Source organism: Polaribacter sp. KT 15 (assembly GCF_900143115.1).
GTDB lineage: Bacteria > Bacteroidota > Bacteroidia > Flavobacteriales > Flavobacteriaceae > Polaribacter > Polaribacter marinaquae.
In genome coordinates this window covers 1,943,731-2,059,073 of record NZ_LT670850.1, presented here as the reverse complement: position 1 = coordinate 2,059,073, position 115,343 = coordinate 1,943,731, and the positions used below count along the sequence as shown (strand labels likewise).

Sequence of the window (115,343 nt, the reverse complement as noted above, 5' to 3'; positions counted from 1 at the left end):
AAAACCTAAGTTCTGAAACCTTGCTTTTTTGTAGATTTACTCTATAAAAATAATAGAATATGTCAGGATTACCTAAGCTAGCTCGTTTTAACGAAAACGTATTGTCTAAATATCAAATTTACAACAGTATTTTTATGACTTTGCCATTCGACACCATAAATAATACCGGTGTTTTATTGCCATTGTTTAATGAGTTATGTAAAAAAGGTTTTCAAGAAGGTAAAAATCCTACAGAAATTGTAGATGCTTTTTTTAGCAAATACCAAGAAAATCCTTCAGAAAAAGAAAAAACAGATTTATTATTTCGTTTTATACAATATATAGAAAGACAAGTTGTATTGTTTGATGCTATAGAAGACGCCGCTTTTCCTGTTGTTAATAATATGGATGGAGTTGGTACACTAAGAAACTCTAAAGAAACTGCCATTTTAGGTGAAAAGAAAGAAGCATTAAAAGCTTATTTAGAAGAATTTAAAGTTCGAGTTGTTTTAACTGCGCATCCAACACAATTTTACCCAGGTTCTGTTTTAGGTATTATTACAGATTTAGACAAAGCAATTCAAAATGACGACTTGCTTTTAATTAAAAAACTTTTAGCACAATTAGGTAAAACGCCTTTTTATAAAAAATCGAAACCAACACCTTTTGATGAAGCTGTAAGTTTAATTTGGTATTTAGAAAACGTCTTTTACCATTCTGTAAGTAAAATATACAACTACATTCAAAACAATATCTATGACGGAAATCCGATGGATAACGAAATTATAGATCTTGGTTTTTGGCCTGGTGGTGATAGAGATGGTAACCCATTTGTAACAACCCAAATAACTTTAGACGTTGCAGAAAGGTTAAGGCAATCTGTTTTAAGAAGTTATTATAGAGATGTTAGAAAACTTAAAAGACGCTTTACTTTTGATGGCGTTCAAGAGATTTTAACTAAGATTGAAAAGCGACTTTACAAACACGTTGTAAGAAGTTATAGTAAAGTAAACTTTTCTCAAGGCATATTATTACAAGAACTTGCAGAGGCAAGAAAAATTGTAGAAACAAAACATCAATCTTTATTTATAGAAGAATTAGATGATTTTATTAACAAAGTTAGAATTTTTGGTTTCCATTTTGCAACTTTAGATATTAGACAAGACAGTAGAGTGCATCATAAAGCTTTTACTCAAATTGTTAAAGATTTACAAGAAACTGGCGATACTACTTTTCCTAAAAACTACGAACATTTACCAGAAGATGAACAAATAGAAATTTTATCTGTTGTTAAAGGAAGCATCGATCCAAAATCTTTAAGCGATGAAACTTCTGTAAGTACAATAGAATCTATTTATGCTTTAAAAGAAATTCAAAAAAGAAACGGAGAAAGAGGTGCAAACCGTTACATTATAAGTAACAATCAAACCGCGCTAAATGTTATGGAAACATTTGCAATGCTTAACCTTTGTGGCTTTGAAAACGAATTACCTGTAGATGTTATTCCGCTTTTTGAAACAGTAGAAGATTTACAAAATGCAGAAGAAGTAATGCGTAAATTGTATAGTAATAGAACGTATAGATATCATTTAGAAAAGAGAAAAAACAAACAAACTATAATGTTAGGTTTTTCTGATGGAACTAAAGATGGTGGATATTTAATGGCAAATTGGGGAATTTTTAAAGCAAAAGAAGCATTAACAAAAGTTTCTAGAGAATTTGATATTGAAGTAATATTCTTTGACGGACGTGGAGGACCTCCTGCTCGTGGTGGAGGAAAAACACACCAATTTTACGCATCTTTAGGACCAACAATAGAAGACAAAGAAATTCAACTAACAATACAAGGCCAAACGATTAGTTCTAATTTTGGTACAGAAAATTCTGCACAATACAACTTAGAGCAATTATTAAGTTCTGGTATTAAAAATGATATTTTTACAAAAGATCAATTAAACGAAAAAAATAGAGAATTAATAGAAGACATGGCAGCTACCAGCTACCAAACTTATGTCGACTTTAAAAATCATCCGCAGTTTTTACCGTACTTAGAAAAAATGAGTACGTTAAAATACTATGCTAAAACCAACATTGGTAGTAGACCAAGTAAACGTGGTGGTTCAGATAAATTAGACTTCTCTGCTCTTAGAGCAATTCCTTTTGTTGGAAGCTGGAGCCAGTTAAAACAAAACGTACCAGGATTTTTTGGAGTAGGAACTGCTTTAAAGAAATATGAAGATGCAGATAGATTTGATGAAGTAATTGCATTTTACAATGAATCTGACTTCTTTAAAACCTTGCTAGAAAACAGTATGATGAGTTTAACAAAATCTTTTTTCGAATTGACAGCATACATGGCTAACGATAAAGAATTTGGTGATTTCTGGAAACTAATTTACGAAGAATACAAGACAACCAAAAGGCTACTTTTAAAACTTACTGGTCACAAAAATTTAATGGAAAACTTTCCAGTTGGAAAAGCTTCTATAGAAATTAGAGAACAGATTGTTTTACCACTTCTTACAATTCAGCAATTTGCTTTAAAACAAATTCAAGAACTTCAAAATTCTGATGAAAACTCAGAAAAATTAGAAATATATGAGAAAATGGTGATGCGTTCTTTATTCGGAAATATTAACGCAAGTAGAAACTCTGCATAAATAAAAACTAAAGCATACTTTTTTTCTTTATATTTAAAGAAAAAAGTATGCTTGTAAAAGTTTATGGCTCAGCCGTTTTCGGTATTGAGGCAACTACAATTACCGTAGAAGTAAATATAGACAAAGGTATTGGCTACCATTTAGTAGGTTTGCCAGACAACGCTGTTAGAGAAAGTTCCTACCGAATTTCAGCAGCATTAAATAACAATAACTACAAACTTCCTGGTAAAAAAATCATTATAAACATGGCTCCTGCAGATATTCGTAAAGAAGGAGCTGCTTATGATTTAACATTGGCTGTAGGTATTCTTGCCGCTTCTAATCAAATTAAATCACCAAACATAAACGAATACATAATTATGGGAGAACTTTCTCTAGACGGAAGTTTACAACCCATAAGAGGAGCATTACCTATTGCCATAAAAGCGAGAGAAGAAGGTTACAAGTACTTAATTCTACCGAAAGAAAACGCAAAAGAAGCAGCGATAGTAGATAATTTAGAAGTTTTAGGTGTAGAGAACATTCTTGAAGTTATCAATCATTTTAATGATGATGAAAAAATTAAACCTACAGTTGTAGATACGCGCGCAGAGTTTTACAAAAATATCGATTTCCCAGAATTTGATTTTTCGGATGTAAAAGGACAAGAATCCATAAAACGATGTATGGAAATTGCAGCCGCTGGTGGCCATAACATTATTCTAATTGGACCACCAGGATCTGGAAAAACAATGCTTGCAAAACGATTGCCTTCTATCTTACCACCAATGACACTGCATGAAGCATTAGAAACCACTAAAATACATTCTGTAGTAGGTAAAACTAAAAATGAAGGTCTGTTATATCAAAGACCATTTAGAAGCCCACATCATACAATTTCAAATGTTGCATTAGTAGGTGGCGGACAATATCCAAGACCAGGAGAAATTTCTCTTTCTCATAATGGTGTTCTTTTTTTAGATGAATTACCAGAGTTTAAAAGAGATGTATTAGAAGTTATGCGTCAACCACTAGAAGATAGAGACGTTACCATTTCTAGAGCTAAATTTACAGTAACTTATCCTTGTAGTTTTATGTTGGTAGCTAGCATGAATCCTAGTCCGAGTGGTTTTTTTAATGACCCTAACTCACCCATGACTTCTACTCCGCAAGAAATGCAACGATATTTAAGTAAAATTTCTGGTCCATTATTAGATAGAATAGACATTCATATAGAAGTCACACCTGTTCCTTTTGATAAATTATCAGAAGAAAGAAAAGGTGAATCTTCTGTAGAGATTAGAAAGCGAGTAACCGCATCTAGAGAACTACAATCTAAAAGATTTAAAGATTTTGAGAACATTCATTATAACGCTCAAATGAACGTGAAACAAATAAGACAATTTTGTAAACTTTCTCAAGAAAGCAAAACCCTTTTAAAAACTGCTATGGAAAAATTAAATCTATCTGCCAGAGCTTACGATAGAATCTTAAAAGTTTCTAGAACAATTGCAGATTTAGCCAATACTGAAGAAATAGCACCAGATCATATTGCCGAAGCAATACAATATCGAAGTTTAGACAGAGAAGGTTGGTTGGGGTAAAATTTACAAAATATTCTAAAATGAAAAAAGCATCTCAAAATTGAGATGCTTTTTGCGGTCTGGACGGGACTCGAACCCGCGACCCCCTGCGTGACAGGCAGGTATTCTAACCAGCTGAACTACCAGACCGTTGCTCTTAGCGGTTGCAAATATAACACAGTTTTTAATATCTGCAAGCATTTTTTTAAAAAAATTAAATATTTTTTTTTCTACTGATTAAATAAGCAGTTAAAACATCATTAAAACCTTTATTAATATCTACAGGAACATAATCTATCTTATACTGTAAACATTTGTTTTTTAGATTTTTAAAATACTCATTTACTAATTCCTGGTATTTTTCCTGAACATTTTCTGCAAAAACATTAATTTCTTGACCAGTTTCTATATCAATAAATTTTTTTGGAGAATTATCGAAATTAAAATCAAATTCAGTTTTTTGATCATAAGTATGAAACAAAACAACCTCATGTTTATTATATTTTAGATGTTTTAGTGCTTCAAATAAAGAATCATTCTGTTTATTTGGCTGAAACATATCTGTAAAAACAAAAATTAAAGACCTCCTATGAATCTTTTCTGCAATTTCATGAAGAAATTTATACGTTTCTGTAGCATTTTTAGAAGTAGTTGTTAGTAATTGCTCTAATTGATGTAAAAGCATTTTTCGATGTCGATCACTTCCTTTCTCTGGCGCGTAATATTCATAAACATCAGAATAAATACTTAAACCAACCGCATCTCTTTGCCTCTTAAGAATCTCCATTAAAGCAGCAGCGGCAATTGCAGAAAAGCCAACTTTGTTTAAACTATTTATAGTCTGTTTTTTTACGACAGGATAATGCATAGAAGCAGAATTATCAATAATAATATGACATCTTAAATTTGTTTCTTCTTCGTATTTTTTGGTGTATAATTTTTCGGTTTTAGCAAATAACTTCCAATCTATATGTCTTGTACTTTCGCCTTTATTGTATAGTTTATGTTCAGAGAATTCTACAGAAAACCCATGAAAAGGACTTTTATGAATACCTGTTATAAAACCTTCTACAACTTGTCTTGCAAGAATGTCTAAGTTTTTTATTTCTGATGATTTAATTTCGGATGAATTTACCATACTACCAAAATAAAAAAAGGTTTGACGTTAGCCAAACCTTTATCTTATTTAATATGTTAATACTACTTATATAGCAGCATCAATTTTACCTGTGTAAACGTTTTTAGGTGCAACACCTACTTGCTTGTCTACAACTTCTCCGTTTTTAAATATTAAAACTGTTGGTATATTTCTAACACCATATTTAGCTGCAAATTCTTGGTTTGCATCTACATCTACTTTACCTACAACAGCTTTACCGTCATATTCAGTATGAATTTCATCTACAATTGGCCCAACCATTCTACAAGGTCCACACCAAGCAGCCCAAAAATCTACTAATACTGGTTTATCAGATTTTAATACTACCTCTTCAAAATTTGCGTCTGTTATTTCTAATGCCATTTTTTTATATTTTAAAAGTTCTTATTTCTAATTTTGTACTGCAAAAGTAAACAAAAATTTTACTTTCTATATTTCAAAAAAATTACTTTTTACTATTAGTCTATCAATAGTCTTTATGCTTACAAATATAGATTATGTTATAAATCAAGCCATTTCAAATCAAAAATTAATAATTCTTCATCTAAAACTAGCACCTTTTAAAGATATAAAAATTTTAAAACTTTAAAAAAGTTCAGTAGCAATAGCTTGTACATTATCACTTTTTCCCATAGAATAATAATGTAAAACAGGTACACCTGCAGCTAACAATTCTTTAGATTGCTGTATTGCCCACTCAATACCAACCTGTCTAACAGCTTTGTTATTATTACAATCTTCTATAGCAGTAATTAAAGGCTCTGGTAAATCAATTTTAAAAACTTGTGGCAATAACTGTAAGTGACGTTTAACTGCAATGGGTTTAATTCCTGGTATTATAGGCACATTTATACCTGCATTTTTGGCTGCTGCAACAAATTCAAAATATTTCTGATTATCAAAAAACATTTGAGTTACAACATAATCTGCCCCAGCATCAACCTTTTCTTTTAATCGTTTTAAATCGGTTTGTAAAGATGGTGATTCTAAATGCTTCTCTGGATATCCTGCAACACCAATACAAAAGTCAGATTTATTTGACGCCTCTACAACCTCGTGTAAATATTTTCCGCAGTTTAAATCCTGAATTTGAGAAACCAAATCTTTTGCATAATGATTTCCGTCTTTATTTGGTTCAAAATACTTTTGATGGCTCATCGCGTCTCCTCTTAACGCCATAACATTATCAATACCTAGATAATGGCAATCTACCAAAACATACTCTGTTTCCTCTTTACTAAAGCCACCACAAAGCACATGTGGCACAGTATCTACATCATATTTATGTTTAATTGCAGCACAAATACCAACTGTACCTGGTCGCATTCTAGTAATTTTTCTATCTAACAAACCGTTACCTTTATCTATATAAACATATTCTTCTCTAGAAGTTGTTACGTCTATAAACGGAGGTTTAAACTCCATTAAAGGATCTATGTTGTTGTATAATTCTTGAATATTATTTCCTTTTTTGGGCGGAATAATTTCAAATGAAAATAATGTTTTTCCGTTGGCTTCTTTAATATGATCTGTAATCTTCATCGTTCCTGAATTTATTCAGTAATCTAGATGAAATAAGCTATTGTTAATGCAGTTACAGTTAATGTTAAAAGCCTTAGAAAGAAAACTATTTCAATTCTATGTTTTTTCATTTTTTTAATATTTACTGCAAAACTCTTATTTCTTCTTTTATTAGTTGTTAGTTTAAATAAAATTAATTGTTAATTAATTATTTCTTTTGGGCGTTTCCTTTCAGGTCGCGCTTTTCGTTATATCTTTTTCTCGTTCCTCAAAAAAGGATGTCACTACAATCGCTAACGCAGGCTTACTCTTCTGCTAAATTTGGATGCAACCATTTTCTAGCTTTTTCTTTAGAAATTCCTTTACGTTTTGCATAATCTGTAACTTGATCGTCTGTCATTTTACCCAAACCAAAATATTTAGCTTCTTTATTTGCAAAATAATAACCAGAAACAGCAGCTGCAGGCCACATTGCCAAACTTTCTGTAAGTTTAACACCTATTTGTTTTTCTACATTAAGTAAGCTCCAAATTGTTTCTTTTTCTAAATGATCTGGGCAAGCAGGATAACCTGGCGCCGGACGAATACCTTTGTAATTTTCTTTAATTAAATCATCATTAGACAATTTTTCATCAAGAGCATACCCCCAATGTTTTGTTCTAATTTGTTTGTGCAAATATTCTGCAAAAGCCTCGGCAAAACGATCTGCAATTGCTTGTGCCATAATTGCATTATAATCATCTTCTTTAGCTTTATAACTTTCTGCCAATTCTTGTGCCCCGAAAATTCCGACACAAAAAGCACCCATAAAATCTTTTTTACCAGATTCTTTAGGCGCAATAAAATCTGCTAAAGCATGGTTTGGTATACCTTCTCTTTTCTTTAACTGCTGTCTTAAAGTTCTAAAAACAAATTCTTCTCCTCCTTTTTTATGTACAGAAATATCATCTTCGTTAATAGTATTTGCTTCGAACAAACCAAAGATTGCTTTTGGTTTTAAAGATTGATTTGCTATAATTTCATTGATCATAACATTTGCTTCTTTGTACATTATTGTTGCTTGCTCGCCTACAACCTCATCTGTTAAAATATCAGGAAATTTACCATGTAAATCCCAACTTCTAAAAAAAGGACTCCAATCTATAAAAGGCACTAATTCTTTTAAACTTAGCTGTTCTAAAGTCTGAATTCCTAATTCTTTTGGCTTTACAATTTCAGTAGTTTGCCAATCAATTTTGTACTTACGTGTACGAGCTTCTTTTATAGAAATATATGATTTCTCTTTACCTCGTTTTAAAAACTTAGTTCTAAACTCATCATAATCTTTCTTTAATTTTGCTACATAGTCGTTATTGGTTTTTTTATTCAGCAAATCTCCAACAACAGTTACTGCTCTAGAAGCATCATTAACATGAACCACAGCGTTTTTATATTGCGTATCTATCTTAACTGCTGTATGCGCTTTAGAAGTTGTTGCACCACCAATCAATAATGGTAATTTAAAATTTTGACGTTCCATTTCCTTGGCTAAATACACCATTTCATCTAACGACGGAGTAATCAATCCGCTTAAACCAATTGCATCTACTTTTTCTCTTTTTGCAGCTTCAATAATTTTTTCTGGCGGTACCATAACTCCTAAATCTACAATCTCGTAATTATTACAGCCTAAAACTACAGAAACAATATTTTTACCAATATCATGAACATCTCCTTTTACTGTTGCCATTAATATTTTACCTAATGCTTTTTGTTCTTCGCCTTTTTCTGCTTCTATAAAAGGATTTAGATAACCGACCGCTTTTTTCATAACTCGAGCAGATTTTACAACTTGTGGTAAAAACATTTTTCCTGCACCAAATAAATCTCCAACTACATTCATACCAATCATCAAATTCCCTTCGATAACTTCAATTGGTTTTTCTGCTTGTTGTCTAGCTTCTTCTACATCTTCTATAATAAATGCGTCAATTCCTTTAACTAAAGCGTGCGTAATTCTATCCTGTAGATGGTTTTCTCTCCAAGATAAATCGACAGTTTTTTCTTTTTTAGTTCCTTTTACCGTTTCTGCAAAATCTAATAAACGTTCGGTAGCATCGTTTCTTCTATCTAAAATTACGTCTTCTATATGTTCTAATAAATCTTTCGGAATATCATCATACACTTCTAACATTGCTGGGTTAACAATTCCCATATTCATACCTGCTTGTATCGCATAATACAAGAAAACAGAGTGCATTGCTTCTCTAACAGTATTATTTCCTCTAAAAGAAAACGACACATTACTTACTCCTCCACTTACAGAAACGTTTTCTAAATTCTGACGCACCCAACGCGTTGCTTCTATAAAATCAAGAGCATTTTTTCGATGTTCATCCATACCTGTTGCCACAGGAAAAATATTTAAATCGAAAATTATATCTTCGGATGCAAAACCAACTTTGTTTACTAAAATATCATAAGAGCGTTTGGCTATTTCTATACGTCTTTCGTAATTGTCTGCTTGTCCAACTTCATCAAAAGCCATTACAATTACTGCGGCTCCGTACCTTTTTATTTGAGTTGCTTCCCAAATAAATTTTTCTTCTCCTTCTTTTAATGAAATAGAATTTACAACGCATTTTCCTTGTACAACTTGTAAACCCGCTTCAATAATTTCCCATTTAGAACTATCTATCATCATAGGAACTCTACAAATATCTGGTTCTGCAGCTATTAAATTCAAAAAACGAACCATGGCTTCTTTTCCATCTATCAAACCATCATCCATATTAATATCTACAATCTGCGCACCACCGTCTACTTGATGTCTTGCAATATCTAAAGCTTCATCAAATTTCTCTTCTTTAATAAGTCTTAAAAACTTGCGTGATCCTGCAACATTGGTTCGTTCTCCTACATTTATAAAATTGCTGTTTTCATTTAGAATTAAAGGTTCTAAACCAGACAATTTCATATATTTTGTTTGTTTTATCTTCATTAGGCTACCTTTATTAAAGTTTACGTGGCTTATATTTTGAAGCTAAATTTGATATTACTTTTATATGTTCTGGAGATGTACCACAACAGCCACCAATAATATTTATCAAATCTTTTTTTAAATACTCTTCTATTTGTTCTCCCATTTCTTCAGGAGATTCATCATACTCTCCAAAAGCATTTGGTAAACCTGCATTTGGATGTGCAGATATTGCAAAGTCTGTTTTATTTGCTATTGCCTCTAAATGTGGTTGCAATAAATTGGCACCTAAGGCACAATTAAATCCTACAGATAACAACGGAATGTGAGACACCGAAATTAAAAAAGCTTCTGCAGTTTGCCCAGATAAAGTTCTACCTGATGCATCTGTTATTGTACCACTTAACATGGTTGGAACTTCTATATTTCGAGCAGCTTTAACTTCTTCTATAGCAAATAAGGCTGCTTTAGCATTTAACGTATCAAAAACAGTTTCTACTAATAAAATATCTGCACCACCATCTAATAAGGCCTCTACTTGTTGTTTGTAAGCAATTCTTAATTGATCGAAAGTTACTGCTCTAAAACCAGGGTCGTTAACATCTGGAGACATACTTGCAGTTCTATTTGTTGGTCCTATAGAACCTGCAACAAAACGAGGTTTATGTGGTTCTTTTGCTGTAAATTGATTTGCAACTTCTTTCGCAATTTTTGCAGATTGATAATTTAGCTCGTACACTAAATCTTCCATTTGATAATCTGCCATTGCAATTGTAGTACCAGAAAAAGTATTTGTTTCTATAATATCTGCACCAGCTTCAAAATATTTTGCGTGAATGGTTTTTATAGCTTCTGGCTGAGTTATGGACAATAGATCGTTATTACCCTGAAGCGGACTAGGATAGTCTTTAAAACGTTCTCCTCTAAAATCTTCTTCTGTAAATTTATAAGCTTGTAGCATTGTGCCCATTGCACCATCTAAAACTAAAATTCGTTCTTGTAAAGCTTTGTATATCTCTGACATTTTTTGATATTTTTATCAATATATGTCATCAGGAAAGGTAAAATTCTTTGCTGTTATCTGTCAAGTTTAGAAAAAACTTGTAGAATGTAGCACCTTTCTCATAAAAATGAGAGGTTGCCAAGGCTTCATCGGGTCTAATCCCTCTACCTTTCGTGATAACGTAATTAATAAGTTTATGAACTGAACTACAAATAAACGCATTATTTATTTATTTGTAGAATTATTATATTAAAAATTTAAATAACTTTTGCTTTTATAATTCTTATAAATAACAAAAGTTACTTAAATATTTGTTAGTCTTTTTCGAATAAAGTTGAAGATAAATATCGATCACCTCTATCACAAACAATTGCAACTACTACTCCTTTTTCTAATTTTTCTGCAACTTTTATAGCAGTTGCTATAGAACCTCCACTACTCATACCTGCAAAAATTCCTTCTTCGGATGCTAATCTTTGTGTCATTGCCTTAGCTTCTTCTTCACTTACTTCTATTACTTGATCTACTTTAGATCTTGTAAAAATTGCAGGCAAGTATTCTTGTGGCCATTTTCTAATTCCTGGTATTTTTGCACCGTCTACAGGTTGAGCACCAACTATTTGAATTTCTTTATTTTGCTCTTTTAGATAATCAGAAACTCCCATTATAGTTCCTGTAGTTCCCATAGCAGCAACAAAATGTGTTACCTCTCCTTCTGTATCTCTCCAAATCTCTGGACCCGTTGTTTTATAATGCGCTTTAGAATTATCTGTATTATCAAACTGATTCAATCTAAAATATCCTTTTTTATATTTTAATTTTAAAGCATAATCTCTAGATCCTTCAATACCTAAATCTGCAGGAGTTAAAATAACTTTAGCGCCATATGCACGCATCGTTTTTACTCTTTCTACCGTTGAGTTTTCGGGTAAAACTAATACCATATTTACACCTAAAACTTTAGCCATAAGAGCCAATGCTATTCCGGTATTACCACTTGTTGCCTCTACTAAAGTGTCTCCTTTCTTAATATTTTTTCTTCTTAAAGCTTCAGAAATCATATTATAAGCTGCTCTATCTTTTACACTTCCGCCTGGGTTGTTACCTTCTAATTTTAAAAGTAGCTTTACACCGTCTTTTTTAAAGATATTTTGCGCTTCTACTAATGGTGTATTACCTACAAAATCTATGATACTTTTTGTTTTCATTTAATTAATTTCTTTGAAAAATTTTATTTTCTGATTGCACAGTTACAACAGAATTTTCTAAAATAGTTTCTGTTACACAAACATTTGCACCAATAACAGAATTTTCTCCTATAACAACATCTCCGCCTAAAATTGTAGCATTTGCATAAATAACTACGTTATTTTCTATTGTTGGATGTCTTTTAGTAGAAGCCATGCTTTTTTTAACTTGAATTCCTCCTAAAGTTACACCTTGAAATATTTTAACATTGTTTTTTATAACCGTTGTTTCTCCGATAACTATACCTGTCGCGTGATCAATAAAAAAAGAATCGCCAATTTGTGCTCCTGGGTGAATATCTGTACCTGTTGTGCTATGAGCAAATTCACTCATCATTCTTGGTAAAACGGGTATTTTTTGTTTTAATAATTGATTACTTAATCTATACACTGCAATTGCATAAAAACCAGGATAAGCTAAATATATTTCTCTTAAACTCTTTGCAGCAGGATCACTATTTAAAGCCGCTAATGCATCTAAATCTAATTTTCTTCTAATTTCTTTAAAAGATTTTTCGAAATCTAGCCAAAAGCATGCCTCATTTTCAATAGATAATCTCTCTAAGATTTTTAAAAATTTATTTTTAGTAGCTTCACCATTAATACTATTATAATTAGTATCAAATAAGCAATTAATTAATTCTTTTGTAAAAACCTCTACAGCATCTCTTAAACACATGCTATAGTTTTGTTCTTTTATATTTGCAGAAACCTCATTCATATATATAAATTAAGATTCTGGAGCCAATTCTACTTCTAAACCGTCTATTTCTGGCGTAATTTGTATTTGACAACCTAATCTACTATTGTCTTCTACATTAAAAGCTTCTGCCAACATTGCATCTTCATCATCTGTCATTTCTGGCAAATCATGTTCAGAATTCACGTAACATTGACAAGATGCACACATTGCCATGCCACCACAAATACCAATTGTACCTTCTTCTGCTAACTCGTAGGAACGAACAACTTCCATTAAGTTCATTGCCATATCTGTTGGTGCAACAACATCATGTGTTACGCCATTTCTATCTGTAATTTTTATGTTGATGTCTTGCATCTGCTTCACTTTTAATAATATTGTCTGCAAAGTTACGGAAACCTAACAGATAACTGACTACTCTATTGCTTTTACAACAGCTTTTGGTGCCTCTTTTCTTGTTCCGTCAAAACCATCTACACCACCAACAGTAGTATATTTCATTACATATTTTTTATCTGGAAATATTCTTTTGTAGGCACTTTGGCACATTAAAGTTGCTTCATGAAAACCACATAAAATTAATTTTAATTTACCCGGATATGTATTTACGTCTCCGATTGCATAAATACCCGGAATATTGGTTTGATAATCTAACGCATTGTTAACCTTAATAGCATTTTTCTCAATTTCTAATCCCCAATTACCAATTGGCCCTAATTTTGGTGACAAACCAAATAACGGTATAAAATGATCTGTATCAATAATAAAAGCATCTTCACCTTTCTTTTCTACAGCAACACCTGTTACTTTATCTTTACCAATAATGCCTTTAACTTCTGCAGGTGTAATAATATTAATTTTGCCTAAGTTTTTTAATTCTTGTGCTTTTTCTACAGAATCTAAAGCACCTCTAAACTCGTTTCTTCTATGAATTAAAGTTACTTCTGATGCTACATCAGACAAGAAAATTGCCCAATCTAAAGCAGAATCTCCCCCTCCAGAAATTACAACTTTTTTGTCTCTGTATAATTCTGGTTCTTTTATAATATACTCAACACCTTTATCTTCAAAACTTTCTAGATTATCAATTTTCGGTTTTCTAGGCTCAAAAGATCCTAAACCACCTGCAATTGCAACTATTTTAGCGTGATGTTTTGTTCCTTTATTGGTTGTTACAATAAAAGTACCATCATCTTGTTTGTCTATTGTTTCTGCTCTTTCTCCTAAGGTAAAGCCTGGTTCAAACTGTTTGGTTTGTTCTAATAGTTTAGTTGTTAAATCTCCTGCTAAAATTTCTGGATAAGCAGGAATATCATAAATAGGTTTCTTTGGATAAATTTCTGAACACTGACCTCCTGGTTGTGGCAAAGCATCAATTAAATGGCATTTTAATTTTAATAAACCTGCTTCAAATACTGTAAATAAACCTGTTGGTCCTGCACCAATAATTAATATATCTGTTGTAATCATAATTGTTTGCTTTTGACTTTTCGCTTTTGGCCTTTTGCTTATTACAAAAGCTAAAGGTTAATAGCTATTTTATTTTTCTACTAAACTTTTTGTGAATTCGTTTAGCTTTTCTACTTTTTCCTCAAAGTCTCCTTTGATAGTTTTTCTGTACTCGTTTAAATTCTTTACTAAATCATCTATGTTTTCTGGAATAACTTCTTCAAAAAACTGACGTAACCTCTTAGCTGTTGTTGGTGATTTTCCGTTTGTAGAAATTGCAACTTTTACGTTTCCTTTAGTTACAATTCCGCCCATATAAAAATCGCAAAAAGGCGGATTATCTGCTACATTAACCAAAATACTTCGTTTTCTACAATGTTTGTATACGGTTTCATTTATTGCAGGAATATCTGTAGTTGCAACAACTATATGTTTCTTTTTTAAATACCGTCTGCTATATTTTTTCTTAATTAACTTTACATTTCCGGTTTTTGCTAAAGAAATTGTGCCTGGTCTAAACATTGGCGAAACCATGGTAACATTTGCATCTGGGCTAGATTTTAGCAAAAATGTAAGCTTCTCTTCTGCCACAAAACCACCGCCTACAATTAAAACCTCTAAATTTTTAGTTTTTAAAAAAATCGGATATAAATTATTTCTTTCCATCAGCATATATTATTGGATTAAAACTCTAGAGTACTCTTGCTTAACTTCTGATAAAATTGCTCTGTGGTTTACAACTTCACCTAAAATAATAATTGCAGGATTACTCAATTCGTTTTTCTCTACAATCTCTACAATTGTATCCACAGTTCCAATACCAACTTTTTCGTTAGTTCTTGTACCGTTTTGAATGATTGCTACAGGTAAATTATTTTTATTTTCTTGTTGAAACAATTTAATTATTTCTGGTAGTTTACCCATTCCCATTAAAACCACTACTGTAGCATTCGATTTTGCTGCTAATGCAACATCATTAGATAATTTATGCTCTTTTGTAGTACCTGTAATAACCCAAAAACTTTCTGAACTACCACGTTTTGTTAAGGGGATATTTTGATATGCTGGCACCGCTAATGAAGATGAAATACCAGGCACCATTGCAGTTTCTATTCCATAATTTGCTACATATTCCATTTCTTCTGCACCACGACCAAAAATAAAAGGATCACCACCTTTTAAACGAACCACGTGCCCATGAGATTTTGCTCTCGCTACAATTAAGTCATTAATTTGTTCTTGTTGATACCTATAACAACCTCTTCTTTTACCTACAAAAATTTGTTCTGCATTTGGGTTGATATAATCTAACAACTCTTCATTTACCAAGGCGTCATACAATACTACATCTGCAGATTTTAGAACCTTAATAGCTTTTAATGTGATTAAATCTACATCTCCAGGGCCTGCCCCTACAACTGTTAATTTCGGAATTTTTTGACTCATCATTTTAACTTACACTTTCAGCTAAATTATTAGATAAAACTCTAAATTCTTTAACTTTTTTCAACAAAATTTCAGAATCATTGATATATTGAAAACAAAACTCTTTAGATGGTGCATTTTTATTAATTTGATAAATTAACTCACTAAAAGATGTGTTTAACTCAATTTTACCAGACCCCACAAACAACTCATCAAACTGCTTTATAATTCCTGCGTGGGTGTTGGTCTTTTTACTTTCTGCCAATAACATTGCTTTAGCAGTATTTACTAAAGATTGATATGCATAATATATGGCCCCAGAATAAATCTCGTTTTTATAAGATTCTTTAGCATTTTCAATTTTCTCTTCACTTTCTAAAAATAAAGTAGCTATTAAATCGATAACAACACCAGCACACTCACCTATACCAATAGCTTTTACATATTTTTCTTCTTCACCCCAATCGATAAAATCTTCTTGGGTTAAATTGGTAACATCTTGTAAATCTTGTAAAAAATTATAAAAATACTTTTCTCCTTTTTCTTTGTAATAATCTACAAATTGTTTTCCGTTGGCATTTGCTTCAAAATCATTTAAAATTCTACGCAACGCTTCCGGACCTCTTCTACTTGGTAATTTTACAACTTTGTCTGCAAAAAGAGCTTTTCCGTCACCTAAATTACCTCCTCCTAGAAGAACTTGTAACGCTGGTGCTATTAATTTATCTTTTGTTCTTACAGTCATTCCTTGAAAACCAATGTTTGCCATATTATGCTGCCCACAAGCATTCATACATCCACTAATTTTAATTACTAAATCTTGGTTTTCTAAATACTGAGGATATTCTGTAGTAATTACTCTTTCTAATTCTTTAGAAATCCCTGTACTACTTGCAATCCCTAAATTACAAGTATCTGTACCAGGACAAGCCGTAATATCTACTGCTTTGTTATAACCTGCTTCTGCAAAACCTAATTTTTCTAATTCTTGATAGAAAAAAGGCACTAATTCTTCTTTTACAAACGGAATTACAATATTCTGACGTAAAGTTAATCGGAATTCGCTAGCGGCATAATTATCTACTAAATCTGCTAATAAACGTGCTTTATCTGTATAAAAGTCACCTAATAAAACTTTAATTCCTATTGCTACAAATCCTTTTTGTTTTTGCGGAATTAAGTTTGTCGTTTTCCATAACTCAAATGCTTCTTCGTTTTTAATTTTAACCTGAGGAACATCAACAGAAACAGGAGTTGAAGCAACATAAGCATCAGCATTTACAGTAACAGTTTTAAACTCTATTGCTTCTTGTTCTTTTGCTATTAATTCCCTAAAAGCCTCCAAACCAATATCTTTTAATAAAAATTTCATTCTTGCTTTGGCTCTACTTTTACGTTCGCCATAACGATCAAAAACTCTTAAAACACCTTCCATTACAGGTATTATTTTATCTGATAGTAAAAACTCATATAAAACATCTGCGTGTCTAGGTTGCGAACCTAAACCACCACCAACCATTACTTTAAAACCCCTAATACCGTTTTGAATCTTAGCAATAAACCCTAAATCGTGCATATAAGACAAACCAGTATCTTCATCCGTAGAAGAAAAAGAAACCTTAAATTTACGTCCCATTTCTTGACAAATTGGATTACGTAAAAAGAATTTATAAAGAGCGTCTGCATAAGGCGATACATCAAAAGGCTCGTTTACATCGATTCCTGCAGTTTCGGATGCCGTTACATTTCTAACAACATTACCACAAGCCTCTCTTAAAGTTACATCATCTCTTTCTAATTCTGCCCACAATTCTGGTGTTCTGTCTAAATCTACATAGTGAATTTGTATATCTTGACGGGTAGTAATATGTAATCTACCTCTTGAATATTCATCAGAAACAGCTGCAATTCTATTTAATTGATTTGTTTTAAGTTTACCATAAGGCACCTTAATACGAATCATTTGAACACCTTGCTGTCTTTGGCCATAAACACCTCTAGCTAATCGAAGACTTCTAAATTTTTCTTCATCTATTTGTAGATTTTTGAATGCAGCAATCTTATCTGCTAATTCTATAATATCTTTTTCTACAATCGGATTTTCTATTTCTGTTTCAAAACTTCTCATAATATGCCCAAACTAACCTCTTATTTAAGAGAGGAACTCTTACTTGGGTGTAAGAATTTTATTTATAATTTCTTTTTTACCTATAGGATTAGTAGGTTTATAGATTCACGAATCCTACTATATTTTTTAAATAAATTAAAACCTTTTATTTTATGAATCCGACACCAACTGTGTTGTTGGTTTTAGGATTAATCAAAATGAATGATCCATTTGATTTGTTATCTTTAAAAGAATCGAATGTTAATGGTTTGCTTAATTTTAAGTGAATATCTCCTATTTGATTTAGTTCTAATTCTGAAGGATTTTCTTCTATACCAGAAAAATCGGTTTTAATGATACTTGATAATTGAGTTATTTTTGCCTGAGCATCATTTACACCATGTTTAATATAATATTTTTGTGATGGTTGTAAAGATTCTTTATCCATCCAACAAACAGTAGCTTCTAACTGTTTTGAAATTTTTGGTTCTTCTTTCGATTTCACCAACATATCTCCTCTACTTACATTAACATTGTCTTCTAAAGTTAGTGTTACAGAACTTCCTCTTTTTGCTAATTGATATTCTGTATCGAAAAAATTAATTGATTTAATTTTTGATTTTGTTTGAGAAGGTAAAACAGTAATTTCATCTCCAACTTCTAAATCTCCACCATAAATTTTACCTGCATATCCTCTAAAGTCATGGTACTCTTCGGTTTTAGGTCTGATGACAGTTTGAACCGGAAAACGTGTTTGAGAAGCATCATTAATAGCAGAAGCATCTAAATTTTCTAAATGATGCATTAAAGTTTCTCCTTTATACCAAGGCATATTATCAGACTTATCTACAACATTATCTCCTTTTAATGCTGATAAAGGAATGAACGTTAAATTCTGACCTTTGTACTCACTTTTACTTGCTAAATACTCAATTTCTCCTTTTATTATGTTGTATTTTTCTTCAGAAAAATCAACTAAATCCATTTTATTAACAGCAATTACAACATCTTTAATCCTTAATAAATTATTGATGAAAAAATGTCTATATGTTTGTTCTACAACTCCGTTTCTAGCATCAATTAAAACGATAGAAGCTTGTGCTGTAGAAGCACCAGTAACCATATTTCTTGTGTATTCTATATGACCTGGTGTATCTGCAATAATGAAACTTTTACTTGGTGTAGAAAAATAAATATGTGCAACATCTATTGTAATACCCTGTTCGCGTTCTGCAACCAAACCATCTGTAGCTAAAGAAAAATCTAAATAATCGAAACCTCTTTGTCTACTTTTTTCTTCTATAGCTTCTAACTTATCATCTGTTAATGATTTTGTATCGTATAAAATTCTACCAATTAAGGTACTTTTACCATCATCTACACTTCCTGCTGTTGCTATTTTTAGTACTTTCATTTTTTATCAGCTCTTTGCTATTCGCTTTTGGCTTTTAGCTTATTTTGTATTCATTTTATTTTTGTGCTAATGACTAAAGCCAAAAGCTAAAGACTTAAATTTTCTCAAGAAAATTTTAGAAATATCCTTGTTGTTTTCTTTTTTCCATTGCCGCCTCAGAACGTTTATCATCAATTCTTGCTCCTCTTTCTGATATCGAGGAATCTCGAATTTCTTCTACTACCTTTTCTATATCTACGGCATCAGATAAAACAGCAGCGGTACAACTCATATCGCCTACGGTTCTAAAACGAACCATTTTTTCTATAACTTCCTCTTCTTCATCTCTATAAACTACTGCATCATCTGCAGACCAAATCATACCATCTCTCACAAAAATTTTTCTTTTATGAGCGAAATATATAGACGGAATTTCAATTTTTTCTTCTTTTATGTAAGACCAAACGTCAAGCTCTGTCCAGTTCGATATTGGAAACACACGTACATTTTGCCCCAAATCGATACGTCCGTTTAGCATATCGAAAACCTCTGGACGTTGATTTTTCTCATCCCATTGGCCAAAATCATCTCTTACAGAAAAGATTCTTTCTTTAGCTCTTGCTTTTTCTTCATCTCTTCTTGCACCACCAATACATGCGTCAAAACCAAACTCTTCGATAGCGTCTAACAAAGTTTCTGTTTGTAACATGTTTCTACTTGCGTATCTACCAGATTCTTCTTTAACACGACCAGAATCTATATTATCTTGTACATTTCTAACAATTAATTCTACGCCCAACTCTTTAGCTAAACGATCTCTAAACTCTATAGTTTCGGGGAAATTGTGCCCTGTATCTATGTGCATTAAAGGAAAAGGAATTTTTGCAGGATAAAATGCTTTTTGCGCTAAACGCACTAAAGTTATACTGTCTTTTCCGCCAGAAAAAAGTAACACTGGTTTTTCGAACTGCGCAACTACTTCTCTAAATATATATATTGCTTCACTTTCTAAAGCATCTACTTGTATTGTTCTTTGATTCATAATCATCTCTTTTAGATATGCAAACCACATTCTCTATTACTTTCTACTTTTGTTGGATCGAAATATGTAAACTCGTTGGGTAAGTTTTTTTTGATTAAATAAGCATCTAATTCTTTGTCTGTGCTATTGTAAAACGGACTGACTTTTAAAATACCATCTTTACTTACAGAGACAACATCTATACTATCTCTAAATGCAGTTTGTCCTTTTCTTAAATTTGTAAACCAAACATCTGGTTGATGTTCTTGCATAGCTCTTGTAAAAGGTTCTAACTTAACTTGCTTTGTAAACTCTGCATGTTTTGGATCTTCAATTGACGGAACACCTAACACAACATTTCTATGAGCAACTGTTTGCTTAGGTGTGTATAATTGAATGTTTAAATTCAATTTTTCAATCAATTCTTCTGCGTGTCTGTATGTTTGTACTGTATTATAACCTGTATCGCACCAAATTACTTTAATGTCTTTTTTTACTTCTGTTACCGCATTTAAAATAACAACTTCGTAAGGCCTAAAATTTGTAGTAATTACTGCATTTTTAGCGATTGAAATTGCCCAAGCAATTATTTCTTTTGGACTTTTGTTTTTTAATTCAGCATTTATTTTATCTAAATCTAGGTTCATTATTTTCCCCATTTTATTTTGTTCCAAATTCTTTCGTGAAAAAAGTATAATATTAACTTCGTTACAAAGTCTACAGATGCAATAGAAGTTGCCAAACCTATTTTACCAGTTAAAAAATAAGACACAACTAAAGTATCTAAAGTACCTATAAGTCTCCAGCTCAAAGCTTTTATTACACTTCGTAAAGGTTTTTCAGACGTTTTATCTTCTGTAAAACCTCTACTTTGTGTTTTTTTACTAAAAATGATTTGATTTAAAATCATAGTTATTAATTAATTCAATCACCTACTAGTTTAGTAGGATAATGCAAACCTACGGTAATTTTTATTAGTTTAACAAGGATTTTTGTCAATTTTCATTTAAACCCTATAGATTTAGTAGATTAATAAAAATAATAAATAAATTTTGCGAATCTTAAACCTAAAACGACTTAAGACCAACAATTATTTACCAATAAAATTCAAATATTATTTTAGCACTTACAGAGATCTGCTAATGAAGTATTTCTAAAAATATCTAGCGTATTATCTCTCACCTTAATCATTAAACGATGCACAGAACATGCATTTTCATCTGGGCAATCATCACATTTTTCGTAAAAGTTTAAACTTACGCAAGGCACCATAGATATTGGCCCTTCTAAAATACGCATAACAGTTGTCATTGGAATATCCGAAGGACTTTTAAGTAAATAATAACCACCGCCTTTTCCTTTTTTAGAACCTAAAATTCCGTTTTTTCGAAGTGTTAACAAAATAGTTTCTAAAAATTTTAGGGAAATATTTTCGCTCTTAGAAATTGTAGCAATTGCAACAGGATTTTTATTTTCTTGTTTTGCTAAATAAGTAAGCGCTTTTATTCCGTATTTTGTCTTTTTTGAAAGCATTAATTTACTAGATTTTTAATAAATATGTACTATTTAGTTGTATGGCTTTTATCTAAATTATAGAAAGTAGCTTGTGCAAAATCTGTAGCATCGCCAGAGTTATTTAAATGGTAAACACCTGCTTTAAAATACATGTACTGCCCACCAACATTATAACCGCTATTAACCATATCTACAGTTTTAGATACATCATCTTTACCGTCTCTACTAATTGTTATTGTTAAATTATCTCCAACAACTTTTATCGAATAAGTAAACTTTTCATTCAGTGCAATTCCGTCTGTTGGATTGGAAGCACTACTGCTTCTAGAACCAATTAACTCGTACCATTGTTCGCTACCATTGCCATCTGTTGGTTCGTGTGCAAAATAAATAGAACCTAAAGCATTGTTTTTTAATTTTCTGTAGTAAATTCTTACAGGCTCATCATCATTTGCATGAATTTGACCAATTACCAACCTACCAACATGACTACTATTACCTGTAGTAGTAACATTATTAATAGCAAGTGTAGCCTTCATTTCTCCGTCGAAACCAGCTGCTGCATTTAAATCCGCAGAAGGCGTAGTACCAAAAACCCAATTATTTTTATTTACACCTTTAGTACTAATACTTGTATCTGTACCGCGTAACATTTCTCTTAACTCAACTCTGGTGTAACTTGTGTTTGCAGAAGTTTTAAAACCATCTACAGGACATTTAAAAACCATTCCACCATCATCCGAAGTATAAAAATATTTATTATTTTGATATTTATTATTTAATTCGCTTACAGTAATTGTAGTTGCTATACCGTTTCCGTTATTTTCTGGAATACTTAAATTCCAAGTTGATAAATCAAAGTTTTCTGATGGTGCTTTCGTAACATTTTCTCTAGCCGCTTGCTTCACCTCTATTGTTTCTGATAAACTTAAACCAGAAATTTGTATCGTTCCTGTTCGGGCATTTAATGTTGTGTTTTCTGAAACAGTAACATCAATTTTACCATTATTAGAACTAGAAGTTGGTGTAACAGAAATCCAATTTTGGTTTGCAGTCACACTCCAATCAATATTAGAAGAAATATTAACTGATTTTGTTTCTTCTTGAGCCGAAAATTCTGATAAAGAATTTACAGTTAATTTTTCTATAAAAATATCTTCTGTGGTTTCACTAGAACCACAACTTAAGATTAATGTTAAAAAGATAAAAGAAAAAATATTTTGTAATAAACGCATAAAATCTTTTGATTTAATAAACCTTAAAGGTAGTAAAAAGAATAATTAAATATTAATTTTATTGCATTGCTTGTTTTAAATCATCAATAATATCTTTTACATTTTCTAAACCTACAGAAACTCTAACCAAACCATCTGTAATGCCAACTTCTAAACGATCTTGTTCAGACAAACGACCATGTGTCGTAGAAGAAGGATGCGTTACAATGGTTCTAGTATCGCCCAAATTAGCAGATAAAGAACACATTTTAATTTTATTTAAAAAATTTCTTCCTGCTTCGATACCGCCTTTAATTTCAAAAGCAACAATGTTTCCGCCTAATTTCATTTGCTTTTTTGCAATTTCGTATTGTGGATGCGATTTTAAAAAAGGGTATTTCACTAAAGTTACTTGTTCATTTTCTTCTAAAAACTGTGCAACTTTTAAAGCATTTTCTGCATGTTTTTCTACTCTTAATGCCAAAGTTTCTAAACTTTTAGACAAAACCCAAGCGTTAAAAGGCGACATTGCTGGCCCTGTATTTCTAGCAAATAAATAGATTTCTCTAATTAAATCTTTACTACCAACAGTTACACCACCTAAAACTCTACCTTGCCCATCCATTAATTTTGTAGCAGAATGAATAACCAAATCTGCACCAAATTTTATTGGTTGTTGCACGTAAGGCGTTGCAAAACAATTATCAACAATAAAAATTAAATTATGCTTTTTTGCAATTTTACCTATTAGTGCTAAATCTAAAATATCTACTGCCGGATTTGTTGGTGTTTCTATATAAAGAATTTTAGTGTTTTCTTTAATTAAACTTTCAACTAAATCTACTTCATCAACCTTAAAGTAAGAAGTTTCGATATTCCATTTTGGCAAATATTTTATGAACATGCTATGCGTAGACCCAAAAACCGATCTACAAGAAACAATATGATCGCCTGCGTTTAATAATGCCGCAAAACTTGAAAATATTGCAGACATACCTGTCGCAAATGCATAACCAGTTTCTGCGCCTTCCATAGCAACTACTTTATCTACAAATTCTGTTGTGTTTGGGTTTGTAAACCTACTATACAGATTACGTTGTTTTTCTTCGGAAAAAGAAGCTCTCATTTCTTCTGCATCATCAAAAACAAAACTCGATGTTAAATATAAGGGTGTAGAATGTTCTGAAAACTGACTTCTTTCTGTCTGATTTCTTATTGCTGATGTTTCAAAATGTTTGTTTTTACTCATTTTTATTTTTTATGATTCTGAAACAAGTTCAGAGTGACACTATGTGTCAATTATTATGTTTTGCCAATCTTAAAATATCACCAAAAACGCCTCTTGCAGTAACGCTTGCTCCGGCTCCGGCACCTTGTATTACAATTGGTTGCTCGCCATATGATTCTGTGTAAATTTCAAAAATAGCATCAGATCCTTTTAGAGATCCTAAAGGAGTAGATTTTTCTGTAGAAACTAATTTTACTTCTAAATTACCTTTTGATTTTGATAAATCACCGCTTAATTCGCCAATATATCTTAAAACATGATTTGGTTTTTGATTTTCTTTTAAAGTTTGATATTCGGTATTTAATAATTCTAAATTTTCTAAAAAGCTTTCTGCGGAACCTTCTCTTAAATTCTCTGGAATTAAATTTTTGATAACAACTTCATCAAATTCATTTTCTAATTCTAATTCTCTTGCAAGTATCAATAATTTTCTAGCAACATCATTACCGCCTAAATCTTCTCTAGCATCTGGCTCTGTAAACCCTTTATCAATTGCTTCTTTTAAAACTTCAGAAAAAGGAACATTTTTATCAGAAAAATTATTAAATAAATAACTTAAACTTCCAGAAAAAACACCTCTAATTCTAGTTATATTTTCTCCGGATTCATGTAATAATCTAATTGTATCTATCAAAGGTAAACCTGCACCAACATTGGTTTCGTATAAATATTGTTTTTTATATTCTTTTAATTTAGCTCTTATTTCTTTGTAAAAATCAAAAGATAAAGTATTTGCAATTTTATTACAAGAAACTAAATCGAAACCGGCTTCTATTAAAGGTAAATAATTAGCTACAAAATTTACACTAGCAGTATTATCTACGGCTATTAAATTTTCGAAATGATGTGCTTTTGCAAAGGCAATAATATCATTAACGTTTACATTTTCTTCACCACTTTCTAAAAGATTCTCTTTCCAATTTTTAGAAACTCCATCTTTTTTTAATAGTACTTTTTTAGAATTTGCTACAGCAAAAACATTCAATTGTAATTTTCTTCTTTCTAAAACAGACTGTGTATTTTCTATAATTTGGTCTATTAATGTACCACCAACTAAACCTTTACCAAAAACAGCAATATTAATTTTCTTAACAATACCAAAAACTTGCCCATGAATTACATTAACTGCCTTATGTAATTCTGATTTCTTAACAACCAAACTAACATTTTTACCTGTAACTGTATTGTTGAACAACAAAGGCACAATTTGATTTTTAATTAAAGCATTATAAGGATGATGAAACTCACTTAAATCTTGACCAATTATAGAAATTACAGCAACATCTTTAACAACAGAAATCTGATTTACATCTTGTGAATAAAAGTCGTTTTCGAACTCTTTTTCAAGGGCATTTATTGCTTCTTCAGATTCATTTTCTGCTATAATTAATCCGATTCCTCTTTCTGATGAACCTTGCGAAATAATACTAACACTTATATTTCTATCGCTTAAAGCTTTAAAAATTCTTGCATCTACACCAACTTTACCTAGCAAACCTCTACCTTCAAAATTTAACAAAGCAACATCATTAATTGTAGAAATCGATTTAATTCCTTTTGATGAAGATGCCGAAGTGATAAGCGTGCCTTTATCTTCTTCTTGAAAAGTATTTAAAATTCTAAGATTGATGTTTTTTTCTATAAGCGGTATAATCGTTTTAGCATGCAAAATTGTTGCCCCAAAGTTTGCCAATTCATTTGCTTCAGAAAAAGACAACTGCTCTATCTTTTTAGCATCAGCAACCAAATCTGGGTTTGCCGTAAAAATTCCGCTTACATGTGTGTAATTCTGTAACTCCTCTGCATCTAAATAATTGGCTAATAATGCTGCAGTATAATTGCTACCATTTCTACCCAATGTGGTTGTTTCTCCATTTTTATTTGCAGCTACAAAGCCACTTACAATATTTATTACGTTGTTGTTTTTCTTAAAAAATGCTGTTACATTCTCTTTAGAAACTGCTGTTATTGGTTGTGCATTTCCAAAATTTTCGTCTGTAATTATTAAAGATCTAGCGTCTATTGCATTTGCCGGCACACTAATTTCTTCTAGTAAGCTTGCTACTAATTTTACAGACAATAATTCTCCTTGCGCTAAAACTTCATCTTTAATTTTACTACTGTAATCGCCTAATAAAGAAACCCCTTCAAACAAGCTTTCTAGTTTTGTAAATTCCGTTGTAAAATCTACTTTATTTGTTGGCGCTTGCTGATATTTTTTAAAATCTTCAAATTTAGATTTGTACTCTTGTTTAGCTGCAGCAGTATTTAAAATATCTTCTAAATTGTTAGTTGTATTGCCTCTTGCAGAAACTACAACCGTAATTTTTTTATTCTCTTTGTATTTTTTTGCAATAATACGTATCGCATTTTTTAAGCCTTTTCCGTTGGCTAAAGATTTCCCTCCAAACTTTAAAACTTTCATCTTCTTTTCTCTGTAATCTTTATTAAAAATAGGTGCAATAATTTTTTCTAATTGATCATATTCTATTAAAAAAGCATCATGACCATGCACCGAATTTATTTCGTTATAAGTAACATTGTCTTTTGTTAATGCTAACTTTTTATGTGTTTCTCTGTTTTCTTCCGCAGTAAAAAACAAATCAGAATCTACCCCAATAATATGAATGTTGGCCTCTATCTTATCTAAGATTTCTTCAGATTTTAAACCTCCGTTGGTAACATCAATCGTTTTTAATAATTGATTCATTAATTTATAAGACGATAATTGGTAACGTTCTTGCAACTTTTTGCCATGATGCAACAACCAACTTTCTACATCAAAAATATCTGAATTTACTTTTTTTGATCGATGAAAACGCTCTTTAAAACTTTCTGGCGTTCTATAACACAACATTGCATGCATGCGTGCATCATGCACGGGATTGCTAGAATTTACCAAAAATTGTTCTTGAATTTGGCAATTGGCTATTAACCAATCTGTAGATTTCCAATCTGTTGCTATTGGTAAAAAATGTTTTGTTAATTTTGTATTTAAGACCAACATTTCCCAAGCAATTCCGCCACCTAAAGAACCTCCTATCAAAGCAAATATTCTATCAATTTTTAATAGATTCAATCCTTCTAAAAAAATATTGGCAACATCTCTTGCTATAAAATCTTTATAATTTTCAATTAAAAAACTATCAAAACCATTGCCTGGTATATTAAAAGACAAAATGGTATAAACCTCTGTGTTTATTGCTTTATCTAAACCTACAATATCTTGCCACCAACCGTCTTTTCCAGCAACATTAGAATTACCTGTTAATGCATGATTGATTAAAACCACAGGAGCCGACCCTAATTCTTTACCAAAAACTTGATAACTCAAATTTAATTCAGGAATTTTTACACCAGCTTCTGTGGTAAAATTTTTTATTTTGATATGTTTTAGTAATTCTTTCAAGTAAAATCGATTTATATTTCTGAAAAAGCTGCCTTTAAATCTGCTTTTAAATCTTCTATATCTTCAATACCAACAGACAAACGAATTAAATCTTGCGATACACCTGCACTTTCCTGTGCAGTTTCATCTAATTGTTGATGTGTTGTACTAGACGGATGAATAATCAACGATTTTGTATCACCAATATTTGCCAACAAAGAGAAAACCTTTGTTTTATCTGCAATTGTTTTTGCCGCTTCAAAACCGCCTTTTGGCCCAAAAGTTACAATACCACTTTGCCCCTTTGGTAAATATTTATCAGCTAAATCTTTGTATTTACTACTTTCTAAACCAGGATAATTTACCCAAGCAACCTCTTCTTGTGCTTCTAACCACTTTGCTAATTCTAAAGCATTTTTAGAGTGCTGCTGAATTCTAACCGGCAACGTCTCTAAACCTTGAATAATATTAAATGCGTTTGTAGGACTTAGTGCACCACCAAAATCACGCAATCCTTCTAAAATCAATTTAAAAGTATAGGATGCTGCACCTAAAGCCTCGTGATATTTTAAACCATGATACCCAGCAGAAGGTTCTGTAAATTCTGGAAATTTACCATTTGCCCAATTAAAAGTTCCTGCATCTACAATTGCGCCTCCTAAAGAAGTTCCTTGTCCGCCAATATATTTTGTAAGTGAATGTATTACAATATTTGCACCATGTTTAATCGGATTTAATAATGCAGGTGTTGCTACCGTGTTATCTACAATAAAAGGAACTTCTGCAGCTTTCGAATGCACAGCAATTGCTTCTAAATCTAAAACATCTAACTTCGGATTTCCTAAAGATTCCACAAAAAATGCTCTTGTATTTTCTTGTACAGCTTCTGCAAAATTATCAGGATTAGAAGCATCTACAAAAGTTGTAGTAATACCAAATCTTGGTAACGTAACGCTTAGTAAATTATACGTTCCGCCGTATAAACTGCTCGAAGCTACAATATGATCTCCTGCTTTTAAAAGCGTTAGTAAACCTGTAGAAATTGCTGCCGTACCAGAAGCAAAAACCACAGCTCCAATACCGCCTTCAACTGCTGCTAATCGATCTTGTAAAATTTGATTTGTAGGGTTATTTAAACGTGTGTAAATAAAACCTAATTCTTTAAGCGAAAATAAATTTGCTGCGTGTTCTGAATTGTCAAAAACATACGAAGATGTTTGATAAATAGGAACCGCTCTTGTTCCTCCGTTTTGTGTTACGTCATGCCCTGCATGTAATGCGTTTGTTGCTAATTTTTGAGTACTCATTTTTCTATTTTTTTGAGTTAATAAATGATTAAAACAAAAGTTGAATGCATCAATTTATTATTGATGTACTTACTAGAAAAATGTTATTAAGAAAATAGAAGTTTCCAGAACAGGAAAATTCTTTTTTGTTATCTATCCAAATACAAAATATTTAGGTAGAATGTAGCACCTTCTTTATTTCTAAAGGGTTGCTAAGGCTTCATCGGGTCTAATCCCTTCACCTTTCTTGATAACATTTCAATAAGTTATTGAACTTTGTGAGTACAAATATATGTTCAGAAAAATTTAATATCCTAATAAAATCGCAACTATTTTTTTACGGCTACAAATTTCACATTTTATTATACTAAGTTTTAATTATTCCTTAAAAACAGCGTTTTAAAACTCTTAAAATTGATTTATTGATGATACTATCATAAATAATTATGATAAAAAAGTGTGGCTTTTAATTTTATAGTGTACTTTTGCAGTCGAATTAAGAGGAAAAATTTGAACTGATTGCAACCTCAATAAAAAAATGCTAAAGCAGTAATTATCTACTTCTTTTAGCGACTACGCAATCAATTTTAATTTCCTACAACATTTAAAAGAAGAATATTATGTCATATTTATTTACCTCAGAAAGTGTTTCTGAAGGACATCCTGATAAAGTAGCAGATCAAATTTCTGATGCTTTAATAGATAATTTTTTAGCCTTTGATAAAACAAGTAAAGTAGCTTGCGAAACATTAGTTACAACTGGGCAAGTTGTGTTGGCTGGAGAAGTAAAGTCTAAAACTTATTTAGATGTACAGCAAATTGCAAGAGATGTAATTAATAAAATTGGTTATACAAAAGGAGAATATATGTTCGACGGAAATTCTTGCGGTGTTTTATCTGCAATTCACGAACAATCGCCAGATATTAACCAAGGTGTTGATAGAGCAAAACCAGAAGAACAAGGTGCTGGAGACCAAGGAATGATGTTTGGTTATGCTACAGATGAGACAGAAAACTACATGCCTTTGGCTTTAGAATTATCTCACAGGCTTTTAATTGAATTAGCAGCTTTAAGAAGAGAAAACAAAGACATTACTTACTTAAGACCAGATGCTAAATCTCAAGTAACTATAGAATATTCTGATGATAATGTTCCGCAAAGAATTGATGCGATTGTAATTTCTACTCAACATGACGATTTTGACAAGTCTGATGATGTTATGTTAGCCAAAATTAAAAAAGATATCGTTGAAATTTTAATTCCTAGAGTTGTAGCAAAATTACCTGCTCATATTCAAAAATTATTTACAGATAATATTACGTATCACATTAACCCAACAGGCGTTTTTGTTATTGGTGGACCTCATGGAGATACAGGTTTAACTGGTAGAAAAATTATTGTTGATACTTACGGTGGTAAAGGTGCACACGGTGGTGGTGCTTTCTCTGGAAAAGATCCTTCTAAAGTAGACAGATCTGGCGCTTATGCAACTAGACATATTGCAAAAAATTTAGTTGCTGCCGGTTTATGTAAAGAAGTTTTAGTACAAGTTTCTTATGCTATTGGTGTTGCAAAACCTACAAGTATTAACGTAGAAACTTATGGTACAGCAACTGTTGGTTTATCCGACGGAGAAATTAGTAAAAAAGTAGAAGAAATTTTTGATATGCGTCCTTATTTTATAGAACAACGCTTAAAATTAAGAACGCCAATTTACTCTGAAACTGCTGCATATGGTCACATGGGTAGAACTCCAGAAATTAAAACAGTAACTTTTTCTAATCCAATGGGAGAAACTGTTTCTGAAGAAGTAGAAACTTTTACTTGGGAAAAATTAGATTATGTAGACAAAGTAAAAGCGGCATTTAATCTATAAAATTATACAAACTTTTAAAAGCCTTTAGATACGTCTAAAGGCTTTTTTTATGCTCAAAATTTAACAGTAAGCAGGTTTTCTCTTTAACAATTTTTTAAGAAGTCTTAACTTTTTGTTTACGTAACTTCGAAAGTTATAATATTAATCAAATATATCATGACAAAAAAAATACTTACTAGGCTGCTTTTAGTAGCTTTCGTATTTGGTTTTTCTACTGAATCTTCTGCTCAATTTTGGAAGAAAAAGAAAAAAGAAGCACCGAAAACTGCAGCAAAACCGAAACCTAAACCTAAAAAAGGTGGAATTCAGCCTTATAGTAAGGTAGTAACAAAAGAACACAAAACAGACGAAGGTTTGTTTAAAGTGCACCAAAAAGATAATTCTTATTTATTTGAAATACCAGATTCTCTTTTAAGAAGAGAAATGTTAATGGTAACAAGAATTGCTAAAACTGCCAGCGGTATTGGTTTTGGTGGTGGTAAAACAAACACACAAGTTTTGCGTTGGGAGAAAAAAAATAAACAAATCTTATTAAGAGTTGTTTCGCATAGCGTTGTTGCAGATACTTTGTTACCTGTGCACGAAGCGGTAGTAAACTCTAACTTAGAACCAATTTTATTTTCTTTTCCTATCAAAGCATTTAGTAAAGATTCTACTGCAACTGTTATAGATGCAACTTCTTTATTTTCTACAGATGTAAAACCATTAGGTTTCCCTAATTTTTACAGAAGAGCTTACCAAGCTACTAGAATGGATAAGACTCGTTCTTATATAGATAGAGTAAGTAGTTACCCAAGAAACATAGAAGTAAGACATGTTAAAACTTACTTTGCAAACAAAGCGCCATCTAATAGTGCGGTTGGTTCTATTACTTTAGAAATGAGTAATTCTATGGTTTTATTACCAAAAGTACCAATGAAACGTAGATATTTTGACGAACGTGTAGGTTGGTTTGCTAGAGGTCAAACAGATTATGGTTTAAAAGATCAAAAAAGTAAAACGGTTAGATATTTAGATAGATATCGTTTAGAAGTTAAAGATGAAGATATAGAGAAATTTAAAAGAGGAGAATTAGTAGAGCCTAAAAAACAAATTGTTTATTACGTAGATAGAGCAACTCCTAAAGAATGGGTACCATATATTATACAAGGTGTTAACGACTGGCAAGTAGCTTTTGAAGCAGCTGGTTTTAAAAATGCTATTGTTGGTAAAATGGCACCAACTAAAGAAGAAGATCCAGAGTATAGCCCAGAAGATGTGCGTTATTCTGTAATTAGATATTTAGCATCTCCGATTCCTAATGCAAACGGACCTCACGTAAGTGACCCAAGATCTGGAGAGATTTTAGAATCTGATATTAATTGGTACCATAATGTAATGACTTTATTACATAACTGGTTTTTTGTACAAACAGCTGCAATTAATGAAGACGCAAGAAGCAATAACTTTAAGACAGAAACTATGGGACGTTTAATTCGTTTTGTTTCTTCTCACGAATTAGGTCATACTTTAGGTTTACCTCATAACATGGGAAGTTCTGTAGCTTATCCTGTAGATTCTTTACGTTCTGCAACTTTTACAAAAAAATATGGTACTGCGCCATCTATTATGGATTATGCTCGTTTTAACTACGTTGCACAACCAGAAGATAAAGGTGTTGCTTTAATGCCAGACATTGGTCCTTATGATAAGTACTCTATCAACTGGGGTTATAGACCAATTTTAGACAAGACTGCCGAAGAAGAAAAAGAAACTTTAGATAAGTGGATCTTAGACAAAGCAGACAACCCAATGTATCATTTTGGTCGTCAGCAATTTGGTGTTGTAGATCCAAGTGCACAAACTGAAGATTTAGGAGACGACGCTATTAAGGCGAGTGATTATGGTATTAAAAATTTAAAAAGAATTTTACCTAGATTAGAAGAGTGGACTACAGAAAAAGGACAGACTTATGATGAAATGGCTACAATGTATGGTCAAGTTATTGGTCAGTTTGGTAGATACATGGGACATGTTTCTTCTAATGTTGGTGGTATTTACGAAAACTATAAAACTGCAGATCAAGAAGGTGCTGTTTACACACATGTAGACAAAGCACATCAAAAAGCAGCTTTAAAATTTGTAATCAATCAATTATTTAAAACTCCTACTTGGATGTTAGACAAAGACCTTTTCTCTAAAACACAATCTAGTGGTGCTTTAGAAAGAGTTAGATCTTTACAAGTAAGAACTCTAAATAGCCTTTTAAGTGCAGATAGAATGGCACGTATGATAGAAAATGAAACTTTAAATGGCGCTAAAGCTTACAATTTAGTTTCTATGTTTTCTGATGTAAGAAAAGGTATTTGGTCTGAATTATATAGCGGTAGAACTATAGATACTTATAGAAGAAATCTTCAAAAAGCACATGTAGAGCGTTTAGACTTTTTATTAAACGATGCTAAAAACCAAAGAGGACGTTTTGGAACACCATCTGTAAATGTTGGTCAGTCTGATATTAAATCTTTTGCAAGAGGAGAATTAACTAGATTAAAAAGAGATGTTAGAAATGCAGCTTCAAGAGCTTCTAACACAACTTCTCGTTACCACTTACAAGATGTTTTAGCTAGAATTGAAGTAGCTTTAGATCCAAAGTAAGAAAAAAATTAATGTTCATTTAAAAAACCACGCCCAATTTTGGCGTGGTTTTTGCTTTTAAATCGAAAAAAATAGCATGAAAAAAATTACCTTTTTATTTTTTCTTATCTCGTTTGTAAACTTTTCGCAAGAAAAAATCTCTTTTAAAGTTTTAGATAAACAAACTAAAAAACCCGTTGTTTATGCAACGGTTATGTTAAAAAAAATAAAAAGAGGCACGCATGCAGATGTAAATGGTAAATTTCAAATTCCAAGAAAATATAAATCAAACGGAATTATAAGAATTTCTTCTATCGGCTATAAAACCAAAGAAATTAAATTATCAGCATTAAAAAATAAAAAAGAACATATTGTCTATTTAACTGTTTATAATAACAGTCTTAACGAGGTAGTAATTTCAACATCAATAAAGAAAAGAAAGAAAAAACTTTTAGGTGTGCAAATTGTTAGAAAAGCAATAGAAAACATCTTAAATAATTACCCTACAGAACCACATTCTTATATTGGTTATTACAGAGATTACCAACAACCAGTTGGAGATTCTTATCAGAAAAAAAATAATTATAAAGAAAAAATAGATTACATAAATGTTAACGAAGCAATAATTGAAACTTTTGACAATGGTTTTAAAACTGATAAATTAAAGAGTAAAAAAAATCAATCTTTATTATATAATTACATTGAAAACGATAAATTTATTAAAGATTCTACACTTACTATACCTTATGATAATGCTGATAAGAAATTTTCAGAAAGCGTATATATTAGTCCGTTAGGCGGTAATGAATTAAATATTTTATCCTTAACAAACACTATTAGAAATTACAATAAAATGTCTTTTTCTTTTAGCAATACATTTAACAAACATTTTATTAGAAATCATAAATTTAAACTTAAAAAAATTATTTATTCTGATAAATCACCATTGTACGAAGTAACTTTTAACTCGATTAAAGGAAAAACTAGTTACGAATATGCAGCTTATGGAACCATTTATATTTCTAAACAAGATTTTGCAATTCATAAATTAAACTACAATTTGTATTACAGATTCAAAAAGAATCCGCAATACTCTGTTACCATAGCATATAAACCTATTAAAAACAAAATGTATTTAAACTACATTACTTTTAATAATTTTTTTGAAGCCACAAATGGCAACTATTTTAAAATTGATAAAACAACATTTAATAAAAAAAAGAAAACTTTTAAGATTTCGTTTAACAGATCTATCTATTTAAGAAGTATAACACCAATAAGGTCTAAGTTTAAAATTTATTATAAAAACGAAAAATTAAAAGTTACTGATGTAAGTATTAATGAAGAAAATTCAAGAACGCTCGAAATTCAAATTGATAGAGAATCAATAGAAAAAATGGATTTAAATAATAGCGTTACTGATAGCAATTATGCAAATAATTTTGTTTTTGATATTATAAATATAAAAGACATCGGAGGCTTTAAAATTAATGAAAGACAGAGTTTAAAGCTAAACCAATATAGAGAATTTTTTGTGCAAGAAGTCTTCGAGCACAAACTTTTACCCGTACAAAAAGAGTTTGTAAACAAGAGTTTACCTTTATCTAAATCTAAAATAACAGATTTAAAATTAGAGAATGATTATTGGATTAATACACCTTTAAAATCTTCTAAAAATTAATAGATTCGATATTTATATTTAGTATTTGCTTTAAAAAGTATTCTATATTTGCAGCTCAATATTTGTCATGAGTCAAACATTACTTTCTTCTCCTTTACAAGGTTTTACAGATTATAAATTTAGAAATGCTTTCAATCATTTTTTTGGCGGAATCGATACGTTCTACGCTCCTTATATTCGATTAAACGGTAAACTTGTTATTAAAAATTCTTACAAGCGAGATATTGAATTGGCAAATAATACAACGCTAGAAGTTATTCCGCAAATTATTACAAATGATGTTGATGAGTTTTTATTTGTTGCTAAATATATAAGAGAATTAGGCTACAAAGAATTAAACTGGAATCTTGGTTGCCCTTATCCAATGGTTACCAAACGTGGCATGGGTTCTGGATTAATTGCAGATCCAGGAAAAATAAATAATATTCTTCATAAAGTTCATAATGAATCTGATGTTTTGGTTTCGATGAAAATGAGAATGGGTTATGAAAATCCTGAAGAAATTTTAAAAACTTTACCTGTTTTAGACAAGTATCCTCTTAAAAACATTGCAATTCATGCAAGAATTGGAAAACAGTTGTATAAAGGCGGGACAGATTTAGATTCTTTTCAGAAATGTATCGACAATACAAAACACAAATTATATTATAATGGCGATGTTACTTCTGTAAATGCCTTTAAAAAGCTACAAGAAAGATTCCCTACAATAGATCATTGGATGATTGGTAGAGGCTTAATTGCTGATCCTTTTTTACCTAATATGATTAAGAAAGATACTTTAGAATATCCAAAAAATAGATTTGATATTTTTAATGAATTTCACGATCGAATTTTTACTGAATATGATGCAGCTTTATCAGGACCAACTCCCATTAAAATGAAGATGCTTGGTTTCTGGGAATATTTTTCTAAAAGTTTTGCAAATCCGCAAAAAACCTATAAAAAAATTAAAAAAGCTCAAAACGTAAAAAAATACGAAATTGCAGTTAGAGAAATTTTTAAAGAAGCTAAAAACGGTTAGTTAAAAATTAATCTTCTTTAGGGTTTTCTTTATTAAATTCTTCTAAAACTTTTGTAATTGCAGTATCTATTCTACCTGCATCCGTGTTATATTTAGGATTTAAACCTTGTTTCTCTGGAAAATGCTCTATAGTAACTGTTGTAGACGGAAAAGCAAAATCTACTCCTAATTCTTTTGCCAACTTTACTATTGCAATATGCAATCGATGTTTAGAAGATTGCTCTACACCCCAAGCCAAACTTTTAAAGTATACATTTACCATTACCAACAATGCCGAATCTCCAAAACCAGTAAATTCTACATTATAAGAATCAGATCTTGTTTCTGGATGCGCAATAATTATTTCTCTTACGCCTTTTACAAACGCCTCGATTAATTCTGGCGGAGTATCATAGCGCAAACCTAAATTTGTGTTATAACGTCTAAACAAACGTAAACCTTTGTTATTTATAACAATTTCTGATAGTTTACTATTGGGTATTTGGTAGACAGATGTATCTGCTGCACGTACACTTGTAGATCTAAAACCTACTTTTTCTACAGTACCAACAACTTCTCCGGCTTCAATCCAATCTTCTATATGAAACGGTTTGTCTAAAAAAATCATAATTGTACCAATTAGATTTTTTACTGTGTCTTGAGACGCCAAAGCAACAGCCAAACCACCAATAGTAGCACCTGCTAAAATTGTTGTAGTATCTACACCAAATAAAGCTACTAACCTTAAAATACCAATAAATATAACCAAGCCAACAAAGAAGTTGTGCAATATTGGTGATAATTGATCGTCTAATCGGTTATGAGTTTTTTCTGTAAAGACACTGTAAAACTTCATTAAAACATGAACTAAGTTTATTAAAACGTATGTCCAAAAAACAACCTTAGCAATATCTATAAACAAGAAAACCCATTTATTAATTTCTAAACTAAAGTATAACGAAGGAAAAACACTATCTAAAAAACTAATAGCAATTAATAAACTAATTGGTCTTGCCAATTTTTTTAAAGATTGATCAAAAGTAATATCTGTAGTTTTCGTAATTTTTTGCTGTATTTTATTTAAAATTACAAACGTTAATTTTCTAAAAACAAAAAAGATAAGTACGGTTAATACCATAAAAATAAGCACAGAAAATAATTGCCAATATTCTATGGTCCATAATTTTTTATGTCCAAATTCTGGAATAAAATCTTGAATCTTTTGAACATACCAAGGAAAAACAGCATTGTATAAACTATCTATTTTAGCAACTGTTTCAGAAGAATAATACCATTTGTTTTCTATTTTTTCTACAGATATCTCTGGCATTCGTTGCGGAAAAGGTGTGTATTTTTCATAAGAAGAATATCGAACAGTATCTTTATAGTTGGCATTTTTTGGCACTTTATTAAAATCTACATAAAGACCTTTACCGTCTAAAACCTTTTTAATTCTTACAACTTTTTTTATCGCTTCTTTTTCTGGTAAACCTAAAATTGTCTTAGCAGATTTTTTAGGTTGATAAGAATCTGATTGTAAAAAATATAAATGCGTATATAAAGTAGCATTAGGGTTGCTTAAATCTACTCTTACAGAATCTTTTTGAGCGTTTATTGTAAATGATACTAAAAATAATAACCAAAATATTTTACGCATAGAAATAATAATTTTGAAAAATTTAATTACAAATTTAAACCTTTTGACTTTTTTACAGTCAAAGAAGTATAAATATTAAAAAATAAAACATTTACAACAATAATAAAGCTTAACAGTTGCTAATTTTTTGGGTTGATTAATTAGTATATTGTAATACTCGAATTCTTAATTGAATTCGAGTTTTTTTTTGCTTTAAACACAAACCTTAAAATACTGTTAATAAGAAACATAAATTAAACCTTTTCAATTTTACACAGTCTTAGAAGTATAAAATTAAAATAATTAAAAAGATAAAAACATGAAAAAATTAGCAAGCATTTTAGTATTCGTATTCGCATTTACAGTAAGTACGCAAGCACAAAGAGGTAAAACTGATAAACGTGCAAGATTAACAACAGAACAACAAACAGAATTGACTGTTAAAAAAATGACCCTAGCTTTAGATTTATCTAGAAAGCAACAAAATCAAATTAAGCCTTTAATTTCTAACCAAATTGCAGAAAGAAAAGCAGAGATGGAAAAGAGAAAGGAAGCTAGAAAAGATAAAAAAAGACCTACTTCTGATGAAGTTTTTGCAATGGAAAATAAAAGATTAGACGCTCAAATAGCAATGAGAAATAGCATGAAAGATATTTTAAACGACGAACAGTTTGAAAAATTTGAAAAAATGCACAAAAAAAGAGCTATGAAAGGTAAAAAAATGGCAAAAAGAAAAGGGATGAAAAATCGCAAAGAAGGTAGAAGAGTTAGAAAATAAATATTTGAATTAGTTGATTAATAAAAAGACCAATTTCTGTTAAGAAATTGGTCTTTTTTAATTTAAAAATCTTGGGATTGCGTTAGGGATTGAAATGGCATCCTTTTTTGAGGAACGAAAAAAAGATATAATGTAAAGCCCGACCTTGTGTAACGCCAAAAAAATTACTCTTTAAACCAGCTAGAATAGGTAACGTAGTTGTCTGCAATTCTGTTTATTTCTCCAGAAATTAATTCTTCTGAAATATCTTTCACTTTTTTAGCAGGTACGCCCGCGTAAATACTACCACTTTCTACTTTTGTGTTTTTTGTAACCACAGCACCTGCTGCAATTATAGAATTAGATTCTACTACGCAATCATCCATAATAATACTTCCCATACCAACCAAAACATTGTCTTTAATTGTACAACCGTGCACAATTGCATTATGTCCAATAGATACGTTATTGCCAATAGTTGTTGGCGATTTTTGATACGTTGCATGTATTACAGCGCCATCTTGAATATTTACTTTATTGCCAATTTTTATAAAGTGTACATCGCCACGAATTACCGCATTATACCAAATTGAACATTCTTTACCTAAAGATACTTCGCCCAAAACTGTTGCATTTTCTGCTATAAAACAATCTGATGGAATTTGTGGATGTTTACCTCTTACTGGTTTTATAATTGCCATATTTTTTTTATTTAAAATAAGAGAGTAGGTTACTTTTTTGGGATGCAGAAACCAAAATTTCTTTTCCGTTTGATACAATAACGCTACCGCCTTTACCTTTTTTATATTTAATTATTGCGTTTACATTAACTAGATATGATTTATGTATTCTAGCAAAAGTATATTCTTTTAAAATACCCTCGAAATGTTTTAGTGTTTTGCTAACTAGCTTTTTAGAATTAGATAAATAAATTTCTGTATAATTATCATCTGCTTTACAAAAAATAATATCGCTTACATCTAAAATTTCAAAACCATCTTGTTGCGGAATTGTAATTTTACCATGTACAGCTAAACTTTTTGTTTCTAGAATTTTATTTTGAAGTTGCTGTTCTTTTTGTTTAATTTCTAAAACAGTATTTACTGCTTTTATTAATTGATCTATAGAAATGGGTTTTAATAAATAATAACTTGCATTATTATTTAACGCTTCTATAGCATAATGGTCGTAAGCTGTAACAAAAATAACCTCAAAAGTTCTATTTTCTATTTTTTCTAACAAATCGAACGCGTTACCAAAAGGCATTTCTACATCTAGAAAAACTAAATCTAAGTTGTGTTTATTTATTAAATTGTAACCTTCTTCTATGTTACTAGCTTCACCTAATAAATTAACATTAGGGCAATATTTACTTAAATAGTTTCGAATTATATCTCTACTAATTTCTTCGTCTTCTACTATAATTGCATTTAATTTCATTTCAATTCTTTTTCAAAATCAATTCTACTTTTGTTCCTTCACCGTTTTCTAAAGCATTAGAAACTTTTACAGAAATTTTATCTTTGTACATACTATTTAAAATAGCTATTCTATTTTTTATAGTACTCATTCCTTTAGATTTTTGCTTTAATTGATTTTTAGTTTTTAATTTTTCAGATTTTTTTCTTCCTATACCGTTATCTAAAATCACAACTGAAAGTACATCCGGATTTTTAAGTTTCATAGAAATTTCTAATTTTCCTTTCTCTTTTCGATACCTTAAACCGTGCCAAATTGCATTTTCTATATAAGGCTGTAATAACATTGGTGGTATGGCAAATTGTTCTAAATTAATGTCTTTACCAATCTTTATTTCGTAATCAAATTTATCTTTAAATCTGTTATGCTCTAATTTTACATATAGTTCTAACAATTCTAATTCTTTAGTAAAAGGAATAAAATCTTCATCAGAATTTTCTAAAACAGATCGCATTAATGTAGAAAATTCTGATAGATATCTATTGGCATTTCTTTCATCATTAACAGCAATAAAACTGTTAACAGAATTTAGAGCATTAAAAATAAAATGCGGATTCATTTGCGATCGCATAGATTTTAAAGCTAATAAATTATTGGCAATTTTTTGTTGCTGGCTATTTCTGTACATAAAATAAACTAACAAAATCATTAAGAAAAAACCACCAATTAAAGAGTAAATAATTATTCTTTGGCTTTTATTACTTTCTTCGGATAACCTAGAATCTATATAAGCTAAATTAATTTTGCTATCTGCTAATTCTTTATCTTTTTCTAGACTTAAAATTCGGTTTTGGTTGTCGGCAATTTTTTTTGAAAATCTTTTTACTTGCTGTATTTCTTGCTCTTTACCGATATACAATGAATCTACTAAGGCTACATATTTTTGATAATTTTTTAATGCTTTGTCATACTCACCAAGATTTGAAAAAACTTCTGAAATTCTTCTCGTAGCATCTTTTTCTACTACAATATCTTTGTTCTTTTTGGCTTCTGTCCTACTTTCTTCTAGGTAAGAAATAGCTTCTTTGTAATCTTCTTTTAAAATATAGGCATTTCCTATTTTATAATTAATTTTTTGCGGAGTTACAGCGTCTTCATTGTTTATTTTTTCCTTCGAATTATTTTCTTGTGCTGTTTTTTCTAAACTCTTTTTTCTTAACTCGATCTCTTGGTCATATTTTTTTGATGAATTTAAAAACTCTGCAACCTTTTCTTCTTCTAACAACACTCTTTTTAAATCTTCTTTTTTAGCAAAGTTTAATGCTTTATTAAACCCTTTTGCAGCCAATTTAATTTTACCTTCTGCAGAATAAACAGTTGCCAGTTTAGAACTTATATCGGTTAATTTAGAAGTTACATTGTGTTGTTTTGCTTCATTAAAGGCTAAATTGTAATACTTCTTAGTTTCTATATATTTCTTTTGCGCAAAATAAATATCTCCCAAACTTTCTAAAACAATTATTTTCTCATAAAAACTTAGATTTTCATCTTTAATCTCTAAGAAAGTTTTTTTACTTTCTTCGTATTTCTTTAATAAATATTGCGCCGTTCCTAATTTTATTTTAGTAGAAAGATCTTCTTTAATTTGATTTGATAACTTATAGTTAGTTACCGCTAAATCATACTGTTTCCAGTGTAAATATATATCTGCTAACACTTTATAAGTATGAGAGTTTCTTTCTTTCGAGTTACCGCTTTTAATCGCGTTTTCTATAAAATATAAACTTTTGTCAATATCAATTTTCTTGTAAAACTGTGCAGAATCTAAGTATGTGTTATAATTATCTTGTTTTCTATTCTTTCTTTTTAATAGTTTAGATGAGATTTCTGTAATACCTTCTACTAAGATTTTAATTTCTTCATTAGATTTTATAGTGTAATAAACGTCTTCAAAATCAGAATGACTTACCACTAATTGATCTCCTATTCTGGCTTCAACGTTGTAAAAATCTTTAATTTCTGAATAATAAAATTGTTTTCCGTTTACAAAAACATCTGCATTTTTAACAGCAGCTCTTGTTTCTTTCAGCTCTATTTTAACCTGAATAAAAAAACTTTCTTGCGTTTGGTTTGTAGTATTTTCTTGAGCATAAAATAATGCAACAAAAAATATAAAATAGATTTTTATGTATTTTCTAATATTCATTTATAGAAATTAATTACTGTAAACATACACACAAAAAAGCATCTAAAAAAACATCAAATCTTTAGAAAATCATTTAAAAAACTAATAAAAGTAACTTTTACTAATTTTTTGGTACACATAACTCATTAGAAAACAGCATACACTAAATCTAGATTTTTTCTAAAAAAATTCGAACTTATTTTTACAACATAAAAACATACACATGAAACAGCTTACATTTTTATTTTTACTTTTCTTGTCATCATTTATTTTAAGTCAAAACAGCAATCTCGAAAATTCTTATATCGAAGTTTTAGGTAGTTCTGTAAAAAAAGTTGTCCCCAACGAAATCTATTTGGATATTTTTTTAAAAGAACGAATAGAAAAAGGGAAAAAATTAAATTTAGAAACATTAGAAAATCAATTAAAAAATGCATTGATTAATATTGATATTTCAGCAGAAAATCTTTTTATTTCTGATGTAAATGCGGTTATTTCAAAAACTGGTTGGTTTACTAAAGAGATGTTTTCTACGGCTAAATACACTCTTAAAGTAAGCAGTCCAAAAAAATTAAAAAGTTTTTTTAATTGTTTAGATGAACTAAAAATAACACAAGTAAACATAACAAAAGCAACGCACTCTAAATTAACTGAATTAAAAAAAGAGAATAAAATAGCCGCCATTAAAGCTGCAAAAGAAAAAGCTTATTATTTGTTAGATGCAATTAATGAGAAATTAGGTAAACCTGTTTTTATTAAAGAAACAGAATCGAATAAAAACCAGAATTTTGCCAATACGAGCAATTTGTTACTAAACGGTTACACGAGTGGGATTTCTAAGTTAAAAAGAAATAAAACTATCACTCAATTTGAAGAGATAGTTCTAAAAACTTCAATCTTTATAAAATTTAAAATTGAATAATAAACAACTAATCTTAAGATTAGTTGTTTATTAAATCAGATTTTACTTACTTTTTTACCAACAATTTTTGTCCTACAGAAATAATATTACTGTCTAAATTGTTAATTGCTTTTAAGTTGGCTACAGATATATTAAATTTTCTAGAAATAGAATACAAAGTATCTCCTTTTTTTACTTTATAAAAACTGCTTTTAACTTTTGGTATAACTATTGGTTTTTCTAACTTTTCTCCTTCATTCAAGTTTTTTACTTTTTCAACAAAATTTCCTTTCTTAATTTTGTCAAACTCATAAAGTTGATAGTCTTTAATTATTTTTATAAGCTTAACAGGATATTTTCTATCTGTTGCATACCCTGCTTTTCTTAAGCCATAAGCCCATTTTTTATAGTTTTTAATATTGTAATTAAATAAAAAAGCATATCGACTTCTTTGTGTTAAAAAAAGTGAATGGTCGTTATAAGAAGTTTCTGGATAAACGTATTTTCTAAAACACTCTCCTTTTTCATCATCATCATGATAGACTCTTTCTCCTTTCCAGGCAGTATGACATTTAATTCCGAAATGATTATTAGACTTTAAAGCCAACTCACTTTTACCTTTACCAGATTCTAAAATTCCTTGAGCTAAAGTTATACTTGCCGGAATTTTATATTCGTGCATTTCTTTTACTGCAATTGGCGCATATTTTCTAATGTAAGAAAGCGTTTCTTTATTTAATCTAGGATTATTTTTGTTTAGTTTTTTTGTTAATTCTACTTCATTAACAGATGGTAAATCTATAGGTGCTGGCTCTATAATTACCACACCCGGATTTTTCTTATTTACAACCTTTTTCTTAGCACCACAGCTAGATAAAATCAATAAAAAAACACAACTAAAAATAACTTTTAACTTCATTACACATTTATAATTTGTAGATTCTTTTTAACTAAGTTTGCGTTAAAACCATCAATCCCTTGTATACCACCAGTATGAATTGCTAAAATTTTAGTGCCTTGTTCAAAAGTATCTTTTTTAATTAAATCTAAAATACCAAACAACATTTTACCTGTATAAACTGGGTCTAGTAAAATACCAGTTTTTTCTTTGAATGTATTGATAAACTCTATCAACTCATCATTAAATTTTGCATAACCACCAAAATGATACTTTTTTTGTAAGCTCCAATTGTCTTTACGAATGGTATATTTTTTAATTTCTTCGGATAAAAAAGCTCCTTTTAAAGCAGGAAAACCAATAACTTTTTGATGTTTTTCTAAAGATTTTATAATTCCAGAAATAGTACCTCCAGTACCAACAGCAGCACAAATATAATCGAATTTAGAATCTTGTTCTGTTAAAATTTCTTGGCAACCATCTACTGCCAAACCGTTGGTTCCTCCTTCAGGAATCATATAAAAATCTCCCCATTTATTTTTCATCTTTTCTATAAAACCAAAAGACGTTTTTTGCCTGTACAATTCTCTTGACACAAAATGAAATTTCATTCCATTTTCTGCTGCTTTTCTTAAAGTTGGATTTCCTTCTAAAGTTTCTTTAATATTTTTACCTAACTCATCTCCTCTAATTACAGCAAACGTTTTTAAACCTGCTAACTTACCCGCCACAGCAGTTGCAGCGATGTGGTTAGAGTATGCGCCACCAAATGTTAAGACAGATTTTTTCTTTAACTTAATTGCTTCTTCAATATTATATTTTAGTTTTCTAAACTTGTTACCAGAAACAAACGGGTGTATTAAATCTTCTCTTTTAATAAAAAGTTCTACATTTTTTTCTTTTAATAGAGAGAGTTCTATTTGTTCGTTTTTTGATACAATTGTTGCGTTTAAATCCATGGGCATTTATTCTTGCGACTACAAGAATTTTTAAAATTTTAGTATTTAGTTTAAGTTTCCTGATTAAAATCAGGAATAAAATTTAGATAGAATTATGAGAAGTTAGAAACTTGCGCTTCTATTTTTTCCCAATCTTCCATTGCAGCATCTAATTTTGCTTTTTTAGCTTTGTATTTTTCAAAGAAATTTGGTCTAGATGAAACTTCATCGTAATCATTAGCCAATTCTAAGTCTATTTTTTCTATTTCTTTTTCTAAATCTGCAATTTCGGTTTCTACTTTAGAGAGTTTATTATTTAGTTTTTTCAACTCTTTTTCTTGTTCTCTAGATAATAAATGTGCTTCTTTTTTAGAAGTATCTTTAGCAACTTTTACAACCGTTCTTTTTTCTGCTTCTCTTAAATTTTCTAATTTATGTTGATCTAAGAAATAATCGATATCACCTAAATATTCTTTAATTTCTTTGTCTTTAAAACCATAAACTGTAGTAGTTAAACCTTGTAAGAATTCTCTATCGTGAGAAACTACAATTAATGTGCCATTAAAGTTATTTAAAGCTTCTTTTAAAACTGTTTTAGAGGCAATATCTAAGTGGTTTGTTGGCTCATCCATTATTAAAACATTAAATGGTTGCAACAATAATTTACATAATGCCAATCGATTTCTTTCTCCTCCAGAAAGTACTTTTGCTTTTTTATCTACAGCATCTCCACCAAATAAGAAAGATCCCAACATATCTCTAACACGCATTCTGTTAGTATCTGTTGCTGCATCTTCCATGATTTCTAGAACTGTTTTTTCTGGTGGTAAATGTTCTGATTGGTTTTGAGCGAAATAACCAACTTCTACATTATGACCTAATTTTAAATGGCCTTCAAACGGAATTTCACCAACCATCATTTTTGCCAATGTAGATTTTCCTTGTCCGTTTTGACCAACAAAAGCAATTTTACTATTTCTTTCTATTAATAAATCTACACCTTCTAAAACGTGTTTATCGCCATAACTTTTACACAAATTTTCTGCTTCAACAATAATTTTGCCTGGTTCTCTAGAAATGTTAAATCGAACATTCATTGCCTGATTATCGTCTTGATCTACTTCAATTAACTCAACTTTATCTAGTTGTTTCATTAAAGATTGCGCCATAGAGGCTTTACTAGCTTTGGCTTTAAACTTATTTATTAAGTGTTGTTTTTGCTTTATTTCTTTCTCTTGATTCTTTTGAGCTTGTAATTGCTTTTCTTTAATTTCTCCTCTTAAAAGCAAAAATTCTGAATAAGGTTTTTTGTAATCGTAAATTTGCCCTAAAGAAATTTCTATAGTTCTATTTGTTACGTTATCTAAAAACATTTTATCGTGAGAAACCAATACAATTGCACCAGCATAACCTTTTAAGAAGTTTTCTAACCAAATAATAGATTCGATATCTAAGTGGTTTGTTGGCTCATCTAAAAGCAAAATGTCATTATTTTGTAATAATAATTTTGCCAATTCAATTCGCATTCTCCATCCTCCAGAAAAAGTATCGGTTAGTTTGTCAAAGTCTTCTCTTTTAAAACCTAAACCTTGTAAAATTTTTTCCGTGTCTCCTTGATAGTTGTAACCTCCTAAAAGCTCGTAACGTTCTGTTTTTTCTGTTAAATCAATAATTAATTGGCTATAAGATTCACTTTCGTAATCTGTTCTTGTAGCTAATTGTTCGTTTATTTGATCTAATTGTAGTTCTATTTCTTTAATTTCTTCGAATGCTTGATACGCTTCTTCTAAGATAGTTCTTCCTTCAACAAAATCTATATCTTGTCTTAAAAAACCAATTTGCACATCTTTATCAAACGCCATTGTACCTCCACTACTTTCAATATCCTTAGAAAGAACTTTTAAAAGTGTAGATTTTCCTGCTCCATTTTTACCTATTAAACCAATTCTGTCTCCTTTATTTAATTTGAAAGTAATACCAGAAAACAAATCAGTTCCCATAAATGAAACTGTTAAATTATGAACGTTTAGCATGAAATGTAATAATTGTTACTAAATTAAAGATGTAAAAAATTTACCTTTGCAAAAGTATATAAATTTTAAGGTTAAGATGTTTAAAAAAGGAACAAAAATATATAGTATTGCTAAAGGAAAGTGCCCTAAGTGCCACGAAGGTGATTTTTTTAAATATAAATTCACTTTTAATCCTTCTAAAATTACACAATTGCACGATAATTGCCCAAACTGTAATTTAAAATATATGATGGAACCTTCATTTTTTTATGGAGCAATGTATGTTAATTATGGTATTACAGTTGCGCTTTCTGTAGCTACCTTTTTAATTTCATCTTTAGTATTTAACTTAGGCTTATTGCAATCTTTTGCTGCTATCATTATCACTTTAATTTTATTAGCACCAGTAAATTTAAGATTGTCTAGAATTTTATGGATTAATATGTTTGTTTCTTATGATCCTAAAACTAAAAAGTAGTTTTATACATTCTGAAATCTTTTTATATCTGCTGCTTCATCTAAAGCAATATTATTTTCTATAAAATCATACAAATTAGAAGCTAGTTTGGGTGCTATCATTACACCTCTTGTGCCTAAACCATTTAAAATTGCCAAGTTTTTATGCGTTGGATGCACTCCTACAAAAGGCCTTCTATCTGCTGTGGCTGGTCGAATACCGGCAGTTTGATCTAATATTGTATACGGTACGTCTATAACTTTTTTAAGTTTTAACACCAATTCTTCTCTACCAGATGCTGATGCCACTGATGTTTTATCTTTATGATTAAAAGTTGCACCAACCTTGTATTTATTTTCACCTAAAGGGATTAAAAATAACGCTGACTTTAATAAAAAATCAATATTTAATTCCGGAGCATGAATTGTGATTAACTCTCCTTTTACTTCATCTAAAGGTAAATAATTAAAAAAAGGGTTTTCTTTTAAACCAAAGCCCTCGCAAAAAACAATTTTAGAAGATGTAATTGATTTATAACTGATTTTATTTTCTGATATTTCTAAAAGAGAGTGATCAAATTTTTCAAATTGAATAGCATTATTGTCTTCTAAATAGTTACGATACGCATTTACAAGTTTTAAAGTATCTATGCGTCCGGTTTCATTTACAATTCCGAAACCAAAATCACCAATTACGCCGTCTACCTTTTTATGTTCTAAATCTGAATTTAAAAATTCTTTTAATCTTGTTTTATCTGATGCAGCAAACCAATTATTTTGTTCTTCTACAGACTTAAATGCTCTTTTGATTTCTATTTTCTGATCAAATTTTTCTTGTAATTTATCTTCTAAACTTTTGTAAAACGGCATTGCTATTGCTAATTGTTCTGCAGCTTGCCAAACAGGTGTAAATCTTCTTAAAATTACAGGATTATAAACTCCGCCAGCAACTAAAGATGATGTTTGCGACGCATCTTCAAAAACTATAAATGTTTTATTGGCTTTTAATAACTTTTCTGCAAAAGCTAAACCTGCCAAACCTAAACCAACTATAATATAATCTACTTTCATAATAATTAATAGTACATAAATAAGCTTTAATAAGCTAGTATTTCTAATTGTTTGCAAACAAGTTTAGCCCTGATTGAAACATTTGTTTGAGCTCTTTTTGAAGAATGAAAAAAAGCGAGTGTTGAAAGCAGGAAATAGCTTCAAATAAAAAAACGCTTGCTTACGCAAACGTTTTGTATGAATTTAAATTGCGAATTAATAATTCCACATATCTATTTCTCTGTTTCTAATGTCTTCTTTAATCTTATTTGCTTCTAGCAACTGAAATAAAGAATTACCTCTAACATAGTCTTCTATGGCTCTATTACCGTAAATATTTTCTTCTCTAATAATAGTAGAGCTAAACCTTCTTGCATTTAACAAATGATCAAAAGATATTGGTTGTGATGCATTTTTTGGATTAAAAACTTTAGCATCGTGTAATACTTCTCTTGCCGAAGGAAAGAAAATCCAGAATAATTCGTATAACTCATCGTCTTCAATTTCTTGAACTCCTAGTGTTTGAACATCTTTACCCATTGGCGCTAAAGCTAACATTCTGTATTTTAACTCGCCTTGACGCTTATCAAAATACCACATACCTTTAATCATATAACCTGCAACATCTTCTGTTTGGATTCTAAAAGTATCTGTATAACCGTTTTCTTCACGAACGTTAATTAAACGTTGGTCTATTTCTTGTTGTGTAATTTTTGAAGTAAAAAAAGAATCGTCGTATGCTTCTTTAATTTTACCTTGCTTTATACCTTTTATGATTGTGTGAAACAAAGATCTTCTATCAGAAGAAATATTAGTTGTATCTATAGGAAAGTAATATGGTAGGTTTATCTTTTGATTTAAATCGATAAATTCCCACACAACTTTAGACCATAAAACGTCTCTGTCGTCTACGTAACCATAAGGAATTGGACCATCATTATCTGCTGCCAATTGCTGATCGCTTTTTACACCAATTTGGTCTACAGATTTTGCGTTTAGTAAATTTGCTTGCGCATTTACAAAACCTGTTGTTAGGATAGCGAATACTATTATTACACAATTTTTAATCATAACTATGTTTATTTCTAGTTTGTTAACTCTATATTAACTGGTAATACTTTTTTTAGTTTATAAGAGTTATTTTTTATTACTGCTTGAATACCGAAAATATTAATTATATCTCCTCTTCTTGCTTTAGAAAGTGCTTTTTTGGCTGCTGCATTTAATTTAGAACCATTTACAATTATTGCTAATTGACCTGGCACTTTTACTTTAAAGCTTGTTACTCTTAAATCTAAGTCGAATAAGAAATCTGGCAAACCTGCACCTATTGGCGTATTTGCTAAACCAGATTTAGGCATTCTTACTGTACCAAATTGACCTCTTACAGTTCCCATTGCTGCTGGTATATCTTTAATTCTGAACACAGTTTTTGTGTTTACATTTTTGCCATCTGCTAATTTTGCAGAAACATTAATACTAACTGTATTTCCTGCTTTTGGTCTCATCATGTATTTACCAGAACCAGTTTTTTGCAATCCTGGTGCACTTGCTCTAACATCTTTATCTGGCACACCTGGTAAAGAAATAGATATAGGATTTGATAAACCTCTATATACTACATTCATTTTATCTGCAGATACAACAGGCGCGTTTGGTTTAGAAATTACAGAATAAGAACTTTTAAAAGGAACCGGAACTTCTTCTCCGTTTTCCATAAAGTAAATTGTTCCTTTAATATCTTTTTCTCCAACACTACCAGCTCTTAAATCTAAAACTACGCTACCATCTTTAAAGTTATCGTATTTTTTACCATTTAATTCTACTCTACTAGGTTTTAAACTTGGGTCATATCTTCCTAAAACAACACTACCTGTAACTTTATCGCCAGGATAAAAAGCATTCTTATCAAGTTGCACAACACCATTATAATTAGACATAGAAACTTCACTTTCTAATTGTCCGCCTAATAAATCTGAAATTATATCGCTTTCAGTATTTTTTACGTCAGCTTGTATTTGAGTAAAGTTTGTTAATGAAGCTACCATTGGAAAACCTTCATACCTTGCTCTTAAAAATGGAATTTCTTTCCCTGTTTCTTGATCTACTACATCGTCTGTAGAAAACCTTTTATTTAAGACAGGTGCAAATTTACTATCAGATCCTAATGCGTTTAAAACATTATTTCTATAACCATTCATTTTATCTAAAAACTCTTGTCCTTCTGCTGTATAATTGTCTCCTTTAAAGAAATAAGCATCTAACCAATCTGTTTTGTCCATCTCTTCATAATTGTCTTTATCTTCTATATCTGCAGTCATTTTAGACTTTAAATCTGCTAAATATTGATAAAACTCAGAAGAGTATTCTTTTACTTTGTCTGCTTTCTGCTTTAATGGTCCAAATTTTTCTGGTTGTTCAGAAGCCTTTGTTGCCAAATTTGTATAAGCTAAAGCATTTTTTTCTGCTGTAGAAAGGTTGTTTTCTACTAATTTTTCGTTCATAAATCCAAAAGCAGATAAAACTTCTTTACTCATATTCATTGCTAACATTGCAATAAATACAAGATACATTAAGTTAATCATCTTCTGTCTTGCGGACATTTTTCCTCCTGCCATTCTAATTAGTTTTTAAGTTAATATACATTAGTGAAACTAATTATTTGTTTGACATTGCAGATAGCATGTTACCATATACTCCGTTTAAAGAAGACAAGTTGCTTGCTAAAGCTTTCATTTGCTCGTGTAATCTTTCTGTATTTTCTACAACAGAAGTATTTAATTCTGCTTGTTTGCTTGTATTTTCTACTTGAACTTTGTATAGATTATTTAAAGACTCCATTTGTAATGCAGCTTTAGACATTTCTTCGTTGTATTTATTGGTAGAAGCAACAGAACCAGATGCTGCAGATAATCCTTCTGCTGCATTTTGAAAGTTTTTCATGCTAGAACCTAAACTTGCCATTAAGTTAGAATCTATTTTTGCTTCTTGTAATAAACTATCTAATTTTTGAGAAAGCATTCCTTCTGCTCCTAATTTTTTAGTTTCTTTTTTAGAAGAAATTCCTCCTTCTGCTAATTCTGGATAGACTTTAGACCAATCTAAATCTTCTTCTGGTGCATCAAAAGCAGAAATTAAGAATACTATCGCTTCTGCAATTAAACCAATTGTTAGCATTAAACCACCTGTAATTGGCCCAATGTTTATATGTTGAATCTTGAATAAAGCTCCAATAATTACTACTGCTGCTCCAATTCCGTAAACGAAATTCATTCCTTTTTTGTACGCTCTTGACTGTGCCATTTTTCTTTAAATTAATTTAGGGGTTTTTATTATTATTTATTTCCTGTTCCAATATAGTTTTGAACGGTTCTAAAACCAATGTAGCTTCTTGCAGTATCTGCATATTCATAATCTCTAGAACTTACTTCTAAAAAGTATGCTACATCTTTCCATGAACCACCTCTTACAATTTTTCTTTTATTTTTTCTATCCTCTACATTAGGGTTCATTGTAGAAGCCATGTAGTAAGAAGATAAGTTATATGCTGTATTTGTCCATTCAGAAACATTACCAGCCATATTGTACAAACCGTAATCGTTTGCATTAAAAGACTTAGCTTCCATAGTATATAAAGCACCGTCTACGGCATAGTTACCTCTAACAGGCTTAAAGTTTGCTAAAAAGCAACCTCTATCACTAGTTGTTCCTCCTGTTCCCCATGGATATGTTGCAAATTCTAAACCTCCACGTGCAGCATATTCCCATTCTGCTTCTGTAGGCAATCTAAAATCTGGTACTTGAGTAGCGTTTTTTCTTCCTTTTAAATAATCATTTTTCTTTTTAGTTCTCCAATTACAGAAAGCATTTGCTTGCTCCCAAGTTATACCAACTACAGGATAATCTCCATAAGATTGGTGATAAAAATAATCTTGGTGCATAGGATCATTGTAAGAATAATTAAAATCTTTTACCCAAGCAGTTGTATCTGGGTAAATATTTAAAACTTCAGTTTGAACAAAATCTTTTCTATTTCCTCCTTTTCTTGCAGCATTATCTCTATCAAACCAAGAATATCTATACTTTAAGAATTTAGGATTAAAAGTTCTAATACCATCTACAGCTTCTTCTCTACTAATATAAAGAGAATCCATTACCTCTACATAATCAATATCTGGATATTCTTCTTTTTTCCAAACTAATTCAGTTTCCCAATTTAATGGTTTTATAGAATCGATACCATCACCTAAGCTCCAGTAGTTTTCATACATATATCTTTGGTAAGGTGTTGCATCTGTAGTATCTACTGTAGCAAAAGCATACTCATGTATTCCACCAGAAGGTAAAGCTCCGTTAGGATCTGGAGCAGCACTTAAAGCGGCAAACTCTGCTTGATATCCCAATCTTGTTCTTACGATAGAATCTCTAACCCAATGAACAAATTCTTTATATTCATTGTTAGTAACTTCAGTTTCATCCATATAATAAGGCCTAACAGTAACTGTTTTAGTTGGTGCATTCATAGTACCAATAATATCTTGATCTTGCTTACCCATTGTAAATGAACCACCAGGAATTAAAGCCATACCGTATGGTTTTTCTGAAAACCATTTCTTCTTAACTTTAACACCCACCAACTCTCCTCTATCATTAGAGCCACAACTGTAAATTACTGCTAATAAAAGTGCAAATATTGCTGCTTTCTTCATATTCTGTTTATATCTTAACTAAAAGTTCGTAAACCTATTATTTTTTTTGTTAAAAAACAATATTGAAATCGCATTTAACGTATTCATTTTTTTATAATCTTGTAAACTATACCATCTTTTTCATTGCTTTATACCATTTTTCTGGTATAATTTGCTTGGTTGCTTCTGTGTAATCTTGGTATGTACATGGTATTAACGCATGTCTTTTGTATTTATTATTTGACAAAATATTTATTTCTACCCACCATCTACCAGATTTATTACTCTTGTAAAAAGTTAAAGGTTCATCATCATCAAATAAAACTGTAAATTTCTGATAATTTTCTTTTCCTGAAAATGGATAATCTTTTACTCTGTAGTTAACTCCTTCTATAAAATACCAAATAATTTGTGCGATTAAATGTGCTGTTTGATTGTTATTATCTAGCTTAGAATTGTATTCGTAAATACCAAAAGACGAAACTTTATCGCTAATACCTGCATATCTTGAAATTGCACAAAGTTCTTCACCGTAAAATCCGTTTGGAGAGGCATTATTGTTTGCGGGTGCTTCACTTTGTCGAATAGCACCAATATCTATAGAAACAATATCTGCATTTCTAAATGCTGGCTCTATATTTTCTAATTCTTTAGATTTTCCTAATCGATATGCATCAAAAAATAAATTATCTAACAATGCTATTTCTTCTTGCGAATTAAAATAGGTTTGGTACCCAACGTTGCAGTAATTAAATAAATTATTAGGCTCTTGCATAATAATTTTACTTAAGTAAGATTGAGAACTTAATTCGCCTTCTAAATTACCTAAATCGAATCTACTATCTACAGCCGTAATATTTACAGATTGCTCTAGCTCGTCATAAGCTCTGTAATTTACGTAAGTAATGTCTTGACCACCACCAATAATAACAGGAATAATGTTTTCTTTGATTAAAGAAGTTATAATTTCTTTAACGGCAAAATAAGTATCAGAAACCTTATTACCTTTTTCTACATTTCCTAAATCTGCAATATTTGTGTGCCAATTTCCTGGAAATAATTGATAAAACTTTTCTCTAATTTTAAACAAATCTTCACCACAACCAAAGTTGTTATGTGAATTTCGATCTTCTTTTACTCCGAAAATAGCTATTTGAACATTTTCTAAATCAGGAAAGCCTTCTTCTTTAGAATGAATTTGAATATGTTGCCCCAAACATGACTGAGATTGCTGCAATAAACTTGCAACAACCGAATCTTTTATAGGGGTTAAAAAGTCTTGGCTCATCAATTTTTTGTAAATAAAGTATGCAAGATACTAACTAATTATTTCTTCTTTGTCGTTTTTTTAGCTGTAGTTTTCTTTTTAGCTGCTGGTTTTTTCTTTGCTGCCTTTTTCTTAGGTGCTTTAGCTTCTATCATTTTAATAGCTTCTGCTTTGGTTAGTTTTTCTATGGCTGTAGTTTTAGGTAATTCAATTTTAATTTTACCTTTTATTACATTAAAACGACCCCATCTTGCTTTTTCAACTCGAATACCTTCGTCTTCCCAATTATGAATAACTTTATCTATTTCTTTTTGCTTTTTCACCTCGATTAACTCAACAATATCATCATCAGATAAATTATCGAAATCGTATTTTTTATTTACGTTGATAAACATTGAGTTCCATTTAATAAATGGCCCAAAACGTCCAACACCTTTTTGTACTGGTAAATCTTCGTAATGATAAATTGGTGCATCTGCCTTTTGCTTAGCAACAATTAATTCTTCTGCCCTTGGTAAATCTACTTCCATCGGATTCTCTCCTTTATCAAGAGAAACAAACATTTTTCCGAAACGGATATAAGGCCCAAAACGACCGTTAGAAACAATAACTTCTTCGCCTTCGTATGTACCTAAAGTTTTTGGCAACAAAAATAATTCTAAAGCTTCTTCTAAAGTAATTGTACCTAATTGCTGATCTTTGTTAAGACTCGCAAATTGTTTTTCTTCATCTTCTGGCGCACCAATTTGCGCTATAGGACCAAATTTACCCAAACGCACTAAAACTGTTTTGCCAGACTCTGGATGTTTACCTAAAATACGTTCTCCGGATTCCCTTTCTGCATTTTCCTTAACATCTTCAACATTATCATGAAATTTGATGTAGAAACTTTTAATCATTTCTATCCAATCTTCATCTCCTTCAGAAATATCATCAAAAGAATTTTCTACTCGAGCTGTAAATCCGAAGTCTAAAATATTAGAAAAATTAGCTACCAAAAAGTCGTTTACAATATTACCAATATCTGTTGGCACTAATTTGTTTTTATTAGAACCTGTTTTTTCTGATAACGTTTCGCTTTTTACGGCACCATTAGCTAAAATTAATTGCTGATATTCTCTTTCTACACCTTCGTTTTGTCCTTTTTCTATATAACCTCTTCTTTGAACCGTAGAAATTGTTGGTGCATACGTAGATGGTCTACCAATACCTAATTCTTCTAATTGTTTTACCAAAGAAGCTTCTGTAAATCTGTATGGTGGACTCGTAAAACGCTGTGTTGCGTTTATAAATGTATATTCTAAAGCATCGTTTACTTTTAAATTTGGCAACATACCAGCTTGTTCTTCACCATCTTCATCATCATTACCTTCTAAATAAACCTTTAAGAAACCTTCAAACTTAATCATCTCTCCGTTTGCAGTAAAGATTTTATCGTTTTCAGAATTTTCTATTTTAACGTTTGTACGTTCTAATTGTGCATCGCTCATTTGAGACGCCAATGTTCTTTTCCATATTAAATCATACAATCTATTTTGATCGTATTCTGTATCTATAGAATGCATTTTCATGTTTGTTGGTCTAATCGCTTCGTGAGCTTCTTGGGCTCCTTTTGCTTTCGATTTAAAAACACGTTGCTTACTATATTCTTTTCCGTAATAATTGCTTATTTCTTCTTCGGCAGCATTTCTTGCGTCTACAGATAAGTTAACACTATCTGTTCTCATATAAGTAATTAAACCGGCTTCATACAAACGCTGTGCTACTTGCATTGTTTTACCTACCGGAAACCCTAATTTTCTTGATGCTTCTTGTTGTAATGTAGAAGTTGTAAACGGTGCTGCCGGAGATTTTTTTGCAGGTTTTTTAGTTAAATCTGCAATTTTAAAATCTGCATTTGCACAAGAATTTAAAAAACTTTCTGCCGCTTTTTTAGAGTCGAAGTTTTTTGGTATTGTTGCTTTAAAAGATTTTCCTTCTAAATTAGAAAACTGTGCTACTACTTTATAATGTGTAGCTGGTTTAAAATCTAAAATACTACGTTCTCTTTCTACAATTAACCTTACAGCAACAGATTGAACTCTACCTGCAGATAATCCTCCTTTTACTTTACGCCATAAAACTGGCGATAATTCGTAACCAACAAGCCTATCTAAAACTCTACGCGCTTGTTGTGCGTTCACCATGTTATAGTCTATATCTCTGGGATTATCAACCGCTTTTAAAATGGCATTTTTAGTAATTTCATGAAAAACGATACGTTTTGTATTATCGTCTTTTAAATCTAACTGCTCTTTTAAGTGCCACGCAATAGCCTCTCCTTCTCGATCCTCATCACTTGCTAACCAAACAGTGTCTGCTTTTTTCGCTAAAGTTCTTAGTTTTTTTACAACTGGTTTTTTATCGTCTGATACTATATATTTAGGACTAAAGTCTCCATCTACATCAATTCCTAATTCTTTAGAAGGTAAGTCTGCAATGTGCCCATAACTAGACTCTACTTGAAAATCTTTTCCTAAAAATTTTTCTATCGTCTTCGCTTTAGCTGGTGACTCTACAATTACTAAATTCTTTGCCATTTATCTTTCTGTTTTCGTAATTAATGCAATCGAAATCGCACTTTATCCAACTGCAAAAGTATGTAGTTTTTTTTATTAATTCTTTTTTTAGTTTCTTTTTACATCATTTTTAATACAAAAAGACCTTTAAAATCAACTTAAATTTACATTAATTACACTTTTATATTCTGTTTTATAAATTTTATTTTTTTGATTTATTTTGAAGTATATCAAAGTAAATCTTAAAAACAGGATTCAAAAGATTGAACATAAATTAGAAAAAATGAATGTTCTTTATATTTCTGTTAATTTATAATTGATAATTATTTGTTTTCTGCCAATTTGTCATTCAATTTGAATTTTGGTTGTATATTTGCATCTCATTTTTTGAATTATGGAGCAAATCGAAAAAGTAATAGACGAAAGAATACAAGGTAAAGCACTTGTTACAGAAAATAAAGAACAAAACACTAAAAAATTATTTATTGAAAGCTACGGTTGTCAAATGAATATGAATGATAGTGAAATTGTTGCTGCTATTTTAGACAAGCAAGGTTATAATACAACACAAATATTAGAAGAAGCAGACTTGGTTTTGGTGAACACATGTTCTATCCGAGAAAAAGCAGAAACTACTGTTCGTAAACGTTTACAAAAATACAATAGAGTAAAAAGAGAATCTAATAAAAATATGAAAGTAGGCGTTTTGGGCTGTATGGCAGAACGTCTAAAAGAAAAATTTTTAGAAGAAGAAAAAATTGTAGACTTAGTTGTAGGCCCAGATGCTTATAAAGATTTACCTAACTTATTAGAAGAAGTTAATGAAGGTAGAGATGCTGTAAATGTAATTTTATCTAAAGAAGAAACTTACGGAGACATTGCACCTGTTCGTTTAAATTCTAACGGTGTATCTGCATTTGTTTCTATCACCAGAGGTTGCGATAATATGTGTACTTTTTGTGTAGTTCCTTTTACACGTGGTAGAGAAAGAAGTAGAGACCCTAAAAGTATTTTAGAAGAAATTGGTCAAATGGTAGATCAAAATTATAAAGAAATTACTTTGCTTGGTCAAAACGTAGATAGTTATTTATGGTATGGCGGTGGTTTAAAGAAAGATTTTAAAAAAGCTTCTGAAATGGCACAAGCCACTGCAGTTGGTTTTGCAGAGTTGTTAGATATTTGTGCTACTAAATTTCCAAAAACTCGTTTTCGCTTTTCTACATCGAATCCGCAAGACATGCATTTAGACGTTATTCATGTAATGGCTAAACATAAAAATATTTGTAAATATTTACACTTACCTGTTCAAAGCGGAAGTAACGCCATGCTAAAAGCAATGAACAGACAACATACTAGAGAAGAATATATGGAACTGGTTGACAATATTTTTAAAATTGTACCAGAAATGTCTTTATCTCAAGATATGATTGTTGGTTTCTGCGGAGAAACAGAGCAAGATCATCAAGATACTTTAGACTTAATGAGATATGTAAAATACGATTTTGGTTTTATGTTTTCTTATTCTGAAAGACCAGGTACTTTAGCCGGTAACAAAATGGAAGATGATGTACCGCAAGAAGTTAAAAAAAGAAGATTACAAGAGGTTATAGATTTACAACAAGAACATGCCTTATACAGAACTCAACAACATTTAGGTAAAGTAGAAGAGTTTTTAATTGAAGGTACTTCTAAGAAAAATCCTAACGAATGGAAAGGTAGAAATACCCAAAACACCGTTGCTGTTTTTGATAAAGGAAACTATAAATTAGGAGACTTTGTAATGGTTAAAATAGAAGATTGTACTTCTGCAACCTTAAAAGGAACTGTTATTGGGTATTCTGATAATAATTAATTTTTAGAAAAGAAATCTAGAGATAGGTTTTAAGAAAAAACTTATCTCTTTATTCTTTTTTTCTCTATTCTAAGAAAAAGAAAATGGAAAACTTACAAGCAATCAAACAACGTTTTGGCATAATTGGTAACGATTTGCAACTTAATAGAGCTTTAGAAAAAGCCGTAAGAGTTGCACCTACAGATATTTCTGTATTAGTTACCGGAGAAAGTGGTGTTGGTAAAGAAAGTATTCCTAAAATAATACATTCTTTATCTCATAGAAAACATGCAAAATACATTGCTGTAAACTGTGGTGCAATACCAGAAGGAACTATTGATAGCGAACTTTTTGGTCACGAAAAAGGGTCTTTTACAGGTGCTACACAAGATAGAAAAGGATACTTTGAAGTAGCTGATGGTGGTACCATATTTTTAGATGAAGTTGGTGAGCTACCTTTAACAACCCAAGTAAGATTATTACGTGTTTTAGAAAACGGTGAGTTTATAAAAGTTGGTTCTTCTAAAACTTTAAAAACGAACGTTAGAATTGTAGCTGCAACTAACGTAAATATGCAAGCAGCTATAGAAAAAGAACGTTTTAGAGAAGATTTGTATTACAGGTTAAGCACTGTAGAAATTCAATTACCTGCTTTAAGAGATCGTAATGAAGATATTCATTTATTATTTCGAAAATTTGCAGCAGATTTTGCTCAGAAATATAGAATGCCTTCTATTCGATTAGATGAAAATGCAGTAAATGTTTTATTAAACTATCGCTTTCCGGGTAACATTCGTCAGTTAAAAAACTTAGCAGAACAAATTTCTGTAATCGAAGAAAGTAGAACCATTACAGCTTCTAAGCTAAACCAATACTTACCAAATAACAACGGTAATTTGCCAGCAGTTGTTGGCGGTAAAAAAGAAAATGATTTTTCTACGGAAAGAGACATTATGTACAAGATTTTGTTTGACATGAGAAACGACATTAACGATTTAAAAAAGTTAACGTTAGATTTAATGAAAAACGGAGATATAGAACAAGTACAAGAAGAAAATCATCAATTATTAGAAAAAATTTATAGCGATAAAGAATTAAAAGAACACGATATCGAAGTTCTAAATATTCCGCAAAATAATTCTGAAGACAAAGAATACGATTTTATAGAAACTATAGAAGAAGATGAGTCTTTATCATTACAAGACAAAGAAATTGAAATGATAAAAAAATCTTTAGAAAAGAACAATAATAAAAGAAAACTTGCTGCTAAAGAACTAGGTATTTCTGAAAGAACATTGTACAGAAAAATTAAACAATACGATTTATAATTATGAAAAAATTAATTTATACAGTACTTTTTACAATTAGTTCTTTTTTATTAATTGGTTGCGGTATTTACGGTTTTACAGGCGGTGATGTTGGTAATGCAAAAACAATTCAAGTAGATTTTTTTCCTAATCAAGCCCAATTAATAGAGCCAACTTTAAGTCAGCAATTCACAAACGAATTACAAGATTTATTTACAAGGCAAACAAATTTATCACCAACGCCAAATAACGGAGACTTGCATTTCAGCGGAGAAATTACAAGTTACAGAATTGCGCCTATGAGTGCAACATCTGCGCAAACTTCTGCCCAAAACAGATTAACAATTACCGTAAACGTTAGATATATTAATAATACGGATGAGAAAAAAGATTTCGAAAAATCGTTTTCATTCTATTCTGATTATCCAGCAACATCTCAATTAACCGGTAGCGTGCAAGAAGCAGCTTTTGAAGAAATTATAGACAGAATTACGCAAGATATTTTCAATGCTTCTGTTGGTAAATGGTAAACTAAATTTTAAATATTGAAATCTTCTACATTCATACAAATCGCCAAAGGCAAAACAGATATTCAGCAGATAGAAACTGCCGAATTAAAATCTGTAATTGAAGAATTTCCTTATTTTCAAGCAGCAAGAGCTTTGTATTTAAAAGGCTTAAAAAACCAAGACAGTTTTAAGTATAATAATGAATTAAAATTAACTGCAGCATATACAACAGACAGAACTGTTTTATTTAATTACATAACATCTTTTAAAAGTGAAATTTCTAAAGAAGAAACTATTCACGAACAAATTTCATCTAAACTAGAAAACAATCATCAAAAAGAAACTATTCTTTCTATTAATGCTGATGAAGAAACGAATACAACAACAATTATTGATAAGGCAGAAGAAAATTTAGATATAGGCAAACCTTTGTCATTCTCTGACTCAGAAAGCCACTCTTTTCAGCAATGGCTGCAGTTATCTACTAAAAAGGCGATTGTAAGAACAGAAGAAAAACCAATAAAAAAGACAATAAAAGCAGAAGATATTATTAATAAATTTATTAAAAATAATCCTAAAATAGAGCCTTTAGAAAAAGGAAAAACGATTGCTGTACCAGTTACAAAAAACAAGCAAGACGCTGCTTTAATGACAGAAACTTTAGCCAAAGTTTATCTAGAACAAAAGAAGTATGAAAACGCAATACAAGCTTATCGAATTTTAAGTTTGAAATATCCAGAAAAAAGTGGTTTCTTTGCAGACCAAATTAAAAGAATACAAATTTTACAAAAAAATAAATCATGAGTTATACAGCTTTTTTAATCCTTATTTTGATTGTAGCAGTAGCTTTAATCCTAATTGTTATGGTACAAAACCCTAAAGGTGGAGGATTATCTTCTTCTTTTGGTGGCGGTGGTGCACAATCTTTAGGTGGTGTACAAAACACAAACAACTTTTTAGACAGAACAACTTGGACGTTGGCAATTGCTATGTTTGCTTTAATTTTATTAGCAAATTTTGCAATTCCTAGAGATGGCGATAATAATTTTCAATTAGACAATACTTTAGACGGTGTAGAAACTACAACGCCAGCAGAACCAACTACAAATACAAACGATAGTTTAAAATAACTATTATTTATAAAATTTAAAATGCCAACGTAAATGACACGTTGGCATTTTTTTTTGCGCAAAAATCAACTTAATTATTTCTAATATTGAAAAAATGTCAGTTATAATCTAATGGCATAATTTCTGACTATTATGAAAGTATAAAAAAATTAATTTAATCAATAAAACGTATTAAAAATGGGATTAAACATTAAACCTTTAGCAGACAGAGTTCTTGTAGAACCTGCACCTGCAGAAACAAAAACAGCTTCCGGATTAATCATTCCAGACAATGCAAAAGAAAAGCCACAACAAGGTACAGTTGTAGCCATAGGTAATGGTAAAATAGACGAGCCATTAACTGTAAAAGTTGGTGATACTGTTTTATACAGTAAATATGGCGGAACAGACCTTAAACTAGAGGGTAAAGATTATTTAATGATGCGTGAATCTGATATTTTAGCGATCATATAAATAATGCTATTTGCTTTTAACTATTTACCTAAAGCAAAGAACAATAAAGTAAAAACAAATTATTTTAGCTAAAAGCCTAGAGCCAAAGCTAAAATCAAAAAATAAAAACAATGGCAAAAGATATAAAATTTGATATTGAAGCAAGAGATGGTTTAAAACGCGGTGTAGATGCATTGGCAAATGCCGTAAAAGTAACTTTAGGACCTAAAGGAAGAAATGTAATTATTTCTAAATCTTTTGGTGCACCAACTGTAACTAAAGATGGTGTTTCTGTTGCAAAAGAAGTTGAATTAGAAAATGAGCTTGAAAACATGGGAGCTCAAATGGTAAAAGAAGTTGCATCTAAAACAAACGATTTAGCTGGTGATGGTACAACAACGGCTACTGTTTTAGCACAAGCAATTGTAAAAGAAGGCTTGAAAAATGTTGCTGCAGGCGCAAATCCTATGGATTTAAAACGTGGAATTGACAAAGCTGTAGAAGCAATTGTTACAGATTTAGAAAAGCAAACTCAAAAAGTTGGTAATTCATCAGAAAAAATACAACAAGTAGCTTCTATTTCTGCAAATAACGATGCAGTTATAGGAGATTTAATTGCTACTGCTTTTGGTAAAGTTGGTAAAGAAGGTGTAATTACTGTAGAAGAAGCTAAAGGAACAGATACTTATGTAGATGTTGTAGAAGGTATGCAGTTTGATAGAGGTTATTTATCGCCATACTTTGTTACAGATGCGGATAAAATGATTGCAGATTTAGAAAATCCTTATGTATTATTATTCGATAAGAAGATTTCTAACTTACAAGAAATTTTACCAATCTTAGAACCAGTTTCTCAATCTGGTAGACCTTTATTAATTATTGCTGAAGATGTAGATGGACAAGCATTGGCAACTTTAGTAGTAAACAAATTAAGAGGTGGATTAAAAATTGCAGCAGTTAAAGCACCTGGTTTTGGAGACAGAAGAAAAGCAATGTTAGAAGACATCGCTATTTTAACTGGCGGAACTGTAATCTCTGAAGAAAGAGGATTCTCTTTAGAAAACGCAACTTTAGATTTATTAGGTACTGCAGAAAGCATTACTATTGATAAAGATAATACTACAATTGTAAATGGTTCTGGTGATGCAGATACTATTAAAACAAGAGTTAGTCAAATAAAGGCTCAGATAGAAACTACAACATCAGACTACGACAAAGAAAAATTACAAGAACGTTTAGCTAAATTAGCTGGTGGTGTTGCTGTATTATATGTTGGTGCTGCCTCTGAAGTAGAAATGAAAGAGAAGAAAGACAGAGTTGATGATGCTTTACATGCAACAAGAGCTGCTGTAGAAGAAGGTATTGTTGCTGGTGGTGGTGTTGCCTTAGTTCGTGCTAAAAAAGTATTAGAAAAATTAGCTACAGAAAACTTAGATGAAACAACAGGTGTGCAAATTGTTAACAAAGCAATTGAGGCTCCTTTAAGAACTATTGTAGAAAACGCTGGTGGCGAAGGTTCTGTTGTAATAAACAAAGTTTTAGAAGGTAAAAAAGACTTTGGTTATGATGCAAAATCAGATCAATATGTAAATATGTTAGATGCTGGTATTATCGATCCTAAAAAAGTAACTCGTGTTGCTTTAGAAAACGCAGCTTCTGTTGCTGGAATGATTTTAACTACAGAATGTGCTTTAATTGATATTAAAGAAGATGCACCTGCAGGTGGCGGAATGCCTCCAATGGGTGGTGGAATGCCAGGAATGATGTAGTAACATACTTCTACAAATAAATTTCTCTTTTATAGTTTTGATTTTAAAGAGAAATATTAAATAAAAAAATCCGTTAGAATTCATTTTCTAACGGATTTTTAATTTTAATAAAATATCGATTAGCCTCGAGAACACATTGCGTCCCAAGTTGTCCAGAATTTCACATTAACACCTCCCATTAAAGGTTTTTCATCTGCTATTAAACCAACAAAAGAGGCACAATTAGCATTACAGCCAATTACATTTTTACTGCCAGATTGAGCAGGAACATTAACTCTCATAGGTGGATTTGTAGATGAATTTAATGCAGTAACTTCAATATTAAAGTCTCCTGATAAATTTGGAGTTTTAATTTGTTTTGTAGGGTTTTCTGAAGTTATTGTATCACTCCAACTTCCTTGAGAAAATGTAACCGACCAACCTTTTACAACATTTGCTGTATCATTTTGTGGCGATATATAAACCCAAAACTGAGCTCCTCCTCCTAATTTAACTTCATTTTCAATATTTGCAATTCCAGACATAATAAATTGTTTTATAGTTTCTTACTCTATTATAGGTTTTTCAGATTCCACCTTTTTAGAGTTGTAAAATTGAAATAAAACAATTGATAATTTTAGCGTGTAATTACTCTTTTTATAAATTCTAGTACTTGTACTTAAGTAAAATACCCCATCGATTATGATGAGGTATTTATACTTTATAGTTAAAATTTAATTACATTTTTTGCAACCATGTTTTAATATCTACTTCTGCTTTTATAATATCTTTTAAATCAGAAATTTTAACACGCTTTTGCTCCATGGTGTCTCTATGTCTTATTGTAACAGATTTATCCTCTAAAGAATCATGATCTACTGTTATACAAAACGGTGTACCTGCAGCATCTTGTCTTCTGTAACGTTTACCTACGGCATCTTTTTCATCATAAAAAACATTAAAATCCCATTTTAAGTCATCCATAATTTGCCTTGCAACTTCTGGTAACCCGTCTTTTTTAACTAACGGAAATATTGCTGCTTTAAAAGGTGCTAAAACTGCTGGTAATTTTAAAACTGTTCTTGTTGTACCATTTTCTAAAGCTTCTTCTTGTAAAGAATTAGAAAAAACAGCTAAAAACATTCTGTCTAAACCAATAGAAGTTTCTACTACATAAGGTGTGTAATTTTTGTTCTCTTCGTGATCGAAATATTGTAATTTCTTACCAGAAAATTCTTCGTGAGCTTTTAAGTCGAAATCTGTTCTAGAATGAATTCCTTCTAATTCTTTAAACCCGAAAGGAAACTTAAATTCGATATCTGCAGCAGCATCTGCATAATGGGCTAATTTATCATGATCATGAAAACGGTAATTATCTGCACCCATACCTAATGATAAATGCCATTTTAAACGCGTTTCTTTCCATTGATTATACCATTCTTTTTGTGTACCAGGTTTCACAAAAAATTGCATTTCCATTTGTTCAAACTCACGCATTCTAAAAATAAATTGTCTTGCAACAATTTCATTTCTAAATGCTTTACCACTTTGAGCAATTCCGAAAGGAATTTTCATTCGTCCGGTTTTCTGAACATTTAAAAAATTCACAAAAATACCTTGTGCAGTTTCTGGTCTTAAATATACTTGTGTCGAACTATCGGCTGAAGCACCAATTTGAGTACCAAACATTAAGTTAAACTGCTTAACTTCTGTCCAGTTTTTAGAACCTGTTAATGGGTCTGCAATCTCTAATTCTTCAATTAATAATTTTACATCAGCTAAATCTTCATTTTCTAAAGATTTACCCATTCTAGATAAAATAGTATTAATTTTTTCTTGATAACCAAGAACTCTACCATTAGTAGCTAAAAATTCTTCCTTATTAAATGCATCACCAAAACGTTTTGCAGCTTTTGTTACTTCCTTGTTTATTTTACCTTCAATTTTGGCACAATAATCTTCTATTAAAACATCTGCTCTATATCTTTTTTTAGAATCTTTATTATCAATTAAAGGATCATTAAATGCATCTACATGGCCAGAAGCTTTCCAAGTTGTTGGGTGCATTAAAATAGATGCATCTATACCAACAATATTTTCATGCATTTGCACCATTGCTTTCCACCAATAATCTCTAATATTTTTCTTTAACTCAACACCATTTTGAGCATAATCGTAAACCGCACTTAAACCGTCATAAATTTCAGATGATTGAAATACATAACCATATTCTTTAGCGTGCGATAATACTTTTTTAAATTGATCTTCTTGTTTTGCCATAATGGCGACAAAGATAAACGTTTAGACAACTTTTTCAAGAAAAAAATAATTTCATTTTAACAAAAATAGTAGGTTATTATTCCGATTAATCATAGTGAAACTTAAAAATCAGACTAAAAAAAATAAAGTATCTTTAATAAAAAAAAGCGAACAAGGAAAAATGAACTTTTTAAAGGATTTATTATATCTTTTTTATCCTGAAATTTGTGCAAATTGCCAAAATCAATTGCTTAAAAATGAAACCATATTGTGTTTAATATGCAGACACGATTTACCTTTAACTAATTTTGATAGTTATACTGACAATAAAATTACCAACTCTTTTAAAGGTAGAGTTTTAATTGAAAAAGCAAATGCATTATTATTTTTCAGAAAAAAAAGTATTACAAAGAATTTAATTCACGAACTTAAATATAAAAACAATGAAGATATTGGCTTGTTTTTTGGAAATTGGCTTGGTGAAATATTAGCAAATAATAAAGAATTTTCTAAAATAGACTGCATAGTTCCTGTACCTATTCACGCTAAAAGAAAACGTAAAAGAGGTTACAACCAAGTTACCAAATTTGGTAAAACTTTAAGCAAACATTTAAAAATACCGCTGGTTGAAGATGTTTTAATTCGGAATTTAGACACTAAAACACAAACCCGAAAAAGTAGGTTTGAAAGATTTAACAATTTAGAAGCTAAATTTGAAATTACAGACAATTCAATTTTAAAAAATAAACACATTTTAATTATAGATGATGTAATTACAACAGGCGCAACAATAGAGGCCTGCGCAAAAGAACTTTTAAAATCTACCGGAATTAAAATTAGCATTTTAGCAATGGCTTACACAGATTAAATTTTGTGATTTATTTTGAAAAATAAATTGTTAATTTGTAGAAAATTTACTTTTGTGAAATTCATTTATAAATCTCTTTTTTTTATTGTTCTTGCTACTTTAATAGTTAGTTGTGCAAAAACAGGTAGACCAGATGGCGGACCTAAAGATGAAAAGGCTCCTTTGTTTGTAAGCTCAAACCCGCCTTACAAAACAATCAACTTTAATAAAAAAGAAGTTAAACTAGAGTTTAACGAGTTTATAAAACTAAAAGATTTAAACAAACAATTAGTAGTTTCTCCGCCGTTAAAAAACCCATTATTAGTAACACCTCAAGGAACAGCTAGTAAGTTTTTAAAAATAGAAATCTTAGATACTTTAGCAAAAAACACAACTTACATTTTTAACTTTGGTAATGCTATCGAAGATAATAATGAAAACAACAAATTAGAACAATTTAAATACATCTTTTCTACAGGAAGTTATATTGATTCTCTTGAAACATCAGGAACTATTAAAGACGCTTTTTTTAACAAAAAACCGAAAAACACAAGTGTTGTATTGTATAAGTTAGACAGTACTTACACAGATTCTATAATTTACAAACAAAAACCAAATTACGTAACTACTGCTATAGACACAACCACTTTTAGATTTACAAATTTAAAAGAAGGAAAATATCTTTTAATGGCATTAGAAGAATCTACTAGCGATTATATTTTTAATCCTAAATTAGATAAAATTGGTTTTTATACAGACACAATTACATTACCAAAAGATAGTATTATTAATATACCTATTACACTTTTTAAAGAAAAACAACCTTATGCTTTTAAAAGAGCTAAAGAAATTACAAAAGGTAAAATAGAATTTGGATACGAAGGTGAAATAAAAGATTTTAAAGTTTCTCTATTATCAAAAGTTCCAGAAGATTTTAAGAGCATCTCAAAGTTCGAAACAGATAAAGATACTTTAAACTATTGGTATACACCTTTAGAATTAGACTCACTTAATTTTCTAGTTACTAATGATATTTTTATAGATACAGTAACAGTTAAATTTAGAAAGAAAAAACTAGATTCTTTAACTCTAAAACCCTCTGTTGGTGGTACCTTACAATTTAGAGACACCTTTTTCATAAAAAGTAACAACCCGATTATAAAATTAGATACCAGTAAAATTTCACTTATAGATAAAGATACAATTGCAGTAAATTATTCGAGTTTTCTTTCTAAAAAAGAAAACAAGATTGGTTTTATATTTAAGAAAAATCAAAAAGAAAACTACACATTAAAAGCATTACCAGGAAGTTTTACTGATATTTATAATATTGAAAACGACACCTTAAATTATAATTTTAAAACTTTAGAATTAGAAGATTATGGTAAAATTACCTTAAACGTTGTAAATCAAGATTCAGAAAACTTAATTATCGATTTACTAACGGGTAAAGATTTTGATCAAATTGTTGAAAGAAAATATTTAAACAAAACAGAAAAATTGGTTTTTACACTTTTAGAACCCAATACTTATATGGTTAGGGCAATAATTGATAAAAACAATAATAAAAAGTGGGACACCGGAAACTTTTTATTAAGACAAAAGCCAGAAAACATTATTTATTATCAAGAAGAGCTAAAAGTAAGAGCTAACTATTTTTTAGAGGGTAACACATTCACAGTTAAAAACTTAAAATAATCTTGCAACTGTAAAAAATTTATTTATCTTTGTTTTTTTACTTTTAAGACCCCTAAATCTTGAGAACCCCTATAACAATTATTTTTGTAATTGTTTTTATTCTAGAATTTAAGGCGCAGCATTACACACACGATATCGGTGGTTTTGTTGGCACCACTAGTTTACAAACAGATTACGGTGAGAGAAACCATTTTGGAAGCGAGTATAACAACAAAGGTATGTCTTTTGCTGTTGCTCATTATCTTCATTTTTTCAACAGAACATTGCGTTGGGATCCTAATGATATAATGAGAAATCACTTAATGGTTAAAACTGAAATTCAGTATGTAAAAAATACCGAGTTAGAACATCATGGCTATTGGGCTTCTAAACAAAGTTATGGTGGCGAGCAACTAAGAGCCATGAAAGGAAGTATAAGAATGATAAATTTAGGTTTGCATTTAGAATACTTTTTAAGACCTCTAGAAGAATTTGTTTATCCTTACACAGATATTTCTTTCAATCCATTTTTTACTTTCGGTATTCAATATTCATTTTATAACAACAGTTTAAAATCTGAACTTGGTAATTGGCAAGAAGATATAGCGGTTTTACCTAAAAAATATACAGAAGAAAATTCTTTAGATATTGGTAGCGGAGAAGCTTTTGCTTTTAATATTGGTTTAGGAACCAGATATAAACTTACTGAAAAACTAGACTTATCTGCTCAATTTAATTATTCTTATTTCTTTTCTGATAAAATTGATGGTTTAAAAGCAGAAGTTTTTGAAAATAGAAACAATGAATGGGCATTAACCATGCAAGTTGGTTTAATATATCACCTTAACTTTAGTACTCCGTTATTCTACTAAAACTAATAATATCTTTATTAAATTGAATAAAAGCATTATAAATTGATATGGTTTTTTTATTTGATATGAAGATATTTAGTCAAAAAATACTATCATATTATTTTAAAAAATTAAGATTCAGTATAAACTAGTTTTACTAACTATTTAGTATTTGAAGAGGAAATTTAAGATAGTTTTCAGCTTACTAACTTGTGCTAAATATAGTTTTACGTTCTATATCGAAAACTAAAATTTAATCAAAGAATTGAATTTATTCAAACTTGACTACTATATAAGGTAAAAATTTAAAAAGGGAAAAAATTTCTAAATGTAGAGGGCAATTTAAAGTATAACTTACTTTAAATTAATATAGAAATTAGTTAGGGTTCTTGGATATTTTAAGACGTATCGGTCTGCTATTTCAAATGTATGTTTAATCATTCTAGCATCTACTAAAACCTTGTGTTTAACTTTAGAGGAAACTTTGTGCTTTGGTAGAATTTTCTTGAATGGATTACTCATAATTTTTTATAATGATTCGTATACTTTAACAACCTTGGCTTTGGCTCGTTTAACTCTCATTTTAACTGCACTTTCACCAATATTTAAAACTTCTTTTATTTCTTTAATACTCTTATCATCTTGGTATTTCATCAATAAAATCATTTTATCCGAAGGATCTATTAAAGATAAAGCTTTTGCAAGTTTAGCAGATTTTAATTCTAATAAATTAGCATCTTCAATTTCTTCAAAAGAATCGTTATTCTCTTTAATTTGATCTGTTACAATTGTAACTTTCTCTTTTTTCTTATGGCTGTTTCTTTGCACATAATTTACACAAAAATTATATGTAAAAGAATACAACCAAGTAGAAAACTTAGAATTACCTTTAAAAGTTTTTAATTTAACAAATAGTCTAACAAAAACATCGTGCATTAAATCTTCTGCTTCTTCTTTGCTTTTTGAAAAACCATAACACTTATTATATACAACGCTAGAAAATCTATCGTATAATGTTGCAAATAATTCTGTATTATTAGTTCTAACTATTTCGAAAACTAATTCTTCATCTGTAATTTTTAATTCTATCGTATTCACTTCGGTTGGTTTTATGACACTAAATAACAACATAAGTCACACTTAAAATTTTTAAAAAGATAAACGGTTATTATTTATCGGTAAACGGTTAAATATTATCTTTTTGTAAAAAAATCGTTTCTTTTTGTAACATTATGTTTCGTTCTTCCGTATAAGTAAGTGTAGCAAGAGTATTAATCCTTAAAAAAAGGTTAGAGAGAATTTAGATGAGACAACTAAAAATTACCAAGCAGGTTACTAATAGAGAAACTGCATCATTAGACAAATATTTACAAGAGATAGGAAAGGTAGATTTAATTACTGCCGATGAAGAAGTAGAATTAGCACAGTTAATTAAAGCCGGAGACCAAAGAGCTTTAGAAAAATTAACCAAAGCCAATTTACGTTTTGTTGTATCTGTTGCAAAACAATATCAAAACCAAGGATTAACTTTACCAGATTTAATTAACGAAGGTAATTTAGGTTTAATTAAAGCTGCAAAACGTTTCGATGAAACTCGTGGTTTTAAATTTATCTCTTATGCCGTTTGGTGGATTCGTCAATCTATATTACAAGCACTTGCAGAACAATCTAGAATCGTACGTTTACCATTAAATAAAATTGGTTCTATTAATAAAATTAACAAAATGTACGCTTTCTTAGAACAAGAAAACGAGCGTCCGCCTTCTGCAGAAGAAATTGCTAAGAAATTAGACATGACTGTTAATGACGTTAAAGAATCTATGAAAAATTCTGGACGTCACGTATCTATGGATGCACCTTTAATTGAAGGTGAAGATTCTAATTTATACGATGTTTTAAACTCTGGTGAATCACCAAACCCAGATAGAGTGTTATTACACGAATCTTTACGTATAGAAATTAATAGAGCTTTAGAAACATTGACTCCAAGAGAAGCAGATGTTGTAAAATTATACTTTGGTTTAGGTGAGCACCAACCAATGACTTTAGAAGAAATTGGTGAAACTTTCGATTTAACAAGAGAACGTGTTCGTCAAATTAAAGAAAAAGCAATTAGAAGATTAAAGCACACGTCTAGATCTAAAATTTTAATGACTTACTTAGGTTAGCTATTGCAAATTGTACCAAGTATTTCATTCATACTCTTAAAAAAGTATAAAAAACTCAAAACTCTCGAAATTCTTTTCGGGAGTTTTTTTTTGAAGTTATTTCCTGTTTTCTGTACTCGCTTTTTTTCTTATCAAACAAAAAGCCAAAAAATTAAAACCTTGGCTATCGACCTTCGATTAATTACCTTTGCAAAACTAAATAACAACACAACAACAAATACATGAGTAATTTAATTGCACCTTCGGTTTTAGCAGCAGATTTTGCCAACTTACAGCGCGATATAGAAATGGTTAATAATAGTGAAGCAGATTGGTTTCATATAGATATTATGGATGGCGTTTTTGTACCAAACATTTCTTTTGGAATGCCTGTTTTAAAAGCCATTAAAAAACACGCTACTAAAACAATCGACGTACATTTAATGATTGTAAATCCAGATCAATACATTCAAACATTTGCAGATTTAGGTGCAGATATTTTAACAGTGCATTATGAAGCTTGTACACATTTACACAGAACAGTGCAAGCCATAAAAGCTGCCGGAATGAAAGCAGGAGTTGCCTTAAATCCGCACACACCAATTGCTGTTTTAGAAGACATTATAGCAGATTTAGATTTGGTTTGTATTATGAGTGTTAACCCAGGTTTTGGCGGACAATCATTTATAGAAAATACGTATAAAAAAGTAAGTCAATTAAAACATTTAATAGAGTTTACAGAATCTTCTTGCCAAATAGAAATAGATGGTGGTGTAACTAATTTAAATGCTAATAAATTAATAGAAGCTGGTGCAAATGTATTGGTTGCCGGCAGTTATGTTTTTGGAGCAGAAAACCCTACAGAAACAATTGCCGATTTAAAAAATATTATACAGTAATTGCTATATACAGTAGTAGACATAGAAACCACAGGAAATGGATATAAAGGTTCGAAAATAACCGAAATATCCATTTTTGTTTTCGATGGAAAAAAAATTGTAGATGAGTTTACATCCTTAGTAAATCCAGAACAAAATATACCTGCATTTATAACTAATCTCACTGGTATTACAAATGCCATGGTTAGAAATGCACCGAAGTTTTATGAGATTGCTAAAAAGGTCGAAGAAATTACAAAAGACACCGTTTTTGTGGCACACAATGTTAATTTCGATTATAATATAATTCACGAAGAGTTTAAAAATTTAGGTTTTAATTTTAAACGAAAAAAACTGTGTACGGTTCGTTTATCTAGAAAAATTATGCCCGGTTTAAATTCTTACAGCTTGGGTAATATTTGTACTGTAGAAAACATTCCTATTAATGGTAGGCACAGAGCAAAAGGCGATGCAGAAGCAACTACAGAATTATTTAGACGATTGATAGAAAGAGATGATAATTTTATAATTAATTCTTTTTTAAACCCTCGCTCTAGACAAGCAACCTTACCACCTTTATTAGATAAAAAAATTGTAGACAATTTACCTGAAACATTTGGTGTTTATTATTTTAAGAATAGCGATAAAGAAGTAATTTATGTTGGTAAAGCTAACAATATAAAACAGCGTGTTATTAGTCATTTTTATGACAAAAAGAAGAAAGAACAAAACATGTGTTTAGAAACTGCTGATATTTCTTTTATCAAAACAGGTAGTGAATTATTAGCATTATTGCACGAATCGGAAGAAATTAAAAGCATTTACCCAAAATACAATAGAGCACAAAGAAAATCTGGAGAAGCCGTTGGTTTATTTTCTTACGAGGACCAAAAAGGAATCATTCATTTGGCATATAATCGGTTAAAATTAATTCCGAATGCAATGATGAAATATTACTCTGTTGCAGAAGCTAGAAAGCACATAGAAAATTTGTGTGAAGAATTTGAACTTTGCCCGAAATATTGCCATTTACAAACGAATGTATCTAGCTGTTTTCATTATCAAATTAAAGAATGTAAAGGAGTTTGTTGTGGTAAAGAATCTGTAGAAAATTATAATTTACGCGTAAAAGAAGCAATAAACTCTGCAGGAATTGGAGCAGAAAATCTAGTAATTAAAGAAACTGGAAGATCAGAAAATGAAGTTGGTTTTGCTTTAATTTTAGACGGAATTTACAAAGGTTTTGGTTATGTAGATTCTGATCAAGCGAATCAACTAACTAATCCAGAAGATTATCAATTTTTTGTTCAGCCTAAAAAAGACAACAGAGATGTACAAAGAATTATTGCAGCATATTTAAAGAAAAAAAATACTTTTAATGAAGACATCAATAGTATTGAATCTTCAGAAAAAGTATAAGTTTATTATCTTTCTACTTCTTTTTTTTATTTTTCTTTAATTTATTCAACCAAATTATTGTTCCGGTAACAGGTAAACTTGTTGCAATTAAACATGCTAAGAAATATATAATCTTAGAAAGCATTCCGTATATTTCTCCTGTATGTAACGGTTTTATTAAAGAAGCTATTTTTACATTAAACGGTTTGTCTTTAAAATAATCTACAGCCAAAACTTTGCCTGTGACATCTAAATATAATTTATCTGTAAAAACTGGTGAAAAACTAAAATCATCAGACTTTCTAAAACTATAATAGTTGTTTCTTTTATTCGGAAAAGTTACCGACAGCTCACCTTTATAATCTAAAGTTTTATTAGCAGTAGCAATCAACTCATCTACAGTTAATATTTTATCCGTAGGTATTTTATCTACATTAAGTTTAACACTAGAACGATTAAAAACCTTTGTACCAAGAACAGTGCTTAAACCTTCTCTATAACCTTCAAAAGACCAACATAAACCAGTTAAACCCATAATTACAATAAAAATACAAGCGTAAAAACCTAAAGTATTATGTAAATCATGATTTATTCTTTTCCAATTTGCGTTGAATTTTATTTTAAATCCTTGCTTAAAGTTTTTTAATTTTATTTTTCTTGGAAACCAAAGAACAATTCCGGTAATAGAAAGAATCAAAAATATTATTGTAGCAATACCTACAATTGGTCTACCAACAGTTGTATCTAACATTAACCACCTGTGCAATTTAAACATAACAAGTAAAAAAGCATCTGCACTTGTTTTTTGTACTTTCTTTACTTCTGCATTAAAAGGATTTACCAATACTTTTGCGCCTCTTCTTTCTTTTAAATCTTTTTTTACATTAAAAACATAAGGCTTTAAATCATTTGTAGGAAGTGTAACTCCGGTAACAAAGCCTATTTCTTTTTCTTTTAGCGTATTAACAAGAGAAGAAATGGCTATTTTTTCATTTGTTTCTTCAATTGTAAGCTTTTCAGCAAAAAAATCTTTTATCTCGTGTTCAAATGCTAAAACTGTACCTGTTAAACAGACCACAAAAAGTACAATTCCACTGGCTAAACCAAGCCAAAGATGAATATCATTTATTAGTTTTCTAAAAGTATATGCAGTTTTTTGTTTCATCAATAGAAATTATATATATTTATTTAGACTCACTTTAAATAGTGGTGCAAATATAAAAATTACTTTGACAAATACAATTTTATTTAGAATTAATATAAATAATTATTCAACAGGAAATATCTTCATTTTTATTTAATTATAGTTAATATTTATGTGACCATTATAACTTATTAGTGTCAAAATAATGATGCACGATAAATAATGATTACTTTTGTGCTCTTAAAAATTTTTTTATTTTATGCTAACATATGTAAAGAAAGCGAAAATATTTGGGGGAATACTTCGTTTTAAATTGCATACTACCCTAGTCCTATTCACATTAATAGGTATTTTAAATTCATCTAACGTTTTAGCTCAATCAAGTATAGATTGGAGTACAGTAAATTGGCCACAAGGCTCAACTTCTGGTACAGTTAACTTAACAACGCCTGCTGGTTTTAAACAAGAATCGGTTACAATTAACATTACTCGTAACGTGGCAGATGGTAATTTTTACTCAAGTGCTGCTACCGGAACTTTTCCAAGAATAGATCGTGCTTCTGGCGGTTTATTTGGTGGTGTTGATGATCTTGGTGTTGCGTTTGACCCAGCAAATACTGGTAGAACAAATGCAAGTTCACCTGTAAGGATTACATTAAATTTTAGTCAAAATATAACAAATCTTAGATTTGGTATATCAGACATAGATTATAGTAATCCTAGGGTAGATAGAGTTACTGTTACAAGTAATGCAGGCTCACCAAACTCAATAACAATAGTAGACCCACCAAATACTACGGTAGCTTCTACAACAATTAATTCTGCACAATCATCAACAGCTAATGGAAATTCAGACAATAATGATAACGGATCTATTATTGTAGATTTTGGTTCTAAGTCAGTAAGAACGGTTACAATTTTTTACACAGATAATAATAATTCGAACGAACCAAGAGGAGCAGGTTTTTTAGGTAATTTTACATTAAAAACGGCTAGTATAATAGACGCCGTAAACGAAAGCGCAACTACAGCTTATGGCATTAGTGGTACTGTTGTAAATAATGTTTTATCTAATGATATTTTAAAAACTGTAGCACCAACGCTGTCAACAGTTAATCTTACACAACTTAGTACAACTAATTCTAATATTAGCTTAAATACATCTACAGGCGCTGTAAATGTTTCACCAAATACACCAGTAGGAACTTATACATTAGTATATAGAATATGTGAAAAAGCTTCAACTTCTAATTGTGATACTGCTTCTGTTACAATAACTGTAACACCTCCAGATAATGACAATGATGGTATCGCAGATGATGTAGATTTAGATGATGATAATGATGGTATTTTAGATACAGATGAAAGAAACTTGGTAGACTGTAATACTAAAGCAGCTCCTATATTTAGTTCTGCCAATGGGCCTTTTTCTTACAACGGATCTAATGTTAATTCACCAACAGTTGGTAGTCAATTTTTATATAATGATGTTTATCCTGGAGTAGATGCCATTGTAACAATTGTATCTTCTACAGATACGGCAATAATTAGTTTAGATGTACCAGAAACAACTGCTGGAATAGATAACAATTTTCAACCACAAATTCAGCACGCAAGCCCTACAAGTTTTACAGAATTTAAAATAGATTTTGTTATTGCAGATACAAACACACCAGCACCAAAAACAACTTACATATTATCAACTATTGATAATGATTTATATGAATTTGTTACCTACAAAGATGGTTATACTGATCTTTTACAAACAGACAACCCAAATAATTTAAATCCTTTAACAGGTCAACCAGCCAACGAAGGTGGTTTTAATAAAGGATTTATAAGTGATGGTACTCTTGGAGAACAAATAGCTGTAGATAAACCAGAATATCAAATAACTGCTACTTATGCACTTAGTTCATCTGTAAGTATACGATTTGGTAATGGTATAACTTCTAACCAACCTTCTTTTCACTCAATAACTTTAGAGCCTTGTATTCCTAGTAATAACTGGAGTACTCCACCTGTATTATATGAAGATATCGATTCAGATGGTGATGGTGTTCCAAACTCATTAGACTTAGATTCTGATAACGACGGAATAACTGATGTTATCGAATCTGGTGGTACAGATACAAATAGAGATGGTCAAGCAGATGGAAATGTTGGTACATCTGGCACTACAAATGGTGTACCTAGTTCTGCTGGCACAGGAAATACTCCTGCTAACTCAGATTCTGATACAATACCAAATCATCTAGATATTGATGCAGACAATGATGGTATTCCAGATAATATAGAAGGTCAAACTTCAAATGGTTACATCGCTCCAAGTGGTATCGCAAATAATATTACAGATACAAATAATAATGGTGTTGATGATAATTATGAATCTGGTGCAATAATAGGTTTCGATCCAGAAAACACAGATGGTATAGACAATCCAGATTATTTAGATTTAGACTCAGATAATGATGGCATAACAGATATCAGAGAAAATGGAAATGACAAAAACTCTTTAACTGGTTCAGATTCAGATAACGACGGTTTAGACAATGCTTTTGATGATAATGACGATTCTAGCATTTCTGGCGCTACAGTTAATGACGGATTAAACAGTGGTAATAAGGTTACAGATATCAACTCATTAGAAAATGCTTATGGCGATAACGATGACAACTTTAATCCTGGAGACGGAGATTTAGACTATAGAGATTTTAAAGATTCTGATAAAGACGGAATTGTAGATTCTGATGATTTAGATGATGATAATGATGGTATTTTAGATACAGTTGAAATAGCCTCTTGTGTAGGTAGTTTAAATTATGAATTTTATGATAGTGTTCCTAGCGGAAATACAGTAGATAATATTCCTACTACTGGTGCTACTGCTACTGGTACAGTTACTAATTTTGATGTAACGGCTTTACAAGAAATGGTTACACCATCAGATACCCAAACGTATAGTATTAGATATAGTGGTTATATTAATATTCCATCAACTACAAATTATACTTTTTACTTAAATTCTGATGATGGTTCTAAACTTTTTATAGACGGAAATCAGGTAGTAGATTACGACGGTTTACATGCTGCTGCAGGTTTAGTAACTGGCGACAATATCCCTTTAAAAGAAGGTATACATGAAATTACTGTTTTATTTTTTGAAAATACAGGACAACATTCATTAGATGTAGAATACTCTAGTTCAAGTATTTCAAGAAGAAATTTACCATTTTCAATATTATCACCTAATTGTGATATTGATGGCGACGGAATTTCTAATCACTTAGATATAGATGCAGATAACGATGGTATTCCAGATAATATAGAAGGTCAAACTTCAAATGGTTATGTTGCACCAAGCGGAATAGGAACATCTATTACAGACTCTAATAATAACGGTGTAGATGATAATTATGAAAATGGACAAATCGGCTTAACTCCTGTTAATACAGATGCTTCAAACGATTCTATTCCAGATTATTTAGATTTAGACTCAGATAATGATGGTATAGATGATGTTTTAGAAAATGGAGATACTGATAATGGCGCATCTGGTAATGATACTGATGGTGACGGTTTAGACGATAATTTTGATGACAATGACGATAGTAACACAGAAGGTTCTACTGTAAATGATGGTTTAGGTAATGGTAATAAAGTAACTAATGCAGCTACTTTAGATACTGCTTACGGCGATCAAGACAATGATTTTCCTGGTTCTGGTGATTTAGACTACAGAGATAAAAATGATATTGATAATGATGGTGTAGCAGATCTTTTCGATTTAGATAACGATAATGATGGTATACCTGATGTAGACGAAATGGATTGTAGTGGTAATAACCTAGGTAATTCAGCTCCTTTATTGGGTGCTTTTAGAGACAATATCTTTTGGTTAAATTGGGATGGAGATTTCACAAACGGTATAAACTTAGGAGACAGCAAAACATTTACAATGCCAGATGGCTCTAGTATAACAGCTACTGTTGTTTCTGCATCAGCTAAAAATGGGTTAACAACAGATTTTGTACCAGTAGATATGGCTGCTTGGGATGCAAATCCAAATCCACATTTAAAACAATATTACGATACAACACCAGATAATGAAGTTATTTACAATCCTTCTGGTAAACCTTCTTCTGAAATCGACTTTACAATTCGATTCACAGGTTTAAATAATAATATTGTATTCACACCAAACCTTGTAGTTGCAGATGGTGAAAGTACAGATGAAATTACAGAAAAAGCACAATACTATACTTCGGGTACAAACTGGGAATTATTAGATAATATACCTAATACTTTTACAAATTCTAGTATAAATGCTAAAGAAGCATTTTTAGAAGGAAATGATACTGGTTCTGGAGGAAATGGTTTTTATGTTTTAAAATCAAATAAAGCAAATACAATTAGAGTTGTTCTTAAAAACACTGTAAATGGTTCTTCACAAGGTGTTGCTTTCGGAATTTTCTTAGACTGTTTACCTATAGATTCAGATAACGACGGAATTCCAAATCATTTAGATTTAGATTCTGATAACGATGGTATTCCGGATATTGTTGAGGCAGGTGGAACAGATACAAACGGTGACGGTAAAGTTGACAATATTAATGCCAATGGTACTTTAATTAATGATGCTAACAATAACGGTTTAGATGATTTATATGATGTTGATAACGGTGGTAATACAATACCTAATTTAGATTCTGATGGAGATGGTATTCCAAATACTCAAGATTTAGATTCTGATAATGACGGTATTGCAGATATTGTTGAAGCTGGTGGAACAGACACAAACGGTGACGGTAAAGCTGATAACTTCGTAGATACTGATAATGACGGATTTAATGATGTTGTGGATGGTGATGTTGGTCAAGATGGTACTTCAGAAAATATTGCAAACGCTTTAATCGTTACTGGTGCTGACACCAATAACGATGGAACACCGAATTCTTATCCTGCTGGTGATACTGATAACGACGGAATCTTAGATCATTTAGATTTAGATGCTGATAACGACGGTATCGCAGATGTTGTTGAAGCTGGTGGAACAGATACAAACGGTGACGGTAAAGCTGATAACTTTACGGATGCTGATAATGACGGATTTAATGATGTTGTGGATGGTGATCCTACAAATGCTTTAGCAAACGGTAATGATGCTAACGGAACAAATACTGATAACGCTTTAATCGTTACTGGTGCTGACACAAATAACGATGGAACACCGAATTCTTATCCTGCTGGTGATACTGATAACGACGGAATCTTAGATCATTTAGATTTAGATGCTGATAACGACGGTATCGCAGATGTTGTTGAAGCTGGTGGAACAGATACAAACGGTGACGGTAAAGCTGATAACTTTACGGATGCTGATAATGACGGATTTAATGATGTTGTGGATGGTGATCCTACAAATGCTTTAGCAAACGGTAATGATGCTAACGGAACAAATACTGATAACGCTTTAATCGTTACTGGTGCTGACACAAATAACGATGGAACGCCGAATTCTTATCCAAACGGTGATACTGATAATGACGGAATCTTAGATCATTTAGATTTAGATGCTGATAACGACGGTATCGCAGATGTTGTTGAAGCTGGTGGAACAGATACAAATGGTGACGGTAAAGCTGATAACTTTACGGATGCTGATAATGACGGATTTAACGATGTTGTAGATGGTGATCCTACAAATGCTTTAGCTAACGGTAATGATGCCAATGGTGCTAATACTGATAACGCTTTAATAGTTACTGGTGCTGACACCAATAACGATGGAACACCTAATTCTTATCCAAACGGTGATACTGATAACGACGGAATCTTAGATCATTTAGATTTAGATGCTGATAACGACGGTATCGCAGATGTTGTTGAAGCTGGTGGAACAGATACAAACGGTGACGGTAAAGCTGATAACTTTACGGATGCTGATAATGACGGATTTAATGATGTTGTGGATGGTGATCCTACAAATGCTTTAGCTAACGGTAGTGATGCCAATGGTGCAAACACTGATGACGTTTTAATCGTTACTGGTGCTGACACAAATAACGATGGAACGCCGAATTCTTATCCTGCTGGTGATACTGATAACGACGGAATCTTAGATCATTTAGATTTAGATGCTGATAACGATGGTATCGCTGATGTTGTTGAAGCTGGTGGAACAGATACAAACGGTGACGGTAAAGCTGATAACTTTACGGATGCTGATAATGACGGATTTAACGATGTTGTCGATGGTGATCCTACAAATGCTTTAGCTAACGGTAGTGATGCCAATGGTGCAAACACTGATAACGTTTTAATCGTTACTGGTGCTGACACAAATAACGATGGAACTCCGAATTCTTATCCTGCTGGTGATACTGATAACGACGGAATCTTAGATCATTTAGATTTAGATGCTGATAACGACGGTATCGCTGATGTTGTTGAAGCTGGTGGAACAGATACAAACGGTGACGGTAAAGCTGATAACTTTACGGATGCTGATAATGACGGATTTAACGATGTTATGGATGGTGATCCTACAAATGCTTTAGCTAACGGTAGTGATGCCAATGGTGCAAACACTGATAACGCTTTAATCGTTACTGGTGCTGACACAAATAATGATGGAACACCTAATTCTTATCCTGCTGGTGATACTGATAACGATGGAATCTTAGATCATTTAGATTTAGATGCTGATAACGACGGTATCGCAGATGTTGTTGAAGCTGGTGGAACAGATACAAACGGTGACGGTAAAGCTGATGACTTTACGGATGCTGATAATGACGGATTTAATGATGTTGTGGATGGTGATCCTACAAATGCTTTAGCTAACGGTAGTGATGCCAATGGTGCTAATACTGATAACGCTTTAATAGTTACTGGTGCTGACACAAATAATGATGGAACACCTAATTCTTATCCAAACGGTGATACTGATAACGACGGAATCTTAAATCATTTAGATTTAGATGCTGATAACGACGGTATCGCTGATGTTGTTGAAGCTGGTGGAACAGATACAAACGGTGACGGTAAAGCTGATAACTTTACGGATGCTGATAATGACGGATTTAACGATGTTGTGGATGGTGACCCTACAAATGCTTTAGCTAACGGTAGTGATGCCAATGGTGCCAATACTGATAACGCTTTAATCGTTACTGGTGCTGACACAAATAATGATGGAACACCGAATTCTTATCCTGCTGGTGATACTGATAACGACGGAATCTTAGATCATTTAGATTTAGATGCTGATAACGACGGTATCGCAGATGTTGTTGAAGCTGGTGGAACAGATACAAACGGTGACGGTAAAGCTGATAACTTTACGGATGCTGATAATGACGGATTTAATGATGTTGTCGATGGTGATCCTACAAATACTTTAGCTAACGGTAGTGATGCCAATGGTGCTAATACTGACAACGCTTTAATCCTTACTGGTGCTGACACAAATAACGATGGAATGCCGAATTCTTATCCAAACGGTGATACTGACAACGACGGAATCTTAGATCATTTAGATTTAGATGCTGATAACGATGGTATCGCAGATGTTGTTGAAGCTGGTGGAACAGATACAAACGGTGATGGTAAAGCTGATAACTTTACGGATGCTGATAATGACGGATTTAATGATGTTGTCGATGGTGATCCTACAAATGCTTTAGCTAACGGTAGTGATGCCAATGGTGCTAATACTGATAACGTGTTAATCGTTACTGGTGCTGACACAAATAATGATGGAACACCTAATTCTTATCCAAACGGTGATACTGATAACGACGGAATCTTAGATCATTTAGATTTAGATGCTGATAACGACGGTATCGCAGATGTTGTTGAAGCTGGTGGAACAGATACAAACGGTGACGGTAAAGCTGATAACTTTACGGATGCTGATAATGACGGATTTAATGATGTTGTCGATGGTGATCCTACAAATGCTTTAGCTAACGGTAGCGATGCCAATGGTGCTAATACTGATAACGTGTTAATCGTTACTGGTGCTGACACAAATAATGATGGAACGCCTAATTCTTATCCAAACGGTGATACTGATAACGACGGAATCTTAGATCATTTAGATTTAGATGCTGATAACGACGGTATCGCTGATGTTGTTGAAGCTGGTGGAACAGATACAAACGGTGACGGTAAAGCTGATAACTTTACGGATGCTGATAATGACGGATTTAATGATGTTGTGGATGGTGATCCTACAAATGCTTTAGCTAACGGTAGTGATGCCAATGGTGCAAACACTGATAACGTTTTAATCGTTACTGGTGCTGACACCAATAATGATGGAACACCGAACTCTTATCCAAACGGTGATACTGATAACGACGGTAAACTAGACTATATTGATATCGATGCAGATAACGATGGTATACCAGATAATATAGAAGGTCAAACTTCAAGTGATTATGTAGCACCTAGTGGAATAGGTTCATCTATTACAGATGCTAACAACAATGGAGTTGACGATAATTATGAAGATGGTCAAATAGGTTTAACTCCTGTAAATACTGATAGTAGTGTAGATAACATACCAGACTATTTAGATTCAGATTCTGATAATGACGGTATTTTAGATATTGTTGAAAATGGAGATACAGATAATGTTTTATCTGGATCTGATATAGACAATGATGGTTTAGATGATAATTTTGATGATAACAATGATACTAGTATACAAGGTTCAACTGTAAATGATGGTCTTGGTAACGGTGATAAAGTTACAAATATTACAAATCTAGAAAATGCTTACGGAGATGCAGATAACGATTTCCCTGGAGCTGGAGATTTAGATTATAGAGATACATCAGACAGAGATAACGACGGTATCGCAGATAATATAGATATTGATGATGATAACGACGGTATTTTAGATCTTGTAGAAAATGGAAATAATGATGCTGATGGTGATGAAGATGGAGACGGAACACCTAATTACAGAGATACTACAGATAATGGAAATGCTGGTGATGGTTCTGTAACTAATTATACTGACTCAAATTCTGATGGAATTCCTGATGTGTATGATTTTGATAATGACGGAATTGCAAACCACATAGATTTAGATGCTGATAATGATGGAATACCAGATAACATTGAAGGTCAATCTACTATAGATTACGTTGCTCCATCTGGAAATGATGCTGACAACGATGGTTTAGATGACGCTTATGATGCAACACCAAATGGTAATGCAAATGGTTTAGGATCTTTAGGGTTAACTCCTGTAAATACAGATGCAAGTGCGACTGTTGGCTCAGATACAACTCCAGATTATTTAGATCTTGATTCAGACGGTGATGGTTTATTTGATGTTGTAGAATCTGGTGCCGGTTTACCAAATGACGGTAACGGAACATCAACAGGTATATTTGGTGCTAATGGATTAAATGATTTAGCTGAAACTGGAGATACAGATTTAGGTTATACAGATATCAACGGAGAGTACGACAATACACAAACAGATAATTTTGACGATAACGATCAAGATGTTTTAACTGTTGGTGATGTGGATTATAGAGATATTACAGATGATGGAATTCCTATGATAACACAAGTATATCAATTTGAAGCAGAAAGATGGATTGAGATTACAAATATCCATCCAACAAAAAGTATTGCTGCTAACCTTATCAATATACAATTATATAAAGATAAAACTGGTGTGCAAACTACTGCGCCAGATGTAACGCACACAGTAACATCTGCATTAGCTCCAGGTCAATCGGTTATCTTTGGTAACTCTAACAATACGTTAACTAATATCAATAGTAATGCAATTGCTGTTAAAAACAACGATTTAACTGATATTAGTGGTGCTAATGATATTATTACTTTATCAAAAGTAAATGGAGTTTCTTCTTACGAAAACAGATATGATATTATCGAATCTTTTAAAGATAAAACATCGTATGTAAGAATAGATGAAACGCTACAACCTAATGTAAATTATACAGAAAGCGAATGGGTTGTTTTTATAGATGATGCGTTAGATCCTTATAATTTCTTAATTGATTCAGCTGAGAGACATCCGCATGATCCGTTAATTTCGGAGATTGAAAGTTCGAACTCAGATGCAAATACCTTGTTAGGATTGCATAGAATAGAGAAAACAATAAGAACTGGTGGTAACTGGAATAATGGTTATCCTGATAGATCTAGATATGTTTCTGTTAATGAAAATTACGAACATCAAAATGAAAGATTGAGTGCGCGTAAATTAGAGGTATTAGGTTCTAATATTCTAGCAATAGATAATCAATTGTTAGTGGTAACCAATAATTTAAATATTACCACAAATGCAGAGATTCGATTGGTTGGAAAAAGTCAGTTTGTTCAAACGCATACAGGAGTTGCCGATATTACAGGTAACGGAAAAATGTATGTCGAACAAAACTCTGAACTTGCAAATATTTATAGATACAATTATATGAGTTCTCCTGTAAGAACAGTCGATTTACAAACGTATTCTATAGAATCAGTTTTAAAAGACGGTACAAACCCGGTTAGTTTTGCAGGTGTTGTTGGTCAAGGAGCATCAAACATTGCTAGAGATATTAATTTTGTTGGCGGTTATGATGGTAGTACAGGTACACCAATTAATATTGCAGATTACTGGATTTATACTTTTGCTAGTACAAGAGGACAAAGATCTAATTATGAACACAAGTATAAATCAGGAACAATAGCGCCAACAGATGGTTATATTTTTAAAGGACCAGAAGTAGCACAAAACTATACTTTTGTTGGTAATCCTAACGATGGAGAATTAACTACAGCAGTTGGAGGAAGTGACTCTTATTTAATAGGAAACCCATTTCCGTCTGCTATGAATGCTTTAAAATTCATTAAAGACAATATCAATTCTATCGATGGTAGTTTATATTTCTGGGATCATGTAGGCGAAGAAAACACTAGTTCTGAAACTAGCGGTCATAATTACCAAGGTTATGTTGGTGGTTACTCTACAATTAATCTTTCTATGGCTGTAGCTAGTTTAGGTAAACCTGCTGTTGGTGCGTTTAGCATTACCTTAGAAGCAGAACAAGCGACAACTAATACTTCTTCAATTACAGATCAAGCAAGAGAGGTTGTAAGGTTGAATACAAGTATAGAATTTTTAGAATTTAATAGAATTACAAGAGCAACAGATGAAATAAATATTAATTACAAATCTGCTACAGGTAAGACTTTAATTTTCCTTAAAGATAATGTAGAAGTTGGTACTTATGATTTACCTGCAACATCGGGTTATGAAACATTTACTATTAACGATTGTGTTATTGTTGGTTCTACTATCAGATTTGAGTCTTTAGATTCTAACACAATTGATATTGATTTTATAGAAATGAATGACGATGATGGAGATGTTTCATGTGCACCATCAAGTGGTACAGATAGTAGTTTATTTAAAACTCCTGGAACTTACATTCCTATCGGTCAAGGATTCTTTATAGGAGGTGATTCTGACGGTGGACCAATCGTGTTTAACAACAGTCAAAGACAATATGTTACAGAAGATAGTGGGAATGCTGTATTCTTTAAATCTGAAAGAAAAAAGGTTGTAGAACAAGATAATGGCGACTTTAATACATTGCCTTTATTAAAAATAGGAATGGACTTTGTTAGCGAAGATAGAGAGCCTTTACACAGACAAATTGGAGTGTCTTTTAGCCCAAACAATACTTTTGAATTTGAAAAAGGTTTTGATAGTCCTATTAACGATTTAGGTACAACGGATGTTTATTGGAAATTTGAAAATAGTGACAACAAATATGTTATTGCAGGAATTCAAAGTGTTTCAAATTCTTTAGAGATTCCTTTTGAAATAATAATGGATTATAAAGGTGCTGTTATTTTAAATTTAGATGATATCAAAAAGATAAACAACACTATTTTTGTAAAAGATAAGTTGAATAACAAAACATACGACATTACAAATAACGAAGTTGTTTTACAATTAGATAAAGGAGAGTATTTAAATAGATTCTCGATAGTATTTAGTCAAGACACTGTGTTAAGTGTTGATGATGTAAATCTAGAGAATCCAATAAATGATTTAATAACTACTTTCTTAGACAAAACTACTAACGAATTAGTAATTGATAATAAAAACAATTTAAACATCGAAAACGTAGTATTATTTAACCTTTTAGGTCAAAAAACAAACAGCTGGAACATTGATTCTTCTGATAGTGAAAACAGACTTAAAGTTAATAATATAGCTAACGGAGTATATATTGTAAACATTAAAACTGAAAAAGGTATGATCAGTAAAAAGGTTTTGCATAACAAATAGTTATAGAAATACATAAAAATAAAAAAGCCCAAACTTTTAAAAGTTTGGGCTTTTTTTTATTCTTTAAAAATTACTTCATCAAATGCTTTCTTACTAAAGTAGAAATAATTTTACCATCTGCTTGTCCTGCTAATTCTTCTTGCATAACCGCCATAACTTTCCCCATATCTTGCATCCCAGAGGCATTTAAATCATCTATAGTAGCAATAACTACTCCTTCAATTTCTTCTTCTGATAAAGCTTCAGGTAAAAACTGTTCTAACACAGCCAATTCTGCAAGTTCTGGTGCCGCTAGGTCTTCTCTACCCTGCTTAATAAAAATAGCAGCACTATCTTTACGTTGTTTAACTTGCTTCTGAATAATTTTTATTTCTTGCTCTTCTGATAATTCTTCTTGAACACCAGATTCTGTTTTTGCTAATAAAAATGCAGATTTAACTGCTCTTAAAGCCTGTAAAGCAACAGTATCTTTTGCTTTCATTGCTTCTTTCATTTTATTCATTACTTCTTTTTGCAAACTCATATTTACTTTATTAAATTATTATTTTTTTGTCTTTTTTAAATATAAAACATTTTTGTTGTAGTCTATAAAGGCTTTTCCTTTCTGTAAAATATCTGCACCTATAATTCCGTCAACTTCATCTGCATTATGCTGTTTAAGAGCGGTATTAACATGCGACAAGTCAAATAAAACAAGGTGTAATTGATTTGTTTTCCAACTACCAATTTTTAAGCTATTATTTTCAGACATCTGAGTCTCCATATCAATAGCTCCTGCACCTGCTGCTTTTGTTTCACTTTCTTCTGCAATTAACTTAAAATTAGAGATGGCATTTAAACCAACACAAGAATTAGATGCACCAGTATCCAATATAAAGCGGCCTTTAACACCATTTATTTTAGCTTTTAATTCTAAATGATTAGTAGCTAAGGTTTTTAGTTTAACCTTTACGTATTTCTTTTTTTTTAATATTTTTTCTAATTTCTTCATAAAATAATATCAGAAATCAAAAATACGATTTAAAACAATTATAAAATTAATACGATAAAATTTCTTTCATTTTGTGTTTATAAATATCAGACTCTTTAATGTTATGGTGCGTCCCACCATCAATAATAAAACAACTATTTTGTTTAGAAATGTTTAGATTAATTAGTGCTATTGAATCTTTATAAGAAGTAGTAACGTCTCTATTACCATGAAATATTATAATTGGTGATTTTACCTTAATAATATCTTTATCTGTTCTAAATTTATATTTAACTAAAAAGAGTGGAATAAATTTAGAATAGTTATGTATTGCTTTGGCTAAATTAAAAAACGGAGCTTCTAAAATTAAAATTTTTGCTTGATTACGGCTTGCGATATGTGTTGCAAAAGTTCCGCCTAAAGAAAAACCATACACAATAATATTATTTTCTTTAAACAGATTTTTTAAATGATTATAAACACAAAGAGCATCTTTATACATTGCGTTTTCATTAAAATCACCAGTGCTTTTACCATAATTTCTATAGTCGAATATTAAAACTTCGTAATTGTTATCTAGAAAAAATTGCACTCTTTTACCCCAAGTAGATAAATTACCTTTATTTCCGTGGCAGAATAAAATTACCCCTTTAGGTTTTTCTAATTTAAAATGAATTCCATTAATTTCATTATCATCAGGTGTTTTAATAAAAACTTCTTCATAAGAATTTTCAAAATTAAAATTGTAATTTCTATCTAATTTTTTACCATTCTTGAATATAAATTTCTCCTGATTAAAGTATAAAACAAGGAAATAAATAATAATGAAAAATGGTAAAGAAAAATACAACACAATCATAAATAGCTAATAGTTTTACAAAATTAAAGCAATAAAAAAACCGATACAATTAGTATCGGTTTTTTTATAAAGTAATTGAGGTTTATCCTCCAAAATCATCAAAACGAATATTCTCGTCTGCAAGACCAAAATCTTCACCCATTTTCTGAACCGCTTTGTTCATCAATGGAGGTCCACAGAAATATAGTTCTAAATCTTCTGGTGCATCGTGGTGATTTAAGTAATTATCGATAACACAATTGTGAATGAAACCAACAAAACCGTCTCCAGATTCATCATGAATGTCTTTTTTTACTTTCCAGTTATCTGCCTCTAAAGGATCTGATAAAGCTATATAAAATTTAAAGTTTGGAAAATCTTTTTCTAATGCTCTAAAATGTTCGATATAAAATAATTCTGCTTTAGAACGACCACCGTACCAATATGTAACTTTTCTACCTGTTTTTAAAGTTCTGAATAAATGATATAAGTGAGAACGCATTGGTGCCATACCTGCACCACCACCAACGTATAACATTTCTGCATCAGATTCGTTGATGAAGAATTCTCCGTAAGGTCCAGAGATCACACATTTATCACCTTTCTTTAAGTTAAAAATATAAGATGATGCTACTCCTGGATTTACATCCATCCATCCACCTTTAGCTCTATCAAAAGGAGGTGTTGCAATACGAACATTTAACATAATTTCTCTACCTTCTGCTGGGTAAGAAGCCATAGAATAAGCTCTTTCAACAGTTTCAGTATTTTTCATTACTAACGGACGTAATTTGAACTTGTTCCACTCTGCTTCGAACTTATCTGGAGTTTCATGTTCTTCTGGGTGAGCTGTAATATCCATATCTGCATATTTAATCTCACAAGGTGGAATTTCAATTTGAATATAACCTCCGGCCTTGTAACCCATATCTTCTGGAATTTCAACAACAAATTCCTTAATAAAAGAAGCTACGTTGTAATTTCTTACAACTACAGCATCCCATTTCTTAATTCCGAAAATTTCTTCTGGAATTGAAATATTCATGTCTTGTTTCACTTTAACTTGACAAGCTAAACGTGCTCCTTCTTTTAATTCTTTTCTAGAAAAATGAGGTAATTCTGTTGGTAAAGCTTCTCCACCACCAGAGTTTACATGACATTCACACTGAATACATGTACCACCACCACCACAAGCAGATGGTAAAAAGATTTTATTACTACCTAATGTAGATAATAAAGAATCTCCTGATGCTACTTCAATTTCTCTTTCACCATTAATCATAATCTTTACAGGACCAGATGGTGATAATTTTTGTTTTACAAATAGTAGTAATGCTACTAATACTAAAGTTAATAGTAAAAAAGCTGCTACTGTTGCAATAATGGTTCCTGTTGTACCTGCTGCTAATATCATGCTACTATTGGTTTATATTTGTATTTTCAGCTACAATTTCTTTAGCCTCTTTAATTTTCTCTTCTTTTTGCACTTTAGCTTCTTCTACTGGTTCTCCTTCTTTCTTCTCATCACCACCAGTTAACATTCCTCCGAAACTCATAAATCCAATTGCCATTAAACCAGTAATTATAAATGTAATTCCTAATCCTCTTAAAGCAGGTGGTACACTAGAGTATCTAATTTTTTCACGAATTGCAGCAATAGCTAAAATTGCTAAAAACCAACCAATTCCTGAACCTACACCATAAGTTAATGCTAAACCTAACGTAGGTATCTCTCTTGATTGCATAAATAAACTTCCTCCTAAGATTGCACAGTTTACAGCAATTAATGGTAAGAAAATACCTAGTGAGTTGTATAATGATGGTGAGAATTTTTCAACAATAATTTCTACCAATTGTACCATTGTTGCAATTGTTGCAATAAACATGATAAAAGATAAGAAACTTAAGTCGTAAGCTGCATATTCTGGGCCTAACCATACCAATGCTCCTTCTTTTAAAATATATTGATCTAATAACCAGTTTAAAGGCACAGTTACTGCAAGTACAAAAATTACTGCAGCTCCTAAACCAACAGCTGTGGCCACTTTTTTAGATACAGCAAGGTAAGAACACATCCCTAAGAATGTAGCAAATACCATGTTGTCTATAAATATCGATTTGAAAAATAATTCTATATGTTCCATATTCTATATTATTTAAACGCTTAGCGTCTAGTTTTCTTCTATTAATGATTTATTTTTAGAACGCTGTATCCAGATAATAATACCTACAACAATTAATGCCATTGGTGATAATAGCATAAAACCATTATTTTCATAACCAATTGCATACAATCCTGTTTTCTCTATTGGATCTCCTAAAACTTTAAATCCTAATAAAGTACCAGAACCTAATAATTCTCTAAAGAAACCAACAATTACTAATATTACACCATAACCAACTGCATTACCTATACCGTCTAAGAAAGATCTCCATGGCCCGTTACCTAAAGCAAAAGCTTCAAAACGCCCCATAATAATACAGTTTGTAATAATCAATCCCACAAAAACAGATAGTGTTTTACTTAGTTCGTAAGCAAAAGCTTTTAAAACTAAATCTACTATAATTACAAGAGTTGCAACTACTATTAGTTGTACAATAATTCTAATTTTTGATGGTATAATGTTTCTCATTAAAGAGATCACTACGTTTCCTAAACCTAATACAAACATTACAGAAATTGCCATTACAATAGATGCTTTTAACTCTGCTGTAATTGCTAATGCAGAACAAATACCTAATACTTGTATAGTAATTGGGTTATTATCTGCTAATGGGTCTGTAAGTAATACTGCGTCTTTTTTTGATAAAAGTCCCATAAATTATTTTTTTAAGTTTTTGAAGTAAGGCACATAAAGTGCTAAATCTTTCTTTATCATAGCAGAAATACCATCACCAGTAATTGTTGCACCAGCAATTGCGTCTACTTCATAATCTGTTTTATCTTCGTTTTTTGGATCGTTGTTTCCTTTAGCAACAGTAATCCCTTTAAAAGCACCAGATTCTGTCATTAAATGTTCGCCAATAAAGTCGTCCATAAAATAACGTTGTTTGATGTTTGCTCCTAAACCAGGTGTTTCACCTTTATGATCAAAATAAGCACCTTGAACAATCATGTTTTCATCCATAGAAACATATCCCCAAATAGCATCCCATAAACCTTTTCCTCTAATAGGAGCTACGTAGTATGTTTTACCATCTTTCTCTCCAACAAATAAAGGTAACTTTCTTACTTTACCTGCTTTAGCGTTTGCTTGCTGCTTTTTAACATCAATTAAATAAGCATCATCACTTTCAGAAACTTTGTCTCCTTCAATAACGATTTGCTTTTTTATGTATTTAGAAAACTCTTCTCCTGCGATTGATGTAGATACAAAGTTTGCACTAGATTCGTCGTTTTCATTAACACCCATAGCATACAAAATATTTTGTTGCTTTTCTATTCTTTCATTTTCTTTGATTGTAGGCTTTAAAGACGATGCTAAAAAGGCTAACAAAGAACCAACAATTAATACCATTACTACGGCAAAAACCATTGTATAACCATTACTATCTGTTCTCTTACTCATAATTAGGCAGTTTTAACTTTAGTACGTTTTAATCTTCTTTTTACGTTTCCTTGAACCACATAATGGTCTATTGTTGGAGCAAATACATTCATTAATAAGATTGCTAAAAATACTCCTTCTGGGTAAGCTGGGTTAAATACACGAATCATAATTGAAATAAAACCAATTAAGAAACCATAAATCCATTTACCTTTATTTGTTTGCGATGCTGTTACAGGATCTGTTGCCATAAATACAGCACCAAATGCTAAACCACCAATCATTAAGTGTTCCCACCAAACAGTGTTCATTAATCCGTAGAATTTACTAGAATCTGTAATAATTTCTGCTGCTACAATTTGATTAAAAATTAATCCCATAACTGCTGCTCCTATAAATGTAGAAACTATAATTCTCCAACTTCCTATTTTGGTAAAAATTAAAAAGGCTGCTCCTAAAAGAATTAATAATGTAGATGTTTCTCCTACAGAACCAGGAATAAAACCTGCAAACTTGTCCCAAGTAGAATAAATTACTTCTTGATTTTGTGCGTAACTACCTAAAATAGTTTCTCCAGAAATTGCATCTGCAGTACCTACTCTATTTACTGCATCATGAACCCAAACCTTATCTCCCGACATCCATGTTGGATATGCAAAGAATAAAAATGCTCTAATAGTTAAAGCTGGGTTTAAAATATTCATACCTGTACCACCAAATACTTCTTTACCAATTACAACTCCAAATACAACTGCTACTGCTAACATCCATAAAGGTGTGTCAATTGGTACAATTAATGGCACTAACATACCTGTTACTAAATACCCTTCTTCTACTTCATGACCTTTAATTACTGCAAAAATAAATTCTACAATAAGACCAACTCCATAAGAAACGATTACTAAAGGCAATACTTTAATGATACCTATCCATAGATTATCCCAAGTTAAAAAAGAACCTAACACTGTAAATTCTGATGTAATACCTTGAGCTCTTTCTATAGCGGCATAATGCTGGTAACCTGCATTAAACATTCCGAAAAGCAAACATGGTATTAAAGCCATAATTACAATATTCATTGTACGCTTTAAATCATCTGCTGCTTTAATATGAGTTCCTCCGTGAGTAACTTCATTTGGCAAATATAAAAAGGTATGGATTGCGTTAAACGCAGGAGCCATTTTTGTTCCTTTATATTTCTCTTTTAAATTATGTAAGTTTTGTTTTAAGCTCATAACTTTATCCTAATTCTTCTCTCATTAAATCTAAACCTTCACGAATAATCTTCTGATGTGGTTGTTTAGATACACAAATAAATTCTGTTAGTGCAAAATCTTCTGGCGCTACTTCGTAACCACCTAAAGCTTCCATTTCATCTAAATCTTTATACATAAATGCTTTTAATAATTGCATTGGATAAATATCTAAAGGAAAAACTTGCTCGTAAGAACCTGTAACAACAAAGGCTCTATGCTCACCATTAGTATTGGTGTTAAGATCGTATTTTTTCTTAGGGTTTAACCAAGAAAAAGTTAATGCTCTAGAAGTAGATACTTTATTAAAAACTGGTTTATTCCAACCAAAAAATTCATAATCATCTCCTTCTGGAATTGCAGTTATTTGATTATCGTAATAACCTAAAAACTCATCTAACTTTACTTCTTTACCCGTAAGTACGTTTCCAGAAATAATTCTAGTATTATCGTTTTCTAAATTATTAGCAACTAAATCTTCTATCGATGCACCAGCAATTGCTGTAACATATTGAGGTTTGCTAAATTTAGAACCTGTTAAAGCAACTGTTCTAGTTAAATTTAACTTTCCTGTTAAGAATAACTCACCAATAATCGCTAAATCTTGTGGTGTAATAACCCAAACAACTTCACCTTTGTTAATAGGATCTATTTTTGCAATTTGAGTACCAACATTACCAGATGGATGCGGCCCAGAAACTTTATGCAATTCTACTCCTGTTAATTTTGATAAAGGAGAAACTGAATTTGAACCAACAGATACGTGTACTTTACCAGCTGTTAATTTCGAAACAGCTGTTATAGCTGCTTGTAATTCTGCTTCTTTACCGGCAAGAGTGTAATCTAAGTCTGCTGCTAAAGGTGCACTTGCATATGCAGAAACAAATATTGCTTTTGGTGCTTGGTTTGGATTTGCAACAATGTCATAAGGACGTTGTTTTACAAATGGCCAACAACCAGAAGCAAATAAGTAATCTTTTACCTCATCTGCAGACATATTGTTTGCATCTTTAGTACCAAATTCTTTATATACTTGTGTAGCATCTGCAGCAATTTTAACTGCTAAAACTTTTCTTCTTGCCCCACGTATTACCTCTACTACTTTACCAGAAACCGGACTAGGAAATAAAATACGTTCGTCACTTTTTGAATGAAAAAGTGATTCTCCTGCTTTTACCTCTGCACCTTCTTTGGCTGTAAGTTTTGGTATTATTCCGTGAAAATCTTCTGGCTTAACTGCATAAACACTACTTTGAGAAACCTTAGTAGTATTTTTTTCTGCAACGCCAACAAGCTTAATATCTAAGCCTTTTTTAATACGAATGTCTTTTGACATAGTAAATTGGAATGTTTAGTTATCTAAAAAAATCAAGCAAAAATAAAGATTTTGACGATGAAGATTCACATAAATGAGGCTTAATCTTGGTTAAATATTCTTATTTATATTTATTCTAAATAATTTATTATTTAGAAAACCTTGTTGTTTTTTTTATAAAAATAAAAACATCCTAATTAAAATTGATATTTGAATAATTATTCTTATTAATTTTACAATTTTAATAAAAAAGGTACAGTCTTTGCTTTTAATGACAGCGTAATAAATTTAGTATTTTAAAAAATATGATAAAATTAATCCTTAAGAAATTAACTTTTATTTTTTTAATTTTTTGCTCATTTACAAATGCGCAAAACATTAAAACAATTCAATTAAGGCCGCTACAAGAAAACAATTTTGTTGCTATTGTTCCTCTAGGCACAACTTTAGAACTTTCTTTTGATGATTTAGATGCAGATAGTAAAGAGTATCAATATAAAATAGAAAGAAAAACGCACGATTGGAAAAAAAGCCGATTACTTTCTAGCCAGTTTATAAATGGTTTTGATCAAAATACAATTATAAATGTTACAAATTCTTTTAATACACTGCAAAATTACACACATTATAAAGTACAAATACCTAACGCAAATACAGCAATTACTAAAAGCGGCAATTACTTAATATCAGTTTTAAATACTTATGATGAAGTTGTATTTTCTAGAAGATTTGTATTGTATGAAGATAAAGTAATTGTGCCAGTTTCTGTTGTTAGAAGCAGAAATACGAAGACGTTAAATACACAACAAACTGTTCAATTTTCAGTAAATTATAACGGATTGAGAATAAATAATCCTAACCAAGAAATTAATGTTACCATTTTAAAAAATAACAATTGGCAAGAAACAATTAGTAATTTATCACCTACTTTTTATAAACCGAATCAGTTATTATATACTTACACCAATAAAACAAATTTTTGGGGCGGAAATGAATATTTAAACTTTGATAGTAAGTTAATTAGAAATACAAGTTTAAATATTGTAAAAGTTTTAAGAGACGATATTTATCATCATTATATTTATCCTTTTACTTATAACAAATACAGACAATATAGTTACAACCCTGATATTAACGGACAATTTCTAGTCAGAAATTTAGAAGTAAACAACAGCAACACAGAAGCAGATTACGCTTTAATGCATTTTACATTAGAAGTAGAAGAAATGTTTAAAGAAAAGGAACTTTATATTTATGGCGCTTTTAATAATTTTACTATTTCTGATGAAAACAGAATGTATTTTGACCCAAAAACAAATACATACAGAGCAAATATTCTACTAAAACAAGGTTTTTACAATTATACGTTTGCATCCGTAGGAAAAGACAACGTTCTAAACACCAACGAAATTAACGGCAGTTTTTTTGAAACAGAAAACGAGTATACTGTTTTGGTGTATTATAAACCTATTGGTAGTTTGTATGATAGAGTTATTGGTGTTGGCAAAGGCTACTTTAATCAAAATAACTAATTTGTAAATTGATTTGTAAAAACAAATCAAAAAAACTACTTTTACTATGTATGATAGAATTAGTAACAAAAGGCATAAAAATTTCTGTAAAAACTAACTACAATGGTTCTAGTTATAGAAACAACAGGCTTCATCATGTTTTTTCTTACACTATATCGATTACAAATCAAAGTGAAAACAAGGTAAAACTAACAGATCGATTCTGGAAAATTTTTGATTCACAAAATCAAACTGAAATAGTTAGCGGAGAAGGTGTTGTTGGACAAACACCAATTTTAGAACCAAACGATCATTACACATATAAATCTGGTTGTTTTTTAACATCCAATATCGGCGCAATGAAAGGTTTTTACACAATGATTAACTTAGAAACTTACGAGCAATTTAAAGTATATATCCCAACTTTTCAACTAACAACTACCGCCTTATTAAACTAGCTAAAAAAAAGAATAAAGTTGCTAAAATTCAAGATCCTGCTTGTTTAAATTGCGGACATCCATTTAGCGGTCACGAAAAATTTTGCCCAGAATGTGGACAAGAAAACAAAGGAGATAAAATAACTTTTGTAACTTTTGTTTACGAAATGTTTAATGGTGTTTTTAATTTTGATGCAAAGTTTTGGAAAACTTTAATTCCGCTACTTACCAACCCAGGTAAAGTTTCTAAAGACTACAAAGAAGGCAAAAGAAGTAGATATTCCAATCCTTTTAGATTTTACATTACCGTTTCTATAATTTCATTCTTAATTTTAGGTTTAAAAATTAATTACAAAAAATATCAGGCTTTAGTTAAGGCTGATGTTCAAAAAGAATTAAGTATTAACGAAAAGATTAACAATACAGAAATAGAAAGAGACTCTATTACTAAAATTGTGCAAAAGGAATTAGATAAGTCTATTATTCCGATTTCTAAAAAACAAAAAAAAGAAATTCTTGATGATATAGAAAAGGAAGAAAATGACAGTATAAAAAAGAAAAAAGCGAAAAAAAGAAATTTTAGTTTTGGAAAAGGAACTAGAATAGAAAAATTTTTAGAATTTCAAAAAGAACATCCAAAAACAGATGTAGATAATGCACTAGATTCTTTAAAATATAGTAAAAACTTTAACAATAGATTTCTATATCAAAGAGTAAAAGTGATGAATAAAGTAATGGACGACAATGATAGTTATGATAAGTTTGTTAACGAATCTCTATCTTACATCTCTATTTCTTTATTTATATTTCTACCATTATTTACGCTCTTTTTAAAACTTTTATATGTTAGAAGAAAATTTACATATGTAGACCATCTAATATTTGTGTTTCATACACAAACTGTTTTTTTTATGCTGCTAACAATTGTATATATTTTAAGTTTTTTTATGAAAGTAGAAAACGCTTCTATTTTTATATTGATATTCTTAACCTACTTGTTTTTAGCAATGAAAAAGTTTTACGACCAAGGTTATATAAAGACACTATTTAAATTTCTAATGTTGAATTTTGTCTACATGATTATGGCAGTTTTAGGAGTAGTTTTAGTTACTTTAATCTCTTTTGCAATTTATTAATTTACAAAATCTAAATACAACATATTTACAGAAGAACTTTCTTTTTTTACTGAAGTTACACTTACTGTTTCTACAATATCACGTTTCATTTTTAAAGATATATCTGCAGTCCCTTTACTTTCATTTTGATGAAATTGAAGAATATTATCTTGCTCAAATACCGTATTAATAGCTAACCACTCAGAAAACCAAATACGTCTTTGCGTTTTCATTTCATCAGTGTATAATGTAGAAGAAGACCAAATTTTTGGCTCTTGAGGTAATTCTGTAAAATGTTTTTGCTCTCCATCCCAAACCAATTCAAAAGTTTTTAAACGATTTTCCCAATCAACAAGAATCAATGTAAATGGCTCAATTCCTTCAAAATCAAATTGATTAATAAAAAAAACAGCATTAGCGTCTGTTAATATTTTTTTAACGATTACACCTCTACTCATCTTGTAAGAATCTTTTCTTTTATGAATCGTAAAACCGCCGTTTAACAAACAAACCAATCGTTTTTTATCACTTAAACCAATCCATGTTCCGCCAGCAACTTCATCCTTAGGATATGTTAAAACCACACCATCTTCTACATAATCTTTAGGTGGTAATGTTTTTCTTAAAGGTGTTTCATCTCTATTAGATGTTAAAATAAAATTGTTATTACCTAAAGGAAGGTACGTAACTGTGCACATATTATAATTTAAATTTAATTATTAAAATTTTTACATTGACGCTCTAAAATTAAATTATTCTCAATAAAAGAGATTAAAAATCGACTTAATTTATTGAAACAAAAATTGTAACTTTGAAACTCAAAATTAGTAGATTAAAACTTAAAATCATACAATATGGCAAGAGGATTTTTTAATGTTCCAAAAGCAGTAAACGAACCAGTAAAAAGCTATGCTCCGGGTTCTCCTGAAAGAGAAGAATTATTAGCAACTTACAAAACCATGTTTAACGACAATATTGATGTGCCAATGCATATTAATGGAGAAGAAGTTAGAACTGGTAACACAAAAAACATTACACCTCCGCATGATCATAAACATGTAGTAGGTCAATATCATACAGCAGACAAATCTCACGTAGAATCTGCTATTTCTACAGCTTTAGCTGCAAGAGAGGCTTGGTCTTCTGTTTCTTGGATGGAAAGAGCTTCTATTTTCTTAAAGGCTGCAGAATTATTAGCAGGACCTTACAGAGCAAAAATGAATGCTGCAACAATGATTGCACAATCTAAAAATGTACATCAAGCAGAAATTGATGCTGCTTGTGAAATGATAGATTTCTTTAGGTTTAATGTAGAATATATGACTGATATTTTTAAAGATCAGCCAGCATCTGCACCAGGAATCTGGAACAGAGTAGAATATAGACCATTAGAAGGTTTTGTATATGCAATTTCTCCTTTTAATTTTACTTCCATCGCTGCCAACTTACCAGCATCTGCTGCCTTAATGGGTAATGTTGTTGTTTGGAAACCTTCTGATCACCAAGCATATTCTGCACAAGTAATTGTAGACTTATTTAAAGAAGCTGGTTTACCAGACGGTGTAATTAACGTTGTTTATGGTGACCCTGTTATGATTTCTGATACCGTTTTAGAATCTCCAGATTTTTCTGGATTACATTTTACAGGTTCTACTTTTGTTTTTAAAGAATTATGGAAACAAATTGGTACAAACATTCATACATACAAAACCTACCCAAGAATTGTAGGAGAAACTGGTGGTAAAGATTTTATCTGGGCACATAATTCTGCAAATCCGTTACAAATTGCAACAGCAATTACAAGAGGAGCATTTGAGTATCAAGGTCAAAAATGTTCTGCAGCATCACGTGCTTACATTCCTACTTCTATTTGGGGCGATGTTAAAAAACATTTAGAAGCGCAAATTTCTGAGTTAAAAATGGGTACTCCAGAAGACCCAACTAACTTTGTAAACGCTGTAATACACGAAGGTTCTTTCGACAAAATTGCTAAGTATATCGATATCGCAAAAGAAGATAAAGATGCAGAAGTAATTATTGGAGGTAACTACGATAAATCTGTTGGATACTTTATAGAACCAACTGTTATTTTAGCTAAATCACCAACATTTGCAACTATGACAACAGAGCTTTTCGGTCCTGTTATGACAATTTATTTATACGAAGATGCAGAATGGGAAGCTTCTTTAAAACTAGTTGATGAATCTACAGAATATGCTTTAACAGGTGCAATTTTATCTACGGATAGATATATTGTAGAAAAAGCATCGAAAGCTTTAGAAAATGCTGCAGGTAACTTCTATATTAACGACAAGCCAACAGGTGCTGTTGTAGGACAACAACCGTTTGGAGGAGCAAGAGCTTCTGGAACAAATGACAAAGCTGGTTCTGCTCAAAACTTATTACGTTGGACTTCTGTTAGATTGATAAAAGAAACATTTGTAACACCAACAGATTACAAATATCCTTTCTTAGGATAATATATTTTAAACAAAAAAAGCCTCATCAAATTGATGAGGCTTTTTTTATTATCTTTTTTTAATTTACAGAAAAAGTAGCAATCTGACCAATAGAAGTTGCACCTGAATTATCTGTAACATTCACTTTCCATGAATATGTTTTACCAGAAGCTACAGAAACATCATACATTTTTTCAGAGAGAGATGTAGTCACAGAATTAATTACATCATCTTCACCAAAAAACACTTCGTAAGTTAAAGTATCGCCTGTGTTAATATCCGAAGCATCCCAAGTTAAACTTAAATTACCTGCATTTACTGTTGCATTATCTGTTGGTGTTTTTAAATCTGCCATAAAAGGAGCATAATTTGTTACACCATCACCTTTGGTAAAAAAAGCAAAAATTTCTGATTTACTAGATAGATTATTGGTAACATCAATGGCATTTACTTGCCAATAAAAAGCTGTTGCCTTTTCTAAAGTTATGGTTGCACCTGTAGAAGAAATAGTTCTATTTTCTATTACTTCTACTAATTGCCTGTCTTTGGCAATTATAAGATTATATTCTAAATCGTCATTATCAGGATCGATAGCGGCACTCCAATTAAATGCAATTGTATTGTCTGTGCATAACAAATCTTTAGAAGGAAATGTTAATTGAACAATACTTGGCGCTTGATTAGCTGGTTGTTTTTTAGAGCACCTTACCAAAAAAAAGCTAATGCAAAATGCGCAAAAAATAATTATTGATTTTCTCATTCTTTTAATAATTTAATGGGTTTCGCATCTATTGATAACTTTAAAATATAGATTCCTTTTGCATAATTTTTAAACGGAATAGTAACAGAATTATCTTGCACCTTTTCTGTATTCTGATATACCTTCTTACCTTGAACATCAAAAATTAAAACATCTATTGTACTTTTTTCGGTTCCTATTGGAAGTAATAACTCTACAGCATCTACAACTGGGTTTTTCAACAATAAAACATCTTCTATGGTTGTCTTAAAAATGCCCTCACATTCTTTAGCCGTTTTTATTTCTAGCTTACCACCTTCTTTAAATTCAACTTCAAAATTAGTATCGTTAGAAACTCTAACAAGTTTTTCATTTAAAAACACATTGTAAGGCGCTGTACCCTTTGCAACGTTAAAAGTATATTTTCTTAATCCGTTTTCTGCAGTTGCTTTTAAAGAAATTTGTTGCGCTGCTACAATTTCTACTTCAAAACATTGTGTGTATTCTAGTTCTTCTGTTTCTATACAAACAGTGTAAATTCCTGGATTTAAATTTTCAAACATTGTTGACGAACCGCTTATTTGAGAATTTAAAACTGTTGAACTACCCGTTACAGTTACATTATAAGTAAAAGATGTTTGTTTTACATCAACTTTAATTATTCCGTCATTTTCACCTACACAAGTTTCTGACGTTGTCTGTACAGAAATATTACTTGTATCTATTTCCGGCTCTGTTACTGTTATCGAGTAATCTTCTACTTCTCCCCACTCGGTTTTTTGATCTGCATCACATGGCCCATCTCCAAAACCGTCATCAGGATCATCATATTCTATTAAAACTCTCATGGTTGTTTTACCAAATTTAGCATCCGAAGGAACATTTATACTAAACGTAGCTGTAGAAATATCTTCTAGTTTTGTACCTAAATCATATCTTTCTGTTTCTTTATCAAAAAGAAAATCTCTATTCCAATCGATAAAAACATAACAGTGATCTTGAAAACCTGCCGTATCAAAAGTTACTGTAATTGTATAAGTTTCATTTCTAAAAACGTTGGTATTTATAGAAGTAAAGTCTTGGTAGCCATCTACAGTATCGTTGCCAGAAGTGTTATTAATAGAATTAAAAGTTACGTTTGTAATATGTTCTGAACCACCTGCTTCATCTGTATAAGTTGCAGCACAATATTCCGGAGTTTCTGTAGTAAACCTAAAAGGAGTAGAAAACGCCCCTTCGTTACAATTATTTACACCTTTAACTCTCCAATAATATTCTGTATCAGGATTTAAATTATTGACTTGATAATTATTGGTGCTTGAAGTTCCTGAAGAAACTATATCTGTAAAATTAGAATTAGACGAAACTTCTACATTATAAAAACTTGCATTTACATCTTCTTGCCAAGTTAATATTTCTATTAACGAAACTTCTGTTGCCTGATTAGTTGGTGTTAACAAAGTAGTTACAGCCAAATTAGCATCAGTAATATTTAAATTTAAGTTTATTGTTTGATTAACACCTGTGCTATTTGCTGCTATATTAATTTCATAATCTCCTGCTGTAATTCCGTCTAAATTAGAAACAGACAATGTTACGTTACCGTCGCTATTTATAGAAGTCGGATTAAAACTAACTTCAGAACCAGAAGGATTACCAGTTGCTGCAAATGTTACATTTTCTGAATATCCATTGATAAAATCTAAATTTAGAATATAATCTACTGTTTGATTTCCGGTGTTACAAGCAGATAATTCTCCGCTGGTATTTGTAATCAAAAAAGAAGGCGTAGTAGATTCTATTTCGAAATTTACTGAGTTTACGTTATAAAAAATATTGTCTGCAGCTTCTACTAATATTCTAGCTTGTGTTGTAACATTATTTGGCACAGAAATTACTTCTGAACCATCGTTTGCTGTATTTGCTGCTAAAATTATCGGAAACGTTAATCCGCCATCTATTGATAGTCTTATATTAACGTTAGCACAATTTATTGGCGCAACATCTGTTGTCCCTTTATTCCATGTTATTGTTTGAGAACTACCAGCATCCCAAACAGTTGCAGTATTTTGAGAGGTAACAGTAAAGGCATCTGCATCTTCTACAGTTACAACCATATCATCTCTAGAAGTTCCGCCACCTGTATTGTTGTTATCTCTAACCAATAAAGAAAAATTCATTTCTCTTGCTACGCTTGGTAAAACTTCCCAAGTAGAAGAAACGCTACCAGAAATAACTGTTGCTAAAGCAGGCATGTATCTATCCGAAGAAACCTTAGAAGGTAAAGACCTAAACATAGGACCTACATTGTTTGTGCTATTTGGTGGCATTGTACCAACCTCGTTATCTGTTTGTTCCCAATTATAAGTTAAAGATGAAACGCCGTCTGCATCTGTAGCATTACCTCTTAATACAAAAGGCGTAGATTTAGGAATACTATAATCTAAACCTGCACTAGCAACTGGCGCACTGTTGTTATTACTTGTTAAAGTGGCACAACTTGCAGTAGAAGCAATTACATTTTGCATTTGTTTAATACTAACTGCATGAAAATAATCATCACTTTGACCTTGTACATTTGGCGCACAAATACCAGCATACCCCATAATTGTAGAAGCGCTCCCTGGTTCTACAGCAGTGGTATTTGTTCTTTGGCAATCGTTATTTTGTGTATGAGTTGCACCAAATTGATGCCCCATTTCGTGTGCTACAAAATCAATATCATAAGGATCTCCGATAGGTGAACTTCTACCTGTAACTCCTTTTGCTTTTTGACCAGTAACACAAACAACCCCTAAACCAGCTAAACCATCTCCGCCAATACTAAAAATATGTCCTATATCGTAATTGGCTGTTCCTATTCTAGCATCTGCAATGGTTTGTACTTCATCAATCATTTCATCAGGATCGCCATCTGTAATATTATCTGTATCTGCATCTAAGAAAATTACTTCATCATTATTTGCAACAATAACCATTTTAACGGCTAAATCTTTTTCGAACAACCCGTTAACCCTTGTCATAGAAGTATTCATAGCAGATAAAACTGCTGCCTTTTTTTCTGAATCTGATGCAGCTGCAGAAATACCTTGATTATTTAAGTGAAACTGCGCATATTCTCCGCTACAAACCAACGCCAATCTAAAGGTTCTTAAATTTCCATCGTTTAATGATTTTGCAGCGATTTCGGGTGCAATTTGTTTGCTTGCAACTTCTTCTACATCACATTTAAAATGATGATCTTCTTCTTTTAAATCTGAAGTTTTATATACAATATATTCTTTATTATCTTTTGAATATGGATCTACGTATACAGTTTTACCGTTTGTAGAAAATATTACTGCATGAAATCCATCTAAACCAACACTTACTTTAGCAAAAGAGGTTGGATTTGTAATACCGATTGCTGTATACGATTTTATCGAAGGAAACTTTTCGGCTAATCCTTTTTCAAAATTTGAAGATTCTTTTAATTTAAAAAGCTCTAAATCACCTTCTGAATTTGGTAATTTTATGGTAGTAAAAGCCGTTTTAGCTTTAGAATTTAAATTTGTTTTTACCTGGTTTACATCTAAATTATACAGAGAAAATTTATCTGGAAAATTTTTAAAACTTCTTAACTCTTTCTTCTGTAAAGCACTGTTCTTTTGATCTATTTTTTGCCAAATTTCTTGACCTTGTACAGTAAGGGAAAAGCATATAAAAAGAGCACTTATAAAAAATTTATTTAGTTTTATCACCATAATAATATTTTGAAGATTAGGGGTTTCCAAATATAAGGAAATATTTATCTTTGTAGTCGATAATATGAACAGAAACATACTACTTAAAGACTTAAAAGTCAAAGATTACAAAGATACTTGGGATTATCAAACTAAACTTTTACAAGATATTGTAGATGTAAAAATTGCTAATCGAAGAAAAAACCTGAACCAAACTACGGATAACCACCTACTTTTTGTAGAACATCCGCACGTTTATACCTTAGGTAAAAGTGGAGATTTGAGTAATTTATTATTAAACGAGAAACAATTAGAAGAAAAAGGAGCTACATTTTATAAAATAAATCGTGGTGGCGATATTACGTATCATGGACCAGGGCAAATTGTAGGTTATCCTATTTTAGATTTAGAGAATTTTTTTACTGATATTCATAAATATCTACGTCTTTTAGAAGAAAGTATAATTTTAACAATTGCAGAATATGGTTTAAAAGGTGAAAGAAGTGATGGCGAAACGGGAGTTTGGTTAGACGTTGGAACACCGTTTGCACGTAAAATTTGTGCAATGGGAATTCGATCTTCTCGTTGGGTTACCATGCATGGTTTTGCTTTAAACGTTAACACCAATTTAGGTTATTTCGACAATATTATTCCGTGTGGAATTAGAGGGAAAGCAGTTGCTTCGATGGAAGCAGAATTAGGTAAAAAACTAGATTTAGAAGAAGTAAAATCTAAAATTTTAAAACATTTTAAAAATCTTTTTGAGGTGAATGAGTTTGTAACCTCAGATTAATTAAAATAATTACATCTCTTTGTCTAAGTCTTTATCTAAAGACTCGACAATAGCTTGTTCTGTTTTTTGAATTATTTCTTTAATAATTAGCGTAAATTCTTCTAAAGTTTTTTCTTTATAGTTAAAATACGGATCGTTAATATGATCAAATACATCTTTAACTTGGTGCTCTGCAATTAAAGAGTGTTTTGTATTGTCTGCAAACAAACGAACACAGAAACACTCTTCTAAATACCTTTCAGTTTTCCAATTTATAGCCCAAAATAGGTTTGGCTCGTGTATTTTTAACTGAAAATCTTTATTTGTATTACTTTTATTTAATTGTAAAACCAATTTTTTAAATTCAGCAGATAAATTAGACGCAAGTATGTTTTTCTTATCATTCATTGGTTCTGTTATTTATCTAGAAATTTAACAAATACAAACATTTTACAAATTTTACTTTTCTTCGTTAAAGTACACTTTGTAATATTTCATTTTTTTCTCTTCGTCGTAACCTCTTTCTATATATTCTGATGCTGCTTCTGGCGCATCTACATCTAACTTGATATTGATATTAGTATCTAATTTTATTTCTGTTTTTAATTTGTTTTTCTCTTTCTTTAAAACAACTCCAGAAACATCAAAATTATTTCTTATTAAAACATCGTTTAAGTTTTCGAAATGCTTTTTATAATCATCAAACTGCTCTTTGTGTTTTTCGTCTGTGAAAACTTCGTCTTTAAAAGTAGCATAATCTACAGATTCATTTTCTTTGAAATAATCTACAGTATTTGCAAGAAAATTACCTTGCTGCTGCATACCTAATTCTGGTTTTATTACTTCTTCTGAAAACTCTTTACACATTTCTAAATAACTTTGCGTGTGCGAATTGTAATCGTCTGCAAGTTTTACATTTAAGAAATTATTGATCCAATATTGAGCATCGTAATTATGATTGTCTACAGAAAAAACCACGGTTCCTTCTGCGTCTGCAGTGTTTAAAACCAAACAACCTTTGTCTATTCTTTTTGTAGAAATTCCTTTTTGTACAACGACATCAAAACTTTCGTTATCGTCTAAATAGGTTTGAAAAAAATCTACTTTATTTTCTATCTTAAAAATACCTACAGCTTCTGTTAAAACATCTTTATATTCTATACCTTCTATAAAAACTACAATAACGTCTCCTGTTTTTATTTGTGCCGAATTAGATTGTTCGAATAAATGATTTACAATACTTTTAGAGTAATCTACAAAAGCAGCTTCTTCTTTAAAAATTTCTGATGTAAAGTTATTTAAAGGATCTAAACGTGCATCTTCATGATTTACAAAACGATAACTTTGGGTTAAATTACCAAATGGTTTCATTAAGAAATTCTTCATTAAATCGTAACTTTCTTGATCGAAACGAATTAAGTCTTCTGAGAAAACATTTTGTCCGCTATTAAATTTATTTGCTACTTTATGAAGAATGCATTTTGTAATTTCTGCTCTTGTTTTTTTAATCATCACTTAAATTTTGGAGCGTAAAAATAGAAAAACTTTGCCTATGATTAAGATATAAATTACGTTTCTGTAAAAAATTAGTTGGCAAAAATTCTTAGCCCTGATTGAGTGGCGTGTTTGAGCTCTTTTTTGTTTTTCTCAAAAAAAGCGAGTAACGAAAGCAGGAAATAGCTTCTAAAAAAATTAAAGATCTAATTTTATTTGTTCTGGCAAAAGTTTAAACGTTTTTCTGTGGTAATTTGTAGCGCCAAATTCTCTAATTGCATTTCTGTGCTCTTTGGTAGGATAGCCTTTGTTTTTTTGCCAATTATACATAGGAAATTCTTTATGAATTTTTGCCATATAATCGTCTCTATAGGTTTTTGCTAAAACAGATGCTGCGGCAATACTTAGGTATTTAGAATCTCCTTTTACAATTGTTTTATGAGGAATTTCTTTATAGTTTTTAAACTTGTTTCCGTCTACAATAATAAACTCTGGCGTAATATTTAGTTTTTCGATTGCTCTATGCATGCCTGTTATAGATGCTTGTAGCACGTTAATTTTATCGACTTCTTCTTGCCAAACAAAAGAAACGCCAAAGGCAATTGCATGTTCCTCTATAAACGGTCTTACTTCTTCTCTTTTTTTTTCTGATAATTGCTTAGAATCATTTAAAAAAGGATGCGAAAAATTATCTGGTAAAATAACTGCCGCAGCAACTACTGGCCCAGATAAACAACCTCTACCAGCTTCGTCTGTACCTGCTTCTAAGGCAAAACCACTATAATTAAGTTCTAACATAATGCAAAGAAAAGAAATTTTATTTTAGCTTTTTAAAAGAATGGTTTACTAGATTTTTATTGTTAAAAAAGTTATTTGGTAATTAACGTTTATAGAGATAATTAAACATTTAAATTTTCGTTTAATTATTTTACATTTGTTCACGAAGAAATTCTATATGAAAAGTAACATAATTTTCTCTTTTTTAATCTGTTTTTTACTAACTCAAAATCTATTTTCACAAGGTTTTGGACAAGGTGGTTTAAACGGAAACGCAGTTATATTAAGAGATTCTACAAATACAAGCCCAATTAATGTAACTTTATCGGGTAAAACAAAGTATACAGATTATAAGATTTTTTCTCATAAGAAAGACACCACTTATATTGATACTACATTAACGTTACAGAAAGAATATAAGTTTAATTACCTTAGAAAAGATTTATTTGAGTTTATAGAATTTCATAATCAAGGACAAACTTTAAATAATTTAGGTTATTCTTTTGATAACATTTACAGGTTTCCAGACCTTGGTTTTACCGCAAAGCAAGTAAGCTATTTAGATATAGACGATATTAAATATTACGAAGTACCAACACCAACTACAGAAATACTTTATAGAACTGGTTTGCAACAAGGGCAAGTTTTAGACGCGCTTTTTACACTAAACTTCTCTAAGAGATTAAATGTTTCTTTGTCTTACAAAGGCCTTAGATCTTTAGGTGCTTACAGGCAAGCATTGGTTAGTAATGGTAATTTTAGAGGTGCTTTTCATTACACAACAAAGCAAAATCAATACGAAATTAGAGGGCATTTAACGACTCAAGATTTTTATCATCAAGAAAACGGTGGTTTAACAACGGCTTCATTAGAAAATTTTATTACTGATGATGAAAATTTTCAAACAAGAGCTCGTTTAGACGTTAATTTAACCAATTCTGAAAGCGAGTTTGATGGCAATCGAGTGTATGTAGAACACAGTTATAAGCTGATTTCTAGCAAAGACTCTGTAAACAATAAAGATTTTAGCAATTTAAAAATTGGCCATGTTTTTACCAATGAAAATAAAAGTTACGAGTTTATACAAAATACATTAACAGAAGATTTTTTTGGTAGTGCAAGCTCTTCTAACCCTGATGACAAAAAAGCAATTAGCAAGCTCACAAACAACCAATTAAATTTAGAATTTAACTCTAAATATGTTTTGGGTAAGTTTAAAGCGAAAGCAGAACTAACTAATTATTCTTATGGTTATGACACCATTTTAAACAGTAATAGTAACATCAATAAATTAAAAATAGAAGGTAACGCTATTTCTTTTGGTGCAGATTGGAATGCTAAAATTAAAAACTTTAAACTAAATGCAGATGCTTCTGTAACACCGGGCAACGGTAGACTTTCTGGTAATTATTTAAAAGGGGAAGCTGTTTTTGAAAAAGATAGTATTTTTAGTGTGAAAGGAACCTTATTATTAAGCTCTAAATCGCCAAATTTTAACACATTATTGCATCAAAGTGAATATGATGCTTACAATTGGCAAAACGACTTTAGTAATGTAAACACAAGAGATTTAGGTTTTGACTTTGCTTCTAAATGGGGTAATGCTTCTTTAAACTTTACCAACATAGACAATTACACTTATTTTGATGAAGATAGCAAACCACAGCAATTTGCAAACCAAATTACCTACCTTAAAGTAAAGGCTAACAGAGAGTTTAAGCTTGGTAAATTCGCTTTAGACAATACACTAATGTATCAAAATGTTACAAGCGGAAGTTCTGTTTTTAGAGTGCCAGAATTTGTTACTAGAAACACTTTTTATTACACAGATTATTGGTTTAAGGGTAAACCAATGTTGGTAAATATTGGTATTACTTTTAAATACTTTACAAAGTATAATGCAAATGCTTACAATCCGCTTTTAGCAGAATTTAGACTTCAGAATGATGAACAAATAGGTTTTCCTACTTTTGATGTATTTTTTAATGCTCAAGTAAGAAGAACTCGTTTGTATTTAAAAGTAGATAATGCAACGTCTAGTTTTACCGATAAAAACTATTTTTCTGCACCTAATTATCCGTATAGAGACTTTACGGTTCGTTTTGGTTTGGTTTGGAATTGGTTTATTTAATATAATTATTGATGAAAAGCCAACTTAAAAACAATTGGAAACTTTTTCTTTTAGCTAGTTTAACATTAGGTTTAGCTCCTTTTAATCCGCCACATATTTGGGGGAAATTACAATGGATATTAGGAGGAAATGCATTTTCTTCTGATACAGGAATGCAAGCTAAAGATTGGTTTGACGTACTTTTACACGGAACTCCGTGGATTTTATTGATAATTTCTGGTGTTTTAAATATTCCGAAGAAAAAATAGCTTTTCGTATTTTTAACGAAGTTGTAATTCCATTTTTGGTAATAATCTCCCCGGAATACTACTTTTTATGTTATCAATAACTTTAAAACCATATTTAGTATAAAATGCTTCTGCATTAGGATCTGATAAAACTTGTAGTCTTTTCGCCTTTTTAGAAATAGCTATTGCATTAAGTAATAATTCATGACCGATTCCTTTTTCAATATAATTTGGATCAATGAACAAAAACTCTAAAATATATACATCTAAATTAGAATTATTTAAAACGTAAAAACCTACAATTTTAGAATCCAATACATATTTACAAATATAATTTTCATCAAAAATTTTAGGTGTAATTGTTAAGTCTTCTCTCCAAGTTTCTAAACCATCATTAGAATAACCCCAAACTGCTTTAGATTGCATTGCAATTTCTGATAACTTTTCAGCATCAGAAATAACAGCTTTTACAATCATGTTTTAAGGTCTATTTTTTAACTAATTGTTTTATTTTGATGTTAAATGCAGCAAATAACAACGTCATAAAAGGACTTAACCAATTAAAAATTGCAAAGAAAAAGTATTCTGCAACAGAAACACCCAAAACACCAGATTGGTATGCACCACAGGTATTCCAAGGAATTAAAACAGATGTTACAGTACCAGAGTCTTCTAAAGTTCTACTTAAATTTTCTGGCGCTAAACCTTTTTCTTCGTAAGCTTTTTTAAACATTTTACCAGGAACCACAATTGCTAAATATTGGTCTGAAGCTGTAACATTTAAAGCCAAACAACTTGCTACTGTACTCGCAAAAAGTCCGAAAACAGAAGAAGCCAAACTTAATAACGCTTTGCTAATTCTAGACAAAGCCCCAATTGCATCCATTACGCCACCAAAAACCATTGCGCAAATTATTAACCAAATAGTTCCTAACATTCCGCTCATTCCGCCGGCAGTAAATAAGTCATTTAACTCGGCACTTGTAGTTTCTACCGCAGAATCTACTGTAATAGCATTCATAACCCCTTTGTATGCAGAATTAAAAGAAAGCGTATCTGCACCTGCAACATTTAAAACAATTTCTGGTTGCGCTATAACCGCTACAACACCTGCTAAAAGTGTACCTACCAATAAAGCTATTAAAGGCTCTGTTTTTTTAACAATCATAAAAATTACAATTGCTGGCACAATAAAAAGCCACGGAGAAATATTAAAAGCTGCATCTATTGCCATTAACTTATCTGAAACATCTGGAGACCCTGTAGTTTCTATAGAAAAACCAATAATTATAAACACCAAAAGTGTTACCAAAATTGTTGGTACCGTTGTTAAAGACATGTATTTAATATGAGAAAACAAATCTCCACCAGCCATTGTTGGTGCTAAGTTTGTTGTATCTGATAATGGTGACATTTTATCACCAAAATAAGCACCCGATAATACAGCACCTGCAGTCATACCTGCAGAAATACCTAATGTGTTACCAATACCTATTAAAGCAATACCAACCGTTGCAGAGGTTGTCCAAGAACTACCTGTTGCAATAGAAATTATTGCACAAATTATTACAGAAGCTGCTAAAAATATCGTTGGATTTAAGATTTGTAATCCGTAATAAATCATAGAAGGAATAATACCACTTATTAACCAAGTTCCTGCCAAAGCACCAACCATTAATAAAATTAGAATAGCACCCGAAGTAGATTTTACATTCTCTGCAACCTCTTCTATCATTTGTTTGTAAGACACTTTATTTTTGAAACCAACTATAGCTGCAACTGCTGCGCCTAATAATAATATAAATTGATTACTACCACTTAAAGCATCATCACCATACACATAAAAAACATTATAAAACAACATGCCCACCAAAGCAAAAACAGGTATTAAAGCTTCCCAAATGTTGAGTTCTTTATTTTCTATAATGTTTTCGTCTTGAGGATTTGTTGGTTTGATATTTTGGCTTTCCATGTACTATAAATTTTGATGTGTAATGTTACGATTTTGTAAAGAATTACACAAATCTAAATTCTTGCTAAAACTGTAATTTAAAGCCTTTTTAAGATATTTTTTACTAATAAATTAAATTAGCTTTAATTACAGTTTACTATTTTAAAGAATTCGTTAAATATTTATAGAATACCAACTTCTTTCATACAAGTTTTCATCATTGTATATGTACGCTCGATATCATTATCTAAACCAATAGAAAAACGTATCAATCCGTCAGACAACCCCATTTCTTTTTGTTCTTCTTCTGGTATTTCTGATGATGTAGAGCTGCCTGGTGCAGAAAACAATGTTTTATAAAAACCTAAACTTACAGCCAAATAACCTAAGTTTTTGTGTTGCATCAACTCCATTAATTCATTCGCTTTTTCAAGAGAACCTGCATCAATAGTTAACATTCCACCAAAACCATATTCGGCATTCATCATAGACTTAAATAATTCATGTGACGGATGTGATTGTAAACCCGGATATACTGTTTTTAAGCCATCAGTCTCAAATTTATCAGCTAAAAAAGCAGCATTAAAGCTGTGTTGTTTCATTCTAATATGTAAAGTTCTTAAGTTTTTAAGAATAGAAGAAGCTCTTAAACTATCCATAGTAGAACCTAGCAGCATGCTTGCTCCATCATTTACGTTTCGTAAATCGTTAATAAAATCTTGCGTACCACAAACTACGCCACCAACAGTATCTGAAGAACCATTGATAAATTTTGTTAAACTATGCACTACAACATCTGCACCTAATTTTGCCGGAGAAATAGAAAGTGGAGAAAATGTATTATCTACTACTAATTTTAAATCGTACTTTTTTGCCAACGCAGACAAACCTTTAATATCTGCAACCTCTAAAAGCGGATTACTTACAGATTCGCAATACAAAACCTTTGTTTTATCTGTAATTGCAGCTTCTACAACATCTAGCTTAGTGATATCTACAAATGACGTATCTATACCTAATCTTGGTGTAAAGTTCTTTAAAAAAGCGTACGTTCCGCCATAAATTGTTCTACTTGAAACGATGTGTTCTCCGGAGCCAACTAACTGCAATAAAACAGGAGTGATTGCTCCCATTCCGGATGCTGCTACATTTGCAGTTTCTGTACCTTCCATAGCCGCTAAAGCTTCTCCTAAATACAAATTACTTGGTGTAGAATGTCGAGAATATAAATAACATCCGTCTGCATTTCCTTCGAAAGTATCGAACATCGTTTTTGCTGATAAGAATGTATAAGTAGATGAATCTGAAATTGAAGGGTTAACGCCTCCAAACTCTCCGAAATATTGTAAATCTTGAATTTTGTCTGCTGGATTGAATTTCATAAGTATAGTTTTATTTACACAAAAAGACGGTTTTTAAGAAATAAAAACAATATAATATTCAAAATTTAGATTTTTTTTCTATTTTTAAATCAATTAGTAATTTTAATATCTAAAAAGAATTTAATTCATTTAAAATTTTAGAAAATTATATGTTAGACACGATAGACAAAAAACTTATAAATTTATTACAAGTAGATAGTAAACAAACTACCAAACAATTATCTTTACAACTAAACCTATCTATTACAGCTATTTATGAAAGAATTAAAAAACTAGAAAATCAGAATGTAATAGAAAAGTATGTTGCAATTGTCAATAAAAATAAAATTGATAAATCTTTTTTAGTGTTTTGCCATGTAAAATTAATTCAGCACTCTAAAGAATATGTACATACTTTTGAAAATGAAATTTTAAAATTAGAAGAAGTTTCCGAATGTTTTCATGTAAGTGGAGATTACGATTATATTTTAAAAATCTATGTTAAAGACATGGAAACTTATAGAAATTTTATGATAACAAAACTTACTGCTATCAAATACATTGGCAGTACACATAGTACTTTTGCAATCGAGCAAGTTAAAAATACAACAGCTATAAATTTATAAATATGCAGACTAAAAACTACAAACTATTAGAGCTATTAATTTTATTTTTAATGATTCCTATTAGTTTTGTTTTTACTTATAATGCTATTATTAAACTTACAATTGGTCTGCTTGGTTTTTTTTACATTTTATACATTCTACTTAAAGTTGAAAACGTAAAATTAAGAATTTCGAAAAATATTGATTGGAGATTTTTTTGGAAATCAACCATAATAAAGCTGTTCTTGATAGCAATCATCACCTCTTTTTACGTTTACTTTACAGCCCCTAAAAACCTCTTTATAGTTGTTTTAAACAAACCGCTTTTATGGATTTTAATACTTCTTTTTTATTCGATTTTTTCTGTATATCCGCAAGAATTACTTTACCGAAATTTCTTTTTTAAACGCTATCTAGAATTGTTTAAAAATGAGAAATTATTTCTTTTTATAAATGCTTTTTTGTTTTCTCTTGCTCATTTACTATTTAAAAATACATTGGTTTTAATTTTAACTTTTATTGGAGGACTTCTATTTGCATACACCTACAATAAAACAAAATCTACATTTTTAGTTAGTGTAGAACATAGTATTTATGGCTGCTGGCTATTTACTGTTGGCATGGGAAACATGTTAGGGTTTCCTTCTTAAAAAAACCATAAAGAAGAAAACCCAAAACTTTCGTTTTGGGTTTATATAATTAACTTTTTAGCTTAAATTTTTATCAAAACAATTTTTTCGGTTTGCTTTTTCACTAAATCACCATAAAACTTTTTTAAACTTTCGTAATATTGTGGAGATACAAT

General features: G+C 30.8%; 90 protein-coding genes, 1 tRNA gene and 2 riboswitches (1 of these 93 running past the window's edge). Of the genes, 32 read left to right on the top strand and 59 right to left on the bottom strand.

Annotated elements, in window-relative coordinates:
- The first annotated feature begins 59 nt into the window (after positions 1-59).
- Positions 60-2,639 (top strand): phosphoenolpyruvate carboxylase, encoded by a 2,580-nt coding sequence (locus B5464_RS09210; RefSeq protein ID WP_079738124.1) that lies wholly within the window; start codon positions 60-62, stop codon positions 2,637-2,639.
- Positions 2,640-2,686: 47 nt separating this feature from the next.
- Positions 2,687-4,222 carry a YifB family Mg chelatase-like AAA ATPase gene (locus B5464_RS09205; protein ID WP_079738123.1) on the top strand — a complete coding sequence of 512 codons (1,536 nt, stop codon included), beginning with the start codon at positions 2,687-2,689 and terminating at the stop codon, positions 4,220-4,222.
- Positions 4,223-4,277: 55 nt separating this feature from the next.
- Here B5464_RS09205 and B5464_RS09200 read toward each other — a convergent pair.
- The 22 genes from B5464_RS09200 to B5464_RS09095 form a co-directional block, all read right to left on the bottom strand.
- Positions 4,278-4,351: transfer RNA gene (locus B5464_RS09200), tRNA-Asp, on the bottom strand.
- Between the two features lie 64 nt (positions 4,352-4,415).
- Complete coding sequence (locus tag B5464_RS09195) at positions 4,416-5,339, bottom strand: DUF58 domain-containing protein (protein WP_079738122.1); 924 nt, start codon at positions 5,337-5,339, stop codon at positions 4,416-4,418.
- 66 nt (positions 5,340-5,405) lie between these two features.
- Positions 5,406-5,723, bottom strand: a complete 318-nt coding sequence (gene trxA / locus B5464_RS09190) for a thioredoxin (protein WP_036783166.1) — start codon at positions 5,721-5,723, stop codon at positions 5,406-5,408.
- A 222-nt stretch (positions 5,724-5,945) separates the two neighbouring features.
- Positions 5,946-6,902 carry a methylenetetrahydrofolate reductase [NAD(P)H] gene (gene metF, locus B5464_RS09185; RefSeq protein WP_079738121.1) on the bottom strand — a complete coding sequence of 319 codons (957 nt, stop codon included), beginning with the start codon at positions 6,900-6,902 and terminating at the stop codon, positions 5,946-5,948.
- Positions 6,903-7,185: 283 nt separating this feature from the next.
- On the bottom strand, positions 7,186-9,861 hold the full coding sequence (gene metH / locus B5464_RS09180; protein ID WP_079738120.1) for a methionine synthase: 2,676 nt from the start codon (positions 9,859-9,861) through the stop codon (positions 7,186-7,188).
- Between the two features lie 13 nt (positions 9,862-9,874).
- Positions 9,875-10,864, bottom strand: a complete 990-nt coding sequence (locus B5464_RS09175; RefSeq protein WP_079738119.1) for a homocysteine S-methyltransferase family protein — start codon at positions 10,862-10,864, stop codon at positions 9,875-9,877.
- A 50-nt stretch (positions 10,865-10,914) separates the two neighbouring features.
- A riboswitch (SAM riboswitch) is annotated at positions 10,915-11,026 on the bottom strand.
- A 131-nt stretch (positions 11,027-11,157) separates the two neighbouring features.
- Complete coding sequence (cysM, locus tag B5464_RS09170; protein WP_079738118.1) at positions 11,158-12,051, bottom strand: cysteine synthase CysM; 894 nt, start codon at positions 12,049-12,051, stop codon at positions 11,158-11,160.
- A gap of 4 nt (positions 12,052-12,055) precedes the next feature.
- A complete protein-coding gene (epsC, locus tag B5464_RS09165) occupies positions 12,056-12,811 on the bottom strand; it encodes a serine O-acetyltransferase EpsC (RefSeq protein ID WP_079738117.1) in 756 nt (251 codons plus the stop codon).
- Between the two features lie 9 nt (positions 12,812-12,820).
- Positions 12,821-13,150, bottom strand: a complete 330-nt coding sequence (locus B5464_RS09160; RefSeq protein ID WP_077811087.1) for a 2Fe-2S iron-sulfur cluster-binding protein — start codon at positions 13,148-13,150, stop codon at positions 12,821-12,823.
- A 57-nt stretch (positions 13,151-13,207) separates the two neighbouring features.
- A complete protein-coding gene (locus B5464_RS09155; RefSeq protein ID WP_079738116.1) occupies positions 13,208-14,263 on the bottom strand; it encodes an NAD(P)/FAD-dependent oxidoreductase in 1,056 nt (351 codons plus the stop codon).
- Positions 14,264-14,332: 69 nt separating this feature from the next.
- Entirely contained in the window at positions 14,333-14,908 is a 576-nt protein-coding gene (locus tag B5464_RS09150; RefSeq protein WP_079738115.1) for a bifunctional precorrin-2 dehydrogenase/sirohydrochlorin ferrochelatase, read from the bottom strand.
- Between the two features lie 9 nt (positions 14,909-14,917).
- Complete coding sequence (cobA, locus tag B5464_RS09145) at positions 14,918-15,688, bottom strand: uroporphyrinogen-III C-methyltransferase (protein ID WP_079739003.1); 771 nt, start codon at positions 15,686-15,688, stop codon at positions 14,918-14,920.
- Between the two features lie 4 nt (positions 15,689-15,692).
- Positions 15,693-17,795: a HEPN domain-containing protein gene (locus B5464_RS09140; protein WP_079738114.1), complete on the bottom strand. Its 2,103-nt coding sequence runs from the start codon at positions 17,793-17,795 to the stop codon at positions 15,693-15,695.
- A 145-nt stretch (positions 17,796-17,940) separates the two neighbouring features.
- Positions 17,941-19,188 (bottom strand): sulfate adenylyltransferase subunit 1, encoded by a 1,248-nt coding sequence (locus B5464_RS09135; protein ID WP_079738113.1) that lies wholly within the window; start codon positions 19,186-19,188, stop codon positions 17,941-17,943.
- Positions 19,189-19,303: 115 nt separating this feature from the next.
- On the bottom strand, positions 19,304-20,209 hold the full coding sequence (gene cysD / locus B5464_RS09130) for a sulfate adenylyltransferase subunit CysD (RefSeq protein ID WP_172830875.1): 906 nt from the start codon (positions 20,207-20,209) through the stop codon (positions 19,304-19,306).
- 11 nt (positions 20,210-20,220) lie between these two features.
- Positions 20,221-20,835, bottom strand: coding sequence for a phosphoadenosine phosphosulfate reductase family protein (locus B5464_RS09125; RefSeq protein ID WP_079738112.1), 615 nt, complete (start codon positions 20,833-20,835; stop codon positions 20,221-20,223).
- The gene (locus B5464_RS09120) at positions 20,835-21,098 is read right to left on the bottom strand and encodes a DUF2061 domain-containing protein (RefSeq protein ID WP_077811080.1); all 264 of its coding nucleotides are present in this window, start codon (positions 21,096-21,098) and stop codon (positions 20,835-20,837) included. The genes B5464_RS09125 and B5464_RS09120 overlap by 1 nt, the downstream gene beginning before the upstream one ends.
- A 209-nt stretch (positions 21,099-21,307) precedes the next feature.
- Entirely contained in the window at positions 21,308-21,721 is a 414-nt protein-coding gene (locus B5464_RS09115) for an Rrf2 family transcriptional regulator (protein WP_077811079.1), read from the bottom strand.
- A gap of 29 nt (positions 21,722-21,750) precedes the next feature.
- Complete coding sequence (locus B5464_RS09110) at positions 21,751-22,938, bottom strand: polysaccharide lyase family 7 protein (RefSeq protein WP_079738111.1); 1,188 nt, start codon at positions 22,936-22,938, stop codon at positions 21,751-21,753.
- Between the two features lie 58 nt (positions 22,939-22,996).
- Complete coding sequence (locus B5464_RS09105; protein WP_079738110.1) at positions 22,997-24,166, bottom strand: O-succinylhomoserine sulfhydrylase; 1,170 nt, start codon at positions 24,164-24,166, stop codon at positions 22,997-22,999.
- 46 nt (positions 24,167-24,212) lie between these two features.
- Positions 24,213-27,614: a bifunctional aspartate kinase/homoserine dehydrogenase I gene (gene thrA, locus B5464_RS09100; protein WP_079738109.1), complete on the bottom strand. Its 3,402-nt coding sequence runs from the start codon at positions 27,612-27,614 to the stop codon at positions 24,213-24,215.
- An 11-nt stretch (positions 27,615-27,625) separates the two neighbouring features.
- A complete protein-coding gene (locus B5464_RS09095) occupies positions 27,626-28,900 on the bottom strand; it encodes an O-acetylhomoserine aminocarboxypropyltransferase/cysteine synthase family protein (protein ID WP_079738108.1) in 1,275 nt (424 codons plus the stop codon).
- 125 nt (positions 28,901-29,025) lie between these two features.
- A riboswitch (SAM riboswitch) is annotated at positions 29,026-29,136 on the bottom strand.
- Between the two features lie 363 nt (positions 29,137-29,499).
- Between B5464_RS09095 and metK the strand changes: the two genes are divergently transcribed.
- The 4 genes from metK to B5464_RS09075 all read left to right on the top strand — a co-directional run bounded on the left by metK (position 29,500) and on the right by B5464_RS09075 (position 36,074).
- Positions 29,500-30,756: a methionine adenosyltransferase gene (gene metK / locus B5464_RS09090; RefSeq protein ID WP_079738107.1), complete on the top strand. Its 1,257-nt coding sequence runs from the start codon at positions 29,500-29,502 to the stop codon at positions 30,754-30,756.
- Between the two features lie 156 nt (positions 30,757-30,912).
- Positions 30,913-33,393 carry a zinc-dependent metalloprotease gene (locus B5464_RS09085; RefSeq protein ID WP_079738106.1) on the top strand — a complete coding sequence of 827 codons (2,481 nt, stop codon included), beginning with the start codon at positions 30,913-30,915 and terminating at the stop codon, positions 33,391-33,393.
- 76 nt (positions 33,394-33,469) lie between these two features.
- Entirely contained in the window at positions 33,470-35,053 is a 1,584-nt protein-coding gene (locus B5464_RS09080) for a carboxypeptidase-like regulatory domain-containing protein (RefSeq protein WP_079738105.1), read from the top strand.
- A 67-nt stretch (positions 35,054-35,120) separates the two neighbouring features.
- Entirely contained in the window at positions 35,121-36,074 is a 954-nt protein-coding gene (locus B5464_RS09075) for a tRNA-dihydrouridine synthase family protein (RefSeq protein ID WP_079738104.1), read from the top strand.
- Between the two features lie 7 nt (positions 36,075-36,081).
- On the opposite strand, the gene B5464_RS09070 is transcribed toward B5464_RS09075, so the two are convergent.
- Positions 36,082-37,710: a mechanosensitive ion channel family protein gene (locus B5464_RS09070; protein ID WP_079738103.1), complete on the bottom strand. Its 1,629-nt coding sequence runs from the start codon at positions 37,708-37,710 to the stop codon at positions 36,082-36,084.
- A gap of 298 nt (positions 37,711-38,008) precedes the next feature.
- On the opposite strand from B5464_RS09070, the gene B5464_RS09065 reads away from it, so the two are divergent.
- The gene (locus B5464_RS09065) at positions 38,009-38,467 is read left to right on the top strand and encodes a hypothetical protein (RefSeq protein WP_079738102.1); all 459 of its coding nucleotides are present in this window, start codon (positions 38,009-38,011) and stop codon (positions 38,465-38,467) included.
- A 164-nt stretch (positions 38,468-38,631) separates the two neighbouring features.
- Here B5464_RS09065 and B5464_RS09060 read toward each other — a convergent pair whose 3' ends face one another.
- The 3 genes from B5464_RS09060 to B5464_RS09050 are packed head-to-tail and all read right to left on the bottom strand — an operon-like array spanning position 38,632 to position 42,071.
- Positions 38,632-39,147 carry a gamma carbonic anhydrase family protein gene (locus B5464_RS09060; protein ID WP_079738101.1) on the bottom strand — a complete coding sequence of 172 codons (516 nt, stop codon included), beginning with the start codon at positions 39,145-39,147 and terminating at the stop codon, positions 38,632-38,634.
- A gap of 7 nt (positions 39,148-39,154) precedes the next feature.
- Positions 39,155-39,886 carry a LytTR family DNA-binding domain-containing protein gene (locus B5464_RS09055; protein ID WP_079738100.1) on the bottom strand — a complete coding sequence of 244 codons (732 nt, stop codon included), beginning with the start codon at positions 39,884-39,886 and terminating at the stop codon, positions 39,155-39,157.
- Between the two features lies 1 nt (position 39,887).
- Complete coding sequence (locus B5464_RS09050; protein WP_079738099.1) at positions 39,888-42,071, bottom strand: histidine kinase; 2,184 nt, start codon at positions 42,069-42,071, stop codon at positions 39,888-39,890.
- A gap of 202 nt (positions 42,072-42,273) precedes the next feature.
- Between B5464_RS09050 and B5464_RS09045 the strand changes: the two genes are divergently transcribed.
- Positions 42,274-42,972: an SIMPL domain-containing protein gene (locus B5464_RS09045; protein WP_079738098.1), complete on the top strand. Its 699-nt coding sequence runs from the start codon at positions 42,274-42,276 to the stop codon at positions 42,970-42,972.
- Between the two features lie 46 nt (positions 42,973-43,018).
- Here B5464_RS09045 and B5464_RS09040 read toward each other — a convergent pair whose 3' ends face one another.
- From B5464_RS09040 to B5464_RS09030, 3 genes are all read right to left on the bottom strand, one after another.
- Positions 43,019-43,870 (bottom strand): glucosaminidase domain-containing protein, encoded by an 852-nt coding sequence (locus tag B5464_RS09040; protein WP_079738097.1) that lies wholly within the window; start codon positions 43,868-43,870, stop codon positions 43,019-43,021.
- Positions 43,870-44,808, bottom strand: a complete 939-nt coding sequence (locus B5464_RS09035) for a 1-aminocyclopropane-1-carboxylate deaminase/D-cysteine desulfhydrase (RefSeq protein WP_079738096.1) — start codon at positions 44,806-44,808, stop codon at positions 43,870-43,872. The genes B5464_RS09040 and B5464_RS09035 overlap by 1 nt, the downstream gene beginning before the upstream one ends.
- 92 nt (positions 44,809-44,900) lie before the next feature.
- Positions 44,901-46,820, bottom strand: coding sequence for an ABC-F family ATP-binding cassette domain-containing protein (locus B5464_RS09030; protein WP_079738095.1), 1,920 nt, complete (start codon positions 46,818-46,820; stop codon positions 44,901-44,903).
- A 76-nt stretch (positions 46,821-46,896) separates the two neighbouring features.
- Here B5464_RS09030 and B5464_RS09025 point away from each other — a divergent pair, with 76 nt between their 5' ends.
- Positions 46,897-47,277 carry a DUF983 domain-containing protein gene (locus tag B5464_RS09025; protein WP_079738094.1) on the top strand — a complete coding sequence of 127 codons (381 nt, stop codon included), beginning with the start codon at positions 46,897-46,899 and terminating at the stop codon, positions 47,275-47,277.
- A gap of 2 nt (positions 47,278-47,279) precedes the next feature.
- On the opposite strand, the gene B5464_RS09020 is transcribed toward B5464_RS09025, so the two are convergent.
- From B5464_RS09020 to topA, 7 genes are all read right to left on the bottom strand, one after another.
- Positions 47,280-48,326: an FAD-binding oxidoreductase gene (locus B5464_RS09020; RefSeq protein ID WP_079738093.1), complete on the bottom strand. Its 1,047-nt coding sequence runs from the start codon at positions 48,324-48,326 to the stop codon at positions 47,280-47,282.
- Positions 48,327-48,521: 195 nt separating this feature from the next.
- On the bottom strand, positions 48,522-49,376 hold the full coding sequence (gene gldN, locus B5464_RS09015) for a gliding motility protein GldN (RefSeq protein WP_077811063.1): 855 nt from the start codon (positions 49,374-49,376) through the stop codon (positions 48,522-48,524).
- 14 nt (positions 49,377-49,390) lie between these two features.
- The gene (gldM, locus tag B5464_RS09010; protein ID WP_079738092.1) at positions 49,391-50,923 is read right to left on the bottom strand and encodes a gliding motility protein GldM; all 1,533 of its coding nucleotides are present in this window, start codon (positions 50,921-50,923) and stop codon (positions 49,391-49,393) included.
- Positions 50,924-50,963: 40 nt separating this feature from the next.
- Positions 50,964-51,608: a gliding motility protein GldL gene (gene gldL, locus B5464_RS09005; protein ID WP_077811061.1), complete on the bottom strand. Its 645-nt coding sequence runs from the start codon at positions 51,606-51,608 to the stop codon at positions 50,964-50,966.
- A gap of 32 nt (positions 51,609-51,640) precedes the next feature.
- Positions 51,641-53,014, bottom strand: a complete 1,374-nt coding sequence (gene gldK / locus B5464_RS09000) for a gliding motility lipoprotein GldK (RefSeq protein ID WP_079738091.1) — start codon at positions 53,012-53,014, stop codon at positions 51,641-51,643.
- A gap of 106 nt (positions 53,015-53,120) precedes the next feature.
- Positions 53,121-54,281 carry a formimidoylglutamase gene (locus B5464_RS08995; protein ID WP_079738090.1) on the bottom strand — a complete coding sequence of 387 codons (1,161 nt, stop codon included), beginning with the start codon at positions 54,279-54,281 and terminating at the stop codon, positions 53,121-53,123.
- A gap of 38 nt (positions 54,282-54,319) precedes the next feature.
- The gene (gene topA / locus B5464_RS08990; protein ID WP_079738089.1) at positions 54,320-56,839 is read right to left on the bottom strand and encodes a type I DNA topoisomerase; all 2,520 of its coding nucleotides are present in this window, start codon (positions 56,837-56,839) and stop codon (positions 54,320-54,322) included.
- A gap of 373 nt (positions 56,840-57,212) precedes the next feature.
- Between topA and miaB the strand changes: the two genes are divergently transcribed.
- The 7 genes from miaB (at position 57,213) to groL (ending at position 63,796) form a co-directional block, all read left to right on the top strand.
- Positions 57,213-58,670, top strand: a complete 1,458-nt coding sequence (miaB, locus tag B5464_RS08985) for a tRNA (N6-isopentenyl adenosine(37)-C2)-methylthiotransferase MiaB (RefSeq protein WP_079738088.1) — start codon at positions 57,213-57,215, stop codon at positions 58,668-58,670.
- Positions 58,671-58,753: 83 nt separating this feature from the next.
- Positions 58,754-59,977, top strand: a complete 1,224-nt coding sequence (locus B5464_RS08980) for a sigma-54-dependent Fis family transcriptional regulator (RefSeq protein WP_077811056.1) — start codon at positions 58,754-58,756, stop codon at positions 59,975-59,977.
- 2 nt (positions 59,978-59,979) lie between these two features.
- Positions 59,980-60,486: an LptE family protein gene (locus tag B5464_RS08975; RefSeq protein WP_079738087.1), complete on the top strand. Its 507-nt coding sequence runs from the start codon at positions 59,980-59,982 to the stop codon at positions 60,484-60,486.
- A 15-nt stretch (positions 60,487-60,501) separates the two neighbouring features.
- Complete coding sequence (locus B5464_RS08970; protein WP_079738086.1) at positions 60,502-61,269, top strand: hypothetical protein; 768 nt, start codon at positions 60,502-60,504, stop codon at positions 61,267-61,269.
- A complete protein-coding gene (gene secG, locus B5464_RS08965; RefSeq protein ID WP_079738085.1) occupies positions 61,266-61,595 on the top strand; it encodes a preprotein translocase subunit SecG in 330 nt (109 codons plus the stop codon). The genes B5464_RS08970 and secG overlap by 4 nt, the downstream gene beginning before the upstream one ends.
- A 177-nt stretch (positions 61,596-61,772) precedes the next feature.
- Complete coding sequence (groES, locus tag B5464_RS08960; RefSeq protein WP_077811052.1) at positions 61,773-62,048, top strand: co-chaperone GroES; 276 nt, start codon at positions 61,773-61,775, stop codon at positions 62,046-62,048.
- A 110-nt stretch (positions 62,049-62,158) separates the two neighbouring features.
- A complete protein-coding gene (gene groL, locus B5464_RS08955; protein ID WP_077811051.1) occupies positions 62,159-63,796 on the top strand; it encodes a chaperonin GroEL in 1,638 nt (545 codons plus the stop codon).
- Positions 63,797-63,915: 119 nt separating this feature from the next.
- On the opposite strand, the gene B5464_RS08950 is transcribed toward groL, so the two are convergent.
- Positions 63,916-64,320 carry a hypothetical protein gene (locus tag B5464_RS08950; protein ID WP_079738084.1) on the bottom strand — a complete coding sequence of 135 codons (405 nt, stop codon included), beginning with the start codon at positions 64,318-64,320 and terminating at the stop codon, positions 63,916-63,918.
- A 193-nt stretch (positions 64,321-64,513) separates the two neighbouring features.
- A complete protein-coding gene (locus B5464_RS08945; RefSeq protein WP_079738083.1) occupies positions 64,514-66,055 on the bottom strand; it encodes a glycine--tRNA ligase in 1,542 nt (513 codons plus the stop codon).
- 160 nt (positions 66,056-66,215) lie between these two features.
- Between B5464_RS08945 and B5464_RS08940 the strand changes: the two genes are divergently transcribed.
- From B5464_RS08940 to B5464_RS08930, 3 genes are read left to right on the top strand one after another with little or no spacing between them, the layout of a single operon-like run.
- Positions 66,216-66,902 (top strand): ComF family protein, encoded by a 687-nt coding sequence (locus B5464_RS08940; RefSeq protein WP_079739002.1) that lies wholly within the window; start codon positions 66,216-66,218, stop codon positions 66,900-66,902.
- Positions 66,903-66,956: 54 nt separating this feature from the next.
- Complete coding sequence (locus tag B5464_RS08935) at positions 66,957-68,579, top strand: Ig-like domain-containing protein (protein ID WP_079739001.1); 1,623 nt, start codon at positions 66,957-66,959, stop codon at positions 68,577-68,579.
- 59 nt (positions 68,580-68,638) lie between these two features.
- The gene (locus B5464_RS08930; protein WP_079738082.1) at positions 68,639-69,430 is read left to right on the top strand and encodes a hypothetical protein; all 792 of its coding nucleotides are present in this window, start codon (positions 68,639-68,641) and stop codon (positions 69,428-69,430) included.
- Between the two features lie 507 nt (positions 69,431-69,937).
- Here the strand turns inward: B5464_RS08930 and B5464_RS08925 are convergent.
- Complete coding sequence (locus tag B5464_RS08925) at positions 69,938-70,507, bottom strand: RNA polymerase sigma factor (protein ID WP_368348239.1); 570 nt, start codon at positions 70,505-70,507, stop codon at positions 69,938-69,940.
- A 206-nt stretch (positions 70,508-70,713) separates the two neighbouring features.
- Here B5464_RS08925 and B5464_RS08920 point away from each other — a divergent pair, with 206 nt between their 5' ends.
- From B5464_RS08920 to B5464_RS08910, 3 genes are all read left to right on the top strand, one after another.
- Positions 70,714-71,577, top strand: a complete 864-nt coding sequence (locus tag B5464_RS08920; protein ID WP_018942691.1) for an RNA polymerase sigma factor RpoD/SigA — start codon at positions 70,714-70,716, stop codon at positions 71,575-71,577.
- A gap of 221 nt (positions 71,578-71,798) precedes the next feature.
- On the top strand, positions 71,799-72,455 hold the full coding sequence (gene rpe, locus B5464_RS08915) for a ribulose-phosphate 3-epimerase (RefSeq protein ID WP_077811045.1): 657 nt from the start codon (positions 71,799-71,801) through the stop codon (positions 72,453-72,455).
- Positions 72,456-73,853: an exonuclease domain-containing protein gene (locus B5464_RS08910; RefSeq protein WP_079738081.1), complete on the top strand. Its 1,398-nt coding sequence runs from the start codon at positions 72,456-72,458 to the stop codon at positions 73,851-73,853.
- A 13-nt stretch (positions 73,854-73,866) separates the two neighbouring features.
- On the opposite strand, the gene B5464_RS08905 is transcribed toward B5464_RS08910, so the two are convergent.
- Positions 73,867-74,997, bottom strand: a complete 1,131-nt coding sequence (locus tag B5464_RS08905; RefSeq protein ID WP_079738080.1) for a PepSY domain-containing protein — start codon at positions 74,995-74,997, stop codon at positions 73,867-73,869.
- A gap of 238 nt (positions 74,998-75,235) precedes the next feature.
- Between B5464_RS08905 and B5464_RS08900 the strand changes: the two genes are divergently transcribed.
- Positions 75,236-87,313 carry a PA14 domain-containing protein gene (locus B5464_RS08900; RefSeq protein ID WP_079738079.1) on the top strand — a complete coding sequence of 4,026 codons (12,078 nt, stop codon included), beginning with the start codon at positions 75,236-75,238 and terminating at the stop codon, positions 87,311-87,313.
- A gap of 70 nt (positions 87,314-87,383) precedes the next feature.
- Here B5464_RS08900 and B5464_RS08895 read toward each other — a convergent pair whose 3' ends face one another.
- The 9 genes from B5464_RS08895 to B5464_RS08855 form a co-directional block, all read right to left on the bottom strand.
- Positions 87,384-87,836, bottom strand: coding sequence for a GatB/YqeY domain-containing protein (locus B5464_RS08895; protein WP_077811041.1), 453 nt, complete (start codon positions 87,834-87,836; stop codon positions 87,384-87,386).
- 18 nt (positions 87,837-87,854) lie between these two features.
- Positions 87,855-88,304, bottom strand: coding sequence for a retropepsin-like aspartic protease (locus B5464_RS08890; protein ID WP_079738078.1), 450 nt, complete (start codon positions 88,302-88,304; stop codon positions 87,855-87,857).
- A 46-nt stretch (positions 88,305-88,350) separates the two neighbouring features.
- Complete coding sequence (locus B5464_RS08885; RefSeq protein ID WP_079738077.1) at positions 88,351-89,142, bottom strand: alpha/beta hydrolase; 792 nt, start codon at positions 89,140-89,142, stop codon at positions 88,351-88,353.
- Positions 89,143-89,224: 82 nt separating this feature from the next.
- On the bottom strand, positions 89,225-90,535 hold the full coding sequence (nqrF, locus tag B5464_RS08880) for an NADH:ubiquinone reductase (Na(+)-transporting) subunit F (protein ID WP_079738076.1): 1,311 nt from the start codon (positions 90,533-90,535) through the stop codon (positions 89,225-89,227).
- A gap of 4 nt (positions 90,536-90,539) precedes the next feature.
- The gene (gene nqrE / locus B5464_RS08875; RefSeq protein WP_077811033.1) at positions 90,540-91,265 is read right to left on the bottom strand and encodes an NADH:ubiquinone reductase (Na(+)-transporting) subunit E; all 726 of its coding nucleotides are present in this window, start codon (positions 91,263-91,265) and stop codon (positions 90,540-90,542) included.
- Positions 91,266-91,292: 27 nt separating this feature from the next.
- Positions 91,293-91,940, bottom strand: a complete 648-nt coding sequence (locus B5464_RS08870; RefSeq protein ID WP_077811032.1) for an NADH:ubiquinone reductase (Na(+)-transporting) subunit D — start codon at positions 91,938-91,940, stop codon at positions 91,293-91,295.
- Positions 91,941-91,943: 3 nt separating this feature from the next.
- Positions 91,944-92,690 (bottom strand): Na(+)-translocating NADH-quinone reductase subunit C, encoded by a 747-nt coding sequence (locus tag B5464_RS08865; protein WP_077811031.1) that lies wholly within the window; start codon positions 92,688-92,690, stop codon positions 91,944-91,946.
- Positions 92,691-92,692: 2 nt separating this feature from the next.
- Positions 92,693-93,904, bottom strand: a complete 1,212-nt coding sequence (locus B5464_RS08860) for an NADH:ubiquinone reductase (Na(+)-transporting) subunit B (RefSeq protein ID WP_077811030.1) — start codon at positions 93,902-93,904, stop codon at positions 92,693-92,695.
- A 4-nt stretch (positions 93,905-93,908) separates the two neighbouring features.
- Positions 93,909-95,258 (bottom strand): Na(+)-translocating NADH-quinone reductase subunit A, encoded by a 1,350-nt coding sequence (locus B5464_RS08855; RefSeq protein WP_079738075.1) that lies wholly within the window; start codon positions 95,256-95,258, stop codon positions 93,909-93,911.
- A 284-nt stretch (positions 95,259-95,542) separates the two neighbouring features.
- On the opposite strand from B5464_RS08855, the gene B5464_RS08850 reads away from it, so the two are divergent.
- The 3 genes from B5464_RS08850 (at position 95,543) to B5464_RS08840 (ending at position 98,321) form a co-directional block, all read left to right on the top strand.
- Positions 95,543-96,769 carry a DUF5103 domain-containing protein gene (locus B5464_RS08850; RefSeq protein WP_231963580.1) on the top strand — a complete coding sequence of 409 codons (1,227 nt, stop codon included), beginning with the start codon at positions 95,543-95,545 and terminating at the stop codon, positions 96,767-96,769.
- A 50-nt stretch (positions 96,770-96,819) separates the two neighbouring features.
- Positions 96,820-97,206, top strand: a complete 387-nt coding sequence (gene apaG, locus B5464_RS08845) for a Co2+/Mg2+ efflux protein ApaG (RefSeq protein WP_079738074.1) — start codon at positions 96,820-96,822, stop codon at positions 97,204-97,206.
- Between the two features lie 146 nt (positions 97,207-97,352).
- On the top strand, positions 97,353-98,321 hold the full coding sequence (locus B5464_RS08840) for a DUF3667 domain-containing protein (RefSeq protein ID WP_079738073.1): 969 nt from the start codon (positions 97,353-97,355) through the stop codon (positions 98,319-98,321).
- Here the strand turns inward: B5464_RS08840 and B5464_RS08835 are convergent.
- Positions 98,318-98,998, bottom strand: coding sequence for an NRDE family protein (locus B5464_RS08835; RefSeq protein WP_079738072.1), 681 nt, complete (start codon positions 98,996-98,998; stop codon positions 98,318-98,320). The genes B5464_RS08840 and B5464_RS08835 overlap by 4 nt on opposite strands.
- 156 nt (positions 98,999-99,154) lie before the next feature.
- On the opposite strand from B5464_RS08835, the gene pruA reads away from it, so the two are divergent.
- A complete protein-coding gene (gene pruA, locus B5464_RS08830; RefSeq protein ID WP_079738071.1) occupies positions 99,155-100,780 on the top strand; it encodes an L-glutamate gamma-semialdehyde dehydrogenase in 1,626 nt (541 codons plus the stop codon).
- 58 nt (positions 100,781-100,838) lie between these two features.
- Here pruA and B5464_RS08825 read toward each other — a convergent pair whose 3' ends face one another.
- Positions 100,839-101,519, bottom strand: coding sequence for a hypothetical protein (locus tag B5464_RS08825; protein WP_079738070.1), 681 nt, complete (start codon positions 101,517-101,519; stop codon positions 100,839-100,841).
- Positions 101,516-105,241: a reprolysin-like metallopeptidase gene (locus B5464_RS08820; RefSeq protein WP_231963578.1), complete on the bottom strand. Its 3,726-nt coding sequence runs from the start codon at positions 105,239-105,241 to the stop codon at positions 101,516-101,518. The genes B5464_RS08825 and B5464_RS08820 overlap by 4 nt, the downstream gene beginning before the upstream one ends.
- Positions 105,242-105,305: 64 nt before the next feature.
- Here B5464_RS08820 and lipB point away from each other — a divergent pair, with 64 nt between their 5' ends.
- Positions 105,306-106,013 carry a lipoyl(octanoyl) transferase LipB gene (lipB, locus tag B5464_RS08815; RefSeq protein WP_079738069.1) on the top strand — a complete coding sequence of 236 codons (708 nt, stop codon included), beginning with the start codon at positions 105,306-105,308 and terminating at the stop codon, positions 106,011-106,013.
- A 9-nt stretch (positions 106,014-106,022) separates the two neighbouring features.
- On the opposite strand, the gene B5464_RS08810 is transcribed toward lipB, so the two are convergent.
- The 3 genes from B5464_RS08810 to B5464_RS08800 form a co-directional block, all read right to left on the bottom strand.
- A complete protein-coding gene (locus tag B5464_RS08810) occupies positions 106,023-106,400 on the bottom strand; it encodes a hypothetical protein (protein ID WP_079738068.1) in 378 nt (125 codons plus the stop codon).
- 51 nt (positions 106,401-106,451) lie between these two features.
- On the bottom strand, positions 106,452-107,504 hold the full coding sequence (locus B5464_RS08805) for a nucleoid-associated protein (RefSeq protein ID WP_079738067.1): 1,053 nt from the start codon (positions 107,502-107,504) through the stop codon (positions 106,452-106,454).
- A gap of 180 nt (positions 107,505-107,684) precedes the next feature.
- On the bottom strand, positions 107,685-108,284 hold the full coding sequence (locus tag B5464_RS08800) for a ribonuclease HII (RefSeq protein ID WP_079738066.1): 600 nt from the start codon (positions 108,282-108,284) through the stop codon (positions 107,685-107,687).
- 157 nt (positions 108,285-108,441) lie between these two features.
- Here B5464_RS08800 and B5464_RS08795 point away from each other — a divergent pair, with 157 nt between their 5' ends.
- Both B5464_RS08795 and B5464_RS08790 read left to right on the top strand, forming a co-directional pair.
- Positions 108,442-110,394, top strand: coding sequence for a putative porin (locus B5464_RS08795; RefSeq protein ID WP_079738065.1), 1,953 nt, complete (start codon positions 108,442-108,444; stop codon positions 110,392-110,394).
- Between the two features lie 11 nt (positions 110,395-110,405).
- Positions 110,406-110,642, top strand: a complete 237-nt coding sequence (locus B5464_RS08790) for a hypothetical protein (protein ID WP_077811017.1) — start codon at positions 110,406-110,408, stop codon at positions 110,640-110,642.
- 12 nt (positions 110,643-110,654) lie between these two features.
- Here the strand turns inward: B5464_RS08790 and B5464_RS08785 are convergent, their stop codons facing one another.
- The 3 genes from B5464_RS08785 to B5464_RS08775 form a co-directional block, all read right to left on the bottom strand.
- Entirely contained in the window at positions 110,655-111,098 is a 444-nt protein-coding gene (locus B5464_RS08785; protein WP_079738064.1) for a GNAT family N-acetyltransferase, read from the bottom strand.
- Between the two features lie 10 nt (positions 111,099-111,108).
- A complete protein-coding gene (gene nhaC, locus B5464_RS08780; RefSeq protein ID WP_079738063.1) occupies positions 111,109-112,593 on the bottom strand; it encodes a Na+/H+ antiporter NhaC in 1,485 nt (494 codons plus the stop codon).
- Positions 112,594-112,754: 161 nt separating this feature from the next.
- Entirely contained in the window at positions 112,755-113,954 is a 1,200-nt protein-coding gene (locus tag B5464_RS08775; protein ID WP_079738062.1) for an aminotransferase class V-fold PLP-dependent enzyme, read from the bottom strand.
- 149 nt (positions 113,955-114,103) lie between these two features.
- Here B5464_RS08775 and B5464_RS08770 point away from each other — a divergent pair, with 149 nt between their 5' ends.
- Positions 114,104-114,559 (top strand): Lrp/AsnC family transcriptional regulator, encoded by a 456-nt coding sequence (locus B5464_RS08770; RefSeq protein WP_079738061.1) that lies wholly within the window; start codon positions 114,104-114,106, stop codon positions 114,557-114,559.
- A gap of 2 nt (positions 114,560-114,561) precedes the next feature.
- Entirely contained in the window at positions 114,562-115,188 is a 627-nt protein-coding gene (locus B5464_RS08765) for a CPBP family intramembrane glutamic endopeptidase (protein WP_079738060.1), read from the top strand.
- A gap of 62 nt (positions 115,189-115,250) precedes the next feature.
- On the opposite strand, the gene B5464_RS08760 is transcribed toward B5464_RS08765, so the two are convergent.
- Positions 115,251-115,343 carry the final stretch of a DUF3857 domain-containing protein gene (locus B5464_RS08760; RefSeq protein WP_079738998.1) on the bottom strand. It continues 1,926 nt past the right edge of the window, so 93 of the gene's 2,019 nt are visible here — the last part of the coding sequence; its start codon lies off the right edge, out of view; its stop codon occupies positions 115,251-115,253.

What these genes read in the sequence shown, in the direction of transcription:
- B5464_RS08890 (WP_079738078.1), bottom strand. Translation starts at nt 88,304, where the DNA reads ATGAAGAAATTAGAAAAAATATTAAAAAAAAAGAAATACGTAAAGGTT.
- B5464_RS08995 (WP_079738090.1), bottom strand. Translation starts at nt 54,281, where the DNA reads ATGAGCCAAGACTTTTTAACCCCTATAAAAGATTCGGTTGTTGCAAGT.
- B5464_RS09070 (WP_079738103.1), bottom strand. Translation starts at nt 37,710, where the DNA reads ATGCGTAAAATATTTTGGTTATTATTTTTAGTATCATTTACAATAAAC.
- apaG (WP_079738074.1), top strand. Translation starts at nt 96,820, where the DNA reads ATGATAGAATTAGTAACAAAAGGCATAAAAATTTCTGTAAAAACTAAC.
- B5464_RS09035 (WP_079738096.1), bottom strand. Translation starts at nt 44,808, where the DNA reads ATGGATTTAAACGCAACAATTGTATCAAAAAACGAACAAATAGAACTC.
- B5464_RS08975 (WP_079738087.1), top strand. Translation starts at nt 59,980, where the DNA reads ATGAAAAAATTAATTTATACAGTACTTTTTACAATTAGTTCTTTTTTA.
- B5464_RS08770 (WP_079738061.1), top strand. Translation starts at nt 114,104, where the DNA reads ATGTTAGACACGATAGACAAAAAACTTATAAATTTATTACAAGTAGAT.
- B5464_RS09020 (WP_079738093.1), bottom strand. Translation starts at nt 48,326, where the DNA reads ATGAAAGTAGATTATATTATAGTTGGTTTAGGTTTGGCAGGTTTAGCT.
- B5464_RS09045 (WP_079738098.1), top strand. Translation starts at nt 42,274, where the DNA reads ATGAAACAGCTTACATTTTTATTTTTACTTTTCTTGTCATCATTTATT.
- epsC (WP_079738117.1), bottom strand. Translation starts at nt 12,811, where the DNA reads ATGAATGAGGTTTCTGCAAATATAAAAGAACAAAACTATAGCATGTGT.
- B5464_RS08885 (WP_079738077.1), bottom strand. Translation starts at nt 89,142, where the DNA reads ATGATTGTGTTGTATTTTTCTTTACCATTTTTCATTATTATTTATTTC.
- B5464_RS08835 (WP_079738072.1), bottom strand. Translation starts at nt 98,998, where the DNA reads ATGTGCACAGTTACGTACCTTCCTTTAGGTAATAACAATTTTATTTTA.
- B5464_RS08775 (WP_079738062.1), bottom strand. Translation starts at nt 113,954, where the DNA reads ATGAAATTCAATCCAGCAGACAAAATTCAAGATTTACAATATTTCGGA.
- B5464_RS09040 (WP_079738097.1), bottom strand. Translation starts at nt 43,870, where the DNA reads ATGAAGTTAAAAGTTATTTTTAGTTGTGTTTTTTTATTGATTTTATCT.
- B5464_RS09055 (WP_079738100.1), bottom strand. Translation starts at nt 39,886, where the DNA reads ATGAAATTAAATGCAATTATAGTAGAAGACGAAGAAATTAGTAGAGAT.
- gldN (WP_077811063.1), bottom strand. Translation starts at nt 49,376, where the DNA reads ATGATTAAAAATTGTGTAATAATAGTATTCGCTATCCTAACAACAGGT.
- B5464_RS09030 (WP_079738095.1), bottom strand. Translation starts at nt 46,820, where the DNA reads ATGCTAAACGTTCATAATTTAACAGTTTCATTTATGGGAACTGATTTG.
- nhaC (WP_079738063.1), bottom strand. Translation starts at nt 112,593, where the DNA reads ATGGAAAGCCAAAATATCAAACCAACAAATCCTCAAGACGAAAACATT.
- B5464_RS09155 (WP_079738116.1), bottom strand. Translation starts at nt 14,263, where the DNA reads ATGATTACAACAGATATATTAATTATTGGTGCAGGACCAACAGGTTTA.
- B5464_RS08850 (WP_231963580.1), top strand. Translation starts at nt 95,543, where the DNA reads ATGATAAAATTAATCCTTAAGAAATTAACTTTTATTTTTTTAATTTTT.
- gldK (WP_079738091.1), bottom strand. Translation starts at nt 53,014, where the DNA reads ATGAAGAAAGCAGCAATATTTGCACTTTTATTAGCAGTAATTTACAGT.
- B5464_RS08840 (WP_079738073.1), top strand. Translation starts at nt 97,353, where the DNA reads ATGTTTAATGGTGTTTTTAATTTTGATGCAAAGTTTTGGAAAACTTTA.
- B5464_RS08950 (WP_079738084.1), bottom strand. Translation starts at nt 64,320, where the DNA reads ATGTCTGGAATTGCAAATATTGAAAATGAAGTTAAATTAGGAGGAGGA.
- B5464_RS09110 (WP_079738111.1), bottom strand. Translation starts at nt 22,938, where the DNA reads ATGCGTTTATTACAAAATATTTTTTCTTTTATCTTTTTAACATTAATC.
- secG (WP_079738085.1), top strand. Translation starts at nt 61,266, where the DNA reads ATGAGTTATACAGCTTTTTTAATCCTTATTTTGATTGTAGCAGTAGCT.
- metF (WP_079738121.1), bottom strand. Translation starts at nt 6,902, where the DNA reads ATGAAGATTACAGATCATATTAAAGAAGCCAACGGAAAAACATTATTT.
- B5464_RS08980 (WP_077811056.1), top strand. Translation starts at nt 58,754, where the DNA reads ATGGAAAACTTACAAGCAATCAAACAACGTTTTGGCATAATTGGTAAC.
- B5464_RS08765 (WP_079738060.1), top strand. Translation starts at nt 114,562, where the DNA reads ATGCAGACTAAAAACTACAAACTATTAGAGCTATTAATTTTATTTTTA.
- gldM (WP_079738092.1), bottom strand. Translation starts at nt 50,923, where the DNA reads ATGGCAGGAGGAAAAATGTCCGCAAGACAGAAGATGATTAACTTAATG.
- B5464_RS09065 (WP_079738102.1), top strand. Translation starts at nt 38,009, where the DNA reads ATGAAAAAATTAGCAAGCATTTTAGTATTCGTATTCGCATTTACAGTA.
- cobA (WP_079739003.1), bottom strand. Translation starts at nt 15,688, where the DNA reads ATGAGTCAAAAAATTCCGAAATTAACAGTTGTAGGGGCAGGCCCTGGA.
- nqrE (WP_077811033.1), bottom strand. Translation starts at nt 91,265, where the DNA reads ATGGAACATATAGAATTATTTTTCAAATCGATATTTATAGACAACATG.
- B5464_RS08860 (WP_077811030.1), bottom strand. Translation starts at nt 93,904, where the DNA reads ATGAGCTTAAAACAAAACTTACATAATTTAAAAGAGAAATATAAAGGA.
- B5464_RS09085 (WP_079738106.1), top strand. Translation starts at nt 30,913, where the DNA reads ATGACAAAAAAAATACTTACTAGGCTGCTTTTAGTAGCTTTCGTATTT.
- B5464_RS08920 (WP_018942691.1), top strand. Translation starts at nt 70,714, where the DNA reads ATGAGACAACTAAAAATTACCAAGCAGGTTACTAATAGAGAAACTGCA.
- B5464_RS09080 (WP_079738105.1), top strand. Translation starts at nt 33,470, where the DNA reads ATGAAAAAAATTACCTTTTTATTTTTTCTTATCTCGTTTGTAAACTTT.
- B5464_RS09205 (WP_079738123.1), top strand. Translation starts at nt 2,687, where the DNA reads ATGCTTGTAAAAGTTTATGGCTCAGCCGTTTTCGGTATTGAGGCAACT.
- B5464_RS09210 (WP_079738124.1), top strand. Translation starts at nt 60, where the DNA reads ATGTCAGGATTACCTAAGCTAGCTCGTTTTAACGAAAACGTATTGTCT.
- lipB (WP_079738069.1), top strand. Translation starts at nt 105,306, where the DNA reads ATGAACAGAAACATACTACTTAAAGACTTAAAAGTCAAAGATTACAAA.
- groES (WP_077811052.1), top strand. Translation starts at nt 61,773, where the DNA reads ATGGGATTAAACATTAAACCTTTAGCAGACAGAGTTCTTGTAGAACCT.
- rpe (WP_077811045.1), top strand. Translation starts at nt 71,799, where the DNA reads ATGAGTAATTTAATTGCACCTTCGGTTTTAGCAGCAGATTTTGCCAAC.
- topA (WP_079738089.1), bottom strand. Translation starts at nt 56,839, where the DNA reads ATGGCAAAGAATTTAGTAATTGTAGAGTCACCAGCTAAAGCGAAGACG.
- B5464_RS08790 (WP_077811017.1), top strand. Translation starts at nt 110,406, where the DNA reads ATGAAAAGCCAACTTAAAAACAATTGGAAACTTTTTCTTTTAGCTAGT.
- metH (WP_079738120.1), bottom strand. Translation starts at nt 9,861, where the DNA reads ATGAAGATAAAACAAACAAAATATATGAAATTGTCTGGTTTAGAACCT.
- B5464_RS08810 (WP_079738068.1), bottom strand. Translation starts at nt 106,400, where the DNA reads ATGAATGATAAGAAAAACATACTTGCGTCTAATTTATCTGCTGAATTT.
- B5464_RS08800 (WP_079738066.1), bottom strand. Translation starts at nt 108,284, where the DNA reads ATGTTAGAACTTAATTATAGTGGTTTTGCCTTAGAAGCAGGTACAGAC.
- B5464_RS08785 (WP_079738064.1), bottom strand. Translation starts at nt 111,098, where the DNA reads ATGATTGTAAAAGCTGTTATTTCTGATGCTGAAAAGTTATCAGAAATT.
- B5464_RS08905 (WP_079738080.1), bottom strand. Translation starts at nt 74,997, where the DNA reads ATGAAACAAAAAACTGCATATACTTTTAGAAAACTAATAAATGATATT.
- B5464_RS08855 (WP_079738075.1), bottom strand. Translation starts at nt 95,258, where the DNA reads ATGTCAAAAGACATTCGTATTAAAAAAGGCTTAGATATTAAGCTTGTT.
- B5464_RS08805 (WP_079738067.1), bottom strand. Translation starts at nt 107,504, where the DNA reads ATGATTAAAAAAACAAGAGCAGAAATTACAAAATGCATTCTTCATAAA.
- B5464_RS09175 (WP_079738119.1), bottom strand. Translation starts at nt 10,864, where the DNA reads ATGTCAGAGATATACAAAGCTTTACAAGAACGAATTTTAGTTTTAGAT.
- B5464_RS08870 (WP_077811032.1), bottom strand. Translation starts at nt 91,940, where the DNA reads ATGGGACTTTTATCAAAAAAAGACGCAGTATTACTTACAGACCCATTA.
- B5464_RS09075 (WP_079738104.1), top strand. Translation starts at nt 35,121, where the DNA reads ATGAGTCAAACATTACTTTCTTCTCCTTTACAAGGTTTTACAGATTAT.
- B5464_RS08795 (WP_079738065.1), top strand. Translation starts at nt 108,442, where the DNA reads ATGAAAAGTAACATAATTTTCTCTTTTTTAATCTGTTTTTTACTAACT.
- B5464_RS09115 (WP_077811079.1), bottom strand. Translation starts at nt 21,721, where the DNA reads ATGCTTTCAAAAAAGACAAAATACGGAATAAAAGCGCTTACTTATTTA.
- B5464_RS09105 (WP_079738110.1), bottom strand. Translation starts at nt 24,166, where the DNA reads ATGAGTAAAAACAAACATTTTGAAACATCAGCAATAAGAAATCAGACA.
- B5464_RS08820 (WP_231963578.1), bottom strand. Translation starts at nt 105,241, where the DNA reads ATGGTGATAAAACTAAATAAATTTTTTATAAGTGCTCTTTTTATATGC.
- B5464_RS08940 (WP_079739002.1), top strand. Translation starts at nt 66,216, where the DNA reads ATGAACTTTTTAAAGGATTTATTATATCTTTTTTATCCTGAAATTTGT.
- B5464_RS09095 (WP_079738108.1), bottom strand. Translation starts at nt 28,900, where the DNA reads ATGAGTACTCAAAAATTAGCAACAAACGCATTACATGCAGGGCATGAC.
- B5464_RS09120 (WP_077811080.1), bottom strand. Translation starts at nt 21,098, where the DNA reads ATGATTTTAAATCAAATCATTTTTAGTAAAAAAACACAAAGTAGAGGT.
- gldL (WP_077811061.1), bottom strand. Translation starts at nt 51,608, where the DNA reads ATGGCACAGTCAAGAGCGTACAAAAAAGGAATGAATTTCGTTTACGGA.
- nqrF (WP_079738076.1), bottom strand. Translation starts at nt 90,535, where the DNA reads ATGATATTAGCAGCAGGTACAACAGGAACCATTATTGCAACAGTAGCA.
- cysM (WP_079738118.1), bottom strand. Translation starts at nt 12,051, where the DNA reads ATGAAAACAAAAAGTATCATAGATTTTGTAGGTAATACACCATTAGTA.
- B5464_RS09060 (WP_079738101.1), bottom strand. Translation starts at nt 39,147, where the DNA reads ATGGCAATTATAAAACCAGTAAGAGGTAAACATCCACAAATTCCATCA.
- B5464_RS08825 (WP_079738070.1), bottom strand. Translation starts at nt 101,519, where the DNA reads ATGAGAAAATCAATAATTATTTTTTGCGCATTTTGCATTAGCTTTTTT.
- B5464_RS08900 (WP_079738079.1), top strand. Translation starts at nt 75,236, where the DNA reads ATGCTAACATATGTAAAGAAAGCGAAAATATTTGGGGGAATACTTCGT.
- B5464_RS09195 (WP_079738122.1), bottom strand. Translation starts at nt 5,339, where the DNA reads ATGGTAAATTCATCCGAAATTAAATCATCAGAAATAAAAAACTTAGAC.
- B5464_RS09150 (WP_079738115.1), bottom strand. Translation starts at nt 14,908, where the DNA reads ATGGAAAGAAATAATTTATATCCGATTTTTTTAAAAACTAAAAATTTA.
- B5464_RS09135 (WP_079738113.1), bottom strand. Translation starts at nt 19,188, where the DNA reads ATGAAAGTACTAAAAATAGCAACAGCAGGAAGTGTAGATGATGGTAAA.
- B5464_RS08895 (WP_077811041.1), bottom strand. Translation starts at nt 87,836, where the DNA reads ATGAGTTTGCAAAAAGAAGTAATGAATAAAATGAAAGAAGCAATGAAA.
- B5464_RS09125 (WP_079738112.1), bottom strand. Translation starts at nt 20,835, where the DNA reads ATGAACCTAGATTTAGATAAAATAAATGCTGAATTAAAAAACAAAAGT.
- B5464_RS09140 (WP_079738114.1), bottom strand. Translation starts at nt 17,795, where the DNA reads ATGAGAAGTTTTGAAACAGAAATAGAAAATCCGATTGTAGAAAAAGAT.
- B5464_RS09160 (WP_077811087.1), bottom strand. Translation starts at nt 13,150, where the DNA reads ATGCAAGACATCAACATAAAAATTACAGATAGAAATGGCGTAACACAT.
- B5464_RS09025 (WP_079738094.1), top strand. Translation starts at nt 46,897, where the DNA reads ATGTTTAAAAAAGGAACAAAAATATATAGTATTGCTAAAGGAAAGTGC.
- groL (WP_077811051.1), top strand. Translation starts at nt 62,159, where the DNA reads ATGGCAAAAGATATAAAATTTGATATTGAAGCAAGAGATGGTTTAAAA.
- miaB (WP_079738088.1), top strand. Translation starts at nt 57,213, where the DNA reads ATGGAGCAAATCGAAAAAGTAATAGACGAAAGAATACAAGGTAAAGCA.
- B5464_RS09050 (WP_079738099.1), bottom strand. Translation starts at nt 42,071, where the DNA reads ATGAATATTAGAAAATACATAAAAATCTATTTTATATTTTTTGTTGCA.
- B5464_RS08865 (WP_077811031.1), bottom strand. Translation starts at nt 92,690, where the DNA reads ATGAGTAAGAGAACAGATAGTAATGGTTATACAATGGTTTTTGCCGTA.
- metK (WP_079738107.1), top strand. Translation starts at nt 29,500, where the DNA reads ATGTCATATTTATTTACCTCAGAAAGTGTTTCTGAAGGACATCCTGAT.
- cysD (WP_172830875.1), bottom strand. Translation starts at nt 20,209, where the DNA reads ATGAATCAAAGAACAATACAAGTAGATGCTTTAGAAAGTGAAGCAATA.
- pruA (WP_079738071.1), top strand. Translation starts at nt 99,155, where the DNA reads ATGGCAAGAGGATTTTTTAATGTTCCAAAAGCAGTAAACGAACCAGTA.
- trxA (WP_036783166.1), bottom strand. Translation starts at nt 5,723, where the DNA reads ATGGCATTAGAAATAACAGACGCAAATTTTGAAGAGGTAGTATTAAAA.
- B5464_RS08945 (WP_079738083.1), bottom strand. Translation starts at nt 66,055, where the DNA reads ATGGCAAAACAAGAAGATCAATTTAAAAAAGTATTATCGCACGCTAAA.